107 protein-coding genes and 3 tRNA genes (2 of these 110 cut by a window edge) are annotated in these 115,343 nt (G+C 44.6%); 59 read left to right on the top strand and 51 right to left on the bottom strand.

Annotated elements, in window-relative coordinates; genetic code table 11:
• The 7 genes from astD to rpe all read right to left on the bottom strand — a co-directional run.
• Positions 1 to 602, bottom strand: the 5' portion of a protein-coding gene (gene astD / locus ACXAFM_RS07415; RefSeq protein WP_474828246.1) for a succinylglutamate-semialdehyde dehydrogenase. 868 nt of this gene lie to the left of the window's left edge; 602 of the gene's 1,470 nt are visible here — the first part of the coding sequence; the start codon lies at positions 600 to 602; the stop codon falls past the left edge of the window.
• Positions 603 to 615: 13 nt separating this feature from the next.
• On the bottom strand, positions 616 to 1,653 hold the full coding sequence (gene astA, locus ACXAFM_RS07410; RefSeq protein ID WP_474809096.1) for an arginine N-succinyltransferase: 1,038 nt from the start codon (positions 1,651 to 1,653) through the stop codon (positions 616 to 618).
• 20 nt (positions 1,654 to 1,673) lie between these two features.
• Positions 1,674 to 2,882: an aspartate aminotransferase family protein gene (locus ACXAFM_RS07405; protein WP_474828244.1), complete on the bottom strand. Its 1,209-nt coding sequence runs from the start codon at positions 2,880 to 2,882 to the stop codon at positions 1,674 to 1,676.
• 533 nt (positions 2,883 to 3,415) lie between these two features.
• Positions 3,416 to 4,579: an HDOD domain-containing protein gene (locus ACXAFM_RS07400; RefSeq protein ID WP_474830536.1), complete on the bottom strand. Its 1,164-nt coding sequence runs from the start codon at positions 4,577 to 4,579 to the stop codon at positions 3,416 to 3,418.
• Between the two features lie 292 nt (positions 4,580 to 4,871).
• Positions 4,872 to 5,456 carry an anthranilate synthase component II gene (locus ACXAFM_RS07395; RefSeq protein WP_474809094.1) on the bottom strand — a complete coding sequence of 195 codons (585 nt, stop codon included), beginning with the start codon at positions 5,454 to 5,456 and terminating at the stop codon, positions 4,872 to 4,874.
• A gap of 92 nt (positions 5,457 to 5,548) precedes the next feature.
• The gene (trpS, locus tag ACXAFM_RS07390; protein WP_474834023.1) at positions 5,549 to 6,556 is read right to left on the bottom strand and encodes a tryptophan--tRNA ligase; all 1,008 of its coding nucleotides are present in this window, start codon (positions 6,554 to 6,556) and stop codon (positions 5,549 to 5,551) included.
• Positions 6,557 to 6,593: 37 nt separating this feature from the next.
• A complete protein-coding gene (gene rpe / locus ACXAFM_RS07385; protein ID WP_474834021.1) occupies positions 6,594 to 7,271 on the bottom strand; it encodes a ribulose-phosphate 3-epimerase in 678 nt (225 codons plus the stop codon).
• A gap of 396 nt (positions 7,272 to 7,667) precedes the next feature.
• Between rpe and ACXAFM_RS07380 the strand changes: the two genes are divergently transcribed.
• The 3 genes from ACXAFM_RS07380 to ACXAFM_RS07370 all read left to right on the top strand — a co-directional run bounded on the left by ACXAFM_RS07380 (position 7,668) and on the right by ACXAFM_RS07370 (position 9,091).
• Complete coding sequence (locus tag ACXAFM_RS07380; RefSeq protein WP_474828240.1) at positions 7,668 to 8,402, top strand: TorF family putative porin; 735 nt, start codon at positions 7,668 to 7,670, stop codon at positions 8,400 to 8,402.
• Positions 8,403 to 8,575: 173 nt separating this feature from the next.
• Positions 8,576 to 8,884 (top strand): hypothetical protein, encoded by a 309-nt coding sequence (locus tag ACXAFM_RS07375; RefSeq protein WP_474828238.1) that lies wholly within the window; start codon positions 8,576 to 8,578, stop codon positions 8,882 to 8,884.
• A 9-nt stretch (positions 8,885 to 8,893) separates the two neighbouring features.
• On the top strand, positions 8,894 to 9,091 hold the full coding sequence (locus ACXAFM_RS07370; protein WP_474809090.1) for a DUF2970 domain-containing protein: 198 nt from the start codon (positions 8,894 to 8,896) through the stop codon (positions 9,089 to 9,091).
• A gap of 73 nt (positions 9,092 to 9,164) precedes the next feature.
• Here ACXAFM_RS07370 and ACXAFM_RS07365 read toward each other — a convergent pair whose 3' ends face one another.
• The 9 genes from ACXAFM_RS07365 to pilM form a co-directional block, all read right to left on the bottom strand.
• A complete protein-coding gene (locus ACXAFM_RS07365; protein WP_474809088.1) occupies positions 9,165 to 10,049 on the bottom strand; it encodes a Dam family site-specific DNA-(adenine-N6)-methyltransferase in 885 nt (294 codons plus the stop codon).
• A 227-nt stretch (positions 10,050 to 10,276) separates the two neighbouring features.
• A complete protein-coding gene (locus ACXAFM_RS07360) occupies positions 10,277 to 11,797 on the bottom strand; it encodes an SPOR domain-containing protein (protein ID WP_474834019.1) in 1,521 nt (506 codons plus the stop codon).
• Between the two features lie 121 nt (positions 11,798 to 11,918).
• Complete coding sequence (gene aroB, locus ACXAFM_RS07355) at positions 11,919 to 12,986, bottom strand: 3-dehydroquinate synthase (RefSeq protein WP_474834017.1); 1,068 nt, start codon at positions 12,984 to 12,986, stop codon at positions 11,919 to 11,921.
• Between the two features lie 31 nt (positions 12,987 to 13,017).
• Entirely contained in the window at positions 13,018 to 13,533 is a 516-nt protein-coding gene (gene aroK / locus ACXAFM_RS07350) for a shikimate kinase AroK (protein WP_025256800.1), read from the bottom strand.
• A gap of 271 nt (positions 13,534 to 13,804) precedes the next feature.
• Positions 13,805 to 15,577 carry a type IV pilus secretin PilQ gene (locus ACXAFM_RS07345; RefSeq protein ID WP_474828228.1) on the bottom strand — a complete coding sequence of 591 codons (1,773 nt, stop codon included), beginning with the start codon at positions 15,575 to 15,577 and terminating at the stop codon, positions 13,805 to 13,807.
• A gap of 2 nt (positions 15,578 to 15,579) precedes the next feature.
• Entirely contained in the window at positions 15,580 to 16,107 is a 528-nt protein-coding gene (locus ACXAFM_RS07340; RefSeq protein WP_474828226.1) for a pilus assembly protein PilP, read from the bottom strand.
• Complete coding sequence (locus ACXAFM_RS07335; protein ID WP_474828224.1) at positions 16,104 to 16,715, bottom strand: type IV pilus inner membrane component PilO; 612 nt, start codon at positions 16,713 to 16,715, stop codon at positions 16,104 to 16,106. Before ACXAFM_RS07335 ends, ACXAFM_RS07340 begins: the two co-directional genes overlap by 4 nt.
• 5 nt (positions 16,716 to 16,720) lie before the next feature.
• Positions 16,721 to 17,296, bottom strand: a complete 576-nt coding sequence (locus ACXAFM_RS07330; RefSeq protein WP_474828222.1) for a PilN domain-containing protein — start codon at positions 17,294 to 17,296, stop codon at positions 16,721 to 16,723.
• Positions 17,284 to 18,351, bottom strand: a complete 1,068-nt coding sequence (gene pilM, locus ACXAFM_RS07325; RefSeq protein ID WP_474828220.1) for a type IV pilus assembly protein PilM — start codon at positions 18,349 to 18,351, stop codon at positions 17,284 to 17,286. The genes ACXAFM_RS07330 and pilM overlap by 13 nt, the downstream gene beginning before the upstream one ends.
• A 177-nt stretch (positions 18,352 to 18,528) precedes the next feature.
• Here pilM and ACXAFM_RS07320 point away from each other — a divergent pair, with 177 nt between their 5' ends.
• The 4 genes from ACXAFM_RS07320 (at position 18,529) to yghU (ending at position 24,677) form a co-directional block, all read left to right on the top strand.
• Entirely contained in the window at positions 18,529 to 21,192 is a 2,664-nt protein-coding gene (locus ACXAFM_RS07320; protein ID WP_474828218.1) for a penicillin-binding protein 1A, read from the top strand.
• 78 nt (positions 21,193 to 21,270) lie between these two features.
• On the top strand, positions 21,271 to 22,962 hold the full coding sequence (locus tag ACXAFM_RS07315) for an NAD-dependent malic enzyme (RefSeq protein ID WP_474828215.1): 1,692 nt from the start codon (positions 21,271 to 21,273) through the stop codon (positions 22,960 to 22,962).
• 304 nt (positions 22,963 to 23,266) lie between these two features.
• Positions 23,267 to 23,524 carry a hypothetical protein gene (locus ACXAFM_RS07310; RefSeq protein ID WP_474828213.1) on the top strand — a complete coding sequence of 86 codons (258 nt, stop codon included), beginning with the start codon at positions 23,267 to 23,269 and terminating at the stop codon, positions 23,522 to 23,524.
• Between the two features lie 295 nt (positions 23,525 to 23,819).
• Complete coding sequence (gene yghU, locus ACXAFM_RS07305) at positions 23,820 to 24,677, top strand: glutathione-dependent disulfide-bond oxidoreductase (protein WP_474828211.1); 858 nt, start codon at positions 23,820 to 23,822, stop codon at positions 24,675 to 24,677.
• A gap of 137 nt (positions 24,678 to 24,814) precedes the next feature.
• Here the strand turns inward: yghU and ACXAFM_RS07300 are convergent, their stop codons facing one another.
• On the bottom strand, positions 24,815 to 25,342 hold the full coding sequence (locus tag ACXAFM_RS07300) for a hypothetical protein (protein ID WP_474834015.1): 528 nt from the start codon (positions 25,340 to 25,342) through the stop codon (positions 24,815 to 24,817).
• 509 nt (positions 25,343 to 25,851) lie between these two features.
• Here ACXAFM_RS07300 and ACXAFM_RS07295 point away from each other — a divergent pair.
• The gene (locus ACXAFM_RS07295; RefSeq protein WP_474834013.1) at positions 25,852 to 27,327 is read left to right on the top strand and encodes a catalase; all 1,476 of its coding nucleotides are present in this window, start codon (positions 25,852 to 25,854) and stop codon (positions 27,325 to 27,327) included.
• A gap of 51 nt (positions 27,328 to 27,378) precedes the next feature.
• On the opposite strand, the gene ACXAFM_RS07290 is transcribed toward ACXAFM_RS07295, so the two are convergent.
• Entirely contained in the window at positions 27,379 to 27,957 is a 579-nt protein-coding gene (locus ACXAFM_RS07290) for a TetR/AcrR family transcriptional regulator (protein WP_039219244.1), read from the bottom strand.
• 124 nt (positions 27,958 to 28,081) lie between these two features.
• Between ACXAFM_RS07290 and ACXAFM_RS07285 the strand changes: the two genes are divergently transcribed.
• A complete protein-coding gene (locus ACXAFM_RS07285; protein WP_474834011.1) occupies positions 28,082 to 29,497 on the top strand; it encodes an NAD(P)-binding protein in 1,416 nt (471 codons plus the stop codon).
• Positions 29,498 to 29,562: 65 nt separating this feature from the next.
• Positions 29,563 to 30,627 carry a DUF2855 family protein gene (locus ACXAFM_RS07280; protein WP_474834009.1) on the top strand — a complete coding sequence of 355 codons (1,065 nt, stop codon included), beginning with the start codon at positions 29,563 to 29,565 and terminating at the stop codon, positions 30,625 to 30,627.
• A 65-nt stretch (positions 30,628 to 30,692) separates the two neighbouring features.
• On the opposite strand, the gene ACXAFM_RS07275 is transcribed toward ACXAFM_RS07280, so the two are convergent.
• The 8 genes from ACXAFM_RS07275 to ACXAFM_RS07240 form a co-directional block, all read right to left on the bottom strand.
• Complete coding sequence (locus ACXAFM_RS07275) at positions 30,693 to 31,589, bottom strand: alpha/beta hydrolase family protein (protein WP_474834007.1); 897 nt, start codon at positions 31,587 to 31,589, stop codon at positions 30,693 to 30,695.
• Between the two features lie 174 nt (positions 31,590 to 31,763).
• Complete coding sequence (gene argA / locus ACXAFM_RS07270; protein ID WP_474828199.1) at positions 31,764 to 33,074, bottom strand: amino-acid N-acetyltransferase; 1,311 nt, start codon at positions 33,072 to 33,074, stop codon at positions 31,764 to 31,766.
• Positions 33,075 to 33,092: 18 nt separating this feature from the next.
• On the bottom strand, positions 33,093 to 34,475 hold the full coding sequence (gene argH / locus ACXAFM_RS07265) for an argininosuccinate lyase (RefSeq protein ID WP_474828197.1): 1,383 nt from the start codon (positions 34,473 to 34,475) through the stop codon (positions 33,093 to 33,095).
• Between the two features lie 74 nt (positions 34,476 to 34,549).
• Complete coding sequence (locus ACXAFM_RS07260) at positions 34,550 to 35,755, bottom strand: argininosuccinate synthase (RefSeq protein ID WP_334050339.1); 1,206 nt, start codon at positions 35,753 to 35,755, stop codon at positions 34,550 to 34,552.
• Positions 35,756 to 35,792: 37 nt separating this feature from the next.
• A complete protein-coding gene (locus ACXAFM_RS07255) occupies positions 35,793 to 36,704 on the bottom strand; it encodes an ornithine carbamoyltransferase (protein WP_474834006.1) in 912 nt (303 codons plus the stop codon).
• Entirely contained in the window at positions 36,701 to 37,531 is an 831-nt protein-coding gene (gene argB, locus ACXAFM_RS07250; protein WP_474834004.1) for an acetylglutamate kinase, read from the bottom strand. The genes ACXAFM_RS07255 and argB overlap by 4 nt, the downstream gene beginning before the upstream one ends.
• A complete protein-coding gene (gene argC / locus ACXAFM_RS07245; protein ID WP_474834002.1) occupies positions 37,528 to 38,541 on the bottom strand; it encodes an N-acetyl-gamma-glutamyl-phosphate reductase in 1,014 nt (337 codons plus the stop codon). The genes argB and argC overlap by 4 nt, the downstream gene beginning before the upstream one ends.
• Positions 38,542 to 38,648: 107 nt before the next feature.
• A complete protein-coding gene (locus ACXAFM_RS07240) occupies positions 38,649 to 38,774 on the bottom strand; it encodes a hypothetical protein (protein ID WP_276203235.1) in 126 nt (41 codons plus the stop codon).
• Between the two features lie 420 nt (positions 38,775 to 39,194).
• On the opposite strand from ACXAFM_RS07240, the gene ACXAFM_RS07235 reads away from it, so the two are divergent.
• The gene (locus tag ACXAFM_RS07235; RefSeq protein ID WP_474834000.1) at positions 39,195 to 39,605 is read left to right on the top strand and encodes a methylglyoxal synthase; all 411 of its coding nucleotides are present in this window, start codon (positions 39,195 to 39,197) and stop codon (positions 39,603 to 39,605) included.
• Between the two features lie 53 nt (positions 39,606 to 39,658).
• Here the strand turns inward: ACXAFM_RS07235 and ACXAFM_RS07230 are convergent, their stop codons facing one another.
• Positions 39,659 to 40,576, bottom strand: coding sequence for a hypothetical protein (locus ACXAFM_RS07230; protein WP_474833998.1), 918 nt, complete (start codon positions 40,574 to 40,576; stop codon positions 39,659 to 39,661).
• 161 nt (positions 40,577 to 40,737) lie between these two features.
• On the opposite strand from ACXAFM_RS07230, the gene ACXAFM_RS07225 reads away from it, so the two are divergent.
• Both ACXAFM_RS07225 and ACXAFM_RS07220 read left to right on the top strand, forming a co-directional pair.
• Positions 40,738 to 41,487, top strand: a complete 750-nt coding sequence (locus tag ACXAFM_RS07225; RefSeq protein ID WP_474809047.1) for a flagellar basal body L-ring protein FlgH — start codon at positions 40,738 to 40,740, stop codon at positions 41,485 to 41,487.
• 13 nt (positions 41,488 to 41,500) lie between these two features.
• The gene (locus tag ACXAFM_RS07220) at positions 41,501 to 42,730 is read left to right on the top strand and encodes a flagellar assembly protein T N-terminal domain-containing protein (RefSeq protein WP_474833996.1); all 1,230 of its coding nucleotides are present in this window, start codon (positions 41,501 to 41,503) and stop codon (positions 42,728 to 42,730) included.
• A gap of 69 nt (positions 42,731 to 42,799) precedes the next feature.
• On the opposite strand, the gene ACXAFM_RS07215 is transcribed toward ACXAFM_RS07220, so the two are convergent.
• Positions 42,800 to 43,630, bottom strand: a complete 831-nt coding sequence (locus ACXAFM_RS07215) for a Spy/CpxP family protein refolding chaperone (RefSeq protein WP_474833994.1) — start codon at positions 43,628 to 43,630, stop codon at positions 42,800 to 42,802.
• 211 nt (positions 43,631 to 43,841) lie between these two features.
• On the opposite strand from ACXAFM_RS07215, the gene ACXAFM_RS07210 reads away from it, so the two are divergent.
• The 5 genes from ACXAFM_RS07210 to ACXAFM_RS07190 all read left to right on the top strand — a co-directional run bounded on the left by ACXAFM_RS07210 (position 43,842) and on the right by ACXAFM_RS07190 (position 48,065).
• The gene (locus ACXAFM_RS07210) at positions 43,842 to 44,585 is read left to right on the top strand and encodes a response regulator (protein ID WP_474828177.1); all 744 of its coding nucleotides are present in this window, start codon (positions 43,842 to 43,844) and stop codon (positions 44,583 to 44,585) included.
• Complete coding sequence (locus ACXAFM_RS07205) at positions 44,585 to 45,943, top strand: ATP-binding protein (protein WP_474828175.1); 1,359 nt, start codon at positions 44,585 to 44,587, stop codon at positions 45,941 to 45,943. Before ACXAFM_RS07210 ends, ACXAFM_RS07205 begins: the two co-directional genes overlap by 1 nt.
• Positions 45,944 to 46,003: 60 nt before the next feature.
• The gene (locus ACXAFM_RS07200) at positions 46,004 to 46,972 is read left to right on the top strand and encodes an alpha/beta fold hydrolase (protein ID WP_474833992.1); all 969 of its coding nucleotides are present in this window, start codon (positions 46,004 to 46,006) and stop codon (positions 46,970 to 46,972) included.
• 65 nt (positions 46,973 to 47,037) lie between these two features.
• Positions 47,038 to 47,502, top strand: a complete 465-nt coding sequence (trmL, locus tag ACXAFM_RS07195) for a tRNA (uridine(34)/cytosine(34)/5-carboxymethylaminomethyluridine(34)-2'-O)-methyltransferase TrmL (RefSeq protein ID WP_039219267.1) — start codon at positions 47,038 to 47,040, stop codon at positions 47,500 to 47,502.
• Between the two features lie 170 nt (positions 47,503 to 47,672).
• Complete coding sequence (locus tag ACXAFM_RS07190; protein WP_474828170.1) at positions 47,673 to 48,065, top strand: NAD(FAD)-dependent dehydrogenase; 393 nt, start codon at positions 47,673 to 47,675, stop codon at positions 48,063 to 48,065.
• A 90-nt stretch (positions 48,066 to 48,155) separates the two neighbouring features.
• Here ACXAFM_RS07190 and gpsA read toward each other — a convergent pair whose 3' ends face one another.
• The 4 genes from gpsA to ACXAFM_RS07170 form a co-directional block, all read right to left on the bottom strand.
• Complete coding sequence (gene gpsA, locus ACXAFM_RS07185) at positions 48,156 to 49,187, bottom strand: NAD(P)H-dependent glycerol-3-phosphate dehydrogenase (RefSeq protein ID WP_474833990.1); 1,032 nt, start codon at positions 49,185 to 49,187, stop codon at positions 48,156 to 48,158.
• 10 nt (positions 49,188 to 49,197) lie between these two features.
• On the bottom strand, positions 49,198 to 49,707 hold the full coding sequence (gene secB, locus ACXAFM_RS07180; RefSeq protein ID WP_014948068.1) for a protein-export chaperone SecB: 510 nt from the start codon (positions 49,705 to 49,707) through the stop codon (positions 49,198 to 49,200).
• 62 nt (positions 49,708 to 49,769) lie between these two features.
• The gene (gene grxC, locus ACXAFM_RS07175) at positions 49,770 to 50,030 is read right to left on the bottom strand and encodes a glutaredoxin 3 (protein ID WP_474833988.1); all 261 of its coding nucleotides are present in this window, start codon (positions 50,028 to 50,030) and stop codon (positions 49,770 to 49,772) included.
• 12 nt (positions 50,031 to 50,042) lie between these two features.
• A complete protein-coding gene (locus ACXAFM_RS07170; protein WP_474828164.1) occupies positions 50,043 to 50,468 on the bottom strand; it encodes a rhodanese-like domain-containing protein in 426 nt (141 codons plus the stop codon).
• 265 nt (positions 50,469 to 50,733) lie between these two features.
• Between ACXAFM_RS07170 and ACXAFM_RS07165 the strand changes: the two genes are divergently transcribed.
• The 3 genes from ACXAFM_RS07165 (at position 50,734) to ACXAFM_RS07155 (ending at position 53,575) form a co-directional block, all read left to right on the top strand.
• Entirely contained in the window at positions 50,734 to 51,897 is a 1,164-nt protein-coding gene (locus ACXAFM_RS07165) for a murein hydrolase activator EnvC family protein (RefSeq protein ID WP_474828162.1), read from the top strand.
• Positions 51,898 to 52,079: 182 nt separating this feature from the next.
• A complete protein-coding gene (locus ACXAFM_RS07160; RefSeq protein WP_474828160.1) occupies positions 52,080 to 52,988 on the top strand; it encodes a divergent polysaccharide deacetylase family protein in 909 nt (302 codons plus the stop codon).
• 158 nt (positions 52,989 to 53,146) lie between these two features.
• Positions 53,147 to 53,575, top strand: coding sequence for a MerC domain-containing protein (locus ACXAFM_RS07155; protein WP_474828158.1), 429 nt, complete (start codon positions 53,147 to 53,149; stop codon positions 53,573 to 53,575).
• A gap of 152 nt (positions 53,576 to 53,727) precedes the next feature.
• On the opposite strand, the gene ACXAFM_RS07150 is transcribed toward ACXAFM_RS07155, so the two are convergent.
• The 4 genes from ACXAFM_RS07150 to rsgA form a co-directional block, all read right to left on the bottom strand.
• Positions 53,728 to 54,420 (bottom strand): glycerophosphodiester phosphodiesterase, encoded by a 693-nt coding sequence (locus tag ACXAFM_RS07150; protein ID WP_474833986.1) that lies wholly within the window; start codon positions 54,418 to 54,420, stop codon positions 53,728 to 53,730.
• A 32-nt stretch (positions 54,421 to 54,452) separates the two neighbouring features.
• Positions 54,453 to 55,328: a DMT family transporter gene (locus ACXAFM_RS07145; protein WP_474833984.1), complete on the bottom strand. Its 876-nt coding sequence runs from the start codon at positions 55,326 to 55,328 to the stop codon at positions 54,453 to 54,455.
• Between the two features lie 3 nt (positions 55,329 to 55,331).
• Positions 55,332 to 56,309: an archaetidylserine decarboxylase gene (asd, locus tag ACXAFM_RS07140; protein WP_474833982.1), complete on the bottom strand. Its 978-nt coding sequence runs from the start codon at positions 56,307 to 56,309 to the stop codon at positions 55,332 to 55,334.
• 248 nt (positions 56,310 to 56,557) lie between these two features.
• A complete protein-coding gene (rsgA, locus tag ACXAFM_RS07135; protein ID WP_474833980.1) occupies positions 56,558 to 57,601 on the bottom strand; it encodes a small ribosomal subunit biogenesis GTPase RsgA in 1,044 nt (347 codons plus the stop codon).
• An 87-nt stretch (positions 57,602 to 57,688) separates the two neighbouring features.
• Between rsgA and orn the strand changes: the two genes are divergently transcribed.
• From orn to ilvN, 8 genes are all read left to right on the top strand, one after another.
• A complete protein-coding gene (orn, locus tag ACXAFM_RS07130) occupies positions 57,689 to 58,234 on the top strand; it encodes an oligoribonuclease (protein WP_474833978.1) in 546 nt (181 codons plus the stop codon).
• A gap of 101 nt (positions 58,235 to 58,335) precedes the next feature.
• A tRNA-Gly gene (locus ACXAFM_RS07125) sits at positions 58,336 to 58,411 on the top strand.
• Positions 58,412 to 58,574: 163 nt separating this feature from the next.
• Positions 58,575 to 58,650, top strand: a tRNA-Gly gene (locus ACXAFM_RS07120).
• A gap of 789 nt (positions 58,651 to 59,439) precedes the next feature.
• Positions 59,440 to 62,808 carry a TonB-dependent receptor domain-containing protein gene (locus ACXAFM_RS07115; protein ID WP_474833976.1) on the top strand — a complete coding sequence of 1,123 codons (3,369 nt, stop codon included), beginning with the start codon at positions 59,440 to 59,442 and terminating at the stop codon, positions 62,806 to 62,808.
• Between the two features lie 218 nt (positions 62,809 to 63,026).
• Positions 63,027 to 63,488: a hotdog fold domain-containing protein gene (locus tag ACXAFM_RS07110; RefSeq protein WP_474833974.1), complete on the top strand. Its 462-nt coding sequence runs from the start codon at positions 63,027 to 63,029 to the stop codon at positions 63,486 to 63,488.
• 215 nt (positions 63,489 to 63,703) lie between these two features.
• Entirely contained in the window at positions 63,704 to 64,096 is a 393-nt protein-coding gene (locus ACXAFM_RS07105) for a MaoP family protein (protein WP_474833973.1), read from the top strand.
• Positions 64,097 to 64,369: 273 nt separating this feature from the next.
• Entirely contained in the window at positions 64,370 to 66,088 is a 1,719-nt protein-coding gene (locus ACXAFM_RS07100) for an acetolactate synthase 3 large subunit (RefSeq protein ID WP_474833971.1), read from the top strand.
• Complete coding sequence (ilvN, locus tag ACXAFM_RS07095) at positions 66,088 to 66,585, top strand: acetolactate synthase small subunit (protein ID WP_014975513.1); 498 nt, start codon at positions 66,088 to 66,090, stop codon at positions 66,583 to 66,585. The genes ACXAFM_RS07100 and ilvN overlap by 1 nt, the downstream gene beginning before the upstream one ends.
• Positions 66,586 to 66,664: 79 nt before the next feature.
• On the opposite strand, the gene ACXAFM_RS07090 is transcribed toward ilvN, so the two are convergent.
• Positions 66,665 to 67,726, bottom strand: a complete 1,062-nt coding sequence (locus tag ACXAFM_RS07090; protein WP_474833969.1) for a hypothetical protein — start codon at positions 67,724 to 67,726, stop codon at positions 66,665 to 66,667.
• A 177-nt stretch (positions 67,727 to 67,903) separates the two neighbouring features.
• On the opposite strand from ACXAFM_RS07090, the gene tatA reads away from it, so the two are divergent.
• From tatA to hemB, 7 genes are read left to right on the top strand one after another with little or no spacing between them, the layout of a single operon-like run.
• A complete protein-coding gene (gene tatA / locus ACXAFM_RS07085; RefSeq protein ID WP_230598753.1) occupies positions 67,904 to 68,149 on the top strand; it encodes a Sec-independent protein translocase subunit TatA in 246 nt (81 codons plus the stop codon).
• Positions 68,149 to 68,448, top strand: a complete 300-nt coding sequence (tatB, locus tag ACXAFM_RS07080; RefSeq protein ID WP_014948087.1) for a Sec-independent protein translocase protein TatB — start codon at positions 68,149 to 68,151, stop codon at positions 68,446 to 68,448. The genes tatA and tatB overlap by 1 nt, the downstream gene beginning before the upstream one ends.
• Positions 68,449 to 69,204, top strand: a complete 756-nt coding sequence (tatC, locus tag ACXAFM_RS07075) for a twin-arginine translocase subunit TatC (RefSeq protein WP_474828137.1) — start codon at positions 68,449 to 68,451, stop codon at positions 69,202 to 69,204.
• 25 nt (positions 69,205 to 69,229) lie between these two features.
• A complete protein-coding gene (locus ACXAFM_RS07070; RefSeq protein WP_474833967.1) occupies positions 69,230 to 69,769 on the top strand; it encodes a hypothetical protein in 540 nt (179 codons plus the stop codon).
• Positions 69,770 to 70,546, top strand: a complete 777-nt coding sequence (locus ACXAFM_RS07065) for a TatD family hydrolase (protein ID WP_474833965.1) — start codon at positions 69,770 to 69,772, stop codon at positions 70,544 to 70,546.
• A 12-nt stretch (positions 70,547 to 70,558) separates the two neighbouring features.
• Positions 70,559 to 72,457 (top strand): sensor domain-containing diguanylate cyclase, encoded by a 1,899-nt coding sequence (locus ACXAFM_RS07060; protein ID WP_474833963.1) that lies wholly within the window; start codon positions 70,559 to 70,561, stop codon positions 72,455 to 72,457.
• Entirely contained in the window at positions 72,454 to 73,464 is a 1,011-nt protein-coding gene (gene hemB, locus ACXAFM_RS07055; RefSeq protein WP_474828129.1) for a porphobilinogen synthase, read from the top strand. The genes ACXAFM_RS07060 and hemB overlap by 4 nt, the downstream gene beginning before the upstream one ends.
• A gap of 90 nt (positions 73,465 to 73,554) precedes the next feature.
• Here hemB and ACXAFM_RS07050 read toward each other — a convergent pair whose 3' ends face one another.
• Both ACXAFM_RS07050 and rhlB read right to left on the bottom strand, forming a co-directional pair.
• Positions 73,555 to 75,066: a Ppx/GppA phosphatase family protein gene (locus ACXAFM_RS07050; protein WP_474828127.1), complete on the bottom strand. Its 1,512-nt coding sequence runs from the start codon at positions 75,064 to 75,066 to the stop codon at positions 73,555 to 73,557.
• Between the two features lie 35 nt (positions 75,067 to 75,101).
• The gene (rhlB, locus tag ACXAFM_RS07045) at positions 75,102 to 76,391 is read right to left on the bottom strand and encodes an ATP-dependent RNA helicase RhlB (RefSeq protein WP_474828125.1); all 1,290 of its coding nucleotides are present in this window, start codon (positions 76,389 to 76,391) and stop codon (positions 75,102 to 75,104) included.
• Between the two features lie 100 nt (positions 76,392 to 76,491).
• Here rhlB and trxA (ACXAFM_RS07040) point away from each other — a divergent pair, with 100 nt between their 5' ends.
• The 4 genes from trxA (ACXAFM_RS07040) to ACXAFM_RS07025 all read left to right on the top strand — a co-directional run bounded on the left by trxA (ACXAFM_RS07040) (position 76,492) and on the right by ACXAFM_RS07025 (position 82,732).
• Positions 76,492 to 76,818: a thioredoxin TrxA gene (gene trxA / locus ACXAFM_RS07040; protein WP_118490421.1), complete on the top strand. Its 327-nt coding sequence runs from the start codon at positions 76,492 to 76,494 to the stop codon at positions 76,816 to 76,818.
• Between the two features lie 271 nt (positions 76,819 to 77,089).
• Positions 77,090 to 78,355: a transcription termination factor Rho gene (gene rho, locus ACXAFM_RS07035; protein WP_014948094.1), complete on the top strand. Its 1,266-nt coding sequence runs from the start codon at positions 77,090 to 77,092 to the stop codon at positions 78,353 to 78,355.
• 242 nt (positions 78,356 to 78,597) lie between these two features.
• A complete protein-coding gene (locus ACXAFM_RS07030; RefSeq protein ID WP_474833961.1) occupies positions 78,598 to 79,893 on the top strand; it encodes an amidohydrolase in 1,296 nt (431 codons plus the stop codon).
• A gap of 22 nt (positions 79,894 to 79,915) precedes the next feature.
• Complete coding sequence (locus tag ACXAFM_RS07025; RefSeq protein WP_474833959.1) at positions 79,916 to 82,732, top strand: hybrid sensor histidine kinase/response regulator; 2,817 nt, start codon at positions 79,916 to 79,918, stop codon at positions 82,730 to 82,732.
• Here ACXAFM_RS07025 and nhaA read toward each other — a convergent pair.
• On the bottom strand, positions 82,694 to 83,968 hold the full coding sequence (nhaA, locus tag ACXAFM_RS07020; RefSeq protein WP_474833957.1) for a Na+/H+ antiporter NhaA: 1,275 nt from the start codon (positions 83,966 to 83,968) through the stop codon (positions 82,694 to 82,696). The two genes, ACXAFM_RS07025 and nhaA, sit on opposite strands and share 39 nt — an antisense overlap.
• A 276-nt stretch (positions 83,969 to 84,244) precedes the next feature.
• Between nhaA and purE the strand changes: the two genes are divergently transcribed.
• From purE to ACXAFM_RS06990, 6 genes are all read left to right on the top strand, one after another.
• A complete protein-coding gene (purE, locus tag ACXAFM_RS07015; protein ID WP_105930481.1) occupies positions 84,245 to 84,739 on the top strand; it encodes a 5-(carboxyamino)imidazole ribonucleotide mutase in 495 nt (164 codons plus the stop codon).
• On the top strand, positions 84,736 to 85,872 hold the full coding sequence (locus tag ACXAFM_RS07010) for a 5-(carboxyamino)imidazole ribonucleotide synthase (protein WP_474833955.1): 1,137 nt from the start codon (positions 84,736 to 84,738) through the stop codon (positions 85,870 to 85,872). The genes purE and ACXAFM_RS07010 overlap by 4 nt, the downstream gene beginning before the upstream one ends.
• Positions 85,873 to 85,932: 60 nt before the next feature.
• Positions 85,933 to 86,008: transfer RNA gene (locus ACXAFM_RS07005), tRNA-Thr, on the top strand.
• Between the two features lie 66 nt (positions 86,009 to 86,074).
• Positions 86,075 to 86,620 carry a copper chaperone PCu(A)C gene (locus tag ACXAFM_RS07000; RefSeq protein WP_474833953.1) on the top strand — a complete coding sequence of 182 codons (546 nt, stop codon included), beginning with the start codon at positions 86,075 to 86,077 and terminating at the stop codon, positions 86,618 to 86,620.
• Positions 86,621 to 86,806: 186 nt separating this feature from the next.
• On the top strand, positions 86,807 to 87,280 hold the full coding sequence (locus ACXAFM_RS06995; protein ID WP_118490413.1) for a Dps family protein: 474 nt from the start codon (positions 86,807 to 86,809) through the stop codon (positions 87,278 to 87,280).
• 187 nt (positions 87,281 to 87,467) lie between these two features.
• On the top strand, positions 87,468 to 88,637 hold the full coding sequence (locus ACXAFM_RS06990) for a PQQ-dependent sugar dehydrogenase (protein ID WP_474833950.1): 1,170 nt from the start codon (positions 87,468 to 87,470) through the stop codon (positions 88,635 to 88,637).
• 83 nt (positions 88,638 to 88,720) lie between these two features.
• On the opposite strand, the gene ACXAFM_RS06985 is transcribed toward ACXAFM_RS06990, so the two are convergent.
• On the bottom strand, positions 88,721 to 90,829 hold the full coding sequence (locus tag ACXAFM_RS06985) for a S9 family peptidase (protein WP_474833948.1): 2,109 nt from the start codon (positions 90,827 to 90,829) through the stop codon (positions 88,721 to 88,723).
• A gap of 298 nt (positions 90,830 to 91,127) precedes the next feature.
• Positions 91,128 to 91,460 (bottom strand): Mpo1-like protein, encoded by a 333-nt coding sequence (locus tag ACXAFM_RS06980; protein WP_474808976.1) that lies wholly within the window; start codon positions 91,458 to 91,460, stop codon positions 91,128 to 91,130.
• A 250-nt stretch (positions 91,461 to 91,710) separates the two neighbouring features.
• Here ACXAFM_RS06980 and trxA (ACXAFM_RS06975) point away from each other — a divergent pair, with 250 nt between their 5' ends.
• A complete protein-coding gene (trxA, locus tag ACXAFM_RS06975; RefSeq protein WP_474833946.1) occupies positions 91,711 to 92,580 on the top strand; it encodes a thioredoxin in 870 nt (289 codons plus the stop codon).
• Between the two features lie 152 nt (positions 92,581 to 92,732).
• Here trxA (ACXAFM_RS06975) and ACXAFM_RS06970 read toward each other — a convergent pair whose 3' ends face one another.
• Positions 92,733 to 93,152, bottom strand: a complete 420-nt coding sequence (locus tag ACXAFM_RS06970) for a hypothetical protein (RefSeq protein ID WP_474828102.1) — start codon at positions 93,150 to 93,152, stop codon at positions 92,733 to 92,735.
• A gap of 264 nt (positions 93,153 to 93,416) precedes the next feature.
• On the opposite strand from ACXAFM_RS06970, the gene ACXAFM_RS06965 reads away from it, so the two are divergent.
• The 6 genes from ACXAFM_RS06965 (at position 93,417) to ACXAFM_RS06940 (ending at position 99,374) form a co-directional block, all read left to right on the top strand.
• Entirely contained in the window at positions 93,417 to 94,595 is a 1,179-nt protein-coding gene (locus ACXAFM_RS06965; protein ID WP_474833944.1) for an aminotransferase class V-fold PLP-dependent enzyme, read from the top strand.
• A 55-nt stretch (positions 94,596 to 94,650) separates the two neighbouring features.
• The gene (locus ACXAFM_RS06960) at positions 94,651 to 94,833 is read left to right on the top strand and encodes a DUF2065 domain-containing protein (RefSeq protein ID WP_421713346.1); all 183 of its coding nucleotides are present in this window, start codon (positions 94,651 to 94,653) and stop codon (positions 94,831 to 94,833) included.
• 506 nt (positions 94,834 to 95,339) lie between these two features.
• The gene (locus ACXAFM_RS06955; RefSeq protein WP_014948109.1) at positions 95,340 to 96,638 is read left to right on the top strand and encodes an adenylosuccinate synthase; all 1,299 of its coding nucleotides are present in this window, start codon (positions 95,340 to 95,342) and stop codon (positions 96,636 to 96,638) included.
• A gap of 315 nt (positions 96,639 to 96,953) precedes the next feature.
• The gene (locus tag ACXAFM_RS06950; RefSeq protein WP_474833942.1) at positions 96,954 to 98,360 is read left to right on the top strand and encodes an aldehyde dehydrogenase family protein; all 1,407 of its coding nucleotides are present in this window, start codon (positions 96,954 to 96,956) and stop codon (positions 98,358 to 98,360) included.
• An 11-nt stretch (positions 98,361 to 98,371) separates the two neighbouring features.
• Positions 98,372 to 98,788 carry a VOC family protein gene (locus ACXAFM_RS06945; protein WP_474833940.1) on the top strand — a complete coding sequence of 139 codons (417 nt, stop codon included), beginning with the start codon at positions 98,372 to 98,374 and terminating at the stop codon, positions 98,786 to 98,788.
• A 115-nt stretch (positions 98,789 to 98,903) separates the two neighbouring features.
• Positions 98,904 to 99,374 carry a LabA-like NYN domain-containing protein gene (locus ACXAFM_RS06940; RefSeq protein ID WP_474833938.1) on the top strand — a complete coding sequence of 157 codons (471 nt, stop codon included), beginning with the start codon at positions 98,904 to 98,906 and terminating at the stop codon, positions 99,372 to 99,374.
• 100 nt (positions 99,375 to 99,474) lie between these two features.
• Here ACXAFM_RS06940 and ggt read toward each other — a convergent pair whose 3' ends face one another.
• Complete coding sequence (ggt, locus tag ACXAFM_RS06935; protein WP_474833936.1) at positions 99,475 to 101,193, bottom strand: gamma-glutamyltransferase; 1,719 nt, start codon at positions 101,191 to 101,193, stop codon at positions 99,475 to 99,477.
• Between the two features lie 76 nt (positions 101,194 to 101,269).
• On the bottom strand, positions 101,270 to 102,646 hold the full coding sequence (locus tag ACXAFM_RS06930; RefSeq protein WP_474828090.1) for a Na+/H+ antiporter NhaC family protein: 1,377 nt from the start codon (positions 102,644 to 102,646) through the stop codon (positions 101,270 to 101,272).
• A gap of 196 nt (positions 102,647 to 102,842) precedes the next feature.
• Here ACXAFM_RS06930 and ACXAFM_RS06925 point away from each other — a divergent pair, with 196 nt between their 5' ends.
• On the top strand, positions 102,843 to 104,816 hold the full coding sequence (locus tag ACXAFM_RS06925) for a glycoside hydrolase family 3 N-terminal domain-containing protein (protein ID WP_474833934.1): 1,974 nt from the start codon (positions 102,843 to 102,845) through the stop codon (positions 104,814 to 104,816).
• A gap of 106 nt (positions 104,817 to 104,922) precedes the next feature.
• The gene (locus tag ACXAFM_RS06920) at positions 104,923 to 105,993 is read left to right on the top strand and encodes a mechanosensitive ion channel family protein (RefSeq protein ID WP_474833932.1); all 1,071 of its coding nucleotides are present in this window, start codon (positions 104,923 to 104,925) and stop codon (positions 105,991 to 105,993) included.
• A gap of 159 nt (positions 105,994 to 106,152) precedes the next feature.
• On the opposite strand, the gene ACXAFM_RS06915 is transcribed toward ACXAFM_RS06920, so the two are convergent.
• Together ACXAFM_RS06915 and murQ are read right to left on the bottom strand one after the other, a co-directional pair.
• On the bottom strand, positions 106,153 to 107,676 hold the full coding sequence (locus ACXAFM_RS06915) for an exo-beta-N-acetylmuramidase NamZ family protein (RefSeq protein WP_474833930.1): 1,524 nt from the start codon (positions 107,674 to 107,676) through the stop codon (positions 106,153 to 106,155).
• 18 nt (positions 107,677 to 107,694) lie between these two features.
• Positions 107,695 to 108,708: an N-acetylmuramic acid 6-phosphate etherase gene (gene murQ / locus ACXAFM_RS06910; RefSeq protein WP_474833928.1), complete on the bottom strand. Its 1,014-nt coding sequence runs from the start codon at positions 108,706 to 108,708 to the stop codon at positions 107,695 to 107,697.
• A gap of 190 nt (positions 108,709 to 108,898) precedes the next feature.
• Between murQ and alr the strand changes: the two genes are divergently transcribed.
• On the top strand, positions 108,899 to 109,975 hold the full coding sequence (gene alr, locus ACXAFM_RS06905; RefSeq protein ID WP_474833926.1) for an alanine racemase: 1,077 nt from the start codon (positions 108,899 to 108,901) through the stop codon (positions 109,973 to 109,975).
• Positions 109,976 to 110,408: 433 nt separating this feature from the next.
• Here alr and ACXAFM_RS06900 read toward each other — a convergent pair whose 3' ends face one another.
• The 4 genes from ACXAFM_RS06900 to ACXAFM_RS06885 all read right to left on the bottom strand — a co-directional run bounded on the left by ACXAFM_RS06900 (position 110,409) and on the right by ACXAFM_RS06885 (position 112,445).
• Complete coding sequence (locus ACXAFM_RS06900) at positions 110,409 to 111,122, bottom strand: YitT family protein (protein WP_474833925.1); 714 nt, start codon at positions 111,120 to 111,122, stop codon at positions 110,409 to 110,411.
• A gap of 233 nt (positions 111,123 to 111,355) precedes the next feature.
• Positions 111,356 to 111,667: a hypothetical protein gene (locus ACXAFM_RS06895; protein WP_474833923.1), complete on the bottom strand. Its 312-nt coding sequence runs from the start codon at positions 111,665 to 111,667 to the stop codon at positions 111,356 to 111,358.
• Between the two features lie 88 nt (positions 111,668 to 111,755).
• Positions 111,756 to 112,145 (bottom strand): VOC family protein, encoded by a 390-nt coding sequence (locus ACXAFM_RS06890; RefSeq protein ID WP_474833921.1) that lies wholly within the window; start codon positions 112,143 to 112,145, stop codon positions 111,756 to 111,758.
• A 45-nt stretch (positions 112,146 to 112,190) separates the two neighbouring features.
• Positions 112,191 to 112,445: a Rho-binding antiterminator gene (locus ACXAFM_RS06885; protein ID WP_239636104.1), complete on the bottom strand. Its 255-nt coding sequence runs from the start codon at positions 112,443 to 112,445 to the stop codon at positions 112,191 to 112,193.
• A 352-nt stretch (positions 112,446 to 112,797) separates the two neighbouring features.
• Between ACXAFM_RS06885 and ACXAFM_RS06880 the strand changes: the two genes are divergently transcribed.
• The 3 genes from ACXAFM_RS06880 to ACXAFM_RS06870 all read left to right on the top strand — a co-directional run.
• Complete coding sequence (locus ACXAFM_RS06880; RefSeq protein WP_474828072.1) at positions 112,798 to 113,916, top strand: hypothetical protein; 1,119 nt, start codon at positions 112,798 to 112,800, stop codon at positions 113,914 to 113,916.
• A 19-nt stretch (positions 113,917 to 113,935) separates the two neighbouring features.
• Positions 113,936 to 114,733 (top strand): substrate-binding periplasmic protein, encoded by a 798-nt coding sequence (locus ACXAFM_RS06875; protein ID WP_474833919.1) that lies wholly within the window; start codon positions 113,936 to 113,938, stop codon positions 114,731 to 114,733.
• A gap of 180 nt (positions 114,734 to 114,913) precedes the next feature.
• Positions 114,914 to 115,343 carry the 5' end (the start) of an NRAMP family divalent metal transporter gene (locus ACXAFM_RS06870; protein ID WP_474833918.1) on the top strand. 842 nt of this gene lie beyond the right edge of the window, so only the first 430 of its 1,272 coding nucleotides appear in the window; it begins with the start codon at positions 114,914 to 114,916; its stop codon lies off the right edge, out of view.

The following is a 115,343-nucleotide window of genomic DNA, read 5'->3' as shown; positions in this document are numbered from 1 at the left end:
CCCTGAACAAGGTTAAGTACGCCCGCTGGCAGGCCGGCAGCGTCCCATAGCTTCACCATTTCTTGTGCAACCATAGGCGTCAAGTCGCTTGGTTTAAATACAACTGTGTTACCTGCAATAAGGGCTGGAACAATGTGTCCGTTTGGCAGGTGACCTGGGAAGTTGTATGGGCCAAATACCGCAACAACGCCGTGAGGTTTATGGCGAATGAATGCTTTACCAACTGGCATTGGGTTTTCAACGTTACCCGTGCGTTCAAAATAAGCTTTTTCAGAAATGCCAATTTTGCCCATCATGGCGCCCACTTCCGTAGCGGTTTCCCATTCTGGTTTGCCCGTTTCTTTTGCCATAACTTTGGCAAGGTGCGCTTTGGCTTCTTCTAGCTTAGCGCCGTAAACCTTTATGATCTCTAGACGCTCTTCAACGGTTTTCATGCTCCACGCTACAAGTGCAGCTCGAGCGGCGTTAATTGCGTCATCAATTTGAGCGGCAGTCGCAGACTTACCTTCCCAAATTACTTCGTTTTTTGCAGGGTCAACTGACGTTAAGTCGTGACCTTGTCCGGCAACCCATTCACCGTTGATAAAATGTGTATGTAGCATAGTGGGTGTCCTTTTAATCTCTGAATGTAACAGGGGCAAAGCGTACGTGCTCTCCCTCTTTGACATTCAATGCAGCAGCGGCTTGGCGAGATAGCACGGCAACTTGCTTTTCTTCGCTTACCGTCATCTCGGTGGCGACTGCACGAAAATCAGATACTGATGTATTAATGATGTAGTGCGTTTGCCCTTGGGCAGCAGCGCTATCGTCAATCAAAACAGGCAGTTTTAAACTCGACTGAGCCGTGCGGATGTGGCTCAAGTTTGCTTCTACCGTTGGGCCTGCGTCGAAAATGTCTACGTAGCCGCGGCAAGAAAAGCCTTCTTCTTCTAAAAGCTGAAGTGCAGGGCGTGTTTTGTCGTGGACTTCGCCAATGACTTCTTGCGCTTCTTTGCTAAGCAGATTTACGTATATCGGGTACTTTGGCATAAGCTCAGCAATAAACACTTTATTACCAATGCCAGTTAAGTAGTCGGCAGTAGGAAAATCCATCGAGAAGAAGTGGGTTTCCAACCACTCCCAAAACGGTGAGCGTCCTTCTTCGTCACTCACACCGCGCATTTCAGCAATAACGGTTTCTGAGAAGCGTTCACGGTGCTCCATCATAAATAAGAATCGAACCTTTGAAAGGAAGCGGCCGTTAATGCCGCCACGGGCTTGCTCGCGAAGGAACAAGGTACATATCTCGGTAACGCCAGTGTAGTCATTACAAAACGTTAGAATGTCTACCGTATTGTGAATGTTAAGCTCGCGCGAGGCATGTACCACCTTGCTTAAATGGTAGTGATAAAACGCGTCATCTATGCCAACAGCCGCTTCGATACCTGTTGTACCCACTACCTGGCCGGTAGTGGTATCTTCCATCACAAACAAGTATGACTCATCGCCAGGTTCGGTTACGTTTGGCTTGTTAAACGCAGTTTCTGCACGATCAATTTTACGCTGCAGCAACTCGTCGTTGACAGGTAAAGACGTAAAGCCAATACCTGATTCAACGGCGATTTCTTTAAGCGCGTTATAGTCGGCCTTCGTGATAGGGCGAATGATATTCATGTTCGCTACTCGTGTTGTAATTATTCGGCGTTTACAACGGCAGCAACGGCGCGTTCAAAACGTGCAAGACCTTCTTTAATGTCTTCATCAGGAATAACCAGTGAAGGTGCAAAACGAATGACGTTCATGCCAGCAACAAGACACATTAGGTTCTCTTTCGTTGCAGCCATCATGAAGTCGCGTGCACGGCCTTGGTATTTCTCATTCAATGCACAACCTAACAGCATGCCTTGACCACGCACTTCTTCAAATACGTTGTACTTGTCATTGATAGCGCCAAGTAATTCGCGGAAAAGGGCTTCTTTCTTAAGCACGCCTTCAAGCACTTCTGGCTGGTTCACGATATCTAACGCTTTTTCCGCAACCGCACAGGCCAGTGGGTTACCGCCGTAAGTACTACCGTGGGTACCTGGCTTAAGATGTGCTGCAATATCATTCGTTGTTAGCATGGCGCCAATTGGGAAGCCGCCACCAAGAGATTTAGCTGTAGTTAAGATATCGGGTGTTACGCCAAGGCCCATATATGCGTAGAGGTGACCGGTACGACCAACGCCTGACTGAACTTCGTCAAAAATAAGTAGTGCGTTATGCTTGTCACAAAGCTCGCGCACACCTTTCACGAAATCAACATCAGGTGGAATAATACCGCCTTCACCTTGAAGTGGTTCCATCATTACAGCACAAGTTTTATCTGAAATTAGTGCTTCAAAGGCAGCTAGGTCATTGTAGTCACAGTGATCAACAGCGCCTGGCTTAGGGCCAAAGCCATCAGAGTAAGCCGCTTGACCACCTACCGTTACGGTAAAGAAGGTACGACCATGGAAACCTTTATTAAAAGCAATAATTTGATTCTTGTCTTCACCGTGCTTATCAAGTGCCCAACGACGAGCAAGCTTTAATGCCGCTTCGTTAGCTTCCGCACCAGAGTTGGCAAAGTAAACTTTGTCAGAGAATGTCGCATCGTTAAGCTTTTTAGCAAGGCGAAGCGCAGGTTCGTTAGTAAATACGTTGCTTAGATGCCAAAGCTTGCTGCCTTGTTCATTAAGTGCCTTAACTAGCTCAGGGTGGCAGTGACCTAGAACGTTTACTGCAATACCGCCTGCAAAGTCGATGTACTCAGCTCCATCTTGATCCCATACGCGTGAACCTTCACCTCGAACAGGTACCATACCTGCTGGGTTATAGTTAGGAACCATTACATCATCAAATGTAGCGCGAGTTACGTTCATCTTTGTTACCTCTGCATTGGGCGCCAATCACACTGTGTGATTTTGCTTGTCTAATCGAATCGCACGTTTTATTCGTGCAACGAGAGTCGATAAGCGTCAGTTGGGCGCATAAAAACTAATCGGATTTGATTTACAGTATGCCATTTTTTTTAACATTTGTCTTCTTTGCAAAAGGCTGTAGCCCTTTATTTATAAGGACTGTGGCTTAATTTGCAGGAAAAGTGAATAACTATTAACTACTGGGCTATATCAATTAGTAATAATCAATTTTTACGCAAAGAAAAGCGCTGTCTGGTGGTTTTGTTGTACTTCAGAGGAATAGAAAGGGGCATTGCGCAGTGAAAAACTTGCCTGTTTACTTTAGCTATAAATAAGCAAGACACTGAGTTGTCGTCAATATTTTTGAGTATCAGGTATCAACTACGAGAAAAGTGCATAACCAATGCATGAATATCCACAAATTATTTGAGGTTTGATGTTCTTCTGTGCATAATTTTTGTTCAAACTGGGCGTGGGGAAAGCCTCAAGGCCTGTCAACTATCTTCACTTTTTACCAACGGAAGGGTGAAAATATCCAAACTTTTGAGATTCTCAAGTGCACCCGCTGGGTAGCGCTGCTCAGAAAAAAGCGGTTTTACCTCTTGAATGTCAACGAGCTTGAGCTGATGTAGCATTCTTATTTGTGTATAAGCTCGAGCTTGATGCAGAATTTTACTTAAGGTTTTGGGTTGAGTAAGCTGTTTATCTGCACAGTCTCGCATTGGCTGTGCAATTGGCAGACGGGTAAAGTGCATCCACTCTAAAATGTCGGCACTCACTGCATCAGCGAATTCTTGTTGTAACGCAATAAGGTGGTTAGCCGACGGCGCAATTTTTAATAAAGCCTCATGACGCTTTTGTTCTTTGTCTCTCTGGCACTCTTGTAATAAGTGCAGTTGGATCTTATCGAACAGTTTGAAATAAAGTCGTGTCACAGCACAGCGGCCTAAATTACTTATCATTGCCAGCGTGTAGGCTTGATGCTTATTTAGATCACTCAGTGCAGCTAGGCGCTTTGCAGTAAGCGCAACGCCTGTTGAGTAATGCGTTAGTTTTTGCTTGATAAGCGGGTAAGGATCGGTAATTTGAGGCATGGCGCGCTTTAATATCAATGAAGGTATTAGCGTGCGCAAGTTTTCGATACCTAAAAAGCTCAATGAAGTGCGCAAGGTTTCAACAACGATTATACGTCCTCGCGAATCTTTGCGTCTGAATTGAGGCGTATTTACTACTACTATGAGCTCGTCATAAAGCCACGGCATAGTGGCGACGATAGGCTCTAGTTTTGAAACTGAGCACGCTTTAACAGATAAGGCATCTAACAGCTCACCAATGTTTTCAGGTAAGTTGAGCACGTTCTGAACGAGCTCTTCGGTGTAGCTAAGTTGCTCAGTAAGTTCATCAAGCAGAATCTCGTGAAGGTGGTGGCTAACCGATTCTAAATAAGAGGCTTCTGTTTTTTCCTGTAGACGTTTGTTTTCAATTGCGACTTTTTCAACGTGAAGTAAAAGCCTACGTGCGTCACCCTGTTCTGACTGTTCGAAGCTGACTTGGCCCACCTTACGCTTTCCTAGCATTTCAAGCACGCGCTCGGGTGATACGATCATATTTTCAAATCGATCATCTATCGTCGGCGGTGTGGTTGCCCCCATGGTCATATTAAAAGCACTCCTGCTCATAACTTTTTGGTGAACGGCGATATTATCGTACATTAGGGGCCTTTATAACGTTAGCTACGGTAATGATGAAAATGTAGCTACCACTTAAAAGCACAGTTAGCACCCTGCAATGATTGATATCGCTTATGTAGTTTTCAACATAACGCTCAGTTAGCGCTTGGCTAAAATTGATTATGAAAAGTTAAACGAAAAATCAGTGAATTGCGAATTTTAACGGCCTTCAAGCGCAACCTTTTACACTATGTAGGGTATCGGCAATACGCCTGTAGACTTAAACCTTTTTATGATGAAGAAAAGCTTCAAGCACGCTGTGACCGTGTTCGGTAAGTAATGATTCAGGGTGATACTGAACACCCCATATAGGGTAGCGATTATGGGAAACTGCCATAATTTCTTTTGTACCCGCCGCTGTCTCACACCAAGCATCGACGCGTAGTGATGGAGGTAAAGATTCAGGGCTTAATACTAATGAATGGTAGCGGGTTACGTTAAAGGTGTTTGGTAGCCCTTCAAATAGCCCTGTGTTGTGATGGGACAATGCTGAAACTTTACCGTGTTTTATTTCTTGGGCGCCTACCACTTCTGCACCAAAAACTTGTCCTATGGCTTGATGACCTAAGCAAACGCCCATTATGGGAATTTCACCGGCAAAATGCTCTATCGCAGATAAACTAATACCCGCCTCGTTAGGCGTGCAAGGGCCTGGCGAGATAACAAGTTGAGAAGGTGCCAAGCGCGAAATATCGTCAAGGTTAAGGGCGTTATTTCTTACCACTTCAACGTCAGCGCCAAGCTCTGTGAAATACCTAGCGAGGTTATGAGTGAACGAATCGAAGTTATCAATTAACAGCAACACAGCAGCGTTAATCCTTGGTATTTCTGTAAAACAACGGTTGTGACATAAAGCGTTCTATTAACGCTTCATGTCTTTTAAATGCTGTCTTTAAGTTACGGCTTTGGAATGAAGCCAACGGCTTTGTAAACTTTGGCCAGCGTCTCTGCTGCACGTGCTGATGCTTTTTCAGCGCCTTGGCGCATAACGTCATCTAAGTATGCTCTATCTGCGCGAATTTCAGCATAGCGAGTTTGAATAGGCTCAAGTAAAGATACTACCGCATCGGCAACATCACCTTTTAAGTGACCATACATTTTATCGGTATATTCAGGCTCAAGATCTTTTACCGATTTACCCGTAGCTAATGAAAGCAGGGTAAGTAGGTTAGATACCCCTGGTTTCTCGGTTGGGTTGAAGTATATATTAGCTTGTTCGTCAGAGTCGGTTACCGCACGTTTAATCTTCTTAGCCAGCTTCTTAGGGTCTTCTAGCAGACCAATGAAGTTATTAGGATTGTTGTCTGACTTAGACATTTTCTTTTCTGGCTCTTGCAGACTCATGATACGCGCACCGAACTCTGGAATATAAGGGTCTGGTAAGCGGAATACGTCGCCGTATAAGTTATTTACTCGCGTTGCTATATCGCGTGTTAACTCAAGGTGCTGTTTTTGATCTTCACCCACAGGTACTTTATCGGCTTGATAAAGCAAGATATCTGCTGCTTGAAGTACAGGGTAGCTGTATAAGCCTACATTTATGTTGTTCTCATTTTTCGCAGACTTATCTTTAAACTGCGTCATGCGGTTTAGCTCGCCCATTTGAGCATAGCAATTTAATACCCACGACAGCTGCGCATGCTCAGGAACATGTGATTGCAAAAATAGCGTGCTCTTTTGCGGGTCAATACCGCAAGCTAGATAAAGAGAAAGGCCGTCTAGACAGGCTTCGGCAAGTTGCTTCGGATCTTGTCTTACTGTGATCGCATGTAAATCGACAATCATGTATAAGCAGTCGTGATCGTCTTGCATGGAAACCCACTGTTTAAGTGCACCCATATAGTTGCCAAGGGTAAGTTGTCCTGAAGGCTGGCAGCCACTTAATACAACGGGTTTATTACTCATTTCTATTTACCTGTAATACGTTAAATTCTGTTAAAAACTAAGCTTTAGACAACGATGAAAGTTCATCGCGCATTTGCGCAATCACATCGCCGTAATCGGGTTGGGAGAAAATGGCCGAACCAGCCACAAACATATCTGCCCCCGCTTCTGCTATTGCGCGAATGTTATCGACTTTTACGCCACCGTCAATTTCAATTCGAATTTCGTAGCCGCTTTCTAGTACACGCTGCTTCACCGCACGTACCTTATCTAGGGTACTGGGGATAAACTTCTGGCCGCCAAAACCAGGGTTCACCGACATAATAAGGATATGGTGTAGTTTATCCATAACATGATCTAAGTAGTGTAGCGGCGTAGCCGGGTTAAATACCAAGCCGGGTTGGCAGCCAGCATCAATAATAAGCTGAAGAGACCGGTCTATGTGTTCAGACGCTTCTGGGTGAAAGCTGATATAGCTTGCGCCCGCGTTGGCGAATTTCTCAATAAGATCATCTACTGGCTTTACCATAAGGTGAACATCAATCGGCGCGGTTATACCGTATTTTCTCAATGCTTCGCAAATCATTGGCCCAAACGTAAGGTTCGGCACATAGTGGTTATCCATTACATCGAAATGCACCACATCGGCGCCAGCGTCCAATACTTGTTCTACATCTTCACCAAGTCTTGCAAAGTCGGCAGAAAGTATTGATGGAGCGATTAAAAACGGTTTCATTGCGTGTCCTTTAAACAAAAACAACAGGGGGCGTTGCCACTTACGTTATAGGGTTGCGAAAGTTTACCCAAAACCAGGCATTTTTACTATGTAAAGGGTACATCAAGGATGATTTGACATAAATTTAAGACAGACAACCATAAATCGCGCTGCTGCACAATTTTGGTGAGACTGCGTTTTGTTGGTGCGTTTTTAAGCGGCCTTAAAACTGAGTAAATTATGAGAGTATTAAGTGCGCGCTGTTTATGTTGTTAATTATCAATGGTTTATAATTTTTTCGGCAGGCTTTTTTAATGAACCATAAATGGGCATCAACTTTGCGTTATCCAGTCCAAAAAGAAAACACAGACAGAAAAAACGAATTACAACAAGTTTGAATTTGACTGGAGAACACACATGAAAACATCTACAAAAAGAACCCTACTTGCCGCTGCTATTTCTTCAGCGTGTTTGCTAACCGCTATGCCTAGCTATGCAGAAGGTGAATTTACCGCAAACGCTGGCGCAACCAGCAACTACATTTGGCGTGGTTTAACACAAACTGTTAACGAAGCTGCAGTACAGGGCGGTATCGACTACGCACACGAAAGCGGTTTCTATGCAGGTACGTGGGCGTCTAACGTAAGTTATGCATCAGATGATATTTACTCATACGAGCATGACGTATACTTTGGTTATTCAGGTGAGTCTGATGGTATTGCTTACGACTTCGGTTACCTATATTACAACTACGACGCTGAAGCAGAATTCGATTTTGCAGAAATCTACGGCTCAGTAGGCATGGGTGGTGTAAGCGTAACAGTTTACCTATTAGCGCACACCGAAGCGGATGAAGCTGAAGGCCAAGATTTTGGCTTTGGACAGGCTTACTACGCGTCTCTCGATTACACCACCGAGATATTGAATGGTACTGAGTTGACGCTACATGCTGGTTATCATGACGGTGACTTTGTGGATGCTTTCAACTTCGGCGACGGTACTGATAGCTATGCCGATTACGGCGTAACCATTGCAAAAGATGGTTTTAGTTTCGCTGTGACTGGAACCAACTTAGATGATGTTGGTGCTGACGCACTAGATAACGACGAGTTAAAATTCACTGTAGGTTATTCAGTAGATTTCGAACTTTAATTTAAAAAAGGGGCTAACAGAGCGGCCTCTTAATTAAAACGTTGAGTAGTAAAAGCCTAATGTAATTTTCATTAGGCTTTTCATTTTAAAGAGCAACGCATTTTTAACTTGTTCGTTACTTGCTTTTGATTATAATGAGATTAAATTTTAAACGAGTGTAAGGGGTGTTCAGGATGAAAGTTCTTCCTTTTTTTGCGATTTGTGGAGCTGCCGGCCTAATCAGCGTGGCCGTTACAAATCCGCCAAGCTCACGCTCGTCTGTTTGTGAATTCCAACCCGTTACCGAGTTTAACCCAAAACTCCCTGCAAGCCACATTCAAAACCAGTGCGCCCGTCATCAAGAGGGGGTAGAAGAGGTTAGCTGGCTGTCATGGATAGCAGGAAAGTCACCGTCCTTTCAGTTTCACTTTTTAGATTTACTAGAGTTGCTTCACAGCGACGATGGTAATCGGGATTTCACTTCACCCTCAAACGACTCTTAAGGGGGCATTATGCAATCTGGTACTGGTTTCTGGTCAGTTCTAGGTAGTGTAGTGGCAAGTTTGTTTGGTGTTCAAAGCCATAAAAATTATGAACGTGACTTTACCAAAGGTACCTTTATCAGCTTTGCTGTTATAGGCGTTATTTTAGTTGTGGTATTTGTCGTATCACTTTTCATGTTTGTAAAGTGGTATACAGGCTACGGCTGATAGCCCCCTTACACTGAGTAAAAGCGCTTCATCGCTTCAAATAGGTGTTTGCTAACCTTTTATCTCGCAATAATTATTCAGCAGAAGCCGACTGAGCTACTTTTTTCTTGCGTGTTTTCCGTTTCACAACGACTTTCGCGGGTGGAAAATAAGCTAATATTTCATCTACTGGCTGTCGCTTCGCGCCATTTTGACTAATCGAGCGTTTAACTGACAGCATGCTAAAGTCTGCACCTTGATATAAAGCACGAGTTAGCGGTAAATCGTGGTTCGATATCAAAACCGGTATACCGCGTTTTTTAGAAGCTCGGGTGGCCAATTCTGCCAGTTTTTCTTGGGACTCTTGCCCAAAACTTCGCGCCGCATAACTGGTGAAGGCTGCTGTCTTGCTAATAGGTGCGTATGGAGGATCGCAATAAATAACATTGCCTCGCCTAGCCCTTGAAAAAACCTTCTCAAACGGTAGGCAGGTAAAAGTGGCCTTTTGTGATTTTTCAGAAAACACAAACATTTCGTCTTCTGGAAAGTAGGGCTTTTTGTACCGGCCAAAAGGCACATTAAAACGACCTTGAAGACTATATCGACACAAACCGTTGTAGCCGTGGCGGTTCAAATAGAGAAAAAGAATAGCGCGATAGTATTCGTCTTGCGTCCCGTTGAATTCTTCACGCAGGTCATAGTACATCTTCTCTTCATTGCGGCTCCCATCAAAAAACGCACGCGCATCGTTAATAAGCGCGTCGGGTTGCGCTTTTAAGAAGTTGTATAAGTTAATGAGGTCAGGGTTGATGTCATTAAGCAGGTAGCGTTTGTATTGCGTATTCAGAAATACAGATCCAGCACCAACAAACGGTTCTATGAGTTTGTTAGCTTGCGGTAATCTGGCCTGAATGTGCTCAACCAAGCTGTATTTGCCACCGGCCCACTTTAAAAAGGCACGGTTCTTTTTCTGCATCATGCTTAAACGTTACTACCTAGACGGAATGAAGACGGTGGTTTTTCCTTGCGCCGCCGTTCCAAGGGAAAGGGTCGTCTTTATACTTTTATGCTGATCAGTATCAGATATCACCACGCTAAAGGTAGATTGTAACTTTCATCAGTAAAACGGACAACCAACAAGTGTCGCAAGAGTGGAATTTAGCTAAATTATCAGAACTAATTAGGTGCTTTTGACTTTGAATCGGCTTAATTTTGCGCTTTATCTATTTCAGCTAGGACCTGACTCCCCCGCTTTATAAACGCATTTTGTTTGCCCGGATATTCAGGTAACGCTGCGCGAGTTTGCTGTGCTTGCGATAGTGAGGGGTAAACTTCTCGAAAAACAACTACAAACCAATCGCCACCGTAGCGTTCAGTTTTATAAATGCGGGTTTGCTCTACAAGATTGTGTTCACGCAAGAACGCATTGAGCACCGATTCGCTTTTCATCGCTAGCATTTGAATGGCGTAATCGTTAGCGTTAATCCACTGGTTTCGCTGCGGTGAAGTTTGGTTCACATTTTCGTTGCTAGGCTTCGTATCAGTGCTTTGCGGGTTCGCTAATGGTGTTTGTGTATTCTCTTCCGTTCTTTGCTCAGTACTTTCACCTGAACTAGTAGTATCGACAGAGGAAGAGTTGTTGCTTTGTGCCCTTGAAGTATTACTACTATTATCGCCTTCTGTTTCAGACAAAGAACCTGCATCAGGCAGTGATGATACTGCGCTTTCCCAGTCGGTAATCAGCGAATCATTCTCTGCTATTTCATTTTCCGCTGGCTTATCAAGGGTTGATTGACCGGTTAGCTCAGGTGGTGCACTTGGTGTCGAGACAATTTCCACATTACCGGTTTGTGCGCTTACGTCATTTTGCTTTTCAGCAGCGGTGACTTCTCTGCTTTTATCGATGTCGACATTGAAGCCTTCATCACCATTGCCGTCAGCAATTAGCTTGTTATAGGCTGAACCCGGTTCAACCTGAGTTTGATTAGATTCAAGAGTTTGCTGGCTAATAGGAGAGAAAATTGATGCGAGCTTTTCACCGTACTGCCAATAGATAAGGCCAGAGAATGTGGCCAGAAACACCAGAGCTACACCAGCATAAAACCATTTTGTTTTTAGTGGGTTTGTGAATGTCTTAGTATTTTTACGTTGTCTATTTTCTAAATGAGCCTGAAACGCTTCTCTTCGGGAAGCTATCATTTTATCAAGGTCTGACTCGTAATTAGGCTGCTCGCTAATCACAGACTGGCTGCTAATAATAAGCGGTGTTTCAGTATTTTTAGCAGGAAGCCATTGTTTAGCGCGCTCGGCCCATGCGTTATTTGCAAATAAAAGTACGTTTAAATGCTGTTTGTTTCCAGCAAATCGACTTTGTAAGACCAAATCCCACAGCTCTTGTAACAGTGCATCAGGAAGGTTATGGGCTTGGGTGATAGCAATTAGAATTGGGCCTTCGTGGCTATTCAAATCAGAAAGTAATTCATTAAGGGGGCGAACAAAGCTTCCCACTACTTGTCCGAGTAGCTGCCGACAAAGCTGTCTACGGTAGTCAGAAGGCTCCATATTATCTTGCGCGGTCAAATACGCAATTTCGGTATCGTCGTGCTGTTGAAAGACAAAGGCTTCAAGGGTTTTTTGTTGTTGAGCAATAGACTCACCGCTGACAAAGATCAGCTGAGAGGAGTAATTAACCAGATATTCCAAACGTTCATGCAGTTCACTTTGCATGGGAGTTTGCCCTTATTCAACGTTGCTTTAAAACTAGTCTAGCAACGCACCTTATTATCAGCTTCCCAAGTTTTGGGAATAATGAAAGGGCACGCTGCCAGTTTGGCGCGAACGCGAATGTCTAAGAGAGAATGTCAGTAAGGATGGTGTCGGTAACGTCTTTAGTAACAACCGCTTTGCCAATGCCTTGAGGAAGTACAAACCGAATACTACCCGCTTCCACTTTCTTATCGCGTTTCATGTGCTTAACATAGTCGTCTTTCGTCATGCTACTAGGCCCTGCAATAGGCAGTGCAAAAGCTTCGAATAGCGCTGACACGCGTCGTGTTTCTGACGCTTCAAACCATGTTAATGCTTCAGCAGCTTTACAAGCAATTATAGTACCAGCGGCTACTGCTTCGCCGTGTAACCAATTGCCATAACCTTGTTCAGCTTCAATAGCATGGCCAAACGTGTGACCTAAGTTAAGAATGGCGCGTAAACCACCTTCCCGTTCGTCTTTCGCAACCACATCCGCTTTTATTTCGCAGCAGCGAGAAATGGCGTAGGTAAGGATATTAGTATCAAGAGACGTAAGTGCGTTAACGTTTTCTTCAAGCCACGTAAAAAACGGTGCATCGTAAATAATGCCGTATTTAATAACTTCTGCCATACCAGCAGCAAATTCTCTTGGGGGTAGTGTTGCTAGCGAGTCGGTATCAATAGCAACATAAACAGGTTGGTAGAAAGCACCAATCATGTTTTTACCTAGAGGGTGGTTTACCGCTGTTTTTCCGCCTACCGATGAGTCTACTTGAGAAAGCAACGTTGTAGGCACTTGAATAAAAGGTACGCCGCGCTGGTACGTGGCTGCCACAAAACCTGTTAGGTCGCCAATTACCCCACCGCCAAGTGCGATAAGCGTAGTATCTCTTGCTGCGTTAAGCTCAAGAAGACGGGTCATAACCACTTCGAATTGTTCTAAATTCTTATATTGCTCGCCGTCTGGCAGAATGATGGTTTCAACATGAACGTCACCACACGCCGCTTTAGCCGTCTCTAAGTAAAGCGGTGCAACGGTTTCGTTAGTAACAATGACAGCAAGCGGGCCTTTAATATAGGCACTAAAAAGGCCAGGTTGCGAAAGCAGCCCAGCCTCTATCTGTATAGGATAGCTACGTTCTCCAAGTTCCACAGTTAAGGTTGACATTGGCGTAGCACCTCCTATTACATTTTTTAATTTATAGACCGATTTTACTGATTATTTGATTTGCTACAGCACGTGCACTTTGGTCGTCTGTATCAACTATGTAATCAGCTACTTCTTCATAAAGCGGGTTGCGCATTTCTGCAAGATCGCGAAGTACTTGTTCAGGATCTTCGTTTTGTAGCAAAGGGCGACGTTTGTCGCGTTGTGTACGGGCAACTTGCTTATCGATTGTTGTTTGTAGGTAAACAACAATGCCGCGGGCAGATAAACGATTACGCACAGCCTTGGTTACAATAGAACCGCCGCCAGTGGCAAGTACAATACCTTGCTTATCTGTCAAATCGTTAATGACGGTCTCTTCGCGTTTACGGAATCCGTCTTCGCCTTCAAGGTCGAAGATCCAGGCAATGTCTGCACCCGTGCGGCGCTCAATTTCCTGATCAGAATCAAAAAAGTCTAGGTGAAGTTCGTCTGCCAGATGTCTACCGATAGTACTTTTGCCAGCACCCATTGGGCCAACTAAAAAGATATTACGTTTTTCAGCCATATTTGCTTATATCACAACTTAATCATGTTAGGGGCAGTGCACTGTTGCCTTACCAGCCTACCCATTGACTCGTGCCTATTTAGTGTCCAATAAGCACCACTCCTTAAACCTCGCTTAAATTTCGAGGCGGGGATTATCTCAGTTTCATGCAAGGCGATGCAAGTTTTGTTACTAACAAATAGCGTATACATTTAAATTTAGTTAGAAAATAAAGGATAAAAATAAAAAACGCGCATAAAGATGCGCGTTTTTTTCTAAGGTTAAGCGGTTCTTATGGGCGTTCAGTTACAATTTTAGGTGTAACAAAAATGAGTAGTTCTCGCTTTTCTTGAAGTTGAGAAGTGTTTCTAAACAGTGAACCCACTACAGGCAGGTCGCCAAATAGAGGCACTTTCGAAACACCATCTGAACTTGTTTGCTGGAAAATGCCACCAAGAACTATGGTTTCACCGTTTTCTACTAATACCTGTGTTTTTATCTCTTGTGTATCAATTGCAACGGCATCACCTGTTGATGTACTGACTGTTTCGCCTCGAGTATCCTGTGTCACTACCAAATCAAGAATAATCCGATTGTCAGGTGTTATATGTGGCGTAACCTTAAGAGAAAGTACAGCTTTTTTGAATGTAACGGCAGTTGCACCACTGGACGCCGCCTGTACGAATGGAATCTCAGTACCTTGTTCAATGTAAGCTTCGTGTTGGTTGGCAACAGTAATGCGTGGGCTTGCTATAATTTCCCCTTTGTTTTCGGCTTCTAACGCTGAAAGTTCAAGGTCGAGAATAGTTCCATCTATTAAGCTTGCTAACTGAAAACCTATGGTACCAGCTGCACTGCTTACTGGGAGGTTTACATTAAGGCGGTTATCAATGCTGGGTATTACGCCTCCCGCAATGGTGTCGGCACCTTCAATACTACCGGAAACACCATTATCGTCTTGGCGATCGCTGAAGCCCCAGCGCACGCCTAGCTGCTCGTCAACATTGTCTAAGACAGTAACCATGCGACTTTCAATCAGGACTTGTTTTACTGGAATATCAAGCACATCAATCATCTTACGTGCTTCGTCAATAGATGATAGTGTGTCGCGGATAATTAGCGTGTTTGTACGCTCATCTACCGTCACGCCACCACGCTCCGAAAGAATTCCCCCTTCGGAAGACTTCAAAATTGCAGCTAAAGCTGAAGCTTTTGCATAATTTACCGGTATATCCACTGTTTGAAGCGGCGCTAAATCAGATACTTGTTGCTGTGACTGCAATGTTTGCGCTTCACGAGCGGCTAACTCTTCAGCAGGGGCGATTAACAAAATATTGCCCTCTAGGCGTTTATCTAGGCCTTTAACACGAAGAATCATTTCTAGTGCTTGATCCCAAGGAACGCCCGATAAACTGATAGTAACGTTACCGGCTACCGTGTCAGTAGTTACTAGGTTGAAACCGTTAACCTGCGCGATAATTTGAAGCACTTGGCGAACAGGGACGTCTTGAAAGTCTAGCGATATCGGTTCGCCAGAGTATTGCTTTTCATTCTCTAACGCTTCTTTTTGCTCGGTGTCCATTGGCTTGATTTCTAATCGAAGCACATTATCGTTAATGGTATTTTGAACAAGCACAGCCCCAGAATAATTTACTTCAACACGTGCGTTGCTATCGTCTTGAAAAGTCTCAATAGTTGACACAATAGTGCCAAAATCAGCAACATTTAACTCGACTAGCTGGTCGTCACCTAAATCAGTGTCTGTAAGTGTAAGTGTAATTTTACCCTGAGATTCAATTAGCTGTACCTTGGGTTCTGAGCCATCCAATGTCACCAAGACTATGGCTGTTTCCTTGCCTGCTTGGGTAAAGTCTACATTCGTAATTGTCGATCTGCTTTGTTGAGCGTAGTCGCTGCTCTTCGGGTCGACTAAAACAGGTTCCTGTGCCTTCACTGGCGATGAAATAACAGCGACAGAGAAAATAGCAGTAGCTGCAGCTGCAAGCCAATACCATTTGGGCGCTTTACGATTCAGTGACTTGTTAAATATGTATCGTTCAGCCATGTTTACTCTCCCGCCTTAGATGCTGTATTCATTGTTGTTGTTTTCCTTTGCCAGCAGCCTGCACCATCTGGTAGTAATTGTCTTATCGTAATCGAATCTGTTCCGACTTGTGTAATAGTTCCGTAAAACACGCCAATTCTGCTCCCTATCTTGGCTTTGTGAAGAATTCCATCGTTACTTTTAATCAGTGCCCATCTTTCGCCCTTAAGCTTGAAATTACCCATCAGCGAAAGTGCATCTAAACCATAAGCCTCTAACTCTTCTTTCTTGCGGTCAAAGTTTGGTTCTGAGCAGTTCTCTATACGTGGCTTCTTAAGTGGAGTCGCCACACCTTCTGGATATTTGAACGGGCTTTTTAAAGAGCTCGAAGTATAGACAAAAGGCGGTTGAACTTGAAACTCAACGTAAGGTTCAATTTGGGGTTGAGCACGGCTTTTTACTTCCTGAGTGTATGCCTGTAGGTCGTCTAATTGCGGTGCACAGCCTGAGATAATAGCAAAAATAAATAGAGAAGAAACACGACGAATCATTCTTTTTCCTCCCCTATTAGCGAAGTATTCTCTGAGCGGTATGTTTTCGCTTGTAATTTTAGCGATAGTTCACCCGATGAGCGCTCTATCTCAAAATCGTGAAGTGTCACAATACGCGGTAGCGCTGCTATTTTCGATGTGAACTCACCGAAGCTGTGATAGCCACCGCTCACTTCCATTTCAATAGGTAGCTCTGTGTAGAACTCTTTTGGAACTTCTTTTTGCCAATTGAGCAACCTGAATGTTAGCCCTGCTGATGTACCAACATAGGTTATGTCATCCAAAAGTCCTGGTGTTTCATTACTTGTTGGTAGGCTTCTAAGCATTGATGAAAAGTCTTTTCTTATTTGTTCCAATTGCTCTTCATACGCGTCGAGATTTGCGGCTATTCTGTATTTTGCCTCAAACTGTAACTTTAACTCACCTTCTTTTAATTCTGCAGCTTCTAAAATAGGCAGCTTAGGAACGACTAGTGTGTAGTAGCTTAACGCACCGACAATAATTGCAACGAATAGAGCTACAACTATGCGTACCTCATTTGGCCAGATTGCAATTTGTTCGAAATCTAATTCATTTAGTTCTTTTAATTTTGATACATCAAATTTCATTACGCCTAGACTCCATTACCAGGCTCTTCTACAGGAGCTATATTGGGGTTAATCAAAAACGTCAGCTTGAAGTCGCTTACCGCTATCGCTGTACTACTGTCAGCTTTTATCGACGACAATTCTGCGCCGATAAACGTATCAGAGTTTTCCAACGCGCGCATGAAATCTGATAGTCGATTATTAGAATCGCTTGTGCCTTCGATGCTGATGCGATTACCAGCACGACTCATCGCTTCAAAAGTAACACCAGCGGGTACGATAGACGCGAGCTTGTCGAAAACTACAGGCGTTACGTTTCGGTTAGCTTGAAGTTGTTCGATAAGCGCCATTCGTTGTTCCAGCGCACTTTTATTCTCTTTTACTTTCTTAATTTCACCAATTTGCGCGTCCAGAGCTGATATTTGACCCTGAAGGAACTGATTTCGAGAGTTTTGATTATTGATTTGCTGATCAAATGCTTGCGCAATAAACCAAAATATCAAACCCATTATAGCTGCTACTGCAACCAAGCCTAACAAGTATTGTTGTTTTTGGTGCTGACGTTGCTTCTCACGCCATGGAAGTAAATTTATATGTGCCATGGTGTGAAACTCCTACTTGCTAGTCCCGCTGCAATCGTCAATTGTGGCGCAATTTTGTTTAGTCTTTCACCATCTAATTTGGGATTGATTGAAATATCCTTAAATGGATTAAAACCAATTACGTTTAACCCGAGGTCTTGATTGAGAATTTCAACAAGAGGCTCAATATTGGCAGCGCCCCCACTCAATAGTATTTCTGTTGGGCGGTCAGCGTGCGTAGTGCTCATATACATCTGGAGCGCCCGGTTGATACTTTGCTGGAGATTTGCAGCAAAAATTGGAAGAGTATCTTCTACCCAGTTTCCTGGAAGCGTGCCATCTAGTAATTGGCGCTCTGCAACTTCACGCTCTACCATATGAATGGCACTAACGTCGTTTATGAGCTGATTTAATCCAAAAGTGTGTTCTTTCGTATAAATTACATTACCATTTTTAACCACACAAATTTGAAGAAGAGAGGCTCCCACATTAATGCAACAGATTGGCTTATCGTCAGCCTCGTTTGAATGGAAAAAACTCAACGCGTTTCCAATAGCATAGTTTTCCATATCAACAATTTTGGGTTCGAAGTTAGCTTCTCTTGCTAGTAATAACCGACTGTCGACTACGTCTTTGTGAGCGGCTGTCAATAACACGTTGACTTTACCTGAGTGAGTTTTGCTTGGCTCTATTTCTTCGAAATCTAAATACACCTCTTCAAGTGGATAAGGAATAAGGCTGTCGGCCTCTATCTCAATTTGACTTTCAAGGTCGTAATCATTCTGCTCAGGGTCCATATATACAATTTTACTGATAACAGAAGTGCCAGCAACAGCGATGTTTGCCAACTTTAGTTTAGTTTTTAATGATTTTTGAACTTTTTTAAGCGCAATGCTTACTGATTCGTAATCTTTAATATCCCGCTCTGAAAAAGCGATCTTGGTAATGGGTTCGCAGGCATAACCCTGAAGTATATACCCGTCTTTCGATTGCTCTAGCCATACCGCTTTTATTTGACGCGTCCCTATGTCTAAGCCCACAATCGACGGCAGCTTTTTTTTAAACAGCGATTTCATGTGTAAATTTCCATTTTATTGTTTTTATACAGCGATTTCATTTGCAATTGTCCGGTTTCAAAGGTAGTTGCTCTAAAGTACAATACTACTCTAATAGAATTCTGCGTATGGTTCTAGAGATAAAACATACGTATAGAATATACGTTATTTTAACAAAATGTCTTGGTATTCGTTACAGTGAAGTACATTAAACCACTTATTTTACTTAGTTTTCTATCAATTTTGCTTGGTTCGGCAGCGTTAGTTGGTATTTACCTTTATATCAAACCTGATCTGCCAAGTGTTACTGTACTAAAGGATGTGCGACTGCAAACACCTATGCAGATATACACCAAAGACGGGAGACTTATTTCACAATATGGAGTTAAACGAAGAATTCCTGTGAAGCTTGAAGAAGTTCCACATGAATTAGTCGATGCCATACTTGCCACAGAAGATAGTCGCTTCTACGAACACCACGGCATTGATCCTATCGGTATTATGCGTGCTGCAGTTAGCTTGGTGCTAACGGGCGAAAAGCGCCAGGGCGCGAGTACATTAACTATGCAGTTAGCAAGAGGGTTCTTTCTTAGCCGTGAAAAAACCTATATTCGTAAAATAAAAGAAATTTTTATTGCATTACACATGGAGCAGGAGCTTTCTAAGCAAGAAATTCTCGAACTATACCTCAATAAAATTGAGTTAGGTCATAGGTCCTTTGGTTTTGGTGCGGCTGCTCAAGTGTACTATGGCAAACCGCTTAACAAGCTTTCATTAGCTCAAATTGCTACTATTGCCGGTCTTCCCAAGGCGCCATCAGTGCTTAACCCTATCAGTGGGCCGCAACGCTCTGTTGAGCGCAGACGAGTGGTGTTACTTCGCATGCTTGACGAAGGATACATCACTAAAACGCAGTTTGATGAAGCTGCCAATGCGCCAGTTTCAGCAAAGAAGCACGGTGCCGAAATTGAAGTTGATGCCCCTTATTTGGCTGACACCATTTATAACGAAATGGTTGAAATTTATGGCAAAGAAGAGGCGGAAACGGGCGGTTATCAAGTTTACGCTACAGCTACCTCTGACCTTCAACTAGCCGCACAACGTGCTGTGGTAAGAAACCTTCATGACTATGATGAGCGTCACGGTTATAAAGGCGCTCTTGGGTACTTATGGAATATTCCTAAGAAAGAAGGAAAAAATGACGCAATCCCACAGCTTTCGTTAAGTTTTGATATAAGCAATAAAACAACACGAGAAGAGTGGGACAACGAATCACTCATGCGTGTGCTTGAAGAAATTCCTCATATCAAACCCTTATTACCGTCTGTAGTTACAAAGGTAAATGATCAGTCAATCGATGTGCTTGCCGTTGATGGAAGAACCATTACGGTAGAGTGGGATGGCCTCGATTGGGCTAGACGCTACATTACGGATTTTAGGCAGGGTAGTGACCCTAAAACCGCCTCAGATGTAACCCAAGAAGGCGCAGTAATTTATATCAGGCAGCAAGAAGGGCAGTGGCGCATTTCGCAAATCCCCGAGGTAAGCGGAGCCTTTATTGCACTTAACCCGAAAAACGGCGCGGTTGAAGCCGTGGTTGGCGGTTATAGCTTCTACCAAAGCCAATTTAATAGGGCTACCCAGGCTAAGCGTCAAGTGGGTTCAAACATTAAACCTTTCGTTTATTCAGCAGCAATAGACAGTGGTTACACACTCGCATCTATTATAAACGACGCGCCTATAAACCAATGGAATGCGGCAACAGGCGTTGCCTGGCGACCACAGAACTCACCGGCAGAGTACGATGGCCCAATAAGAATGCGCAAAGCCTTGGGCAAATCTAAAAACGTGGTATCGGTTCGATTACTTCGCGGTGTTGGTCTAAGAGAAACGGCAGATTATTTAACCCGGTTTGGTTTTAACAAAGACGACATTCCATTAGATGAAACTGTATCTCTAGGTTCGAGTTCGCACACGCCGCTTGAAGTGGTAAGAGGAATGTCGGTTATCGCTAACGGAGGCTACCTGGTAAACCCTCACTTTATCAGTAAGGTGCTGGACGAAAATGGTGATGAGCTATGGAAGGCAAACCCGGTTTGGGCATGTAATCGTTGTGAGAATCAAAGCGACCCGGAAATATTACCCGAAGACGAAGAAGCTGATATTGAGGCTTTACTTGCCGCAGAATTAAATCAAGACATTTTGCTTAGTGACGTCGACGGTGATGAAGGCGAAGAAAAAGTGATAGCGCCACAGGTAATCACTGCACAAAACGCCTTTTTAGTAGCAGAGATGATGCGTACAGCGGTTAGAGCAAACGGGAATTGGAGTAAAAAAACCTATTGGCTAGGCACAGGCTGGCGTGCTCGCAATATTCTTCAGCGTACTGATATTGCAGGTAAAACAGGTACAACGAATGATTCACGAGATACCTGGTTTAGCGGCTTCCATAAGGACTTAGTTGCAACAACCTGGGTTGGCTTCGACAACATGGGCCGTCAACTAGGCCGTGCAACGCGAAACCAAAACCTTATCAATAAAAACCCTGAGAAGTTCAACTGGATTGGTAACGCTTTGATTGGTATCGAAGATGGAGCTAAAGCGGCGGAGCCTGCGTGGATCCGATTTATGCAACATGCCCTTGAAAGTAAACCGCATACGCCGATGCCCGTACCAGAAGATATAGTGCGTGTTCGCATTGATCGTACCAGTGGAAAGTTGACCAGACGCACAGACCATACGACACTATTCGAATATTTCCTGCAAGGTACTGAGCCAACTACTTACGTTCGCGATGACGAAGTGTTAGATCCAGCCACGCAGGACAACACTACTGCGCCAGAGCCAGAAGAAATATTCTAATTATAAAAAAGCACGCTGTGTGCGTGCTGCTTTAGGCGAAGGCGATGTATTTGCCCTGAACTCATTATCGGAAAACCAATGTCAGAAGATTCACAGCGATATCTTTATATTCCTCATGCCGGCCCTTCACTGCTGGAAACTCCCCTACTGAATAAAGGCAGCGCCTTCACTGCGCGCGAGAGAGCTGCGTTTAACTTAACCGGTCTTGTGCCTCCACGGTACGAAACTATTGAAGAGCAAGTTGAACGCGCCTATTTGCAATACAGTAGCTTCGATGAAGCACTCAATAAGCATATTTACTTACGTGCTATTCAAGACAACAACGAAACCTTATTTTATCGCCTTATTCAAAAGCACATCGATGAGATGATGCCTATCATCTACACGCCAACAGTCGGTGATGCATGTGAACAGTTTTCTGATATTTATCGCAGTTCACGAGGCTTATTTGTGTCTTATGAAGAGCGCCATCAGCTAGATGATATCGTTCGTAATGCGACTAAGCGCAAAGTGAAGGTAATTGTTGTAACAGACGGTGAGCGTATTTTAGGCCTGGGAGACCAAGGTATCGGGGGGATGGGCATTCCTATCGGTAAGCTTTCGCTTTACACCGCTTGCGGGGGAATTAGCCCGGCATACACATTGCCCGTAATGTTAGATGTAGGAACTAATAACGAAAAGCTACTAAACGACCCAATGTATATGGGAGCGCGCCATCCGCGTATTGGACAGGAAGAATACGACGAATTCGTTGATATGTTCATTAACGCTGTAAAGCGACGTTGGCCTGATGTCATGATTCAGTTTGAAGATTTTGCGCAGCCAAACGCTATGCCGTTATTAAACCGCTATCGCAACGATGTATGCTGCTTTAATGACGATATTCAAGGCACCGCTGCAGTTACTCTTGGCACTATTCTGGCGGCGTGTAAAACCAAGCAGCAGAAGCTAAGAGACATGAAAGTTGTGTTCGTTGGGGCGGGCTCTGCGGGCTGTGGTATTGCTGAAATGCTAATTCAGCAAATGGTATTTGAAGGCCTTACTGACGAACAAGCGCGTAAGCAAGTGTTTATGATTGACCGTTTTGGCTTGGTAACTGAAGGCATGGAAGGTTTGCGCGACTTTCAACAAAAACTTCAGCAGAAGAATGCCGATTTGGCAGATTGGACATTCAGCGGTGACTACGCCTCTTTGTTAGATGTGATGCACTGCGCGAAACCAGACGTACTTATTGGTGTTTCGGGTCAGCCAGGCCTATTCACTGAGCAAGTTATCCGTGCCATGAAGCAAGGTTGTGAACTGCCGATTATCTTCCCGTTAAGCAACCCTTCTCGCCAGGTTGAAGCGCGTCCAGAGCAAGTAATTGAATGGACCGAAGGTGAGGTTATTATTGCAACCGGGAGCCCGTTTAAGCCTGTTGAGTACAATGGCAATGTCATCCCTATTGCTCAGTGTAATAACTCTTATATTTTCCCTGGTATTGGTCTTGGTGTTGTTGCATCAAAAGCGAAGTTAATTAGCGATGAAATGCTAATGGCAGCAAGTAATGCTCTGGCGGCAGCGTCGCCATTAGTCAACACCGGTCAAGGTTCATTATTGCCACCACTTGCAGCAATTGCAGAAATTAGCCGTGAGATTGCTTTTGAAGTGGGCAGAGTAGCGATGGAGCAGGGACTAGCCTTGGAAATGTCTGACGACGCACTGCGCGCCAGCATTGAGCGAAACTTCTGGAAAGCAGAGTATCGCCCTTATAAGCGCGTTAGCATCTAATAAGTGTTCACGTTATCGAAAAGCAGGCTTAGCCTGCTTTTTTTGTGCGTGTAATAACTGTTTCTACTATTACTTACTAATTAAAAGCAGAATTAAATAATCATCTAACGGCTGGCTCCATTTCACGACCTGAATCCCATCAAATGTAATATGGTGTTGCCTATGCGCAACATTTCCTTTGTATTATTCAAATATCATATTATTGTTTTTTAGTTAAGCTCTTGTAATTTATCGATTATTTTTATTTGGCACAATGATTGATATACCTATTATTAGTTATAACAAGGAGCAAGAGGTGTTATTGATGACAAAGTTAAAAAACAAGGTAAGTCCTTTGAGTGCGCGAGTTATTAAGCGCTCATTCTCTACGTCGTTAGTTATGGCAGCTCTTGCAACACTGTCTGCTTGTGATGCAACTCATGTTGAGGTTGTAGCACATGATGAAAAGGCTACTGAAAAAGTTATCGAGCCTACTTCAGAAAGTACCCTAGATGAACAAAGTGAAATGTTTGCCTATCTAGATGAGTCCGACCTGATTGACGCCTATTACAAAGTTAAGTAACTCACTATTACTCTTCTACACACTATCGATACTGCCACAGTTGTAGCGGGCGACACTACAACGGTAACCATCGAATAGTACCAGTTTGCGGGCAAAGGACTGCTCGCCTTTTATTATTAAAGCCGTGCTTTGTATCTTTACAAAGCGCGGTTTTTTTATGTCAGTAACCGTATATCACCGTTTATTAGTCGACAGGGTTGAGCTATAAGTCTTTAAAAGCTGTTCTTAATAGCTATGTATTGTAGTACAACTTTTGCAGTAATCATTACCAATAAAGAACCTATAAGGATTTGCTATGTCGACAGAAAGTACCTACACCCCACCAGAAGTTTGGACACAGGCTGAGGATGATGGCAACAAGTGGGCCAGCATAAACCGCCCTGTGTCGGGCGCTACCCATGAAAAGGCTCGTCCGAATGGTAAACACGGTTTGCAGCTATACTCGTTAGCCACGCCTAACGGTCAAAAAGTGACTATCATGCTTGAAGAGCTGTTAGCTGCTGGCGTGAACGAAGCAGAATACGACGCTTGGCTGATTAACATTGGTGAGGGCGACCAGTTTTCTTCCGGGTTTGTCGACGTTAATCCGAATAGTAAAATTCCTGCTATGGTCGACACGACAACGTCACCAGAAACCAAGCTATTCGAGTCGGGGTCGATATTAGTTTACTTGGCGGAAAAATTCGGTAAGTTCATTCCGCAAGATGCCCATGCCAAGACGGAATGTTTCAACTGGCTGTTCTGGCAGGTGGGGTCAGCGCCCTACTTAGGCGGTGGCTTCGGACACTTCTACAGTTACGCGCCGTATCCAATGGAATATCCTATCAATCGCTTTACTATGGAAACTAAGCGTCAGCTAGACGTGCTAGACAAGCACTTAGCAAACAATGAGTTTATGGCGGGAAAAGAATACAGCATTGCTGATATGGCTATATGGCCATGGTATGGCAATCTAGTGCTTGGAAATCTGTACGATGCCGCAACGTTTCTTCAAGTACACGAGTACACAAATTTAGTTCGTTGGGCTAAGCAACTAGAGCAGCGTGAAGGGGTTAAACGAGGTCGTATCGTCAACAAGACCTGGGGAGACGATGGCCAGTTAGAAAACCGCCACAGCGCCAAAGATATCGACGATGCACTCGCCAACACCTAATTAATGGGGTCAGAGTACATTACTCAAATGACGGGGTCAGAGTACTTTAGTTATGTTTGTCATCTTTTTAGCATCAGAATGGCTAAGGAAGGGGGATAGACAAAAACCGAGATCAAAAAGTACTCTGACCCCAATTTTCAAATGAGCTCTGCCACACTCTTTAAGTAGGCTTGTTGAAGTGGAGTGAAATCCCACTCATTCAGGGGCTCATTAAATTCAAAGTTGCCCACTCGGCCTCGCCAGCTTTCTGTGGGTGCTGTTGTCCAGTTTTTCATATATACCAGCTTTCCATGTAGGCAGTGTAACACTTCAAGTTTTGGTGGTTCTGCCGAACTGTAAGCTACCCGCTCCGAGACAATAGCGCCTTCTTCACAGTCTTGGTCAAAAAACACAAAACCCCGGTAGTTGCCCTTTTCGGTAATGGTAACGAGTGATGCATATTCTTTACTCTCGGACACTTTTCTGAGCGCAGGCAAATAGCCATCAACTCGCTTTATTTGAAGCCCTTGTGATTTGTTATGCCACTGCCAACCCGAACTGCCCATAAAACTTAGCTCGCTGTTCTTGCTGTTAATACGCCAAAGTGTTTCAAAGGTATTCCAAGAAGCAAAGGCAATGATGCACAACATTATAAAACCGGTGATAAATATGAGTGGCTTTGTCATGAGGCAAGCCCCTAGTAGATTGCGGATGCTTATTGTGCCTTTTACGAAAAAAGCACACCGCTAGACTTTCATTGCAAAAAAGTAATTCGTTTTGCTCTATCTTTTTATCGCCTATATCGAACTAAAATAGTGAGCGTGTCAGCTGAAGAACCCATGGAATTTGCACATTTCACCATTTATTTTAGATGCCAGACAATAGCGATGAGTAGCTTTCGCTCCTTCCAGTCATAAAAAACTCGCCGATACTTACCTTCATCTTACGACGCCCCAGCAGCAAAAACAGATATTCAAAAATATTCACCTAGTAAAGGTGTTTTAGCGTAATTTGAAATCACGATTAGCATTATCTATTTTGTTCACTTTAATTGTTGTTGTGAATCAGCGATTATCTTTTTAAACGAAAAAGGTGATTAACGAAACATTGTTAATTGCGCATATAGCCCCCAGTTTTAGCGAGACTATTAGTAAAGCTGAAAAGAGGGCGAGAAATGAATTAGAAGGAATTCGCAATGAGTAAGTGTCCATTTTCAGGTACAACTATAAATCCTACCACGCTAACATCTAGCAATGGTGCGCCCGTTGCTAATGACAATCAAAGTCGAACTGCAGGACCACGTGGCCCCGTTACTTTCGACAACCACTATTTGTTCGAGAAGCTTGCGCACTTTAACCGCGAGCGAATCCCAGAGCGCGTAGTTCACGCCAGGGGCAGTGCAGCGTATGGTACGTTTACGCTAACTAAAAGTTTGTCTGATTATACTATTGCTGATTTCTTGCAAAAAGAAGGGCAGAAAACCGATGTGTTTTTGCGGTTTTCTACTGTAGGTGGTGGTCAAGACTCAAGCGATTACGCTCGTGACCCACGTGGGTTTTCGGTGAAGTTTTACACGGAACAGGGTAACTGGGATATGGTGGGGAACAACACGCCCGTATTCTTCTTGCGAGACGGCATTAAGTTCCCTGACTTCATACACAGCCAGAAGAAGAACCCACGTACTAACTTGCCAGATCCGCAGGCGGTATATGAGTTTTGGGCAAACAACCCTCAGTCATTACATCAATCAACTATTTTGATGTCTGACCGTGGTATCCCGTATTCATACCGTCATGTGAATGGCTATAGCTCACATACCTTGAGCTTTTGGAACAACGCCGGTGAGCGATATTGGGTGAAGTGGCACTTTAAAACTAACCAAGGTATCAAAACGCTTACTAACGAAGAAGCAGCGAAAATGCCTGCCTATGGTGCCCAACAAGATCTTGTTGAAAGTATTGATAACGGTGATTTTCCATCGTGGACAGTGAACGTGCAGATAATGACCGAAGAGGAAGCACGTAATTATCGTATCAATCCGTTTGATCTTACCAAGGTATGGCCGCACAGCGACTTCCCGTTAATTGAAGTAGGACAGTTGGAGCTAAACCGTAATGTTGATAACTACTTTGCAGAAACTGAGCAAGCAGCGTTCGCGCCGAGCAATTTGGTACCGGGTATTGGTGCATCGCCAGACAGAATGCTTCAAGCGCGATTAATTGGATATCAAGATGCACACAGGTACCGCATTGGTGCAAACTACAATCAAATACCGGTAAATGCACCACGTTGTCCGGTACACAATTATCAGCGAGATGGCGCTTTTGCAGGGATTAACCCAGCACTTGCGGGAAGTGGAGCGAACTTCTATCCAAATAACCGAGCGCGAATTGGTGAGCCTGCTGAAATGCCAGAGGTACAAGAGCCACCGATGCCTTTAGAGCAAGATGCATGGTTAGATATTTATGATAACCGTGATGAAGATAACTACTCTCAGGCAGGTAACCTGTATCGCATTATGAGTGAAGACCAAAAGCAGCAGTTGGTAAACAATATCGCTGATGGTTTAAGCCAAGCGACTCAAGATGTGCAAGAAGCCATGTTCGTTCAATACGACTTGGCAGATAGTGATTATGGCGCCCGTGTGAGACAGGCGGTATCTAACAGATAGAGTAAATGGGGTCAGAGTTAATTTTGGAAAAAGTACTCTGACCCCGCTTTTTTACTGGGTAGCGACTAGGGCGTAAACGTGTAAGCGAATGGCTTGAAGCGCACGTTCTTTCCAATTGTTCCAAGTAATACGGTTGCTAATTTCGTGCTGATTTAACGTGATATAACCATGATTTAGCGCCCACACCTGCATAGCAACATCTTGCTTTTCTTCAACAGACAGGTCTTTTTTAATTAACGCAGCGGTAAGCTTAGTTAGCGTGATAAAGGCTTTTTCACCTGCCTCTATCGCCTCATCTGATGGCGTATAGTCTTTCAAATTAGAAGCAAAAATTAACCGATAATGGGCTGCATGGGTTTCTGAAAACGTTAAAATACGCTCGCAGCCATTAATCACTTTTTCTGCCGCAGTATTACCGTCGGCTGCCAACATTTCACGCTCTACTAGTTCAAAACCTTCAATATAGAGCGCATCTAAAATACCCTGCTTACCTTTGAAATGGCTATAAATGCCTATAGTAGACATACCTGCACCGTCAGCAATGGCGCGCACGCTAAGCGCGTTTGTACCGCCTTTTAAAAACAGTGCTGAAGCAGCATCTAAAATCTTTTGTCGCGTATCTTTTTTCATTTACACATCATTTACATGTTGCGCAATATAACACCGTTATGTAAGGTGGCTTAATAACGCTGTTATATCTCTTGGTTTAACATTCAACCTGCCTGGCCGCAGGTTATTCATAAGGATACTATATATGAAAACTGAGCAATTAACCTGCGATTATTTGATTGTAGGCGCTGGAGCGGTAGGGATGGCATTCGCTGATGTACTGCTTCACGAAACAAACGCTAACATTTTGATTGTAGATAAAAATGCGAAGCCCGGCGGGCATTGGAATTATGCCTACCCCTTCGTTACCCTTCACCAGCCTTCAGCGTTCTATGGCGTATGCTCAAAAGAGCTAAATCGGGGCGTAATCGACAAGTGTGGAATGAATGAAGGTCTAATGGGGTTAGCTTCAGGCCAAGAAGTTAGCGCGTATTTCGATGCGGTAATGAATGAAACCTTTTTGCCTTCAAATCGAGTGCAGTATTACCCGCTATGCGAATACAAAGGAAACAAACAGTTTATTTCTACCTTAAGTGGCAAGCAGTATAACGTGACTGTGAACAAGAAAATTGTTGATGCTACTTATCTAAACACCAATATTCCGCTTACCCATACTCCAAGCTTTACTCGCGACCATGATGTAGCGTTTACGCCAGTTAATACCCTGGTTGAAAATATCGAAGGCTTTGAAAACTACGTGGTTGTCGGTGGTGGTAAAACGGGTATTGACACCTGCCTATGGCTGCTTGAAAACCACGTAGCGCCGCATAATATTCATTGGGTGGTATCGCGAGATGCGTGGTTACTCAACCGTAAAAATACCCAGCCCTTAGATGACTTCTTCTTCGACTCTATTGGGGCACAAGCAAATCAAATGGAAGCTATTGCTGCTTCAACCTCCATTGAAGATATGTTCGACAAGTTAGAGGAACGCGGTGTTCTGTTGCGTTTAGATAAAAACGTAAGACCCAGTATGTTCCACGGGGCAACGGTAAGCGAACTAGAGCTTAAAGCCTTACAAACGCTGCCATCTGTCGTTAGACAAGGTCGGGTTAAGCATATCAGCCGCGATAAGCTTCAATTTGAAGATACCACGTGGAATATGCCAGATAACGTACTTGTTATTGACTGTTCTGCTTCAGCGCTTACTAATTTAGAGATGAAAGCGGTGTTTGATGGCGACACCATCACCCCTCAAACAGTACGTGCCTATCAACCCGTCTTTAGTGCAGCGCTTATTGCCCACGTAGAGGCGGCCTACAGCGATGAACAACAAAAGCAGATGCTGACACAAGTGGTCCCATTACCTAATCGTGACGTCGACTGGTTACCCATGACTGCTGCCATGTTGCGAAACATGCAAATTTGGGGGGAAGACACAGCGCTTAAAGATTGGATCTACCATTGTCGACTAGATGGCTTTTCAAAAATAGTGCACGGCGTGGCAAAAGACGATATGCAAAAAATGCAGGTATTAGGACGTTTGAAAGAAGCTGCAGCACCGGCCATGCAAAAGCTGATGACTTATATCCACGGCTTAAAAGCTACTGGGCAACTTTAAGAGGTTACAAATAGCGATGAAACAGTTTCAAATAGACAAAACGAACCCAAACCGTTTTTCGAATAATGCAAACAGAAGCTAGTCATGATAACGCGCAGATAGAGGGAGCTGGAAAGGCGAAAAGCCTAGTAATCAAAATTGAAAGGTTCACGTTTACTGCCAATAACTTGACCTATTATATGGTGGGTGACAAGCTAGGGTATTGGCAGTTTTTTCCACCTTTTAATACTAGTAGCAACGAAAACTGGGGCGTTATTCCTGTATGGGGAGTGGGTCAAGTAATTAGCTCTAACAACGATAGAGTAGAAGTTGGGAGTCGTTTTCTAGGTTATTTTCCGCCCGCTGAATATTTGGTTATGAGTAACACTACAGTTAGTAGCAGTAACCTTATCGACTGTAGCCCTCATCGCTTGAAGTTGCCGCAAGGTTATAACGTCTATCGTCCACTGCCTGCCCAAAAGAGCGATGCTAACGCTGAAGTAATCACTAAGCAGCACAGCCAAGAAAATTTTCAGATGTTGCTGTGGCCGCTATACGCAACGTCTTACTGTCTATCAGAAGTAGTCGATGCTATACCTGGGGCACAAAGAGAGCAGTTATTAGTATTAAGTGCTTCAAGCAAAACCAGTTTAGGGCTTGCCTTTGCGTTAAATGAAGCCGGTATTAGCGCGATAGGCGTCACCTCTGAAAAGCGCATTGCATCACTTGAAGCGTTAAATGTTTACAGCACTGTTATTAGCTATGAACAGCTGGAAATGTTGCAACTAAAAAGCACCGTTGTGGTCGACATGTCCGGCAATGCCAAGGTTAAAGACTCAATAAAACATAAACTTGGTGTGCATCTAAGCAGGTACATTAACGTTGGGCTTACTCACTGGCAGGACGTTAAGCCCGCAAGCGATGAGGAGTTCTTCTTTGCGCCTGCTCATATACAGCAGCGCATGTCTGAGGTTGGGGCTGCTGAGTACCAGAAATTGAGTAGTGGATTTGTATCAAAGGCCATAGCGTGGAGCGCAAGTTGGTTGAACGTGAAAGAGCGTGAAGGGCTGAGCACGTTACAAGATGACTTTAGCCAGCATCAACAAGGTCAAATCCCCTCAAGCGAAGGAAGAATTTATACACTCGTTTAGTGTGTAACCCAGACACTTGCATTGAGTTCGAGCGCTTTGATAAAAGCGCTCGTTCGAAGGAGTTTTCACACGTATTGGTTGAAATACTCAGTAACTTTAGGCCATAGATGCTGACATTTTCGTGAGAAAAACTTCATGTGGCCTATTTCTTTTACGTTATGGGCCTGAGGGTCGAGTTCCTCCACTTGCGCTTCCATATTGGGGAAAACGCTAATCATATCGTGAACGTTGCGAATATTAGCAATGTAGTCGTCGTTGGCGAGTAACCACTTAGAAGGAATTTGAATAGTGTCGTAGTGGTGCTGGTTAATATCACTGCCAAACCCTGTTTTTACGTAGCCTTTGCCGTTACACCATTTTTGCCATTGGCGCGCTACTTTTTTAGGTAGTGGTTCTCCCATGCCTACCCACTGAGATTTCGTATGGCCGAACAGTAAATTACTCACGGGGATATAGAAATTCATAAAGAAATGCGCTTTTAGCAAATAGCTTTTACGCATGTTTCGCAAGCTTCCTGATGAACTGCCAAAGTTACAAAAAGCAGTGAGGTCGTGTACGTTATGCATCAAACCCAGTAGTTGACCACCTGCGCTATGACCAACAAGAAAATAGGGGACATTAGGGAAATGAACCTTTAGTGTCTCTAGCACCGCCGGCATATCTTGTTCACCCCAGGTTACAAGTGATGCATCGCTTTGTTTAACGCTGCCCTTTACCGACTCGCCAATACCTCGGTTATCGAACGTGATAACGCCAAACCCTTGCTCACACAAATAAGTGGAAAATGCGCGGTAAAACTGACGTTTAATACCCGTTGCGGGACCAATCATAACGGCTGCTTTAGCAGGCTGCTCGGGGGTGAAAAGAGAGGCTGCAAGTGGCGTGCTATCAACGCAAGTAACAGTGATATTTTTAACACTCGTACTTTTTAGGGGGGCGTGTTGCTTTATTTTGCTCGACATTGGAGATCTCGAAAACTCATCTGGTCAAACCAGTAAACCTTCTGCACCAATAAAATGCAATATCCTGACTATTTATTTTTTGATAGTTAGTGCTGAGTGATAAGTGACGCGCAAATGCTACTGCTTAGCTGGGATGGTAAGCCATAGCATTCGCGCTTTAAAACAAGAGATTTCCTAAACCGTTAAGGTAAACACTTTAGAATTGCGCTGGAAGTTATATAGCTCTTTCTTTACGGCAGGTAACGCACTAATGTCAGCAGGTTCAAACCCTTGCTCCAAAAACCAGTGTGCGGTAACTGTGGTCAGTACAAAAATACTGTTGATACCGGCTTCTTTAGCACGCGTTCGCACTTCATCTAGAATCCGTTCGCCACGGTTTTTACCGCGATAATCTTGGTGGGTCGCCACACAAGCTAGTTCGGCGCAGCCGTCTTCAGGATATAAATACAAAGCTGCGCACGCGATGATCATGCCGTCTCGCACTATCACGATAAACTGGTTGATTTCGTTCTCTAAACGCTCTCTAGAGCGCTTAACTAACACGCCGCTTTCTTCTAGCGGTTTTATTAGCTTTAAGATCCCGCCCACATCTTCGATAGTCGCTGCACGCAGTTGTTCGTAATGGTGTTCCATTACAAGCGAACCCGTACCGTCACGGGTGAACAGCTCTTGAAGCAATGCGCCGTCCTTTTCAAAGCTGATGCAGTGGGCACGGGGAACACCTGCAGCTACGCTGGTGGTAAGAGCGCTTAACACCGTATCTTCGGTTGTAATGTCGCCCGCCATCATCAACTGTTCTAGCTGAGGGCGTTCAATGGTGCGAAGTAAACGTCCGTCACGGTTGTATACGCCATCATAGTTTGAAAATACGATAAGTTTGTCAGCTTTAAGGGCTATAGCCGCCTGCGTAGCTACATCTTCGTGAGATAAGTTAAACACCTCTCCCGTTGATGAATAGCCCATAGGCGATAGCAACACAATCGAGCCATCGTTTAAATGATCGTTAATGCCGGTCGTATCAATACGGCGCACTAACCCCGTGTTCTCAAAATCAACACCGCCTCTCACGCCCATTGGCTTGGCCACCACCAAGTTGCCCGAGCACACGCGTATTTGCGAGCCGTGCATAGGTGAATTCGGCAGCCCCATGGTAAGCAGAGCTTCTACTTGTGAGCGCACCGAGCCTGCGGCATCTTTTACGCACTCAAGAGTCTGTTTATCGGTAATGCGTACACCGCCTTCAAAGCGGCCTTCAATATTGCGAAGGGCTACGCGCTGATCAATCTGCGGGCGGGCACCGTGCACTACGACCACGCGCACGCCCAAGCTGTTAAGCAGGGCAATATCGTGAATAATATTTGGGAAATTAGGATGCTCAATGGCTTCGCCACCGAACATCAAAACGAAGGTCTTTCCCTGGTGAGCATTAATATAGGGCAGTGAACTGCGAAACAGTTTTATGCCGTCATGATGCGCTAATACCATCTAAGCAGTTCCTTGTCGCTACCCTTGCTTATCCAAGTCTTCCAGCTCTTGATACAGTGCTTTAGTAACTGTTTCTTTGCTGGTTCCGCCAAGGATATTGCGCTGGTTTACACCGTATTCTAATTGAAGTACTGGATAAACATCGTCTTCGATTTTATCGCAAATCGCCTGCATGTCGCTTAGCGGTAAATCTTCAATAGCGCAGCCTTTGTCGATAGCCTGAAGTACGACACGGCCCGCGATATCGTGGCCTGTTCTAAACGGCACACCTTTACCAACCAAGTAATCTGCAAGCTCGGTTGCATTAGAAAAGCCTTGAGTTGCCGCAGTACGACAGCGCTCTTCATTAAGCTGCAGTGAGTCGAGCACTTCGCTGGCAATGCATAAACAAATATGCCACTGGTTTACCGTATCGATAGCGCCTTCTTTGTCTTCTTGCATATCTTTGTTATATGCAAGTGGAAGACCCTTCATGGTAACCAAAAGTGCTTGTAACGAGCCAAATACACGGCCGCATTTGCCACGCATTAACTCTAGTGCATCTGGGTTTTTCTTCTGCGGCATAAGCGATGAACCAGAAGTTACGCTATCGCCTAACTGTAAGAAACCGGCTTCGCCAGAGTTATAGAAAATCATGTCTTCGGCAAGACGAGACAAATGCATCATGCTGGTGCTGGCTACAAATAAAAGCTCTAGCACAAAGTCTCTATCCGACACAGCGTCTAGGCTGTTAAGGCATGGAGAGTCAAAGCCCAGCTCTTCAGCAATGGCGTGACGATCTACAGGAAACGTGGTACCTGCCAATGCGCCAGAACCTAAAGGGCACTGATTCATGCGTACTTTTAAGTCGTCTAAACGGCTTAAGTCACGCTTTAGCATTTCAACGTAAGCTAAGCACCAGTGTGCAAAGTGAATAGGTTGTGCACGCTGTAAGTGAGTGTAACCTGGGATGATCGCTTCTTGATGACGGCTTGCGGCATTTAGAAGAGATTTAATAACACCTAAAACATCAGCACGAAGTGAGGTAATATGTTCTCGTACCCACAGGCGAAAGTCAGTAGCCACCTGGTCGTTACGGCTACGACCTGTGTGTAGTTTACGGCCAATATCGCCAAGCTTTTCAATAAGCGCAGCTTCTACAAAGCTGTGAATATCTTCTTCGCTCGATGCGTTAAAGTCTAATTCTCCAGCATCGGCTTTCGCTTTTAACTCGCTAAGTGCTGCTTCAAGCTGTGCTTGTTCGTCAGCAGTTAGTACGCCTGCCTTTTGCAGCGCACGAGACCAGCTGATAGAGCCTTGAATATCTTGGCTTGCCATAACTTGGTCAAACGGCAGCGAGTCGTTAACCTGTTTAAACATACTACTTGCACCGGACTCAAACCGGCCACCCCACAACGCCATGCGATGCTCCTTAAATACTGTTTGTTGCCTTTGATACCTGCGCGTAGCTGCTAAAAGCTACGCGCGGTATACAATTAACCTTGATTTTTTAGTGCTTCAATACGACTTGAAAGACTGAATAGGCGGATAAAGCCCTCAGCGTGCTTCTGGTCGTAAACATCGTCTGCACCAAAGGTAGCAAAGTCTTCAGAGTAAAGGCTGTTGGGCGATTTACGCTGGGTAACGGTAGCTTGGCCTTTATAAAGCTTAACCACTATCTCGCCTGTCACTTTCTTAGCAAAAGACGCTGCACCAGCAAGCAGTGCATCGTTAAGGGCAGTAAACCAACGGCCATCGTACATAACATGTGAGAACTCAAGGCCAATTTGCTCGCGGTATTTAAGCGCCGCTTTATCTAGCACCATAGTTTCTAGCGCTTTATACGCTTTAAGTAATACAGTGCCTCCTGGCGTTTCATAACAACCACGTGACTTCATGCCTACAAGGCGGTTTTCAACAATGTCGATACGCCCAACACCGTGTGCCGCAGCAACAGTATTAAGTTTAACTAGCGCTTGATAAGGCGATAGTGCTTCACCATCAACATGAGTCAGCTTACCTTCGTCAAAAGACAGGGTAACGCGCTCAGGCGTGTCTGGTGCATCTTCTGGGTCAACCGTCATGGTCCACACTTGCTTGGTAGGCTCTTGCCATGGATCTTCAAGCTCGCCGCCTTCATGTGAGATGTGCCATGCGTTTGCATCACGGCTATATATTTTTGTCGCTGACGCTGTTGTCGCAATATTGCGCTCAGCGAGGTACGCAAGTAAGTCTTCGCGGCTTACCATATCCCACTCACGCCACGGCGCGATAACGGTAAGATCTGGAGCAAGGGCGGCAAAGGTGCTTTCAAAACGCACCTGGTCGTTACCTTTACCGGTACAACCGTGACATAGGGCGTCTGCACCTACTTTACGGGCAATCTCAACTTGCGCTTTTGCGATTACCGGGCGCGCCATTGACGTACCAAGTAAATATTCCCCTTCGTATACTGCACCTGTCGTGATAGTAGGGAAGATATATTCGCTTACGAACTCTTCTTTTAAATCAACAATGTGGCACTCGCTCGCGCCAGACGCGATAGCTTTCTCGTGAAGGCCTTCTAGCTCTTCATCACCTTGGCCCACATCTGCCGCAAATGCGACAACTTCACAGCCATAGTTTTCTTTAAGCCATGGAATGATGGCCGATGTATCAAGCCCGCCTGAATAGGCCAGCACGATTTTTTTAACGTTTTGCATCTAAATAATCCTTCTAAGCGTCTCTTTAGGCGTCTTTTTAAGCGTTAAGTAATTGAGTAAGAATGGCGTTTTGGCCATGCATTCTATTTTCGGCTTGCTGCATTAATAGCGACTTATCGCTATCAATTAACGAGCCTGTAATTTCTAAATCGCGATGGGCAGGTTGGCAGTGCATAACGTAGCTTGCACCTGTTGCTTCCATCAGCGCTTCGTTGACCTGATAAGGCATGAACTTTTCTTTGATTACTTCAAGTGGCGTATCGTCACCCATTGAAAGCCATGTATCTGCATAGATAACGTCTGCACCGTTAGCGGCGCTAAGGTCCGTGCTTTCAACAATCGATACACCCGTTTTCTCGGCAATCGCTTTGGCTTGCGCCACAATTTCAGGTGCCGCTTCGTGCCCCTCTGGCGTGACTACAACTTGGTTGCAACCTAAAAGCGCACCAACAATTAATAGTGAGTGAGTTACATTGTTGCCGTCGCCCACATAAGCCATAGTAAGACCTTCAGTTTTGCCGAAGCGTTCAAACATAGTGAGGTAATCAGCAAGGCCTTGGCATGGATGATATTTATCACACAATGCATTAATAACCGGCACATTTGCAGCCTTAGCAAAGGTCTCTAGGGTTTCGTGAGAAAACACGCGAGCGACTATGGCATCAGCCCAGCAGGCTAGATTAGCTGCTGTATCCACTGCATCTTCTCGACCTGCTAATTTGCCCGACTGTGCATCTAAGTACACCATGTGGCCGCCAAGCTTATTAATACCAATATCAAAGCTTACGCGGGTTCGCAAAGATGGCTTTTCAAACAGGGCAACAATTGATTTCCCCGCTAGCACGTTGCTGTAACTTGCTGGGGCTTGTTTAATTTCTACAGCCAATTGCAGCAAGTTTTTCATTGCGTCGGGTGTCCAGTCTGCAAAGGTGAGTAGGTCCTGTTTCATTGTACTTCTCCGGCATTGCCTTTTGTTAATTCAGCGTTTGTTGGCTTTGTGTTTGCCAGCGCTGCGGGCATAATTTGTGTACCCGTTTTTTTATTTAAAATGTCGTTGATATCGGCTGTCCAGCTTGCGATGTAAACCGCGCGGTCTAGGCTCTCTGCAGACGCAAGTGCCGCACCTACTTTCACCTTCATTCCGTCAGTGATCACGCCTTCGTCTGCATATTTCGCAATACTTGCAGCGTTAAGTTCGCTAATTAGCGACTTGTCACCGTCCAATACACCTTCAACATTGGAAAGTAATAAAAGTTCTGCGTTAAGCAATTCGGCGATAACCGTAGCAGCTTGGTCGGCATTGACATTCAGCAGTCTACCTTGTGGGCTTGAGCCAATAGAGCTAATTACCGGAAGTGTAGACTGCGCTAGTACGTTTTTCAGAAACGCAGCATCAGCAGTTGAAGGTACGCCTACCGCACCGTATTGATCAGCCAGTGGCTCGCATACCACCATATTCCCGTCTAGCAGAGATAAACCAACAGGAGTAATACCTGTGGCAAGTGCCGCTGCGCAAAGTTGTTTGTTCGCAGAGCCTGCAAGTGCGCCGCAAATATAAGGCATGTGCTCATCGGGCGTAACGCGAAGGCCATCAATTTTAGTGCTTTGAAGACCAAGGCTCGCCATTAGGGTTTCAACTAACGGGCCGCCACCGTGCACCACAACAACGGGGCGGGTGGCTTGAACTTCTTTTACGCTTAAAAATAAGCGCGTCATTGCTGCTGCATCATCAAGCAATGCACCACCAACTTTAATTACGATAGGTGAAACACTCATAGTACTAACCCTGTTTCTACTGGTTGTTTCGTCATTATGTTAAGGCATTGAATAGCCTGAGAGGCTGCACCTTTCATAACGTTGTCTATAGCAGCGGTAACCACTGCATACCCAGATGCTTCATCTAGCTTCCAGTGAAGATCAACAAAAGGGGTATGAGCAACGTCGTCAATTTTTGGAAAACTGGTACGCAAACGCACAATAGGTTTATCAGCATAGGCGCCAGTGTACGCTTGTTCAAGCTGCTCGGTGGTGGTACCAGCTTTAACCTTCACGGTGACCGTTGCCAAGATACCTCTTTTGAAGTTGCCAAGGTGCGGCGTGAAGATAACGGGCGTGCCCAAATACGCTTCAATTTCAGGCGTATGACGATGACCTAATACGCCATATGCTTGAAGACTGACCTCAAAAAAGCTGGTGGTTAAACTGGCTTTTCTACCTGCACCTGATACGCCGGAAACGGCGTTAATTACAGGGCGTACATTTGCATCAAGCAATTTATTTTCAGCAAGTGGTTTAAGTGCACTAAGGCTGGCTGTGGGGTAGCAACCCGGAACAGCAATTACATCTGCGCTGGCAATCTGTGCTTCGTGCCACTCGGCAAGACCGTAAACGGCCTGAGCTAGACTTTGCTTTTGCGTATGAGGGAAGCCATAAAACTGTTCGAAAACTTGGGTGTCTTTCAACCTAAAAGCGCCTGATAAATCAAGTACCTTTGCTTTACCTGAAGATAGAACAGGCATCCAGTCGTGGCTTGCTTCATGAGGCGTTGCTAGAAAAATAAAATCAACATCGTTAGCCATCTCTGTTAGGGCAGCATCTGAGATAGGCGTGAGCGTAGCATTGACATGGGCCAAGTTGCCGTGAAGCTGTGCAATATTTTTACCCGCATCGCTACTTTTCTCAGATACATAAGTACCCGCTAACGTAAGTTTTGGATGTTGAATTACCAACTGAACAAGTTGTGCACCTGTGTAACCACTGGCACCAATAATTGAAACGCTATACATAATTTAAAATTCAATAAAAGGAGAAAAAAATCACTTTTTACCTTTGTAAACTGGTTGGGCGTAAATCCTTGCCTAACCGCGACCACATTACAAAGGTAAAAAGTGTGCTACCGAATAAGCATAGATGTGCACACGCATCGTCGTGCGCTATGCAAGGTGTAGCCAGCCAGGGGAGAGGTAAACTCTTTGTCGTTGCTAGTGGTTGAACCAACAACGCGAGTTGGTTGTGTCATCATCAATTCCTATCATGTTACAACCCAAATTTCAGGGCTGGATGCCTTAACCGTGGACTAGTGTATCTAATTTGAATGATTATGCAATAAAAATGTATAAATATTTTATCTTGTATTTATGCTGTTTAGCCTGTAACAAGATACTTAATAATATATTTATAGTTGTGACAGTAAGTTGACAGCAAGACTAATAGAACTGAATATTTATATTTAGTAGCTAATAAATAGTAGTCGTACTTACTTATGGCAGCCTTGGTGCTTAATAAGCTAAGAATAAAGTCTGTTTTTGCAAAGAAAAACGGGCCCTAATTGTAAAGCGCAAGTAGCGCATGAAATCAGACAGTGATAAGTGATAGGTTGCTATAGACCTAAGCAGAAAGCTGTAAAAATACGTTGTTGGGATTAAACTCGGAAAATAAAATGAGCAAACTTACTTTAGCGCTGGTGGCGCACGACCATAAGAAGCCCGAATTACTGGCATGGGTTAAACAGCACATTGACGTGCTTAAGCAGTGTAATTTAGTAGGAACAGGAACAACAGGCGGTTTAGTTGCCAGTGAAACCGGATTAGACGTTACACGCTATAAAAGCGGCCCGCTTGGCGGAGATCAGCAAATAGGCGCGTTGATAGCAGAAAACAAGCTAGACGCGCTATTCTTCTTTTGGGACCCCTTAAATCCAGCGCCCCACGACCCCGATGTAAAAGCGCTATTGCGTTTGTGTTCAGTATGGAATGTACCAGTAGCCTGCACACCAGCCACAGCAGATTTAGTGATCACATCACCGCTCTTCCTATCTCCTGAATACAAGCCAGTTAAACCCAACTTCTAAGGCCTTCGGGCAAGCACTATTTTCTCTACGTGCGCTTGTTCAAAGTTGAGGCTTTAATTTAAGCCTCGTTGAACGAATTGGTAAGTAGCGTCCGCGGCCTTATTGGCTATTCCCGCCTTTATATCAGTAGTCTCGATAGACGTTGAGGCTAGTGCATTGTCATCCGAAACCTGTAAAACACTATCTGCATTAATTTCGCTGAGGGACGATGACACTAGAGCTTGGCCCATAGACCACAGGTTATTTGAAATACTTTGCCCAGTAACGTTTTCAACGGCTAAGTCTACAGCGTTATACATAAGGCCACCTACGCCCCCATATAAAAAGCTTCCAGCCAAACTTGCCGCGGCAGCAGTATGGCTAGAGGTGGTTGCCTCGTAAATATCAGACACTATGGGCAGGTGGTTTGCAATATTTAAAACATCAAAGCCGTCTTTAAGGTTAAGCCCGTCATCACCAAATGCGTTTGTGTATAGGGTGTCGAATAAAGTTGGGCTGGCTTCATTTTGATTAATACTAGTATTGTTAATGTCAGACGTTGCGCTGGTAGTAGCAGTATTAGTGGTGTCGCTATTAGTGGATAACGCTTGAAAGATATTGTTTTGCAATGCAGTTAACAGCGTACCTTGCATAGCGACTATGGCATCATCTGAAAGTACATTGCTCATGTTTGTCAGTGGTGAGAGAGCATCTGCTGCAAGGCTTGCAGCACTGATAGCCTCTTCTTTATCCGCAATAGTATCCGTAACGGTATCTGATGTACCCACTGGTTCATTCGTCTGACTCTGTTGTTCAAGTAACAATGAGAATATAGACGGCAAAGAATCGCCGCTTGTTGCCGCTTCATTATCTGATGTTGTTGCAGAATTTGTCGCTTTACTGTCATTGAAACCTGACGCTAAATCAAGTTTTGATAACAGTGCATTGAAGCCAGTTCCAACAGAGCTGGTGGTTGTGTTTTCTAAGGCCATAACATCCCCTTACCCGCAGGCATATAGTTGATTTGTAAAGGTTTTGCAAATAGAGAAAGTGAACGAGATTTCTTCTGATTTGTTCGTTTAAACTTGCTCCTGTCAGGTCATGGATGGCACTTAAATTACACACTGCATAAAAAATAATACTGAGCAATGTCATGAAAGTTCGATGCCATATACACACACTTATCGCAATCTTTACACTTGGGGGTTGCGCCCAAACAATTACTGAAGAAGAGCAGGTGGTTCAAAATAGCCCTACTAACCCCAATGTGTCGCAACGGGCAGTTAGCCAAATAGAAGACGAACCGAAACCTGGTCATCCGCGCTATTCACCACCCAGAGCGCAGCCCACACCCACTTTACATGTGCCTACTGGGTCTTTATTTAACCCTGAGCAATCAATAGGCCTATATGAGCGTCATGCGAACTTTAAAGTAGGAGATATGATATTAGTTAAGCTCGATGAGCAGACCCAATCAGAGAAGTCTCTTGATTTTAATACCGACAAAAATACTTCGTTCGATTTGGCGCCCGTCACATTGAAACTAGGTGGTATTCGTGTTGAAGGCGATGATGTTGAAGTAGAGCATGAGCAAGACAGCGAATTTGCTAGCTCAGCTCAAACCAAACAATCAAATTCAATGAGTGGCAGCATTACTGTATATGTAACCGGTATAACACCAGCTGGTAATTTACTTGTTACCGGAGAAAAGTGGATAACCATGAACAGGGGAAAAGAATACATTCGTTTTTCCGGAGAAGTACGTAAAAAGGACGTTGATGAAAGCAACACAGTATTGTCATCTAAAGTCGGTAACGCATTAATTGAATACAGCGGTACAGGTGATCTACAGGAAAATCAGCAGCCTACGGTAATCGGTAAACTGTTTTCAATTTTTGGTTAGTGACGAGAATTACATGTACAAGAGCCGATTACGTAAAACGCTTACTGGGTTAGTTTTATTCTCTTCATTAATTGTGATTAAGCAGCCTTGCGCTCAATGGGTACAAGGCGAATCTACTGTAGCCCTCGCAGGGGCAGAGTTAAGCGATATAAGAACCAGTGCCATACAAAACGCTATCGCAGATGCGGCTTTTCATAGTGGCAGCACGATATCAGCACAAGATATTATGGTAGATGGTTTACTGCTTTCTAGTAAGGCAGAAATTCGCTCTCAGGGAAGAATACAGCGTGTAGAAATTATAAGTGAAACACTTAAAGACGACCTGCTTACTGTAGTGGTGAACGTTAATATTACGCCTCTGTTTAACTGTACTAATAATGGATTAGCCCATCGGATACTAGTAACGGAGTTCTCTTTAACTTCACCGCAGCAAGCTGCTACCGGTATGCTTTATTCATTTGGTAGTCATGTATCTCAACGTTTTACACAGCAGCTCAATGGGCTTTATAACGGCAATAGTGTTAGCCAGATTCCCGTTTCCCTCATTAACGTAAATACTTGGCTAACGTCTAGTCTCTCTGATGTCGATTTGACGGCGATGTCCACGTACCTTCGAAATGAGTATGGTCAGCAATTTGTGGTATTTGGGTTTGTTAAAGACATTTCGCTTTTTGAACAGGTGTCACAAGCAACGTCGGTATTTGAAAGCGATAGTACAGCACTTCGCAGAAACTTTACTGTTCAGGTTTACGTACTCGATACGTTTAAAGCGAAAGTTATTTTCAACGATAGCTATCACAGTGAAGCGGACTGGCCGTTCTCTCAACACGATTCTGTAGATAGTAACAATAGCCTTTTGTGGCGAAGTGATTTTGGTCGAATGGTGCTAAACACTATACACGCTGCCATTACCGATATTCATGGGGCATTACAGTGCGAAACAACCTATGCGCAAGTTATAGATATATCGCCGGACTATATTGCAATCGACCTAGGTAAAAATAGCGGTTTGACGGCAGGAGATAAATTTTCACTCGTAAAGCAACGCGCGTTACCTACCCTAGGGTTATCAAGAAAATCGGGTTTATTTTCGAGTAATACCCTTACTTTAGAAGTATTTGAAGTGGCTGACGAGGTTAGCTTGCTTAAGGCTGAGCCAGGTAGTGATAGCGTACATCTTGGTGATTTTGTGACGCCACTGACCTTATCCGTAACACAAAAGTTGTCTGAGGCTCAGCCATAAAAAAGGCTGGCCGAAGCCAGCACTTTTTACGGTGGGTAAGGTGGGTAAAAAGGGTAAAAAAGCTAAGCGTTAAGGCTTAAATAGCTCGTGTAGCTTACGTTCTTCTTCGCGCAGAGCTGCTAGTTGCGCTTGCTGCTCTGATGTTAGGACTTGAAACATGGCCTGGTGCTGTCTAGCTTTTTCCACGCCGGCATTAACAAGGCTATCTTTGTATTGCGCGATAAGCGCGTCCCAAGCGTCTTCAGAGAAAGACTGGCTTCGAATTAAATCTCGCTGGGCGTCTTTAAAATTGCGTAGCGTCTCTCTATTTGTTTTCGATGTCTCTTTGAACGACTCGCGAAGCTCAGCAAGGCTTTCTATTTGTGCGTCGGTTAATTCAATGCCTTCGAACAAAAACTCCCTAGGCTTGGGTTTAGGACCTTGACCCTCACCATCCATTCGCTTGGCAAAGCGCGCTTCTTGTTTTTTGAAAGCATCATGATGTTGTTGTCTATCTACTTCTCTTTTAGCGTCTCGAGCTAACAGAGTTGCTTGCTGTTCTTCATTCAGCACCTTGTAGATGTCGTGGCGCAGTTGAGCAAAAGCAAAATGCTTTGCTTCGCGCTCTTCAATTTGGGTTTGGATAAAAGCGCTGATCTGCGCTTCAGTAGCGCTCGCAAAATCTAAGTTAGGTTTTTGAATATCACCAAATTCAGGTCGAGGGTTAGCGTCTTTAAATGCGCTTACGAGTGTTTTTATTTCTTCGCGCTGGGCGTCACTTAAGCTGATGCCGCGAAGATGTTTAACAATTTCTTTTACCGGTTCGTGGTGACGCATTCCAGGCCCGGCAGGATGCGCAAGAGCGAGGCCACCTAAGCCAATTGCTGCTACTGTTACACTAGCAATTAATAACTTTTTCATTGTCGTCTCCTTTTTTTCGGACAGGCTAATCGTAGCGTGCGCGTCTAAAAAAGCAGTCAATGCAGTGTAAAGCTTATGTAAAGGTAATGCCGATTTGTGATTGTAAAGGTCTGAAAAGATATAGTACGCGTTTTGTCAGTGTTGTTTGTAAGCTTAAGGCGAAGCACCCCGCAAGCGTAGGTTGAGTTTTATCTAATTTACAGGCATTTTCATGAATCTAGCAGTTAAAGAGTTTAATACCATGAGTTCAGATTTTCACTTGCAGTCTATCCTTGTTATTGATGATGACCTAGAGCTTACAGAAATGCTTTCCACGTACTTATCGGGTATGGGTTATCAGGTGCAAGTGCGAAATGGTGGTGAAGAAGGATTATCAGAAGCGATCTCCGGGCGTCATTACGACCTGATACTGCTTGATGTGATGATGCCCAAAATGGATGGGTTTGAGGTATTGAAAAAGCTTCGAGCAAGCCACAGTACGCCAGTACTTATGCTTACTGCAAGAGGCGACGATTACGACCGCATTTTAGGCCTTGAGATGGGGGCCGATGACTACTTGCCTAAGCCTTTTAACCACCGCGAGCTTGTAGCGCGAATAAAAGCTATTGTCCGCCGTCATAATTTGTCGTCAACTGGCGGAGCCGTTGAGCAAGACTTATTCGTCAATGGTATCTTTCTAAGTCCCCGCAGTCAGCTGGCAAAAGTGGATGATGTTGAGTTAACACTTACGACAACGGAATTTTTAATTCTGCGCCTGTTAATGCTCAATGCCGCTCAACGCGTTACTAAAGAAGAGATAAGCTTAAAAATACTGGGTAAACCACTTCAAGCCTTTGATAGAAGCATTGATATGCACGTAAGTAATTTACGCAAAAAAATTGGTGCAGTGGCCAGAGATGAAAAAATTAAGACCATTCGAGGTATAGGGTACATGTTAATTGTTGGAAGTCATTGATGGTAAAACTGTTACGCAGTATTAGCCCAACGCGGGCCATCATGGGCCGCTTGTTCCTTTGGTTTTGGGCTACATTCATTGTAACTGCCTTATTGGCTATTTGGGGCAGCCGCCTTTTCTTCGAAGACCTTGAAATCGTACCCATAAAGCCACCTGAAGTGGCTGCTCTCAATCAAGTGGTGGAGCGTATTCAAAACGATCGTTTTCAAAATGCGCCATTACGCGGAGCGCTTGATCGTCATTCCAGAGCTGGGAGGGGGCGAATGGTGGCTGTCGACATTAGTGATAATCGTGTTATTTCAGGTGGAGGGCCTCCGCTTCGTAACGAAGACAGAGAGGATTTACTTAGATTAGTAACACAAACGTCACCCATAGCTGTGAAGCGTGGAGCATTCAAAATATTGGGTCCGGTTTTCTTTGAGCGCAACGGCACCCGATTTGCGCTTTTTACGGTTAGACTGGAAATGCCTGAAAAGCAAACGCCACCGGTTTTACTGTTTCTTTGTATCGCGTTGATCACCACCATATTATTGAGCTGGTTGTTTGCGAAATCACTGACAAACCCTATCTTACGTATCCAAATCTCAGCGAAACGCATAGCAAATGGCGACTGGCAGGCGCGGGTAGGGCGAGCGGCTAAACGTCATGACGAGCTAGGGCAGCTTTCGCGCGACTTTAATAAAATGGCTGAGCAGTTAGAGTCGATGTGGGGGGCGCAAAAGCGCTTATTAGCCGATGTATCACACGAACTTCGCTCACCGCTTGCACGGTTACAAATGGCGCTTGGTCTTGCCCATCAACAAAATGTAGACCCAGAGACGTTAGCGCGGGTAGAGCGAGAAGCTGACCGTATGGAAACGCTGGTAAGTCAGTTGCTAACATTAAGTCGTGCCGAGGCTGGTCAAGCTAAGATGGAAAAACAGATGCTATCGTTAGTGCTCAACGAAGTTTTTACCGATGCGAATTTTGAAGCAGCAAATAAAAACAAACAGTTAAAAATTGATGATATACCTAAAAAAATTGTTGTCATCGACAGTATGATGCTCTGTCGCGCTGTGGAAAATGTTCTGCGTAACGCCATTCGTCACAGCAGCTTTTTAACGCATATTTCGTATAGTGAAGACGATGAGCAGTGGAGCATTCATATCACCGATGACGGTGAGGGGCTGACGGTAGAGGAATGTGAACGTATATTTTCGCCGTTTTATCGGGCTACCCTTGCAAGGGAGCGAGAGTCAGGAGGCGTTGGACTAGGTTTATCCATTGCAAAAGCATCTGTTGAGTTGCATCATGGGCGAATTATAGCTGAACCTGTTGAGCGCGGTGGGCTGCGAGTAACCCTGTCATTTCCGAAGTAGTAACTTTGACGATGCTCTGCAGTCTTACCAAGAGCGCCTATTAACTTTAATAGGGTATTTATGAACTGGATGTTCACATCAGAAAACAATTTAGCCAGCACCTTCGCCTCCCACATTAATCCTTTTTGGCAGGACAGTGTTACTCAGGGCCATTTCACTGGCAAAGATGATATAAAGGTGCGCTACGCCTACTGTATTCCAGAAACGCCGCAAGCCACTATTGTTATTTGTTCGGGTCGCATAGAGTCTTACTTAAAATACAAAGAGTTTATTTACGACCTTTATCAGAACGGCTTTGCCGTTTTTATTCTCGATCATCGAGGGCAAGGCTTGTCTGACAGAATGACACGTGATCCTCAACACGGGTATGTCGCGGATTTTGATGACTATGTTGATGACTTTGTCATGTTCGTAGAAACAATAGTGAAACCGCTACAGCAAGGTCCGTTACAGCTGGTTTGCCACTCGATGGGCGGCGCTATCGGAGCGCTTACACTGTTGCGTTTGCCTAACTTGTTCTCCAAAGCTGTGCTGGCTTCGCCCATGTTCGGTATTAAACCTTCCTTGCCTAATTGGTTGGCGAATGGCTTAATCCGAACCGGCCTAGCGGTAAATAGAATGAAAAAAGCAGACGCAGGGTATTTCTTCGGTCAAACACCGTATATTGCGTTTCCTTTTTCATTGAATAAGCTTACCCACAGTAAAACCCGCTATGCGTTGTTTCGCGAGTTATATGATGAAGAGCAAGAAATCCAGCTTGGGGGCGTAACTACTGAATGGTTGGCCGCAGCCCATCAGGCTATGAATAGGATTGAAGATAGTGCGGCGGCAATCACCACTCCAGCACTAGTTTTAAGCGCCGACGATGACGCCATAATAGATAATAAGCGCCAACGAAGGGTGGCACACCTAATGCCAAATGCTGAGCTTGAAATTATACCAAGGGCTTATCATGAATTATTCACCGAGTCAGACGACATTCGCGAGCGCTCTCTTTCCAGAATTCTAGACTTCTTGATCGCAGAGTAGGTGATGAATTTCCGTGTTTCGTTGTAGAATACGTCGGTTATTAACAGTGAAGGTCGTTTAAAAACATGCTTGATGTCGTACTTTATCAGCCAGAGATCCCGCCAAATACGGGAAATATTATCCGTCTATGCGCAAACAGTGGGTTCACACTACATTTAATCGAGCCTTTAGGTTTTGAGTGGGACGACAAGCGAGTACGACGTGCAGGTTTAGATTATCATGAATTTGCTCACGTTAAGCGCCATGCAAACTTAGAAGCCTACCTTGAAGATGCAAAACCAAATCGAGTATTCGCTTGTACAACAAAAGGCAAAGCGTTTCATAGCGATGTATCGTATCAAAAAGGTGATGCACTTATATTTGGTCCTGAAACCCGTGGTTTACCCGACGATTATATTCAGTCGTTACCTCCAGAGCAGCGTGTTCGCATTCCCATGTTGCCAGACAGTCGCAGCATGAACCTATCCAATGCCGTATCTGTCTTTGTGTATGAAAGCTGGCGTCAATTTGGCTACGAAGGGGCACGCTAGCAGAAGGTGTTAAAAGCAGCCCGAAGACATTCACTTTTACGAAGCCCCCTTGCTGGGGCTTTTTTGCGCCTAGTGTAAAGACACTGTAAAGCCTGCCTGAGTCAGTTTTCGTTCAGCTTCACTCATTAATATAGCCTGTGAACATGCACGAATGAGTTAGGAGAAGCAGTATGAAACGTATCACACTGGGTATTATCACTGGCGTTTGCTTAATGATTGCGGGGCAGGCAAGCGCCCATTCAGGTCATCATTCTCACTCGAATAGAGGGGCGAATGAAAGAGTCACTATTATTACGCAACCTGCTCGTCCGCTTATTGACGTAGCCATACGCGTTCCTGAAATTGGCCTGTACGTTAACGTCTTGCCAGGTGCGCATAGAGTGGAGGTTATCGACAATCATCGTTATTACGTTGCTAATAATCATTACTATCGCAAGCATGGGAATCGCTATGTGGTTGTTGATTCCCCCTACAAAAAGGTGAAAAAAGTGAAACGCCACAAGCGCAGTCACGTTGGCTATCACGACAACACTAAAGTGATCGTGGTAAGAGAAGGCCGCTAAGACAGGTTAATAGGCTGGATATAGATAGAATAAGTGGGGCGTTAAACGGTTGATGGTTTTTGCTACCAAGCAAAAACCATCAATTATTCACTAGGCTTCTTGCTTGAGGTCTCGACCAAGCAGAGCTAAGGCCGCCTCTTTAGGGGATTTTCCGTGATAAAGCACAGCATAAATTTGTTCACAAATAGGCATTTCTACGCCTACTTTTTTAGACAATATATGCACTTCTTCAGTGTTGCGATATCCCTCAACCACTTGTCCGATTTCGTCAATAGCAACATCGACACTCTTGCCTTGACCCAAAGCCAGCCCAAAGCGACGGTTGCGCGACTGATTGTCAGTACAGGTTAATACTAAATCGCCAAGACCCGCCATACCCATAAAGGTTTCTGGACTTGCACCCAGCTTCACGCCCAAACGGGTAAGCTCTGCTAAACCTCGGGTGATCAGCGCCGTTCGCGCGTTTGCACCAAAGCCAAGGCCATCGGCTAGGCCCGCGCCAATAGCGATAACGTTTTTAACCGCACCACCAAGCTGAACGCCAGTAAAGTCTGAGTTTTTGTATACTCTGAACGACTTTGCACAATGCAGCTTTGCTGCAAATTCGTCACTTAAAGCATCGTCGGTAGAAGACAATGAAATTGCAGTAGGTAATCCCGCTACCATTTCTTTAGCAAAGGTAGGGCCTGATAACACGGCTAGGGGATAGTCGGTACCCAGTATTTCCTCTGCCACATCGCGAAGCAAACGGCCAGTTTTTGGCTCAAGTCCTTTGGTCGCCCAAATAATACGTTGATGCGGTTTAAGCAATGGCTTTAAGCTTTGAAGCATAGCTGCAAACGCATGGCTAGGTACAACCACTAAAATATCTTTGCTGGCAGCAACAACGTCTTCTAAGTCGGCATTAACCACCAGTGCATCTGGAAATGTTGCGCCTGGAAGATAACGAGCATTCTCTCGGTTCGCTTCCATTTCGACAATGTGCTTTTCATCACGGCCCCAAAGCAGTGTGGGGTTGCCATTTCTGGCAAGACAAAAAGCAAGGGCGGTGCCGTAAGACCCCGCCCCTAATACCGAAACTGACTCTGAAACCGAATTCGACTTCATGTCCACGTGTTTCATGTTCACCTAATTAGGCGTCCATTTTTGGCGCTTCGCCCTGCGCTTGCTGTGCACGTTTTTGCACGTAAGCTGCAAAGATAGCGTCGAAGTTTACAGGCGCTAGGTTAAGTGGAGGGAATGTTCCACGGTTAACCAAGTTAGAAATGGTTTCACGCGCATATGGGAAAAGCATGTTCGGGCAGAACGAGCCCAGCGTGTGCGCTTTGTTTTGGTCTGGCATTTCGCCAATAGCGAAGATACCTGCTTGTTGCACTTCACAAAGGAATGCGGTTTCTTCACCAAGCGTTGCCGTAACGGTAACTGAAAGTACAACTTCAAATACATTTTCTTCTAGCTTGTTAGTGCTAGTGTCGATGTCTAGTTTAATTTCAGGCTTCCACTCTTTAGTGAAAATAGCTGGCGCGTTTGGAGACTCAAAAGAGATATCTTTTGTGTAGATACGCTGAATATTGAACTGAGCACTCTGTTGCGCTTGTGCGCCCGCTGCTTCGCCGTTATTTGTCTGATTTTCGTCAGCCATGGTATTTCCTATTTAATTGTCGTTTTAATTTAATGTAGTGCGTTGCTGTATGCGCTGACGCTTTACGCCAAACCCAACATTGGATTTAGTTTGCTTCGTGCTTCCAAAGCCATCATATCGTCACAGCCACCAACGTGCTGATCGTCAATGAAAATTTGCGGAACAGTCCAGCCGCCGTTTGCACGTTCAATCATCTCGTCGCGCAGTTCAGGCTTAACATCTATTGGGTATTCAATAAATTCTACACCTTTTTGCGTTAGCAATGCTTTTGCACGGTGGCAGTAAGGGCAGTGGCCCTTGGTGTAAAGTTCTACTTTGCTCATAAAGGTTACCTGTTATTTAGAAACGGGAAGGCTGGCACTTTGCCACGCGTTCATTCCGCCTTTTAATACACTCACATTCGCGAAACCATCTTTAAGCATCGCATTTGCTGTACCACGAGCCTGATTACCCATAGCGCATACTACGATAATGGGTTTGTCTTTACTGTTTTCAAGTTTCTTGAAGTTTTTCTCACGCAACTCTTCAGGTTTAATTTGTCTGGCACCCAAAATATGGCCAGCTTTAAACTCTTTCGCAGGGCGTGTATCTAGCACTATCGCATCGTCTTTATTCATCAAAACCGTTGCTTCGTGCGTGCTTAATTCTTTTACTGAAGATGTCCATGCACTGATATAGCTAAATATCAACATGGCAATCAGCGCAACCCAAATACCAGCAAGAATAATATTGTTGCTAGCAAATTCTATTAGTTGATCCATTACCTCTAACCCTGTCTACAGACCATGAAAAGAGTGCAAAGTATATAGAAAAATGGGCGAGAAACCAGCTTACCTTTCAGTTAGCGAAGAGACGGACACTACGCCTTGAGCGTAAATACTTTAGATGGTTGATATTACGGATAAATTGCACTGGGCATATGGGAAGCCGTCAGATACACTGGATGTTGTTATTAATAGTGGTGGTGAAATACAGCTGGTCAGGCAGTTATCACCATTGCAAAAGTAGAGGTTTTAAGCGCACGTTATGTCAGCACGTTCATTTCTTTCAGTTATCGGATGCATAGTAGCTCTGGCTGTTATGCCAATTGGAAGTGACGCGTTAGCTCAAGACAGCGAAGCTAGTGCGCAAAGAGAAAAGTTAGCAAAGCTGCAGGCCGAACTGCGTGCGAGGCAGCAAGTGCTCGAAAACAATAAAGCCAGCGCAGAAGAGCTAAAAGCCGTACTGAAGACCTCAGAGCTAGAAATAGCAAAAGTAGCAACAGCGTTATCGACGACCGAACAAGCGCTAAAAAGCGTTAAGCAAGAAGAAGCTACGCTAAAAGAAGAGCAAGATGCATTGAAAGTTGCTATTCGCAAACAGCAATCTTTACTGGCAAGTCAACTCAAAAGTGCGTTTATGGCGGGTCACTACGACTACGCTAAGATGCTTTTTTATCAAGATGATGCGCGTACTTTTGAGCGTGTTATTACCTACTATCAATACGTGGCGAAAGCGCGCCAAAAAGAAATCGAAAGTTTTAGAAGTAATGTTGCAAGACTTGAAGAGGTAACTGCTGAGCTTAGTGAGAAAGCATCGTCGTTAGCCGCGCTCAAAGACGACCAAGAAAGCCAGCGGGCCGTGCTTATTACTCGTCAAGCGGACCGTAAAACAACGCTAAAGAAAATAAATAAAACTATTGCTTCAGAAAGTCAGCGCATTGCATCATTACGAGCCGATGAGAAAGCGCTCAGAGGTGCTATTGAAGCAGCCCGTATAGCAGCTGAACGCGCTGCGCGTGCGGCTGAGTTCAGCATGAATGGACTTGCCAAAAGAAAAGGGAAACTTCCCGCCCCCGTGAAAGGCAGAATACGTCATTTATTTGGTAGTCGCCGTCAAGGGCAAGTATCTTGGAAAGGTATTGTGATAGATGGCGCTGAGGGCGACCCCGTTAACAGTATTGCGCCAGGCCGAGTGTTGTATGCCGATTGGCTTCGAGGGTTTGGTCTAGTGGCTATTGTCGATCATGGCGATGGCTACATGAGTGTTTATGGCCACAATCAAGCGCTCCTTAAGCAAGCAGGCGATGACGTAAGCCAAGGGGAGCGCATTGCACTTGTTGGTCGAAGCGGTGGTCAGGAATATCCTAATCTTTACTTTGAAATTCGTCACAAGGGCAAGGCGCTAAACCCGAAAGCTTGGCTGGATTAGTTCGCCTCAGTCACAATATACTTTTCACAGTAACCTTTTATGTTGCCGTTTAAAGTAACATTCAGCGATTTAAGCCTTAGTTTTGTTGAAAGAACTTTCGTTATTGGTATGCTTAGCGACAAAGTGAAGTAATTCACCTAATGCGCTTAATAATAATGATTAAAAAAACGGATGTGATTTAGATGCTTCTGCGTCTGCTAATGCCTTGTATAATCTTTGTTGTATGCGGGCTTGTTAGCCCTCAAGTAAAAGCAAAGTCAGAAATAATAATAATATTAGATGACCTGGGCTACAGGCCGTCCGATGTCGCTGCTTTTTCTCTCCCTAAAGAAATTACTTTTTCTATACTTCCGCAAACGCCACTGGCTTCTAAAATTGCCTATCGTGCCGAGCTTGAGGGCAGGGCGGTTATGCTCCATATGCCTATGCAGGCACAAAATGGCAATGAAATGGGGCCGCTTGGATTAACCACGGATATGTTTGCCGGGGCTATTACTCATAATTTGCGCAAAGCGATGAAAAGTGTGCCAAACGCAGTGGGTGTCAACAACCACATGGGCAGTGCTTTCACCGGTCAGCAAGAAGGAATGGAAGCACTGTTAAAAGAGGTGAAGCGCCAAGGTCTGTTCTTTGTAGATAGCAGAACTACTGTACTAACTAAAGGTGAAGAAATTGCGCAGCGTTTGGGGGTGCCTAGCGCAAGCAGGCAGGTATTTCTGGACCACAAATTAGAGCCGTCGTTCTTGTTGAAGCAGTTTAATCAAATGAAACGCATCGCTCAAAAGAATGGTCACGTTGTAGTGATTGGTCACCCTCACCCAGAAACAATTGATTTTCTAAATACGCATTTACCCTCTCTTGAAAAAGAGGGGTTTACCCTTACTTCAGTAGCCGACCATTTTTCATACGCATCTAAAGTGGCTAAACAGTTTGGTAAAGAGCGGAGCCAGACTGCTCATCTTACTCGTGCAGATGTAAACAAAATAGGCTCTGAAATAAATGAGCAGAATACTTTTGTTAATAGTGGCTTTGTGCAAAGTACATTATCTAAAAAGGTAACTGAACGCGCGACTACAGCGCCTAACGAGTAACATCTTCGTCTTTTCCCGTACTTAATTAGTCTATTTTCATCTCGATAAGATCAAAATTTAATGTGGGAACGTTTCTCATTTTTATGAGTCTGTTATAATATAACGTCTCTGGCGAATGGTTCGCGTATATATTTTTAAGCACGGTGGTAATTAGAGTAATGACTCCAATTGACGAGAATCCAACAAAACTAGACAAACTTGGCATCTGGGTGTCGAGCTTGTGTGCGCTGCATTGCCTTGCGCTGCCTGTTTTGGTGCCTCTGTTACCGCTTATCGGTTCTAGCTTTTTTGCGCAAGTATGGTTTGAAAGAACTATTCTGACGTTCTCACTGATTGTTGGGGCGGTAGCCTTGATTAGCGGTGCCATTCGCTACCACGGCAAATATTACCCGCTAGCACTACTGTTTACTGGTGGCGCAATTTATTGGAATAAAGATATTTTTGGGCATCATTACGAGCCATTTACTATTGCGTTAGGGGCAGGACTAATTGTAGCGGGTCACTGGGTCAATATGCGCCTGTGTCGACAGTGTAAGTGCTGCAAAAATACAGTGTTCTCAGACCACCTATCTACTGATTTTAAGTAGCTATCAAAACAAAGTTTTAAGAAACGAGCCAATGGCTCGTTTTTTTGTATCTGGTGTAATACCAGTCCGCAGAGATAATTACCCACTCAGCGAGCACTTATCTATACGGATTGGTATAATTAAGAGAACATAGGCTTAAGAAAATACGTGACCTAATCAGATAGCGTATTAAGTGCTACATTTGGCAGATTAGTAAATATGCCGGTTACCCCCCACTCTTTAAGCATTAGCATATCTCTAGGTTCGTCTACCGTATAAACGAATACATCAAAACCTTCCTGCAATGCCGTTTGCACAAACTGCTTATCCACCGCGTCTAGCGCAATATTTAACGAGTAAGCGCTAAGGGCCCGCGCGCTGGCTGTGCAGTCTAGTTCGTAGCTTGCGGTTAACGCGCCAATTTTTACTTCCGGCCATAGGTGTGTAATCGCTTTAAGCCAGTGATGGTTGAATGAAGATATAAGTAGCTTGTCAGCACTTATGCTACTTTGCTTCATTGCAGCTTTAACGTCATTTACCCAGCTATCGACATCGTGTAAGTGCTTAATTTCAATGTTGCACCACTTACTACCTGGAACGCATTCAAGCGTTTCGTAAAGAGAGGGGATGCGCTCTCCATCGCCAATGTCCATTTGTTTGAGGGATTGCCAAGGCGTATCTAACAAATAACCTGTCTCGCGAGCTCTACGTGTAAGGGTTCTATCGTGAAAAACAATAATGCCGCTTTCGTGTTGATAAGTATCAAACTCAATGCCGTCGGCATCTTGCTCGAAGGCCAGCTTAAACGCTCTAAGCGTATTTTCTGGGGCGGCTTTACTAGCGCCACGGTGGGCAAAAATTAGCATCTACATTCCCTTCTCTAGTCTCAGAGTGAACATTACTTATCGTTCGCGCCGTGTAACTTATGCGTGTTGAGCGTTTCATAGACTGACGCTGACGTAATAAGAATGCCGCCTAGAAGTGCGCTTAAACCAGGCTTTTCATTTAGTAAAATGATGGCAAGAAAAACACCGTAAAGCGGCTGCATGCAGGCAATGAGTGAAAATGTCTTTGCCCGCAAGTGGCGCAAACTCGCCGCAATTAAAGCATGGGGAAGCGCGGTAAATACTGTGCCTAAAAGTAACAGCATTAGCCAAGAGCTCGTTGACGCCGAGGCTATTTCAGCACTGCCTATTGGCAGCATCAATACACTGATAACTAATGTTTGCCACGCCATAGCTTGCGCACCGCTGTAGTGCTTAAAATGCTTACGGTGAATAAGGTTTCTAAACGAATACAAGATGGCAGATGCAATACCGATAAGTACCCCAAGGGTAACGTCATTTTCCAACGACGTTTCGGGCACAATTAAATAAACACCAATGACTACCGTTAACGTAGATACAATGTCCTGCCACACCAGTCTAACTCGTTCGAAAAAAGGTTCAATAAGCACTGTAATGACAGGAAAGGTAAATAGCGCAATCATGCCCACAGATACGCCAGCATATTGCATTGCGGCAAAATAGGTAACCCAATGTAGCGCCATTAAAAGCCCTAGACCAAGAGCGACGCCATAATCTTTTCTGGAATTTAGCTTTATTTTATTTCCGGCCAGTTTCAAAAATGCCAGCAGGGCGATGCAAGCAAATACTGAACGCACCAGCGTAATGTCACTGGCACTAAGTGGTACAAGCCTAGAGAAAAGGGCTGTACCACCTAATAAAATGACCGTGAGGTGAAGCGAAATCAGGCTTTTTTTAACAGCATCCATAAACTAGCTGTCAGCGCCCTCAGATGGTGTTTCTTTTTTTGTCTCACCTGCATTGTCATCGAACTCATCGCTATTTTGCTCAGGCTCTGGTGAAGCAACGTCTTGGGAAACTATCTCATGTGCAGATATTTTTGAAGCCATAGGTTCACCTAGGCGAGTAACCATACCTGGGGCTATATCTTCAAAGTTGATCATGTCTTTTTCAAAACATACCACAATGGTAGATCCCAGTTTAAAGCGGCCAAGTTCGGCACCTTTTTCGAGGAAAACAGACGCTTCTGTGTCTTTTTCATATGACCAGTGCTGAACGTTTTTACCTGCAGGTGGCGTAACTGTGCCTGCCCAAACGGTCTCAATACTAGCCACAATAGTTGCGCCCACAAGCACCATCGCCATTTTGCCCACAGGCGTGTCGAAAAGCGCGACAACACGTTCGTTACGTGCAAATAGACCAGGTATATTTTGTGCCGTAAGCGGATTTACTGAAAACAGCTCGCCCGGCACATACAACATATCAGTAAGCGTGCCCTCAACAGGCATGTGGATTCTGTGATAATCACGAGGGGCAAGGTAAATAGTAGCAAATTTACCATTTTTAAATGGTGCTGCTACTTCAGGTTTTCCGCCTAACAATGTAGTTAAGCTAAAGTCGTGACCTTTGGCTTGAAAAATACTGTCGCTATGGATATCGCCAAACTGACTTACCGTACCATCAACGGCATGGATCAGTACGTCCTCGTTTTCATCAATGGTACGTGCTTCAGGTTTAAGCGGGCGGGTGAAGAACTTATTAAAGCTTCGGTAATGCTCGGGCTTTTCATGCAGCGCTTCAGTCATATCAACATTGTATTGTTTGATAAACAGCTTGATGAAAAAGGTGGTAACACTACCCATTTCTGCTTCTGCAAGTTTGCCTACAAGGCGTGAAAGCAGGTGCTTTGGTGTAACGTATTGTAAATTAACTTTAAGCCAATCTAACACAAAATATCTCCGTTTCTTTTATGCAAGCAATAACGCATTGCATAGATAGCGTTATTGTATAGTAAGTCGTGGTATTAAGAGTAACTTTAGGGTTATGAGTGCTTACACAAAAGCATAAGCACGTGGTTCACACCTAAAGAATAAATCGTCGAGTTAGCGACGGCTATTACGCGTAAGTAGCGCGTGTACTTCTTCGGTCGCTCCTACGGGTTTGGCGCTCCAGTGAGGTTGAAACCCGGTGGCAGTCGTTACGCCCCGGGTGGCTGACTGTGACTAGGGCGCTGCTCTTCCATGGTGGTTAATATTCTATGATAGCTATCGAAGCGTTCCGCGCTAATTTTCCCTTCCTCTACAGCTTCTCTAAGTAAGCAGCCGGGGTCATTTAAGTGCTTGCAGTCTCTGAATTTACAGCCACCCAAATAATCTCTGAACTCAATAAATCCCCATGTAATTCGTTCGGTAGGAATATGCCACAAGCCAAATTCACGTACTCCTGGAGAGTCAATTAAATCGCCACCGGCCGGCAGGTGAAGCAATTTTGCCGCCGTCGTTGTGTGCTGACCAAGCCCCGAGTTATCTGAAATATCGCCGGTTAATTCATCGGCGTCTGGCAGAACTTGGTTAATTAGGCTCGATTTGCCTACGCCGGACTGCCCTACGAAAACGCTGATATTATCATTAAGGTATTCATTAAGTTTGCTAATGCCTTCACCGGTTTTACAACTGGTAAACAGCACTTCGTAGCCTAAGTTTTCGTACGTCTTAAGCTGTTCTGTAACGGTTGTGCGTTCCTCTTCACTGAGCAGTTCTACTTTATTAAGGACAATCAGCGGCGTGATGCCTATGTCTTCACAGGCAACCAGGTAACGGTCGATAATATTCAGTGATAGGGTGGGTAATATAGCGCTAACAACAATAATGCGGTCAATATTCGCAGCGATGGGTTTAATACCGTCGTAATAATCTGGGCGAGTCAGGACAGAGTGCCTGTCTTTTACAATTTCAATAACCCCACTTACACCTGACTCAGCGTCATCCCCTTTACTAAAAAACACTTTGTCGCCACACACCACAGAATCTACCGTGCGGCGAATGTGGCAGCGAGATACTGCGCCGTTTGCGTCTTCAACATCGGCGTGTTTACCAAAGCGACCAATTACCGTACCGCTTTCTAACGTGCTTTCATCTAGGTTCGCCGCGTCTTTTGAGGCGTGCTTTTCACGCAAGCGTTTGCTTCTGTTAGCTGCCACTTGTCGTTTTTGTCGTTGTGTAAGTTTTGGTTTTTTCGCCACGATTCTTTTCTAGTTTCACGTATACTATGGTCAATAATACCGTTTGTAGGGCATGGTTGCCATGTCTGTAGCGCAAAGAGGAAAGTAATGAGTAAACACGACAGTAACCTTGTTTGGATAGACATGGAAATGACAGGGTTAGATCCTGAAACCTGTGTAGTAATGGAAATCGCGACCATTGTTACCGACGCACAGCTTAATATTTTGGCAGAAGGCCCAGTGATTGCAGTACATCAAAGCGATGAAGTGTTAGACAATATGGACGAGTGGTGCACACGCGTTCACGGAGAAAGCGGATTAACTGCGCGCTGCCGAGAAAGTAAGGTTAGCGTAGGAGAAGCATCAGCGCAGACTATTGCCTTTTTAGAGCAGTGGGTAGATGCAGGTAAATCACCACTGTGTGGAAACACCATTGGGCAAGACAGACGCTTCATGGTTAAGTACATGCCCGAGCTTGAAGCTTACTTCCACTATAGAAATATTGATGTAAGTACAATAAAAGAGCTAACGCGCCGCTGGAAGCCTGAAGTTTTAGACGGTTTCGAAAAGAAAGGCGTACATCTAGCGCTAGATGATATTCGCGAGTCTATTGAAGAAATGCGCTATTATCGAGAGAAAGTGTTTACGATTTAGGCATTCAAACATTGAGGTGCAAAAAAAGTAGAATTAAAGGTTGCGTTACCCCAAAATTTTTGTAAAATGCGCACCACTTCAAACGAAGTACCTCTTTTGTTGCGGGAATAGCTCAGTTGGTAGAGCACGACCTTGCCAAGGTCGGGGTCGCGAGTTCGAATCTCGTTTCCCGCTCCAAATTTTAAAAGCTGATAGTAAACTTTACTTTCAGTGGGCGTGAAAAGCGCGACCCCTAGTGGGCCCGCGACCGAGTGTCGGCCAGTTGGCAAATCTCGTTTCCCGCTCCAAATTTTAATCTAGGTCTCTAGATTGCCTATAAGATGCACAGCATCGACTCTATGCGGGAATAGCTCAGTTGGTAGAGCACGACCTTGCCAAGGTCGGGGTCGCGAGTTCGAATCTCGTTTCCCGCTCCAAATTTTTCAGACACCTCAAAAATTAAAACTTATCTAGTTTTTAAGTGCGACCCCTTGATGGGCCCGCGACCGAGTGTCGGCCAGATGCGAATCTCGTTTCCCGCTCCAAATTTTCAAACATCACGAAAATCTAAATATTTGCAGATGTATTGATGTGATCCCTTGATGGGCCCGCGACCGAGTGTCGGCCATCGCTTCACAAAGCACTCAAATTAGTTTTTGCTACAAACCATAACCTCTTATTTTACTGAAAAGCACCGTGCATACTTGCTCAAGAATCGGCAAGTCGTCAGCGCTGAAAAATGGTTTAGAACCTAATTAATTAAATACATAAGGTGACCTAATTAACTGCGTATTCTTAAATTTATACGAAAGTATAAATTTGTGTGCGCTTATTGCTTCAGCGCCGATTCTGTCTGTCTTTACGCACCGTTGTGAATCCTTATTCATGACTCTTTGCACCTTCCTAGTGCGGTGCCGCCTTGATTTCAACCTGGTTCTCAATAAATCTACATTTTACGAGCTCTTTTGCACATTAAATGTGCATTCGAAAGCCGTTAGTTAAGTCTTTTTGAATATTAAATAGATTTTAGTGGGTAAATATGCATAATGCGCCGTTTTTTAGCGGTAGTTTCACTGTTTACTTGCTTTTTGATAGGCACACCATTTGCAAAATGCATTATGTAAAACGCAAATTGTAAACATATAAAAATAACCATCGCTTTTAGACTCCTCTAAAGTGCCGTAAAGAGCACTCTGGAACGAAAAAGTATATTTGGAGAAACACACATGGCTTTTGATTCATCAAAGCAAAACAAGCTTACTGTACTTGCGTGTGCAGTAGCATCTGCACTGGCATTAAGTGCAACTGCAGTTCAGGCTCAGGAAGAAGCCGCTATTGACGAAAAGGATGTAGAAAAAGTAGTGGTCACTGGTTCTCGTATAGCGCGAGATCCTAACCTAGCATCTCCTTCACCTGTTCAGGCAATTTCAGAAGAAGATATTCAGCTATCAGGTGAATTCTCTGTCACTGATGTAATCAACGACATCCCTGCATTGTTTTCATCTACAACAGCGGAAAGCTCTATAGACTCAGCGTTTGCAGACGGTGCGAATATCCTGAACCTGCGTGGTTTAGGTTCAAATCGTACCTTAACACTAGTAAATGGTCGTCGCCATGTGGGCGGTGTTGCCGGTTCTGCAGCGGTAGATGTGGGTTCAATCCCAGTTAAACTGATTAAGTCTGTAGAAGTGCTTACCGGCGGTGCTTCTGCCGTTTATGGTGCCGATGCGGTAACGGGTGTAGTTAACTTCATTTTGCAAGATGACTATGAAGGTTTTGAATTTGATGTAAATACGGGCATTTCGTCTGAAGGCGATGGCGAGCAAATTAGTATGTCTGCGTTGTATGGTGAAAACTTTGACAACGACAGAGGTAATTTTGCAATAAATATTGAGTATCAAAACGATGAAGGCGTGCGGGTAAGTGAAAGAGATAATGGTTTGATCATTGGCTCTGCGCGAGATTGGACTAACCCCGCGTTGCGATTCCAACAAGGCGATATTGGGGCTAGTACACCAAACTTGGCGCAATACTATAACTACGACAATACCGGCCTATTCAATTTCGGTTTAAGCATTCCATCTCAGGATGCGTTCATTCAAAACTACGTAGATACTTTTGGAACCCAGCCGAATTTAACTTCAGAAGAGCTAGCGCTGTTCAACCGCGCGGCCACAGCAAATCCTCGTGCAGTTCTTCCTTACCGCACTTTCCCATTCACTTCAGGTTATGGCTACATCATACCGGGTAACCCTTATACGTTTGAGGGGTTTGATCCTGCGACTAATATCGACCTTGATGGTAATGGAACGCCAGACTGTCTTGACTCATTTTCTGGATATAACAGCTCGTTTGGTGCCGCGTCATTCGGCGCACTAGGTGGTTGCTGGAACGTGCTAGAAGATGGTTCTTACAGACCTATTCAAGATGGTTTAGTGTCAGGTAACTTTGAAGGCTTCGGTGGTGATTCTTATAACACCATTCAGCAGCAGCGTGGCTATCTAATTACGCCGAACGACAAAATTGCGTTAAACCTGTTGGGTCATTATGACCTTACTGACACAAGCACCGTGTTTGGTGAGTTTAAGTACGTTGTTCAGACAACCGAAAATGAAAGCCAGCCTTCTTCATACTGGGACCTTTTATTTGGTGCTGCAGATAATCCTTACTTGCCTTCTTTCATTCAGCCGTTGGCGAACGAAATAGGTGGTGTTGCCATTACGGCTGACCCCATTGGCATTGGTCAAGGTAAAATCGAGAACGAGCGTAGAACCCTACGTGGTGTTATTGGGCTAGAAGGCTTCCTAGAAAACGACTGGCAGTATAACCTTGCGTTAAATTACGGAAGATTCGAGTTTGAGCAAGAAGGCACAGAAAATATTGTTGTAGTAGACCGTTTCTTCTCTGCAATCGACGCGGTAACAGACCCTGCAACGGGAGAGGCAACCTGTCGTGTGAACTTAGACGCAGATACCCCTCAAGTTACTACCGCATTTAATATCCCAGTATATGACCCAGGCTACTTTTCATTTACTCCAGGTGACGGCAGCTGTGTACCTTTAAATATTTGGGCCGGCGCAGGCGGAATTTCTCAAGAAGCGGTTGATTGGGTAACGCAAGATAGCCGTAGTAAAACTACCATCGAACAGTTCGTGGTGAGTGGTTCACTATCTGGTGATTCATCTGACTACTTTGAGCTTCCGTATGGTCCGATATTCTTTGCTCTAGGCGGGGAGTATAGAAAAGAAAAATCAGAAGCGACCTTCGATAATTGGCAACTTGGTATTATTCCTGAGGGTTCACAGTACCAAGCTGGAACATTTATCTCTGACTATTCGTCTAATAACTCACTGGTATTCCAGCCGTCTATTAAAACGGCAAATGAAACCGGTGACTTTGATGTAAGTGAAGTATTTGTTGAAGTCTCTATTCCTCTAATTGAAGGCGAGATGCTTGCTGAAGAACTTACGTTAGATTTGGCTGCGCGCTATTCTGATTACTCTACAATTGGAGACACAACGACGTGGCGTGCAAACTTAATGTATGCGCCTTACGAAGATCTTATGATCCGCTTGTCACAGTCACAGGCTGTTCGAGCCCCCAACATTACAGAGCTTTTCGGTCCTGAAGTGGGTACAACATTCCGTCCTACTGACCCTTGTAATGCTAGTGTAATTGCAGGTATCCGTGGTAATGACCCGGCAGCAGCAGATCAGATACAAGCCAACTGCGTGGCAGACTTCCAGTCAATTGGTTATAACCCGTTTAACGAAGCTGGCGAGTATGTTTACACCGATCCACTTTCAGCCGCATTCCCTGGCGTAACTGGTGGTAACCCAGAACTACAGGAAGAAACAGCCGATACGACAACAGTGGGTTTCGTATATCAAGCAAGCTGGTTAGAAGGCTTATCACTAACAGCCGACTATTGGAGCATTGAGATTGAATCGGCGATCAGCTCTGTGAGCTCTGACGACATCGTAAACGGATGTTACATTGGTGAAACCTTGAACGAAAATTTCTGTTCTCTATTCACCCGTAATACCGATGAAAACTCTCCGCAGTTTGCTGGTCTAAACTTCTTACGTTCTACCGATGTTAACTTCGCTCGTCTAGAAACGTCGGGCGTAGATTTCAGTGTTGGCTATGACTTTGATATTGATGACCATACATTTTTAACCAAAATCTCTGGAACCAAGGTGAACGAGATTGACCAGTTTACTAACCCGAATGACCTTACCGAAGTTAACCCAGAGCTTGGTGAAGTAAATCGCCCTGAATGGGCTGGCAACTTTACCGTGACGTGGAAGTGGCAGGATCTGCAAATCGGTTGGCAAACTCAGTACATGGATGAGCAGTTAGTTGCATTTGTTGAAATCGAAGAATACGAGCGTGGTGATTATGATGACTCGGTCGTAATGGATGAGTTTTTCCAACACGACATCAACTTCTCATATGTATTAACCGATACGGTTAAAATGTATGGGGGTATTAAGAACGTGACTAACGAAGAACCTTTCTTGACGAACTTTGCTTATCCAGCGAGTGCCCGAGGAAGATTTTACTTTGTAGGGTTTGACATGCAACTTAACTAAGCGCTTACAATCCTAATAAAAGCAGCTCAATCGAGCTGCTTTTTTGTTTTTGTTATAAACCTTGTTGCAACGTAAGTAAGTTACTATTATCTTGCTAAGTATAAACTGGTCTAACCAGATAGGCGTGCGCTAAACATAAGGTTGATCATAGAACAACGCGTTAGTGTACTGATTCTTCATCCATGGGTTTAACCTCATATAAGATTAGCGTGAAAACTATGTCAAAAAACTACGTACTCAATACCTATAATAAATTCCTTAAACTGCCCTTTGGCAAAAAACTGTTTAGCTGGTACTCAGCGCGCAGAGCGCCTTACTTTTCTACCGTTTCACCGCTTATTACTGACATTAAACCTAACTATTGTGAAGTGCTCATTAAAAAGCGTAAAGGGGTTGAAAACCACATCGGCACGGTTCATGTTATTGCGATTTGTAATGGCTTAGAAATGGCCATGGGCTTTATGTGCGAAGCATCAATCCCTAAAAACCTTAGGTGGATCCCAAAGGGCATGGAAGTGAAATATCCTGCAAAAGCAGACTCAGACATTCGCTGTGTTGCCGAAGTTCCCGTGGATGCGTGGAAGCCGGGAGATTTACCCATTTCGGTTAAAGCGTATAACGCAGAAGGGACCGTGGTTGTAGATGGCACTATTACTGTTTGGGTAAGCGAAAAACGCTAAACAATATTTTGCTATTTGAAGGTCGCTTTTGCGGCCTTTTTTATGCCTAGTCACCGTTGCAATATTAAGTTTTTACGACATGCCTATTTCTAATTGACAGCATTCAAAAACACATCTAAGAATAGACTGGTAAGCGATTAAGGCGCTATATCGGAAGTCTATTTCATTCAACTATTAGCTGGCAGCCCTCTACTTATGTAATACGAGGGGCCGCAATGAAAGAGGTTAAGATGTCTGTAATCACAAAAGAACAAGTCACAAGAAAACCCTTCGCAGATAAGAAGAACTATCCCTACGGCTTCGCACGCTCTGGTGATTTTTCAATTAATGAAAGTAAGCTTCTTCAGGCTCATGGTAGTTTGTTCGCTGCACTAGTGGACGGGAAAATTACGCCAGAGAATGATGAAGAACAAGCCTATTTGGAATCGGCTCTTGGTCATCGTGACCCTGCAACACCGCAAGAGAAAGCGTGGTTGAAATACCAAGCCAGAATAAACCGTCCAAAAACAGCAAGTATTTATGGCTCTAAGCGCCCGGCTGCAGAAGAAGTTGACGATGATGAAGATATAAGCGATAACAGTGACATTGATATTGATCTAGACGATTAAGCTTATGCCTTTATGCACGTTAGTGGATAAAGGCGCATCGTTTTCACTCTTAAACTTTATTGTTCACACTGTTAATTTTGTGTAAACAATCATCCTATTTCCTGTCAAAATAAACCTTCAGTCGAAATATCCATCCTATTTATTGCGAATATTGGGATATATATCTCACTTTTACGCAATTTGGTGTTTTATCTTCCTATTACCTTAGTTATAGTCGGGGCATCGTCAACGTACGCTGACAAACCCCCCAACCCATTACAGGAGAAAAGCACTGTGAAAATGATGTCGGGCGCAGCCATGGTGGTTGAAGCGCTAAAAGATGTAGGAGTGACACACGTGTTCGGTTACCCAGGTGGTGCCGTATTAGACATTTATGATGCGTTATTTGCGCAAGATGATGTCAAACACGTCCTCGTACGTCATGAACAGGCAGCCGCCCATATGGCGGATGGTTATGCACGTTCAACTGGCAAAACCGGCACAGTGCTCGTCACATCAGGTCCTGGCGCAACGAATACGATTACAGGTATTGCTACTGCGTATATGGACTCTATTCCGATGGTTATTTTATCGGGACAGGTGCCGTCGAAGCACATCGGTGAAGATGCATTCCAAGAAACTGACATGGTGGGGTGCTCACGCCCTATCGTTAAGCACAGCTTTTTGGTAAAGCGCGCGGTTGATATTCCAGAAGCGATTGCTAAAGCCTATTATATTGCTAACACAGGTCGTCCTGGCCCGGTGGTTGTAGATTTACCAAAAGATATTGTTAACGTAGCGGAAGAGCACCCTTATGTGTATCCAAGTGACGTTACCATGCGTTCTTATAACCCAACCGAAAAAGGCCACCCTAAACAGGTTAAGAAAGCGGTCGAGTCGCTACTTAAAGCAGAACGTCCAGTATTATATGTAGGTGGTGGTGCCGTAGCCTGCGATGCATCAGCAAAGGTTATTGAATTAGCTGAGAAGCTAAATGCACCGGTAACTTGCACGCTAATGGGCCTTGGCGCTATGCCAGGTACACACAAGCAATTTATCGGCATGCTAGGTATGCACGGTACGCTTGAAGCGAACAAAACCATGCATAATGCCGATTGCATCATAGCACTAGGTGCACGTTTTGATGACCGTGTTACCAACAACGTTGATAAATTCTGCCCTCATGCAGACATTATTCACGTTGATATCGACCCAGCTTCAATTTCTAAAACCGTAAATGCGCACATTCCAGTGGTAGGTTCGGTCGATAAAGTACTTGATCAAATTTTAAGCCAGGTAAATAAGAAAGATTTATCAGGTCAGAGTGAAAAGCTGGCGGACTGGTGGCAGCAAATTGAAACATGGCGTTCCCGCGAGTGCTTGAATTACGCACAAGGCGAAGAAGTTATTAAGCCTCAGCGTGTTATCGAAGCTTTGTACAAACACACAGACGGTAAAGCTTACGTAAGTTCTGACGTTGGTCAGCACCAAATGTTTGCTGCGCTTTATTATCCGTATGATAAACCGCGCCAGTGGATTAACTCAGGAGGCCTTGGCACCATGGGCTTTGGTTTACCGGCTGCAATGGGCGTGCAGTTTGCGCACCCGGGCTCAACCTCTGTGGTAGTAACCGGTGATGGCAGTATTCAAATGAATATTCAAGAGCTATCTACTTGTTTGCAGTACAACCTGCCTATTAAGATTATTTCATTGAATAACCGTGCCCTAGGTATGGTTCGTCAGTGGCAGGATATGATTTACAAAGGGCGTCACTCACACTCGTATATGGATTCAATGCCTGACTTTGTGAAGTTGGCAGAAGCTTACGGACATGTGGGCATAAAAGTAGACAAGCTCGACGAGCTAGACGCAGCAATGGAGAAATGTTTCAGCTACACAGATCGCTTAGTGTTTATGGACATAGCAGTAGACCAAAACGAACACGTATATCCAATGCAAATTAAGTTTGGCGCAATGGATGACATGCGCTTAAGCAAGACGGAGCGAACCTGATGAAACGTATTATCTCTGTATTAATGGAAAACGCCCCTGGCGCACTATCTCGTATCGTTGGTGTATTTTCCCAACGTGGTTATAACGTTGATTCACTGTGTGTGGCACCGACTGACGACGCGAGCCTTTCGCGTCTAACGATTATCACGCATGGTGACGACAAAGTAATTGAGCAAATTACTAAGCAAGTTAACAAGCTTATTGATGTACTAAAAGTGGTAGATCTTACTGAAGGTACGCACATTGAACGCGAGCTTATGCTGATTAAAGTCGCGACTCGCACAGAGTCGGTGCGTGCTGAAGTGAAGCGGAACTCTGATATTTTCCGTGCGCGTATTGTTGATGTGAACGTAAATAACTACACCATTGAAATTACGGGTACCACAGATAAGCTGGATGCATTTGCCACGACTATGGGGCAGTGTGCTGAAATTATCGAATCATCACGCACCGGTGTGTGTGGGCTTGCTCGAGGTGATAGGGCGCTTCGTCCTTAAGTTTTTTCTGAGTTTTCGCGCAAAGCGTTTTTTCGAAAGGCTGTCATTAGACAGCCTTTTTTCATTCTAGGGAATTACTCTAAGTGTCTCGCCCATAATAGGCTTCTACGCGCAGGGCTACGCCGTATGAGGTTTTAAAATCCTCATCACGCAGCCATAATACAAAAGGCTCTACCTCAAAGAATAGCCAATCGCGCAGCATGTTGTTACGCCACCTAAACCCGCCATAGACTTCTTCTACGCGAAAATTGGGTTGGCTGAGCCCTTCCACCATAAGGTGAGGAATAACGGCGTTATGTCGATCTACCGAAAACAAATGGTGGACCTCGTGACGCCATAGCCAGTCGTTGGTATCGTCGCGGTAGTAGTAGCGATTATTTTGTCGAACCAAGTGCTTTTTATTGATTTCGTATTGAAAAGCGACGCCCACCTCCGCACCCAAACGGTCACGGGTGTAATAGTAAAGTTCGGCATCGTATAGCATGGCCCATTGATTAGAAAAGGCAAAAGCATCTCTGTATCGGGTCATCGCATACAGTTGGTCGCGGCGACCAGCGCCAATTCTAAATGAGTAGTGCGAGTCTTGCTCAGGACGAAAGCGAAGCGCAATGGTCGTTCGATCGCGGTTGTTATTGCCGGTATCTCTCGCGGCTCGTATTGTGTTGTTCTGTGTTTCGTCTTCGTTATCACTCAAGAGTAAATCAACGCGTTCTTTTAATGCCGGTAGGCGTACTCGTACCCTAAAACGAAGATCCGTATCAGAAAGCATGCCGCTTCTGGGTTCCCAAGCAAGCTGAACACGGCCTTCGGCCCGGGCCTCTTTTTGTCCGGGAGCCTTGAGTTCTTGAGAATTTTCGAACAAGCCGTCGAGCTGTTTAACAGTAAAGTCCATGGTGTCAGTAAAGCTACGTTGCCACACATCAAACCATTGTTCATTGTGTGACGCTACTGAAACGGCAGGGGAAGCTTCTGCAGACGCGTAAGACGGCAGATTTTCAGTAGCTGCGGGCCTTATAACATCGCTATACCCGCTACTTCCACTGGTCGTGTTTACGGTGGGGTTCACCTTGCTATCGGTGATGTATAAATTCGAAGGGGCAGTAAGTAATAAATGGCAATAAATAACAGTAAGGCACAACATTACTCACTAACTCCTTGTAAAAATTAGAATAGTTGAATGTTTCTACTATTCGCTTTTAAGATATAGAGAGCATGGAGTGTCATTAGTAAAACGTCAATCTTTATTCATTCAGGCAAATATTCAGGTGAAAGCAACAGCGGGCAATGGCATACTGTGCTCAACGATGTAAGGGAGATTATTTTTATGGGTGGTATTAGTATTTGGCAGTTGCTGATTATACTGGTTATTGTGGTGCTTTTATTCGGTACAAAGCGCCTTAAAGGTATAGGTACTGATTTAGGCGGCGCAATCAAAGGCTTCAAAAAAGCCGTCAGCGAAGAAGAGAAAGATGCTGACTTCGAGCAAAAGAAGCAAGTTGAAGAAAAGTCAGCGGCAGAGCCTGTTTCAACGAAGACGCAGAGCGACGTTAAAGAAAAATCCTAATGTTCGATATCGGCTTTTGGGAGCTTTTGGTTATCGGTGTGCTTGCGCTTCTCATTTTGGGGCCAGAAAGACTGCCGGGTGCCATGCGCTCAACTATAAATACAATTCGTAGCGTACGGAATGTAGCAACGGGCTTTAAGCAAGAGGTTGAGCATCAGCTGCGCGTGCACGAATTGCATGAAAATTTGAAAAAAGCAGAGCAGCAAGGGCTCAAAGATCTTTCACCTGAACTTGAACAGAGCGTCGATGAGCTGAAAAAAGCTGCAGAGTCGGTTCAAGAACCTTATAAAAAGCAATAGATGTCTGACGCTAATAACCTTATTTCTCATTTAATTGAATTGCGCAGTCGTATTCTCAAAGCACTTTTGAGCGTATTGATTGTGTTTGTGTGTCTTGCCGCATTTGCACAGGATTTATATAAGCTGTTGGCCATGCCTCTGCTTGAAACACTTCCAGAAAACGCGAGCATGATTGCAACCGATGTTGCTTCACCTTTTTTCGCACCTTTTAAACTTACCTTAGTATTGTCGTTTTTCATTGCTATTCCCTATGTGCTCTATCAGGTTTGGGGCTTTGTTGCTCCAGGCTTGTATCGAAATGAAAAGCGCCTGGTTGCGCCACTGCTGCTATCAAGTACTTTGCTATTTTATGCCGGTATGGCTTTTGCCTATTTTGTTGTCTTCCCCATCGCGTTTGCGTTCTTCACCAGCGTTGCCCCTGAAGGGGTTACTGTAAGTACCGATATTTCAAGTTACTTAAACTTTGTGTTGAAACTCTTCTTCGCATTCGGAGTCTCATTCGAGATACCTATAGCTATTATTCTAATGTGTTGGACTGGGGTAACAGATGCCAAGTCGCTGCGAGCTAAACGGCCTTATGTGGTTGTAGGGGCCTTTGTTGTTGGCATGCTGCTCACACCGCCTGATGTGATCTCTCAAACGTTACTGGCTATTCCCATGTGGCTGTTGTTTGAAGTTGGTATCATCGTAGGAGGTTTTTATGCAGGTAAAACGCCAAAAGATGAGGACGAAACGCAAACCCCTGACAACACATAAAAGTTCAGAAGAGAAAGGAATAAAAATGAAAACTCAACTGCTTTCTATTGCCACTTTACTGTGTGCTTTTAGTGCACCTCATTTGCACGCTGAGTCTATCGGCGATGCGATGGAAAAATGCCGCAAAACCGATAACAGCCTTAAGCGCTTAATGTGCTATGACGGCGTGGCGAAGTCGTTAAATCAATACGATGGCGTTAATGCGCAGGTTGGCCAACTGAAGGCTTACAAACCAAATATTAGCGCTCAGGCTAACTCGCGTCCTGCGCCTGCTGCTCAGCAAGCTCAACCGTCAGAGACACAGAATGATTTTGGTTTGGAGCACAAGCGCGACCTGACTGAAGCGGCCTCGGAAATTGCCGTTACTATTAACGCAATCAAGAAAAACCTGCGCGATAAGTATGTGCTTACATTCAGCGATGGTTCTGTTTGGCAGCAAACTGATCAAACTTACTTGAAGCTAAAGGAAGGGCAAGCCGTTTCTGTTGAGCGGGGTCTTCTTGGTGCCTTTTATTTAAGTGTTGAAGGTCTAAATAAGCGCATGAAAGTAAAGCGCGTTAAATAAATGCCTTGGTTCGACGCAGGCGTCAATCTGCTTGATAAGCGTTTTGACGCCGAAGAAGTCATACAGCGTGCACAAGACGCCGGTGTTGATAAACTGTGTGTCATTACCACTCATCCCAATGAGTGGGATGCCGCGGTAGCGCTTTATGAAAAGTACCCTGATCAATGCTGTTTCACCATTGGTGTACACCCTCATAACGCGAAAGATGTCAATGAAAGCGACTATGACCGTTTACGTGAGTTTGCTCAGCATAAAGGCTGTGTAGCTATTGGTGAATGCGGATTAGACTTTAACCGTAACTTTTCGCCTCAAGATATTCAATTAACGGTTTTCGAAGCACAGCTAAAAATAGCGGCGTCGTTAAATTTACCTGTGTACTTGCATGAAAGAGATGCCTTTAAAGAGCAGATTGGCTTGTTAACTCAGTATATGGCGAGTTTAAAAGGGGGAATTGCCCACTGCTTTACTGGAACAACTGAACAAGTAAAAACGTATTTGTCGTTAGGCCTTTATATTGGCATTACAGGGTGGGTATGCGACGATAAGCGCGGTGCTGACTTACGTGATGCCGTAAAGCATATCCCGCTGAATAAGCTTATTCTTGAAACTGATGCCCCATATTTATTTCCCAAAACACTTCGTCCACGTAAACGCAATAATGAACCCGCTTTTTTGCCCCATATCGCCCAGCAATTAAGCGAATATCTGCAAGTTGACACTGATAAATTGCGTATTAGCAGTTATGCTAATAGCTGTGAGTTGTTTTCTCTTAGCTAAACATTGGTTTATATGCAGACAAATCTAAAAGCTATGCGCAAGTATGATGCGGGTCTTATTCTTATTACAGCCCTTGCCGTTGTGACATTTGCCTTAGTTCTGCTTAACCTATCACCAGCCACAAGCCTCTCCCCTCGGTTTTCACAGTTAACCTATCTCAAAGAAACTCAAGGGATGAAACTTGATTTTAATAGTGTTGTGCAAACCTCTGCTAGTGAATGGTCTCAAGCCTCTTCTCCAGTGAATTTAGGAATGGACACAAATGTGCACTGGCTTTCAATGGTGGTCGAGCCTACTCAAAGCAACCAAAGCCGGTTTCTTTTACATATAGACTATCCGCTGTTAGATAACTTGGATGTAGCTGTATATAGCCAAGTGGGTACTAAACCCATAGTGTCTTACTCTGGCGGCGACGGACAAAGCTTTGACGATAGACCCATTGCGCACGTCAAACCCTTATTCCCCTTACCTGACAGTGCGCAATCTCTGCGCATTATTATTAAACTGCAAACATCGGGCAGCATACGCCTTCCCATTCGTATTTGGGAAGAGACAGAGTTTATAGAATACACATCAACGAGAAACTTGGTGTTAGGCATCTTCTTCGGCGTTCTGCTAGCAATGGGGGTGAGTAATGCCTTTTTAACTGTCACAACCAAAAACGTGTCTTTTTTGTTTTACTCGGGTTATGTAATCAACCTAGCGTTCACTTTAATTACGCTTCATGGCTATGGCTTTTCTTATATTTGGCCTGGGAGTAGCTGGTTTCAGAGTAAGGCGATTATCGTATTTGCAAACGCTACCATTATGTTTGCCGCGTTATTTACGCGTAGTCTTCTGCCTATTAAAAATTACAGTAATAAACTGGATAACGTGACCAAAGCGATTAGTTGGATTTGCGGCCTGAGTATTGTTGCAGGTCTTGTTCTGCCTTATTGGCTAATGATAAAAGCATTTCTTTTATTGCTAAGCCTAGTGGTTATTTTTACTCTGTCTCTGGGCGTATGGCTTTCTCTTAAAGGAGAGGTGGTAGCTCGCTACTTTACTATTGCATGGGGCTTCCTACTAATTAGCGGGCTGAGTGCAAGTTTAGATAATGTAAATATTATCCAGCTACCTATATCATCGAATAACTTGCTGATTATCGGGGGGACGGTTGAAGCCCTTATTTTGGCGCTAATCTTAGCGATTAATTACAGCCACAGTCGAGACGACTTGCTTGATGCGAAGGAGTTTGCCCTTGAACAAGAAAAACAGGCGAATACTGCAAAAGAAAACCTGTTGCAAGTTCAAAAACGCTATCAAGATGATTTGGAATATAAAGTCCAGGAGCGTACGCTCGAGTTAGAGATAACACTGCGAGAGCTTTCCGATGTGAATCAAGAGCTAGAAAGGCTTAACGCAATAGACCCGCTAACAGGGGCACACAATCGACGCCACTTTGATAAAAGATTGCGGTCGGAAGGAAGGCGAAGCCGCCGTGAGCAAACGCCTTTATCACTGATCATTGTAGACATAGATCACTTCAAAAATATTAATGACGAATACGGACACGACGGAGGGGATGCGTGTTTAATTCACGTAACAAATGTCTTTCAAAAACTCATCCATCGTCCAACAGATGATTTGTGTCGCATAGGTGGTGAAGAGTTCGCCATTATATTGCCTAATACCGACTTGAGCGGCGCGTACCACGTTGCCGAGAATATTCGACATAGCTTAGAAAACAGTCCACTTGAATACGAGGGGCAATTGATTAAGCTAACAGCCAGTGCAGGTGCTTCTTCAACCATTATCGCGAATGAAGAGCACGCTCAAAGTTTATTTAAATATGCTGATGAGTGCCTGTACGAAGCGAAAGCTTCAGGGCGAAACACCGTAATACACAAACATTTACAGGAAAAACTATGACATCTTCACCTTTCCCTCTCCGTCGTATGCGTAGATTACGTGCTAAAGATGCGTTAAGAGGGCTTGTGGCAGAACACAGGCTAACTACGGATGATTTAATCTATCCTGTCTTTGTGTTGCCCGGTGAAAATGCTAGGGAAGCCGTTCCTTCTATGCCTGGCGTTGAAAGGCTTTCTATTGACTTGCTGGTTCAAGAAGCTGCTGATTGGGTAGCATTAGGTATTAGGACCATTGCACTCTTCCCTGTAACACCTATGTCGCTCAAAACAGAATGTGCTAGTGAAGCTTTTAATCCTGACGGCCTTGCTCAACAAGCTATGAAGGCGCTTAAAAAGGCGTTCCCTGAAGTCATGCTGATGTCTGATATTGCATTAGACCCTTTCACGTCTCATGGACAAGATGGCCTTTTAGATGAGACTGGATATGTAATGAACGACGAAACTGTTGAAGTCCTTATTAAGCAAGCCTTATCACATGCCGAAGCTGGTGCAGACATTGTTGCGCCTTCTGACATGATGGATGGCCGCATCGGCAGCATTCGTAAGGCTCTTGAAGAGGCAGGCCATATCAACACGTGCATTATGGCTTACTCGGCCAAATACGCCTCTGCTTACTATGGTCCGTTTCGCGATGCCGTCGGCTCTGCCGCAAATATCAAAGGTGGCAACAAGAAAACCTATCAGATGGACCCTGCGAATACCGATGAGGCCCTTCATGAAATTGCCCTTGATATAGAAGAGGGCGCTGACATGGTAATGGTGAAGCCCGGCATGCCCTATTTAGATGTAGTACGACGCTGCAAAGACGAATTTAAAGTGCCAACATTTGCCTACCAAGTAAGTGGCGAATACGCCATGCATCAAGCTGCCTTTGCTAACGGCTGGCTCAACGAAGAAGCGGTAATTTTAGAGTCTTTACTTGCATTTAAACGCGCTGGGGCGGATGGCATCTTAACCTATTTCGCACCTAAAGCAGCCGAGCTGCTAGCAAAGCAAAATGGTAAATAGATATTAGAATTAAGTAGTCTTGTATTGCGCATTCCAAAAAAGCCGTGCTTAGCACGGCTTTTTTAATTGATACAATAAGAGTGTGAGTATTTACTTACACACAAGCTCGCAACCAGCTTTGTGCTGTAGCCAACACTCGTTAGCTAACTCAGCATTGATCAAAGGATGAGACTTAAGCCAACCCTTGGGGAAAGTAAGTGTCCACTTACTATCATCACATGTCAGAGAAACTTCTGGAATATGTTTGTTTTGGCGACGTAGACATAAGACTACCGCTATGCGTAATACTCGAAGCATACCTTTTAACATAGGGCGATAGTCTTCGTGGTACTTGTCAAAAATGTCTGCATCAATTGTTAAACGATGCTGCGCAACAAGGTCGCGAATTGCTGATCGCTGCAAGCGAGTAAACCCCGGTAAATCAATATGACTTAAAATATATTCACCATGTTCGTGATGGCGCTTATATTCAATGTGAAGACCAATTTCATGCAATTGTGCAGCGGCCCCTAAAATAGTTTCCGTATCTAGATGGCAAATATTTTGTTGAGCACAAAGCTGATGGCACAAAGCAAGCGCCACATGGCGCACAGCATTAGCATGGTTTTTATCAACGTGATAACGCTGCTTTGCTTGGTTAAGTGTTTGTTGGCGTCTATCGTTTTCTGTGACATTATCCAACATTCCGTAGATAAGTCCTTCACGCAGGGCGCCGCCAGAGATATTCATATGGTTAATATTTAGCGCTTCAAACAAACTGATAAGAATCGCCAAGCCAGAAGGGAAAATAGCTTTTCTATTGTCTTCTAATCCGTCGATATCAAGGTTTTTAATACTGCCGCATTCAATGCACTGCTTTTCCAAGTGATACAGATAATCTAAGCGAATGGCATCGCTGATACCCTGTGCTACCAAAATTTCGGTAATCGCCTGCGGCGTCCCCGACGCGCCTAAGCAATTTTCCCAGTCGAAACACAAAAAAGCGCTCGATACATCATCAATCAGTGCATGGGCCGCTTTTTTAGCATTTTCGAAGTTCTCTTCGGTTATGGTACCGCTTGTAAAATAACGCTCCATAAAAGTCACACAGCCCATATCCAAACTTTTCAAATGAATAGGTTGCATGTCGTTACCGATAATAATCTCGGTGCTTGCACCACCAATATCAATAACAAGGCTGTTACCTTGGTTTGCTGATGTATAGGCTACCCCTAGGTAAATTTGTCGCGCTTCTTCCTCGCCGCTTATAACTTTGAGCTTGTGATTAAGAATTTCTTCAGCTTTGCGAATGAAAACATGAGCGTTGGTTGCAAGGCGTAGGGTAGCAGTAGCGACTATCTTGATATTAGATGGAGGGATATCCTGCAGGCGTTCCGAGAAAACTTGCAGGCATTGCCAGCCGCGCTCCATGCTTACATCATCAAGTGCTAAGTCATCGTCTAAGCCAGCGGCCAAACGTACTTTTTGCTTAATTTTCCCAATTATTTGCACACTGCCGTTAACAACGTGAACAATCACCATGTGAAAGCTGTTAGAGCCCAAGTCTACGGCGGCGTAATACTCGCCGTAGGTCTGTGCATCGTGCTGGAGTTCTGCCTGCATAAAATCTCGTTTCTTATAATCTACCTTACGCTTTATTATTGCGCTCTGTTATTTCGGTTTTGAGGCTTACCTCGGCCTCTACCGTTGCCACGGCGTGAAGAGTTGCGGTTGTTGGGCGTACGTCTTCTGCGTGGCTTAGGTGGCGTTACATCGTCAAGTAGGCCACCGCGGTCGTAATCGGTAACCGGAATTGCCTTTTGGATGTATTGCTCAATAGCAGGTAAGTTTAGTGCGTATTTTTCACATGCAAAGCTAATGGCTACGCCACTTTGACCTGCGCGACCAGTACGACCAATTCGGTGCACATAGTCTTCCGCATCGTCTGGCAGATCATAGTTAAATACGTGAGTTACTGCGTCGATATGAAGACCTCGTGCTGCAACGTCAGTTGCCACTAGGATGTCAAGGTTACCCTTAGTAAAATCTTCTAATATGCCTAAACGCTTTTTCTGCGGCACATCACCGCTGAGTAAGCCCACCCGATGTCCATCAGCGGTTAGCCAGTCAGTGACTTTTTCGCAGCTATTTTTAGTATTGGCAAAAACAATCGCTTTTTCTGGCCACTCTTCTTCGAGTAACGTAAGAAGAAGCAACATCTTATCGTCATCAGACGGGTAAAATAACTCTTGTGAAACGCGAGTTGCAGTCGTTTGCTCTGGGGCAACCTGAACATGAGTCGGGTTATTCATATGCTCGTAGGCAAGTTCTTGTACGCGATAGCTTAGCGTAGCTGAAAATAGCATACTAAGGCGGTCGCTAGCAGGCGGCATACGGCGGAACAAAAAGCGGATATCTTTAATGAAGCCCAAATCGAACATACGGTCGGCTTCATCAAGTACGGCAACCTGAATATTCTTCAGTGTGAACACATTCTGCTTGTAGTAATCAAGAATGCGTCCTGTCGTACCAATTATAATATCTACCCCTTCTTCCAAAGTTTCACGTTGACTTTGGTAACCTTCGCCCCCATAAATCAACCCAAGCGACAATCCCGTATGCTCACTAAGCAGTTTGGCGTCGTTATAGATTTGTACGGCAAGCTCTCTGGTCGGCGCCATAATAATTGCGCGAGGGCCATTTGATTTGCTGTTGTCTGCATTTTCTGCTTTGCTTAGCAAATAGTGAAATGTAGCCACCAAAAAGGCAATGGTTTTACCTGTTCCTGTTTGAGCCTGCCCTGCAATGTCGTGACCTTCCAATAATGGAGGCAGTGCAAGTGCTTGAATTGGTGTACAATGTGAAAAATTAGCTGCCGTTAAGGCGTCAACAACCTTGCCGTTAATCGGCAGGTCGGAAAAATGAGTATCAGTTAAGTGAGTAGGCATAGCTTATAGCTTATCAGTGCTTGCATTAAAAAACAGTTTCTATATAACACTTATGGTCGGGCTGAGACAAATCAGCGACAGACCAATAATGGAGAAAAGAATGAGCGACAAAATTATCCAGTTATCTGACGATAAATTCGAAGCAGATGTTATCAATGCTGAAGGTCCTGTACTGGTTGACTTCTGGGCCGAATGGTGTGGCCCGTGTAAAATGATCGCACCAATCTTAGAAGAAGTTGCGACCGAGTTTGAAGGCAAGTTAACAGTTGGCAAGTTGAATGTCGATGAAAATAACGAAACTCCACCTAAATATGGTATTCGTGGTATTCCTACATTGCTACTTTTCAAAAATGGTAACGTTGCTGCTACTAAAGTTGGCGCGCTATCAAAAGCTCAATTAACAGAATTTCTAAACGAAAATCTGTAATTGAAACAAAATAAAAAACCGGTGCGAATAAAGCGCCGGTTTTTATTTGCATCACAGGTACTTGCATTTAGTTTTAGAAAAGATCGCATCAAAATATTTAACATTTCGGTGGTAAAACGCTGGACGTTGATTAAATATAGTGCTAACTTTTCCTCAGCGCTCATCCGAGCAGCATTCTGCTTACGCCCATATCCGGGTGATATCAAATCTAAACTAGAACAGAGTGACTTTAAGTCCTGTAAGCGAAGTTCAAGCACAAAGACCCACCAGTATGAATTTAACTGAATTAAAGAACAAACCAATAAGCGAGTTGGTTAACCTGGCCGAGGAAATGGGCCTGGAAAACATGGCGCGCGCCAGAAAACAAGACATCATTTTCTCAATCCTAAAGACACACGCAAAAAGCGGTGAAGATATCTTTGGTGATGGGGTACTAGAAATTTTACAGGACGGTTTCGGCTTCTTACGCTCAGCTGATTCTTCGTATCTTGCAGGGCCGGACGATATCTATGTATCGCCAAGCCAAATCCGACGCTTCAACTTGCGTACAGGTGATACGATTGCTGGAAAAATTCGTCCACCAAAAGACAGTGAACGATATTTCGCTCTGCTTAAAATTCGCGAAGTTAACTTCGACAAGCCTGAAAATTCACGTAACAAAATCCTTTTCGAAAACCTTACACCGCTTCACGCAGCAGACCGCTTGCGTATGGAACGCGGCAACGGTTCAACGGAAGATATCACGGCTCGTGTACTCGATTTAGCATCGCCAATAGGTAAAGGTCAGCGTGGCCTTATCGTTGCACCACCTAAAGCCGGTAAAACACTCCTGCTTCAGAACATCGCCCAGTCAATCGCCGCTAATCACCCAGACTGTGAGTTAATGGTGTTACTTATCGACGAGCGTCCAGAAGAAGTAACCGAGATGCACCGCCTTGTTCAGGGGGAAGTTGTTGCATCGACCTTTGATGAACCTGCAAGCCGTCACGTACAAGTGGCAGAAATGGTAATCGAAAAAGCGAAGCGTCTTGTAGAGCATAAAAAAGACGTGGTTATCCTGCTTGATTCCATTACCCGTCTAGCGCGCGCATACAACACGGTTATTCCTTCATCAGGTAAAGTACTTACTGGTGGTGTTGACGCAAACGCACTACATAAGCCTAAGCGCTTCTTCGGTGCTGCACGTAACGTTGAAGAAGGCGGAAGCTTAACCATTATCGCAACAGCGCTAATCGATACCGGCTCTAAGATGGATGAAGTTATCTACGAAGAGTTTAAAGGTACAGGTAACATGGAACTTCACCTTAACCGTAAGATTGCGGAAAAACGTGTATTCCCAGCTATCGACTTCAATCGCTCAGGTACACGTCGTGAAGAGCTACTTACTGCGCAGGACGAACTACAGAAAATGTGGATCCTTCGCAAAATTGTTCATGAAATGTCAGAAATCGATGCCATGGACTTCCTTATCAGTAAGTTGTCGATGACCAAGACCAACGATGAGTTCTTTGACGCAATGCGTAGACAAAAGAGCTAATCGCGACTTAGCAATAAGTTGATATATACATAAGGCGCCTCATGGCGCCTTTTTGTTTTCCAGATTAGTTTGTTTCCCAAATTAGTCAGTGGCTTGCCTTATACTTCCGTCTAATATTCACGGCTGGGCGAATGGGGTATTTTCAACTGCCTGCTAATTCTTTGCTGCAATTGCAGAAGCATTAGTGTGTTCTCCTTTAAGATGATTTACTCTGTCTAAAAACATCAAAGGAAATAAGAGATATGAATCGGAAGTTGCTGTCACTTGTATTTGCCGGCCTAGCCTCTTTTACAGCTAGCGCTAACCCCATTAATGTTGATGAACTGGCTAACAAAGTAGAGTCAGACGTTATTAAATGGCGCCATCATTTTCATGAGTTTCCAGAACTGTCTAACCGCGAGTTCAAAACCGCTGAGTATGTGGCTGATTACCTCAAAAGCCTAGGCTTACAAGTTCAAACCGGTGTAGCTAAAACCGGGGTGGTAGCAATATTAGACTCTGGCAAGCCTGGCCCTGTTGTTGCCCTACGAGCAGATATGGATGGGCTTCCGGTCAAAGAGCAAAACGACCTAGCATATCGCTCTACGCAAGTAGGCGAATATAATGGTAAAGAAGTGCCAGTGATGCATGCCTGCGGTCACGATACGCATATGGCTATGCTAATGGGTGCCGCAAAAATCCTTACTGAAATAAAGGGTGAATTAAAAGGTAAAGTGAAATTTATCTTTCAGCCTGCAGAAGAGGGCGCCCCCGCTGGAGAAAAAGGCGGTGCTGAAGTTATGGTGGCAGAAGGCGTATTAAAGAATCCTGACGTCGACGCTATTTTTGGTTTGCATATTAATGCCAACACTGATGTGGGCAAAGTGCGCTATAACGCCGGTGGCACTATGGCCGCAGTAGATCCGTTCAAAATTGTTATTCACGGAAAGCAAGCGCATGGCGCTTATCCGTGGAAAAGCGTAGACCCAGTAGTTACTGCTGCGCAAATGATAATGTCTATTCAAACCATTGTAAGTCGTGAATTAAAACTGATTGACGATGCGGCAGTGGTATCGATTGGCTCAATCCATGGTGGTAATCGCTCTAACATCATTCCAAATGAAGTCGAAATGGTAGGCACTATCCGTACTCTTAACGAAGCCGCTCGCGATCATATTTACGAGTCACTTCCACGTAAAGTAAAAGCGATTGCAGAGAGTATGGGGGCAGAGGCAGAACTCACGCTACCACTAGATTACTATTACCCAATTACGTATAACGACCCAGAGCTTACAAAAGCCATGCTACCTACCATGCAGCGTACCGCTGGCGTCGAAAACACATTGCTTTCTAAGCCGGTAACCGGGGCTGAAGACTTTTCATTTTTCCAGGAGCAAGTTCCAGGCTTATACGTTTGGGTAGGCGGTAAGCCGCTAGATGTATCAGAAGAAGACAGCCCTGCTCATCACACGCCAGAGTTCTACGTTGATGATGAGGGAATGAAGCTGGGTGTGAAGCTACTTACTAACTTTACTTTAGATTATATGGCGCAACACTAACACTGGCGGCTGGAGACATGTGTTGAAAATTGGTAGTAATTCGTTTTCCATTTCATGGTCTCTGGCCTTCCAAGCATTAATTGTATGTGTGTTGGGTGCAAGTTTAAATGCCCTCTCTCCGCCTTTTGACAGCACTGGAATAGCTGCATTTGGTATAGGAGCGGCAGTTTACGCCTCCCTTCGCTTTTCCCCTTTTTTTTCAATTCCCATTGGACTGCTAATCAGTCTTCCACTTTGGCTAAACGAAGGCAGCATTGTAGGCAAAGAAAGTCTCACTCTTTTGCCAATAGTACTTAGCTTTTTCGGCTATGATAAATCGCTAAAGCAAGTGATTAAAGTAGGCGCAGGCTTCTGGTCTATCGTCTTTTTACCCATTTTGCTGTTAGAACACTCTCTGTTCGATGATGGCAACGTGAACATGGTGTTCTCTGGTGTTTTAGTTACTTGGGTCAGTGGTGTATTTGGTTTGATCATCGGCCATTTCGCTTACTTAGCTATTTATGGCCTGAAGCGGCAAACTTCTTACAAATCCGAGCGGGTCACGCTTCACTTTCTCTTTGGGTATTTTTTCTCTGGATGCTTTTTTGTTGCTTCTATGGCGGTGATATATCTGTCAGTCAGCTTGTTTCAGCATCAACAAGAGCGGCAAATTTACAGTTATATGGCCCAGCGAGTTAAAGTGCTGGAGTTCCAGCTTTCAAACTTTTTACGTCATCATCAAAATGCTATTACCGCTACAGCGAAAGTACTTTCTAATAGTGGTTCGGAAAAAAATGCCGAAAACATCGCAGCCAAAAATCTACAAATTGTGGCTTCTCATAACCCTGAATTTTTAACCTTTCTGGTAGCCAATGAAGATGGTGATATTACGCATGCCTATCCACCAAGCATGTTGGACAAAGCAAAACAAAATGGGCGGCCCAATGTGTCTTATCGGCCTTATTTTTATGAAGTTATGCAAAGTGGCGTGCCATTTTTATCTAACGTTTTTCAAGGCCGTGGCTTTGGTAACGACCCAATTGTCGCGCTATCTGCGCCTATATTAAATAGCAATGGGGCGCCTAAAGGTATTGTAGAAGGGTCATTATCTCTGAAGAGCTTTCATGCTATTGATAGCCTTAGTCTCGGTGGATTCTCGATGTTAATCGAAGATCAAAAGGGTGAGGTAATTTACGCCTCAGAGGCGTTAGCGTTAAAGCCGTTAACTAAAGCACCGTTTTATTCATGTGAGCCCAAATGTTCCATTGAAGTTGATGATGGTCCTCAAGGTAAGACGTGGCTTAGATTTACCAAGAACATTTCTTTTGCCAATTGGAAGGTTAGCTATTATTTCGACAAACGGCTTTTGATGGCATCAATGAGTAGTTATCTACTCAAAGATTTACTTTTATTGCTGGCTTTATCTGCGTTCGGGACCTTTACAGGCTATGTAGTAGCGAAAATGGTAGGAGCACCCATTCGCCGTCTCGTTCGCTATATTGCAGACTTCGAACCTACACGGCAACAAGGAAAAAAAGCGCCGCAAAGAGCACTCCACATTCAAGAACTATCGTTACTAAGCGATGAGTTTATGCGCTTAGAAACCCGCTTGTCAGGTGCCTTTGATGAGCTTAAGAAAGCGAGAGAAATAGAGCAGGGGCTAAACGTAGAACTTAATGAGTTAAACCAGTCCTTGGAAAAGCGCATAGAGGAAAAGACTGAGCATTTAGCACAAGCGTTAAAAGAAGCTGAAGCTGCTAACGTTGCCAAAACGCAATTTCTCGCCAATATGAGTCACGAGATAAGAACGCCAATGAACGGTATCGTTGGTTCTTGCGAATTGATGTTAGACAACGACCTTCCTGAACATATCGTAGTGAGAGCAAAAACGATTTCTCGTTCAGCTACTAATTTATTGATTATTTTGGACAGTATTTTGGATTGGTCGAAAATTGAATCAGGCAAAATGCTCAGTGATATCCAGCGCTGTGACATTCGTGAATTGCTTGAAGCTTCCTGTGAACTTTATCGCCATACGGCGCAGGTTAAGGGATACGACATTGCGCTTCATATTAGTGACCATGTACCCCATGCCTTAAACATTGATGCTGGAAAAGTAGCTCAGGTTATTAATAACCTTCTTAGTAACGCGATTAAATTTACCAATGAAGGTCAAGTTTCGGTTGACGTTGATTACGCGCACCAAGGGCTTAAAGTTTCGATACGGGATAGCGGCATCGGTATCGCTCCTGAAAAAATACACCTTATCTTTGAAAAGTTTGAACAAGCTGACACCTCAACCACCCGCCACTTTGGAGGAACCGGCCTAGGCTTGGCCATATCCAAAGGACTGGTTGAGTTGCTCGGCGGCGAACTCTACGTTGAAAGTGAATTGGGTAAGGGAACTAATTTTACCTTCCATATTCCGGCCACAACGAGTAATAGTGATAAGCAGGAGCAACGTAAGACCTCAGCAACACTCCCCAGCGGTCTTCGCGTACTTCTTGCAGAAGATAATGATATAAACGCTGACATCGTGATGGATATGCTTAAATCAGCGAACATCAAATGTATTCGAACTAAGAATGGCAGAGATGCCGTTCAGGCAGAGAAAAAACATGATTTCGACCTAGTTTTAATGGACTGTCAGATGCCCATAATGGATGGATTAGCTGCATCCACACTTATCCGCAAAGAAGGTCGAAATAAAACTAAGATTAAAATTATAGCGCTAACGGCCAACGCATTTGTCGAAGATAAAAATGCCTGCTTAGAAGCAGGCATGAATGCGCATTTAAGTAAGCCTATACGCAAGCAAGTGCTATTTGACTGTATTGCCCGTGAGCTTGCTAGCGTTTGAGGCTACGTCAGTGTCATCACTCGGTGCATCACTTACCAGGCGCAATACAATGTAGCCCAAGCACGCAGACACGAGTGAGCCCGCTAAAATTCCGACCCGCTCATCAAAGATTTGATTAATCCCGGTTTGTTCAAAAGCAAGGCCTCCTATAAACAAACTCATAGTAAAACCAACGCCGCAAAGCAGCGCACAGCCATAAATATGCTTGAAGTTCAGGTCATCAGGTAACTTTGCTAGTTTCAGCTTTACCATTAAATAGCAAAACCCAAATACACCTATTTGTTTTCCCACAACCAAGCCAAGGAAAATGCCAAAGGTTACAGGGTGAAAAATTCCTTCTGGGCTAATATTGCCAAAACTAATGCCCGCATTAGCAAAGGCGAACAAAGGCAAAATGGCAAAACTTACAGAACCATTTAAACCGTGCTCAAGTCGAGTTACTGGAGAGTATGACGGGTCTTTTTGATCTCGCATGGGAATAAAACTAGCCAGTACCACACCGGCTAACGTCGCGTGCACACCCGACTTCAGCATAGCTACCCATAAAATGAGGCCTACAAAAACATAGGCTGGAATATCCACCACATTTCGCTTGTTCATTTGCCACAACAACAGTAGGCAGCCAGCAGCAATGTACAGCGCACCTGCGGTAATGTGCTCGGTGTAGAACAAAGCAATAATTACAATAGCGCCAATGTCGTCGATGATGGCTAGCGTAACTAAAAACACTTTTAGGCTAGTAGGTACTCTACTACCAAGTAGCGCCAAAATACCCAACGCAAAGGCAATGTCTGTGGCAGCGGGAATGGCCCAACCTGCAATCGCCACTGGGTTATCCCAGTTTATACCTACATAGATTAATGCTGGCAGTGCCATACCGCCCACGGCACCAGCAGCAGGTAGAATAATATCTTTAGGGTTTGCTAGCTCACCTTCACAAACTTCCCGTTTAAGCTCTAAGCCTACGTGAAAGAAAAAGACTGCCATCAAGCCATCGTTAATCCATAGCAGCAATGGTTTATCAATAGCCCACGACCCAGCGGATATTTGAACTGGCATGCTGATTAAATGGTCGTAAAGGGTATCTAATGGGGAATTGGCAATAATGAGTGCGAGTATTGTCGCTGCCATCAGCAAAATACCGGGAGCAGCCTCGCGGTTTAAGAAATCAGAGACCACGTCCTGCACTTCTTCTATGACTTCGTCAAGTACGTCGGGTTCATGCTTATCTGTCATCAATAACCTCTTGCGCCATTTAACTACTAACACCGCAAAGCTTATAACGTAGCGGTTGCTAATCCGTGTTATACGGCAGTTTTTCTTCACAAATTAATTATAGTTAATACGGGTTATTAGGTTTAGATAGATCACCGGTCAAGGTAGAGTGCTTTTATTCGCTCGTACTCTATAGCACTATATTTCACGCCATTTACGGTGGGATTTTGAACGGTTTTAAGCTACAATCGCGGCCTTTCCAAGGTTGTCCATTTTACCTACTCCGAGGATCTCTAGATGGCAAAAGTCGCGATTGTAATGGGTTCAACTTCAGACTGGCCTACTATGCAGCAGGCCGCAAAGATGCTGAAGTCGTTTGGTGTTGAATTTGAAGCGAAGGTGGTGTCGGCGCATCGCACACCTAACTTGCTAGTAGAGTTTGCAGAAAATGCTGCTGATGAAGGTTTCAGCGCAATCATTGCTGGCGCAGGTGGCGCAGCTCACTTACCGGGCATGATTGCCGCACATACGCATTTACCTGTGTTCGGGTGCCCAGTTAAATCAAAAGCATTAAATGGGTTAGATTCACTTCTCTCAATTGTTCAAATGCCCAAGGGCGTTGCGGTAGGTACATTGGCTATCGGTGAGGCGGGAGCCGCTAATGCAGGTCTTCTGGCAGCGCAAGTAGTTGCACTTCAAGAAGAAAGTGTACGTGATGCGGTTATTGCTTTTAGAAAATCTCAAACCGAAACCGTTCTAGCGTCAAGCAACACATTGGAGTTAGATGAATGAGAGTAGTCGTTTACGGCGCAGGCCAACTTGCTCAAATGATGTACCTAGCAGGAAGCCCGCTGGGTATTGAGGTTCAAGCTGTGGACGTAAACAACGATACCGTTGTACATCCAGTTAGCAAAACCCCGCTTGAGACTACACTAGCGCAAGCGCTAGAAGATGCCGATGCATTAACGGTAGAGTTTGAGCATGTACCTGAAAGATTGCTTGAAGAAGCGGCTAAAACAAACAAGTTGATGCCGAATATCGACAGTATTCTTGTTGGTGCCGACCGCGTACGCGAGAAAAAGCTGCTTGAAAGCATGAAAGTAGCAAACTGTGATCACCAGATAGTGACTGACCTTGCTCAATTAGACGACTGCGTAAAACAGCTCGGTAGCAAACTTATTTTAAAAGCGAGTCGCGATGGCTACGACGGTTACGGACAGTGGCGTTTAAGTGATGAAGCCGATTTACCAGCACTAAAAAGCTCGCTACAAGGCTTGGACTTAGAAAACGTGCCATTAGTGGTAGAAAAAATGGTGGCGTTCGACAGAGAACTGTCATTAATTGGTGTGCGTAATGCCAATGGCGACGTGAGAACCTATCCGCTTGCTGAAAACCTACATCACCAGGGGCAACTTCACGTGTCGGTTGCGCCAGCAACTAACGTAGACAATGCTCTCCAGGCTCAAGCTCACGACATTTTCGTGAAACTAGCTGAGGGTATGGACTACATAGGCGTGTTGGCAGTGGAGTTGTTCCAAGTAGGCGATAAACTGCTTGTCAATGAACTTGCGCCGCGTGTACATAACTCTGGGCATTGGAGCCAGTCAGGCGCTGTAACCAGCCAATTTGAGAATCACCTGCGTGCTGTTTGCGGTCTGCCTCTTGGCGATACGTCAGCCATAGGTCCAAGTGCTATGGTTAACATCATTGGTTGCAGCAGCTTTTCACGAGACCTGCTAAGTATTGATGGAAGTCACCTGCATTGGTACGGAAAGTCTGTTCGTGAAAAACGCAAAATGGGACACATCAATGTCACCACTAATAGTTATGAAAGTTTAGGTGAAAAGCTCATGGCATTGAGTAAATATTTACCACTTGAGTACTTCCCGAAATTAGTTGGTGAAGCAACGCGATTAAAAGGTTGACACCCACGCGTTTATCGCTAGAATACGCATCCGCTGTCTAGGCAGCGGTTTTTAAAGTGTGCCGACTTAGCTCAGTTGGTAGAGCAACTGACTTGTAATCAGTAGGTCGCCAGTTCGATTCCGGCAGTCGGCACCATTTCTCTTTTTTCCTATGCCAAACTTACGTACACTTGCTAACGAATATTCATTCGGAGCAGACTGTATGTCATTTTTTTCCAATTCACTTAAACCGTTAGTTATCGTAACTGGCTTATTTTCTTTAAGCTTGTCTGCGAGTATTTACGCGCATGGCAATGACCATGATAACCATCACATGCCAAAAGAGCAGCATAAGCACATCAGTAAGCAAACTGACGTTATGGTGATGAATGGTTATGCCAGAGCGACCTTTGCTTTGGCAAAAACCGGCGCAGTGTACTTTACTTTGCATAATCATAGTGACAGCGATAAAACACTGACGTCTGTTTCAGTATCAAGCGATGTAGCAAGTGAAGCGCAAATCCACACAACGGTGATGGAGGAAGACGTGATGAAAATGCGTGAGCTAACTGACGGCGTTAAAATAAAAGCGGGCGAAATGGTCTCTTTTGAATCAGGCGGCCGTCATATCATGTTGATGGGGCTAACCGAAGGATTAGAAGAGGGCAGCGAAGTAGCACTAACCCTCACATTTAGCGATGCGAGCGAACTACAGGTTTTGCTACCTGTTAAAAAAGAAGCGGGCGAAAGCCACCATCACCACCATTAATAGAGTGGCTGAGGCAGAATGTATAAAGTCATCGATTAATGCGATGAATGCAATCAACTAAACCGTTAATCTAAATCAAAATTTCTGTAGTACTATTAACTTATATTATTTAAACCAAGATTTTTCAGCGCCGATAAATGGACTGAAGGTAAATCTAAAAAAGGTTTTAACGTTAAGGAGTGTGACATGAGCAAGATTGATATTGGTATTTCTGAAAGCGATCGTAACGCAGTAGCAGAAGGCCTAAAAAAGCTATTGGCCGATTCTTACACTTTGTACCTTCAAACGCATAACTTCCATTGGAATGTAGAAGGGCCGCAGTTCCGTGAACTGCATCTTATGTTTGAAGAGCATTACACCGAGCTTGCAGAAGCAGTAGACGAAATCGCAGAGCGTATCCGTACTTTAGGTGTTTCAGCGCCGGGTACATATAAGTCGTTCGCTGAGCTTAGCTCAATTGAAGAAGTTGAAGGTGTGCCTGAGGCCAACGAAATGGTTCGCTTACTGACCCATGGTCATGAGCAAGTAGTGAAAACGTGCCGCGAATCATTAAAGCTAGCACAAGATGCTGACGATGAATCATCTGCAGCGCTAATCGGTGACCGCATGCGTGTTCACGAGAAAACAGCGTGGATGCTTCGCGCAACGCTTCCAAAATAAATACTGCGACGTGGTGAAGGTGGTTCGCGTCACTTAGACAACAAACTAACTTTATCGCATTAGCCAGTAGAACTATCACAAAGGGTACAGCAGCGCTGTGCCCTTTTTTGTATACTGCTATAACTTAAAAAATAATAGAAGAAGTCTGTGCCACCAAACACAGCTTCTGTCAAAAAGGCTTCTAACGATGAAACCAGCAGTTATTTCCAAACCTGTAAGCATACTAGCGCGTTCAGTAGCGTGTGCGATGGCGCTAGCAGTAAGTCAATTAGCCCTAGCTCATGGCGATCACAAGCATGACGAAGACCATGAAATCACCGACAGCGATATTTTCGTAACCACGCTGGCTGAAGGCTTAGTACATCCATGGGGCATGGTGTTTTTACCTGATGGCGACTTGCTGGTAACCGAACGAGCGGGTGGTATCCAACGTTTGTCTAAAGACGGTAAATTGTCAGGGCGCCTAAATAACGTACCAGAAGTGGTCGCGCAGAACCAAGGTGGTATGTTAGACATTACCATCGACCCAGACTTTGCCAGCAACAACACGATTTATTTCTGTTACAGCAAAGCGAGTGAGACAGAAGGCAAACCTGGCAGTAGCAGTAGTGTTGCAAAAGCCACGCTTACTGAGTCGGGCCTTGAAAATGTTGAAGTTATTTTTAGTGCCGACTCTATTGTCGATAACGGCTTTCACTTTGGCTGTCGCTTAGCATTCGATGCTAAAAAGCACTTATACGTCACCATGGGCGACCGCTATAAGTATATGAAAGAAGCGCAGAACACCGATAACCACTTTGGTAAAATTGTGCGTATTAACCGTGACGGCAGCGCAGTAGAAGATAACCCTTTTACCGATGGCAATGCCCCTGAAATATTCAGCTATGGTCATCGCAACGTGCAAGGCGTCACTATACACCCTGAAACTGGCGTAGTCTGGGCAATGGAACACGGCCCCAAAGGCGGTGATGAAATTAATATCCTAGAGCGCGGTGCGAACTACGGTTGGCCAGAGATTACTTATGGCGTTGACTACAGCGGCGATATTATCAGCGATAAAACTCATATGGATGGTATGAAGCAACCTTGGTTGTACTGGGACCCGTCTATTGCACCAAGTGGGCTAACCTTCTACCAGGGCGACATGTTTAAAGAGTGGAACGGCGATATACTAGTGGGGTCTTTGAAATTCACCCATCTTCGCCGTATCAAGGTAGAAGATGGAAAGCCTGGTGAGCAGTTTGAATATGTTCGCGACAACCATGACCGCATCCGCGACGTAGAAGTGGGGCCAGATGGTGCCATTTACTTACTGACCGACGCCCCTAATGGCAAAGTAGTGAAGCTGACCAAATAAGGGTCGATGATAAAAAGGAAGGCGCCATTTCATTCACTGAAGGGCGCCTTTTTTCTTAAAAAGAACTGTGGGTTTAAAACGATTTATTCGCTGTCGTTGTCTTTCTTGTAGCGCTCAAACCACGCCACAATATTCCCCACTTTTTGAACTAATCGCGAAGGGCGGCTTGCTATACCGTGTGACGCGCCTGGAATTCGTACCATAGCCGCATCCACACCTTGCAGTTTCAACGCTTGATAGTATTGCTCGGTCTCACTGATGGGAGTGCGGTGATCGGCTTCGCCAGTAAGTAGCATGGTTGGCGTAACCACGTTGCCCACTATGCTCAAAGGGCTACGCTGCCAGAGTTTATCCGCAATATTCCACGGCATGTCAGCCATCCAATATTGACTAAAGTAAGGATACGCATCGGCGGTCAACGAAAAGCTCATCCAGTTAATAACCGGCTTCGCCACGACGGCTGCGCTAAAGCGATCAGTTTTACCGATGGACCATGCGGTAAGGGTTCCGCCGCCCGAGCCGCCAGTAATAAACAGATTCTCTGAATCTACATAGCCTTGCTTAACAACCGCATCTACCACGTCCATCAAGTCGTTGTAGTCTTCTGACGGATAGTTATGGTGGATCAAATTACCAAAGTCTTCACCGTAAGAGCTGCTGCCCCTTGGGTTAGCCCATACTACGACATAACCTTGCGCGGCCATTAGCTGAATTTCCATGGCAAAGTGAGGGCCGTAGGCCGCATGCGGGCCGCCGTGAATTTCTAATATAAGCGGGTATTTTTTGCTGCTATCAAATCCTGGTGGCAAAGCAATCCATGCGTCGATAGGTAGCTCGTCCACACTTGATACTACGGAAAGGTCTTGTACTTCTGCCAGCGTTTTATGACCAAGTGCGTCGCTGTTTAAATCGGTGAGTTGCGTATCGTCTTTGCCTTTTCTATAAAGCGCCAGGTCGCCAGGTACAGTGCGGCTTGCCATTGTGTAAACAATGTCGCCTTTATCACTAACTGCGAAGTCGCCCGACGTGTAAGGGCGTCCAAACGCTTGTCCACCTATGCTAACGTCGATAGGTTTCACATCCCCTTTCAGATTCACTGCAGCAAGTTTAGTTTCGCCATGATCAAGGTAAGAAAAGATTAATCCTCGGCTGTCTTTACGCCACGTGAACTTACCTAAGCTTCTATCTAGCGATGTAGTTAAGCGGGTAATATCACCACTTTTGAGCTCTAGTACAACGAGGTCACCGTTTTGATATGAAAGCTTTCTGTCGTTAAGTTGAGTAAACGCAAGGTACTTACCGTCGGGGCTCAAGGTTGGCCTTCCTTCAGGCCCCTCCATATCGGTAACTTGTTCAACTGCCGCTGTGCTTACGTTTACTTTGTAGATATCGCCAGACAATGGGTGTAGCGCATAGTCTTCTCGCTGCGGTGTGGCGAAATAAATCCAGTCATTGTTTCTAGAAAAGGCAAGGGTACCGCCGCTTGGAAATTTCCCCGTTGTTAACTGTCGCGGCGTACCGCCTTCCACAGGCAGAACAAAAATCTGGTCGAAGCCTTCACGCAAGTAGCCTCTGCCGTCACCTCTATACTGCACCGCATCAATATACGTACCTTGGTCAGCCCACTTTGCTCCTTTTGGCTTGCTCGGCATTCCTGTAAACAGTGGCTTTTGCTTTTCTTCGGTAAACTGAGTAAAGGCTAAAGTTTTGCTGTCATGAGACCAGGTTAACTGGCGAGGTGTCTCGCTGGTATTGGTTAAACGCACAGACTGCATGGTATCTAAGTAATAGAGATGGATTTGTGCGCGGCCGTTGACCGCTTTTGTAAACGCCACCATTTTACCGTTGGGCGATAAGGTGGCCTGTGACAAGTTTTCGTCCACCCCAATAAACGGGCGATGTTCACCGGATTTAATGTTTACCTGCCACAACCGGCTTTGTCTTCCGTCGGTCATGACATCCATGCTTTGACGAGAATAAATAACCGTTTCCTTATCAAGGAATTGAGGGTTAGTGACAAATTCCAAGTTAAAGGTATCTTCATACGTTAGCGCATTTACGCTACCTGAATCAGAGTCAGAGTTTTGCAATGCACTGGCTTGGCTCATGCCTAAAACCAACAGTGATAACGCTGTCGAGGTAGCTAATAAGCCTTGTTGTATAGGGCGAAGGGGGAAACGAGACACAAACATGTTTGTTCCTTTTGTTTTTCTTTTTGCGCTATGCGCGATAGGCGGCGTTTTTCAAGATAATATGTTCGCAGTCGTGCTCTTAACGTTAACGCTAGGGTTAATTAAGTAAACTGAGAACCTTATTCTCAACCATATCGCTTTCGTTTCCATTATGTAAAGGGTGTGCGGTGAAGGGGGTGGATTGTCCGTTAAAAATGCGAATTGCTGCATGTATCGCAGCACATGACGCTATGTATAACAATGGAAGGCTAACAGCGGGTATTATCGGTATGAACGCAGTATCGCTTTTGTGTAATTCTCATTCGCCTTTAAGACTAATTTTGCCCACGAGAATATCTTTAAACATGACCCAATCGCCCATCAAACTATAAAGGGGGTGTTTAAATGTAGCGGGACGATTTTTCTCAAAAAAGAAATGACCTACCCAAGCAAAGCCATAACCTACTAGCGGAATAAACCACAGTAGCGACCAGCTCGCCATAAATACCGCTAGCGCTATAACGCTAAGTACTAGCCAAGAGCCGATAAAATGAAGCGTGCGGCATGTGCCGTCTTTATGCTCATTTAAATAAAACGGGTAAAACTCTTTAAATGAAGCAAACTGAGTGTCTGTGCTTGTTTGTGTAGTCATAAAACCCTCTTAGCCAAATCTTATAAAAGTTGGGTGGCTCAATAATAAAGTAGCTTAATAGAGTAACTTTACACCACATTAACATTCCTTGAAGGTAGAGATTGTCGTGAAAGCGACAAAGGCGAAATGACAGCATTTACAAAAAAAGTATCTCGCTCATCCTAAAGCTAAAGATAACTCCCCTTAGCCTTGTAATTTTACAGCGCCTGCCCCATATTCCTCTCAATACAAGAAATTAAAGGCCTGCGTTATGGAAAATCTCGTTGCAAATAGCCAAGCAACCATCGTGGATATTACGGTAGAAAACTTTCAGCAAATTATTGTAGAAGCATCGCAAGAAAAACTAGTGCTTATCGATTTCTGGGCTGATTGGTGCGAACCCTGTAAAGACCTAATGCCCATATTAGAAAAGCTGGCAGGTGAATATAGCCAGCATCTGATATTGGCCAAAGTAGACTGCGAAGCACAGCAAGAAGTGGCTGCTCAGTTTGGTATTAGAAGCCTACCAACGGTAATGGTGGTGCAAAATGGTCAGCCCGTCGATGGCTTTGCAGGTGTACAACCTGAGCAGCAAATTCGTGAAATGCTGGATAAATATTTGCCAAACCCAGAAGATGATCTACTTGCCACTGCAGGCAAGGCGATCCAACAAGGGGATTACGCAGAAGCACTGCCAGCGGCAAAAGAAGCCTTAACGCTTAACCCTGATAACGTAAACGCTAAGTATATGCTTATTGATTGCTACGTTGAGACTGGCTCTATCGATGCAGCTAAAGCTTTGCTTGAAGAGATTAAGCTGGTAGATCAAGACTCTCGCTATAAGAGTTTGGCGGGCAAAATCGAACTTGCAGAACAAGCTGCAGATACGCCTGAAATACGCCAGCTTCAAGCGGGAGTAGAAGCGAACCCTGATGACCTGCAGCTGAAAGTAGACTTAGCTGTACAATTGCAGCAAGCGAACAAAGCACAAGACGCGCTTGAGCTTCTTTATACCGTACTAAAGAAAGAGCTTGGCTTTGGCGATGCCAGAAAGTTAATGATGGATATGATGAATGCACTCGCTGACGGCGACCCGCTTAAGTCTGAGTATCGTCGTAAAGTCTATAGCTTGTTGTACTAAGCCTATTCGGGTTTTAGCGTTCACCGTAACGCTAAAACCGTCGCCTTAGGCTTGGAAATTGGCTACACGGTTAATCGAACTAGTTGTTGCGACTAACCCAATGTTTGTAAGAATAAGTGTATTGTCGGGCCGGCCATCGTGTTCGTTAAAAACTAGCAAATAGGTGAAAAACCTTCCTCATGCAGCCAATTCAGTGCCTCGAAGTATTTTTCAAAATATTCCCGCTCATAGTCGCTTGTTTTAAAGTCACGTTGTTTAGAAGGATGGGTGCGTTCTAGTTGAGCTCGCTTGACCATTCCGCTATCCAGCACATACGCTGAGCGAGTAAGCCCTCTTGAAATATTCACCTTTATTGCATCCGCTAAACGGGTCTGACATTCCGGCGTAGATAATACCCAACGGCGTCCGTCCATTAAGGCAGCCCAAGGCTTATTGTCGAACCTATCAATAAGCGCATGCATCTCTTCAATAAAATACTCGGTTGTTTTAAGGTTCCACGCCCCAGTAGCAAACACCTCAAGAACGTTACCTGAGACATCCAATGAATAATTTCCGTATTTAGGAAAACGCATAAAATACCTTTAATGTTTGTCTGCGTGGAACAGACGGAGCTTGCTAACTCGGCTAACAAAAACATCTTGCCTTTATAGGGTATAGCAGAGTTCTTAAAATTTGCAGTGATTGTGTTTATATAAGAAATATCACTAAGCACGTCGATTTGGGCAAAACAATTTACACTTAATTTGTAAATAAATGTTTTGTTGCAGGCGCAGATTCATGCGAAAAAGGTAGAAATTTGATAGGGTTTCCGCAGTTTTTATATTGGGCAATAGAGCATGGCATATCAGCATTTTTATACGGGTTTTCTTAATGCGAACAAAGGTAAACAGCACTATGCGTGTCACAGCCACTACTTTTGGCCCGACTGCACGCGTGATGCAATGCTCAACTACTGGGATGACAGCGCTAAGTATGTTGACGAAAAATGGGGATATTTCTTCCAAACTTTGGTGCCAGAGCTACAGCAGCGCATTAGCAACATACTGAACACTGGTGCGCCACAGCAAATCGTTTTTGCGCCCAATACCCATGAGCTGCTTTATCGCGTAATGAGCTGCATCGATAGCGCTGCGCCTTATAAAGTAGTGTCGACAGACAGCGAGTTTCACAGTTTTCAGCGCCAAGCGAGTAGGATGCAAGAGCAGGGTGCGATAGAACTTATTACCGTACCTACTAAACCCTACGATACGTTTGCGTCGCGCTTTAAGGCCGCCATTGCCGAACACGATCCCGAGCTGGTTTTCTTTAGTCAGGTGTTTTTTAATTCCGGATACGTGGTGAACGATGTCACAGATATCGTAAATAGCGTAACTAACGACAATACCCTTATTGTGGTTGATGGCTATCACGGGTTTATGGCAAAGCCTACCGATATAGCGAACATTGCCCACCGAGCCTTTTATCTTGCCGGTAGTTACAAATATGCTCAGGCAGGAGAGGGGGCATGTTTTGCGCACGTACCCGTGGGCTGTGAGCTAAGACCCAGCTATACCGGCTGGTTTGCCGAATTCGGCGAGTTAGACAAACCCCGCGAGACGGGCGGTAAAAATAACGTTCAATATAGTCTAAATGGAATGCGCTTTGCTGGTGCGACCATGGATTTTACCGCGCTCTACAGATTAAGAGCCGTGATTCGTATGTTCGACGACAATGGCATTGATGTCGCTACAGTTAACGAATACGTAATGGGCATGCAGCGCACATTTCTAGAGAAACTTGCTACCTGCAACCATCCCTTGCTAAACGAAAAACATCTAGCAGTAAGTGATGAAGCAAACCGAGGGCATTTCCTTACCTTTGAATTAGATAGTGCCGATGAAACAAAAGCCCTTGCTTCAGCGCTTAAAGAGCACCATATCCTTACCGATTTTAGAGGAAACCGCTTACGGTTTGGTTTTGGTCTGTACCACACCCCTGAGTACATTGATTTAACCGCACTGAATCAGAAAGCGTAAGTGTTGCTTTAAACATACGTAAATATTAACGTCACACTTATTTAAGGATAGTTTTATGGAGTGGTTATTACCCGCTTTAGCGTTGGTACTTATTATAGAAGGAATAGGGCCGCTTCTTTTTCCTAATAAATGGCGCAATTATTTACTTCAGATAAGCCAACAGCCCAGTAATCAACTGCGTCAAGTTGGCGGAACCCTTGTGATAATAGGCGCACTACTGCTGTTTTATTTCAGTTGAGATAGCGCCCAGAACTAGGCATTAAGAGGCGTGAAGCGGTGTGAAAACGGACCTCATCAAACACTGCCACACGCTTTACAATAATACGTAGTACGAAAAGCCGCACGACTTTACCGTTGACTGAAAAGTGTGCTCTTAAACCTGTATTCAACATTAAGAGGTATATTTTTAGCCCTTCGAATACCTAATTCGCTTTAAAGCATTACAACGCCGGTAAATAAATAGCGAAAAATTATATAAATGACCCTAGCGCAGACTGTGGGTAGACCGATTGTTCAGCTTTCATGTTATATGAAGTTTAGAATGCTTTAAAAATTAGCGCCTTAGAAAGTTCGTGTCGAAAAATACTTTGCCAAGCCTTATTTCAAAAAGACTTGAAGGGCAGCGGGGCATCTTTGTGATTTCAAAAATAAAAATAAAATAGTCGTATTTTTGTTCGAAAAAGAGATGATCCTTGCCCTAGAATTTTGTAGAATCCCCGCCTAATTTTCTTACACATATGATTCATGGCAAAGAACGTTGTGGTACTCGGCACTCAATGGGGTGACGAGGGTAAAGGCAAGGTCGTAGACCTACTCACTGATCGCGCAAAATATGTTGTTCGTTACCAAGGCGGACACAATGCAGGTCACACTCTAGTAATCGACGGTGAAAAAACCGTACTTCACTTAATCCCATCAGGCATCCTACGCGATAATGTTACCTGTATTATTGGTAACGGTGTTGTGCTAAGCCCTGACGCACTAATGAAAGAAATGACTATGCTTGAAGAGCGTGGCGTTCCAGTGCGCGAGCGATTAAAGATTAGTGAAGCTTGTCCGCTTATTCTTCCTTATCACATTGCACTAGACGTAGCGCGCGAAAAAGCCCGCGGCGCAAAAGCAATTGGTACAACGGGTCGTGGTATCGGTCCAGCGTATGAAGATAAAGTAGCCCGTCGTGGATTACGCGTTGGCGACTTGTTTAATGCAGAAGACTTCGCAGCAAAGCTGAAAGAAGTGCTAGACGTGCATAACTTCACGCTTACTCAGTACTATGGCGAAGAAGCAGTAGACTTTGACGAAACCTTAAAAGGTGCAATGGAAGTTGCTGACATTCTTAAAGCAATGGTTGTTGATGTAACTGACGAACTAGACAAAGCACACAATGCTGGCTTGCCTATTATGTTTGAAGGTGCACAAGGTACACTTCTAGACATCGATCACGGTACTTATCCTTATGTTACGTCGTCAAACACTACCGTTGGTGGTGTAGCAACGGGTGCTGGCTTTGGCCCACTTAAGCTAGATTACGTACTGGGTATTGTTAAAGCATACACTACGCGTGTAGGCTCAGGTCCTTTCCCTACTGAACTAGAATGTGAAGTAGGCCAACACTTAGGTGTTAAAGGTCACGAGTTTGGCGCGACCACAGGTCGTAAGCGCCGCACGGGTTGGTTCGATGCAGTTGCGATGAAACGCGCAGTACAAATCAACTCTATTACAGGTTTCTGCTTAACTAAGCTTGACGTACTAGACGGTCTTGAAAGCCTTCAAATTTGTGTAGGCTACAAAGATGCAGACGGTAACGTGAAAGACGTGCCACCTATGGCGGCTGACGGTTACGAAAAAGTGACGCCAGTTTATGAAGAAATGCCGGGTTGGACAGACAACACTTTTGGTGTAACTGAGTTTGAAGCGCTTCCACAAGCTGCGAAAAACTACATTAAGCGTCTTGAAGAGCTAACAGGTGTGCCGGTTGATATCGTTTCAACAGGCCCTGACAGAAACGAAACTATCGTTTTACGCAGCCCATACGACGCGTAATAGTTTCACATTAAATATGTTTAAAAGCCCAGTGTTCACTGGGCTTTTTTTGTTGCACACAAACTTTACCTCTTTTTCATTTTCACTGATCACGCTTCATTTTTTAGCACCTGCATTTTATTCCTATAAGTCCTACGGTTAGGGCCTAAAACGCAAACGCATTAAACATTAATTAACAATTTAGTTGCGTTGTCTTCGAACATCCCTATTAATATAAGATAGTATCAGTTAATTATTGCGCTGCTTTGCCCGACAACAATCTTAAGATGAGCCATAGAATTGTTGCAGTGGGTGTTATGCTATCGGAGCCTTCTTATGCCAAATAGACCTTCTCTTCACGCAGTGGAAACTGGCGTGTGTTTCGTTGACGTTGTTCACAAGCTTAACGACAGTTTCGATACAGGGAAAACCCAGTCCTTGGAGTGGCGTAGAAGCCAGTTAAAGGCATTAGAGACACTACTTAAAGACAACCAGCACGACATTTTGCAGGCCCTTAAAAATGACCTGGGCAAATGTAAGACCGAAGCCATGGTAGCGGAACAAGGTTTTCTGCTTTCTGATATCAAGCATACGCTTAAGCATTTGGATAAATGGGCAAAGCCACGCAAAGTATCAACGCCCATGGTGGCATGGCCAGGTAAGAGCTTTCGCAAGCCTGAGCCGCTTGGCACTGTGCTTATTATTGGAGCGTGGAATTATCCGCTTCAGTTATTGCTTGCCCCTTATATCGCCGCTATTGCAGCGGGCAACTGTGCGGTATTGAAACCCTCTGAATTGGCTGAAGAAACCTCGTCGCTGGTGGCTAAGCTTATCCCCCAATATATGGATAATTCATGCGTTGCCGTAATAGAAGGCGGTAAAGATGAAGCGACGGCGCTACTTGCCTGCAAATGGGACCATATTTTTTACACCGGTGGTGAAGTGGTGGGCAAAATTGTCATGAGCGCCGCGGCCAAACATTTAACGCCAGTAACCCTTGAGCTTGGCGGTAAGAGCCCCTGCTTTGTTGATAAAAACACAAACCTTGCTGTCACCGCGCGCCGTTTAGTGTGGGGTAAATGGATGAATGCGGGCCAAACTTGTATTGCGCCTGACTATGTCATTGTTGAAAAGGGCTTTGAGCAAAAGCTTATTGATGCGGTTAAAAAAGAGCTGAAAAAGCAATACGGCAAAGCACCTTTATCGTCACGAGATTACGGCAATATCGTTAATCATCGTCACTTAAAGCGTCTTGAAAGTTACCTTGAAAACGTCAATGTGGTGTATGGCGGCGAGCTAGATGAATCTCGTCCAGCAATGGCGCCTACCCTTGTACTGGAGCCATCGCTAGATAGCCCGCTAATGAAAGAAGAGATCTTCGGCCCTATTCTACCTATTATCACTGTCGACAACATGGAGGCGGGCATTAAGTTCGTGAACAGCAGGCCTAAGCCACTCGCACTTTATGCATTTAGTGATCAGGATGATGTGCTTGATATTATTATCAGCAAAACCAGTTCAGGCAGTGTGTGTACTAACGACACTATGCTGTTCATGACTAACCCTGAGTTACCGTTTGGTGGCGTAGGAAATAGTGGCATGGGTAACTATCATGGCCAAGCAGGTTTTGATACATTCAGCCATATTAAAACGGTAATGAAACGTTCATTCGCCCTCGACGTGTTCTTTCGTTATGCGCCGTTTTCTAAGTTTAAGCTGTCGTTGCTTAAGAAGTTTTTATAATAGGAGTTTTCATGGTTCAACCTTTTCATCTTGCCATTCCGGTCACTAATTTAACCGACGCAGAAGCGTTCTACGGTGAGTTGTTGGGTTGTGAAAAGGGCCGCAGTGACACCCAGTGGATAGATTGGAACTTCTTCGGCCATCAATTAGTGACGCACTGTGTAGAGGCCATGCCGTCGCCGCCTGCTTATAACGGGGTAGACGATCATGCCGTGCCGGTGCCGCACTTCGGCGTTGTGCTAACCATGGACGACTGGCAAGCGCTAGCAAGTAAGCTAGAGGCTTCAAATGCTGAGTTTGTTATCGCACCTTATATTCGCTTTAAAGGAAAGCCCGGCGAACAAGCCACCATGTTTTTTAAAGATCCTTTCGGCAACGCGTTAGAGTTCAAAGCGTTCGCAGATATGTCTCAGCTTTTCGCTTCATAATAATCGGTGTCAGTTGCTCTTTGCGCATAAACTCATCAACAGGTTTTTGGTTTTATTATCAAAAGGCTTTAACATCAGAAAACAATGACCGAGTAAACCGAAGAAGAGAGTGGTTTTGAATAAAGCATTAGTGTTGGTAGACGTACAAAACGTGTATTACACCTGCCGTCAGGCGTACAAACGTAACTTTAATTACAACCAGTTTTGGCGTGAACTTACCTACAACTTGGATATAGCCCATGCTTTCGCATACGGCATAGACAGGGGGGACAGCAAGCAGCGTGAATTTCAAAACATTCTTCGTGCTATTGGATTTGAAGTAAAGTTAAAGCCTTTCATTCAACGTGCTGACGGCTCGGCGAAAGGTGACTGGGATGTAGGTATAACAGTAGATGCACTTGAACACGCCGACGATGTTGATCAGATCATTCTGGTGTCGGGCGACGGCGATTTCGATATTCTTGTAAACGCCCTTAAAGCAAAAGGGAAAACCGTAACTGTGTACGGTGTTCCTGCATTAACGGCTGAAAGTATTCAAAAAGTGGCGTCTAAGTACGTGCCTATCGGCGCCACGCTGTTGCTATAGTTTTCAGCTTGTACTTTGTTCAAGGCTGAAATAATAACGCTGAGCCCCTATAGCTCCACTAATGGTGCTCAGCTAATTTGGGTCAGCTAACAGCCCTATGCTAATACGACTCAACTAGGCTTTTACCTCGTCCGCTTTTTTCAGATGCGGCTTCTACACCCTCTTTAGTTCGCTTGATCAAATGTACATCACCAAAGCGACGGTTATCAATGGTGTAGCCCATTGCTTTAAGCTCATTTACCGTTGCCTCTGTAAACCCGTCGTGCATACGAATGGTGTCTTTGGGCAATAGCTGGTGATGAAAACGTGGTGAGTTCACGGCTTCTTCAGCGCTCATATCGTAAAGCAGGGCATTCAATAGCGACTGAGCTACCGACGAAATAATGGTAGTACCGCCAGGAGAGCCAGTTACCAGTACTACTTGGTCGTCTTTAGTGACAAGCGTTGGCGTCATAGAAGACAGCATGCGCTTGTAAGGTTCAATAGCATTTGCCTCACCACCCACTGCACCAAAGAAGTTAGGCACGCCAGGCTTAGCACTAAAATCGTCCATTTCATCATTCAACAAAAAGCCTGCACCGGTCACAACAACACCGCTACCAAACGTAAGGTTGATGGTCGTTGTATTGGCAACCGCGTTACCCCATCTGTCCATAATAGAGAAGTGTGTTGTATCTTCGCTTTTTTTTAAACCAGGCTTAACGCTTGGGGTATCAGAAATGCTGGTAGGCTGAATATCGGCTGCGCGTTGAGTAATATAGTTAGCGTCAGTGAGTGCTTTTACCGGAACACTAACAAAATCAGGATCGCCCATGTATTCAGCGCGATCGGCAAACACGCGCTTACCAATTTCTGACATTACGTGAATGTATTCAGTGCTGTTTTGCGCTGGCAAATCGTGTGTTTCGTCATAGGCTTCTAACATGCCAATCCACTGGGCAACGGCAACACCACCAGAACTTGGAGGAGGTGCGGTCACCAGCTCATAACCTTGCCAGTTTAGGTGAAGAGGTTTGCGCCACACTGCTTTGTAAGCCAGTAAGTCTTCATAGGTAATAAGGCCGCCGTTTTGCTGCATAAAATCAACAATATGCTTTGCTACATCGCCTTTATAAAAGCCATCCTTTCCCTTTTGCTGAATAGCTTTAAGCGTTTTCGCTAGCTCTGGCTGTTTGAAGGTAGTGCCTGCTTTAGCGTGTGCAAAATACTCGCTAAAGTTGTTATTGATAGCTGCTTCTTTGGTACGCTCAATATAGTGATCAATGTTATTGGCCAGCTTCTCGTGAACCACAAAACCTTGCTCGGCCAAATCAACGGCTGGTGCGAGTAGACGCTCCCACTCCAATGTGCCGTATTTTTTATGCGCGGCCCACATACCAGCAACGGTACCAGGAATGCCAGACGCTTTAGCCCCAAACAAAGACTCGTACGGTTTTACGTCACCTTTCTCGTCAAGATACATATCGCGATGCGCATTTTCAGGTGCCATTTCACGGTAATCTAAAAAGTCGGTGTTATCTTCAAACTTTATTGTCATAAAGCCGCCACCGCCTACGTTGCCCGCCTCAGGTAGAGTAACAGCCAAGACAAACTGTGCCGTAATAGCAGCATCAATTGCGTTTCCACCTTCTTGGAGTACCTGCATTGCAGCATCGGCACTGTAGCTGTCAGGCATAGCAACGGCCTGTTGGCTAAGCCCTACTGTATTGTCGCTAGCACTATCAACAGGGGCATTTGGCCCATGGGAACACGCTGCCACTACTGAAATAAATGCCACTATTACCGAGATAAACCCGACGTTAGCTATCCGCTTTTTCATTACAAACTCCTTGTTACAGACATTGCTAAACCTTTGCGATTAGCAACTGACTTCCAGCAAACTTTAATCAACGGCATTAACCAAGCATGACCAAGCTTGCTACAAAATAGGCAATAAGCGTAAGTGCGCCCGCAAATAGTGCGTAGGGAAACTGAGTTTTAACGTGCGTTAATACGTCAGTACCTGCTGCTAGCGAAGATACGGCAGTAGTGTCGGAGATAGGCGAACAGTGATCACCAAATATACCGCCACCCAATATAGCGCCAATGACCAGTGAAGGGGGTAACCCTAAACTTTGAATCAGCGGCACACCAATAGGAATTAGGATGGCGAATGTGCCCCATGACGTGCCTGTGGTAAACGACATGATCGCTCCGGCAATAAATAGCATGGGAACAATAAGCACTAAAGGAAGATATTCCCCCACTATGCCCGCGACAAACACGCCTGTTCCAAGCACCTTAAGGCTATTGCCTAAGGTTAACGACAGTAACACTATGGTTACTAGAGGAAGTAGTTCACCCATCCCTTTAAAACCAATTTCTACCGCTTCCTTGTGTGTGAACCGTTTGTGGATTAAGAGCAGACCATAGGCAATGGCAGTGGCTAGAGCCGTAGCGTAAAGTACAGATTTGCTGCCGCTGCCTTCAGACAATACGCCGTTACCTGTCCAGAACATGAAGCCAACCATGCTTAATACCATTACTATTAGCGGTACCAACATGAAACGAGCCTTGGTGGCAGGTTCCGTAGTTTGGTTAACCTCTACATGCGTGAGTGCTTTTTCTTCCTCAGCCATGGGGCCATGCACTTTGTCAGCGGAAATAGTGTAGGCCACAATAAGTAAGGTGAAGATAGCGTAAAAGTTAAAAAATACGCTGCCCCATAAAATTGAGGCTGACGAAGCGGGTAGCTCGTATGCATCGAGCAGGCTGAGTATAAATGCGCCCCAGCCGTTCAATAAAATCAAAATACAAACGGGCGCGCTGGTGGAATCGATGATGTAAGCTAAGCGCGCGCGGCTCATGCCGAAGCGATCAAACAGACCTCGGGCGAATATGCCGGCAGTGAGCACACTTAAGTTTGATTCTATGAATACAGCGATTCCGGTGAACATGGTCAAGCCGCCAACTTGTTTGCGACTCTTCGCTACCCCTTTGTTTACTAGAAAGTTGACCGTTGCCGTTACTCCGCCAGAGTCACGTATAAATGCGAGTAACGCGCCCACTAGTACAGAGAAAATAAGCACCCGTGTATTGCCAGGGCTGGCAGCGGTATCAACCACACGCTCTATGGCATTAATCGGGGCCATGTAGCTGGTTGCGATATCAGCATTTACCAGAATTAAGGCTTCGGCAGACAGAACGGCTAGCGCCAATGCTAAAATGACTTCTTTTTTCCAAAAAACGACGGCAATAGCCACAAGAGGGGGGATGACTGACATCCAATCCATACTTCTTTCCAAACTTAAATTTATGTGTGCCTAGGACTTGTTGAGCTTTGATAAGTTACTACGCTCTACTTGCCCTATGGGTATGTCTATTTGCGTAAGAGAATGTGTGATTGCAGTTCAAAGTTGGCGAACATGCTTCTCTCATTTATGCTAGCGTACCGTATTGTGCTTCGTGTTACCAAGGATTAGATAAACATTGTTATTCCAGCAAGTTATTTGTAAAAAACGTGCTTCATTGATGGGCCTTAGCGCTATCTTGTCAGGCATACTCATTTTATTAAGTGCTTCACTGTTTACTGCTAGCGCAACCGCTCAATCTGGAGGTGCTAACGCTTCGAATAATCCTAAGCCCAGCGCTGATGCCGAAACAATTCGCGCTGTAAAAAACATGCTCGGGCAAAAAATCATTTTGGATTTTCGCTATTTCTGTGAAGACAATACGCCGTCATCGCGCTGCCGTACGCCCATGACCGTAATTCCACCGCCACTTTTAAATGTGCTCAGTACGCACAACATCGGCGGTGTTATTTTGTTTTCAGAGAATATTCAAAATACCGAGCAGTTAATTACGCTCAATTACACCATGCAGCAGCACATGGTAAAAGCAGGGCGTCAGCCGTTATTCATTGCTGTCGACCAAGAAGGGGGCAGAGTAGCAAGGTTGCCCTCAGACATGCTCTCGCCGTTTGCAGGTAACATGGCCATTGGCGCCACTTTTCACCAGCGAGGCACCGCATTTGCACAAAGTGTGGCATCGCATATTGGGCATACGCTTTTACCGCTGGGAATAAACGCCAATTTTGCGCCGTCGGTTGATGTAAATAGCGAGCCGAAGAACCCTGTTATTAACGTACGCAGTTTTTCGGAAAACCCAGAGCAGGTATCCGCACTCGGGCAGACATTTGTCAGTGCTATGCAAAGTACAGGTGTAATGAGTGCTATCAAACATTTTCCAGGCCATGGTGATACCCATGTAGATAGCCACAGTGGCTTGCCGCAAGTAACGCATAGCAAAGCGCAAGCTATGGCGGGTGACATCCTTCCTTTTGCGAATATCATTAATAGTGCAACGCCTCCTGCAATGGTAATGAGTGCACACATTCAATACCCGTCTTTAGACGATACGACAATTATCGATAAGCATGGTAAGTCACAAATAGTTCCTGCTACTTTGTCGAAGAAGATACTAAGCAATTTGCTTCGCAACCAATTAGGATATCAAGGCCTTATCGTTACTGACGCGTTAGACATGGCAGGTATTACTCAGTTTTTCTCCCATGAAGAAGCATTAGTCAGTGCATTCAGCGCAGGTGCTGATATTGCGCTTATGCCGTTCACCATAAGAACCCAGGACGACATAAAAAAGTTCGCGTTACTTTTGGATAATGCAGCAAACCGAATGTCGGATAGCGCTTTCTTGAAAACGTCTCATAATCGTATTATTAAGGCAAAACAGCGCTTTGCTTTGCAAAGTTTTATTTCCAAGCCCATGTCATGGTGGCTCAATGAAGCGAAAGAAAATGCTTCAATGAGTAACCCTAACAGTTTGAAAAACAGAGGGGTTCAGATTGAGAAAGCTCTTTCTAAGTCGTCGGTGTCTGTACTCTTCGGGAAGGATGAGTTGCCAATAACTTCAAATCGCTGGTTGGCGCTTATGCCAGACGCAGCAAGATGTTTAGCATTTGAAGCCGCGCTTACACGCGCACGTCCCAACGTTAACAATAAGCCTTTAGAGTTTGCTTGTTTACCGTTAACTGCGTTACCTAAAACCCAATTGGCAATGAATCTACTAAAACAAGCTGACGTGCTGGTGGTTGGCAATATTAGCCCGCTCCATGCTAACTATGAATTAGGAGGAGTCGATTTACCTGAGCATGTAAAACGACGCGCAAGCGAAACTGAGGTGATGGCATTTAGCAAAAAAATGATGGTTGCTGCGAAAGCACAGAATAAAACCGTGGTCTTTGCTCCACTGCGCATGCCATACAAAGCGCATGACGTGAAAGAGTTAGCCGATGTTGCTATTGCTACATTTAGTTATGCGGTGAACATTACACAGCAAAGTGACACAGAAAATCAGCACGTTACGAGCTATAGTCTTAATGCATTGGTCGAAGTGTTACTGGGGAGCACGGTTGCTGAGGGACGTTCGCCGGTTTCGTTGAAATAGGTGGCCACGCGAAAGCAGAGACCAAAACCAAAGATATTGACCATTTAAGTGCTAACTAAGAGCCAAGCCAAAAGCCATTTCAAAAGCCATTTTAAAAGGAGTTATCGTGAATACAACAAATACATCAGGCGCTACGCAAACTTCATTAATCGATACGGTATTAAGTGCGTTGTTCCCTTTTGTTCCGCTCCTTGTCGCTATTGTATTGGTAATAGGTGCGCTCATCGCACTGCACTACCTTCTGCTAGCCAAACAGAGCCATCTTACCAGTGAGCAGAAATTACCGCGTCAAGTAGGAATGTTGGTACTTACTATCATTGGAGCGGTTGTAATAGCGATGGCCTTACCGGTAAGTGAAAGCACTAGAAACCAAGTTATCGCGCTTATTGGCGTACTTATTTCAGGAGTTATTGCCTTTTCTTCTACCACAATGGTGGGGAATTTGATGGCGGGGATCGTACTTCGTGTTAACCGACCATTTAGAGTGGGAGACTTCATTAAGGTAGAAGGCTATAGCGGTCGCGTTACCGAAATGGGCTTGCTTGATGTTGAACTTCAAACCGAGAGCAGAGAGCTTATTGCCTTTGCCAATACGCTAATGGTTAATTCGCCCGTTTCCGTGACCAGAGCATCAGGTGCAATCGTCAGCGTGGACATCAGCTTAGGTTACGATATTCATCACAGCATTATTGAAAAGCACTTACTTGTGGCAGCTGAAAATGGCCAGCTGTCAGAGCCATTTGTGCAAGTAGTTGGGCTAGGCGACTTTTCGGTAAGCTATCGTATTTCAGGTCTCCTCACAGAAGTTAAAAGCTTGCTGAGCGCGCGTTCACGGCTTCACAAGGCCGTACTCGACGCGTTACATAATGCCGATATTGAAATTGTTTCTCCTAGCTTTATGAATCAACGCCCCCAGCCCGACGGCTTGAAAATGATAGCTAAATCGCCTGGACGCACTAAGCAAGAAGAAGCATCTCCTGAAGACGTTATTTTTGACAAGGCTGAAGAGGCAGAGCAAAAAGAAAAAAGTAAAGAAACGCTGATGCAGACGATCGCCGATATTGATGCAAAAATCGCTGAGAGTGACGGTGAAAGCAGAGATGAGCTTAAACATCAAAAAGCCACCGCTGAAGCTCAGCTCGCAGCTTTGGTAAAAACAAAAAATGAAGAAGGTTAGTTTTTACTAACTTTTTTAGCTTCCGGTAAGTCTGGGGTTGTGTGGGTGTGAGTATTTACTTACATGTTGAGTGGTAAGTTTAGTATCTCTAACGCTTCCTCCACATTTACCTTGATAAGACACCTCAAATCCTCAAGGCTAAAGACGTTTATCTGTACATCAGTCCGTGTCTTCGTAAAGCAGGTATGCTTTTCGTTTTTCTCTAAATTTATTTAACTCTTTCTGCCAACTCTGGCGAATTTCTGCAGGCGTTTTACCGGCTTGAATTTGATATCGTAGCGTATCGGTACCCGCTAATTTGTCGAAGAAATCTGGGCGAGTAAAGAAGGTTGCTTCAGAGTCACCTCTGGCGCTGACCATTTTGTTATATTCAGAAAAACGAGAATAGGCATCTATCAATGTAGCGATATCTAAGCCACTAATTGGTGAGCGCTTGTGAGTTGTTTGCTTGGAGTCAGAGCCTTCCAAGATCGTAGGATCAGCATAAGAAAAGACATGTGCACTTAGCAGAGTATTTTCATGTTTAGGGTGGGGCGCTGCACTATTTGCATTTACCGGTATCTTGCTTTTACCAAACTCAACAAAAGGGTGGCCAATAAGTTGGAAGGGAAAGTCAGTGCCGCGACCTATACTCACGTCGGTGCCCTCAAAAAAGCACAGTGTCGGATATAGCTTGATAGATAAATCGTTTGGCAGGTTAGGGCTCGGTGCCACGGGCAGCGAATAATGCGCAGTGCGTTTATAATCTCCCACTGGTACAACGGTAAGCTTAGCGTTGTCATAACTGCTCGCGTCAATACCTAACCAACCTTCTCCTACAATCATTTGAGCAAGCTCGCCTAAGGTCATACCGTGCAACACGGGAATAGGATGCATGCCAATGAACGACGAAAATTTAGATTGCAGTACTGGCCCGTCAACAAAGCGGCCGTTAGGATTTGGCCTATCTAACACGATAACGTCGATATTACGCGCAAAGGCCGCCTCCAACACATAGTGCAAAGTGCTTAAATAGGTGTAAAAGCGTACGCCTACATCCTGAATATCGAAAACAATCACATCGATACCATCCAACATGTCGGGGGTAGGCTTTTTGGTTGCGCCGTAAAGGGAGTGAATAGGTATACCGGTTTTAGCATCAATATTGCTATCTACCTTTTCGCCTGCGCCTTTGTCTCCTCTAAATCCGTGCTCCGGTGACATAATACTTACAACATTAACACTGCTTTGAAGTAGGGCATCAAGCAGATGCTGATTGCGCTGGCTTGTCTTTATCGTATTTAGTTGTGTAGCCAAGCTGTTGCTTGATTGGCGCTCTTGAAGCTCAAACGTGCTGGAAGGCGAAGGGTAGAGATCCGAAACCAACGCACTTTGGTTTACCACTAAACTAACCCGTTTACCTTCTAGCAAGGGCAGGTACTTTGAATAGCGTTCAGCGCCTACAGTAAACTGCTTAATGCTTGATACGGGCTGCTTAGTCCCTGGCGCAGGTTGCTTTTTTATTAATATAGACTGATTCGCAGGGCCATCAGCATCACTTGTATATACATGTGTAGATAAGTTTTGCGGTGCACAGCCGTTAAGCGATAAGCTAATTAGAGCTGAAGAGAGTACTGCAATGAATGCGCTCGACGTTAGGCGTCTAAAAACCTTGCTCAATGTGACCGAAGTTAAAACTTTCATAGCATTAGTTTACCGTGGTTATTCGCTTTTATTCACGGCGGTACGTAAATACCCATCGTTAGCATCTAACTGAGCGGCAGCCTGCTGTGCAGTTTGCCCTGTTAATACCATTAAAATAGCAACTTTAGCTTTGTTATTACACGCATCAAGCGCTGCTAAAGCAGCATTTTCACTGCAGTCCGTAGCCTGCATAACAATGCGAAGCGCGCGGGCTTTTAGCTTTTCGTTGGTGGCATTCACATCTACCATTAAGTTTTGATAGGTTTTCCCCAGCTTAATCATTGTGCTGGTGCTAATCATATTAAGAATTAGTTTTTGCGCCGTACCCGACTTCATGCGCGTACTGCCAGTAAGTGCCTCAGGCCCAACAACTGGGCATATAGCTACATCAGCTTTAGTAAAAATAGCGGCGTTAGGGCTACATGCAATAGCGCCGGTAAAGCAGCCAAGCGAACGGGCATATTCCAGTGCGCCACTTACATAGGGCGTGCGCCCGCTTGCTGAAATACCAATAACCGTATCGTTTTGGTTTAAAGACAGCGCTTCCAGATCAGCACGCCCCGCGTCGACGTCATCTTCTGCACCTTCTACGGCGTGCTGAATGGCTTTTTCACCGCCAGCTATCACGCCAACAACCATTTCATCAGGTACGCTAAACGTGGGGCGGCACTCTACTGCATCAAGTATGCCCAGTCTGCCGCTGGTCCCCGCGCCTATATAAATAAGCCTGCCACCATTTTTAATGCTAATGGTTGCAGCATCCACCGCTTTTCCAATTTGTGGAATTTGCGAGGTAACTGCGTTTGCCACTTTCGCGTCTTCGTTGTTAATGCGGGCAAGAATGCCTTCGGTGCTTAGCGTGTCTATATCGAGGGTGTCTGGGTTTCTGCCTTCTGACACAATTTTATTCAGTGACTGGGCTAACTCGTTAACGGTGGGTTTATTACCTCCCGCTTGATTGTCAGTACTGTCTTTATTTCTAATACTGGCGTTGGCGGACGATTCTGAAGTAGAAGGATTGTGCGAAGACATTGAAAACCTTGGGGCAACGAAATTGTGATAATAAGCTAGCGCAAAGCATAACGGTATTTTATGCCATAAGAAACCTTGCGTTAGATGGTACGTTTTTCATTATTAATCCTGCGCAGCTAATACGCTTCTCGTGGTACACTTTGGCTTTCGATATTCTTTCTCATTAAACATTTAAGGAACGTGTTTTTCTGTGAGCCGACAAACGCAAGCTATCATTCATGCTGATGCCCTTTTACATAATTTTAAAGCCCTTGCTGCTTTAGCGCCCTCAAGTCAGTCTATGGCGGTGGTAAAGGCCGATGCTTATGGTCATGGAGCAGTAAATGTAGCGCGCATTCTTCAGCATGTTTCTTCGCGTTTTGCCGTAGCAATTATTGAAGAAGCCATTGCGCTTCGCGATGCGGGAATTTCTGCGCCTATTGTGGTGTTAGAAGGGGCACATCAGGCAAAAGAGTGCCAAATGGCATTTCAGCATAACTGTATATTAGTTATGCACTGCGAAGAACAGCTTACCTGGTTAGAAAGCTGCCCCGAACAGCAGCGCCCGCATATTTGGCTTAAAGTGGATAGCGGCATGCACCGGTTGGGATTTGCCCTTTCCGATATCGAAGGGATTGCTGCTAAGTACAATCATTTACTTAGCGAGCAAACGGTTATTGCTACGCACTTTGCGTGCGCTGACGATGTAGATAATAACTTTACCAACACGCAAATCGATGCGTTCAATCAAGTAGCGAGTAAATTGGGCTTGCCAACCAGCGTGGCTAATTCTCCCGCTACGGTAAACTGGCCTGCAAGTCGAAATGCTTGGAACCGTTTAGGTGTGGGGGTTTATGGCGGTGCCGTTTCTACCTCACAAAATCTCGACATTGAAATCTACCCTGCCATGACACTTCGCTCCAGTGTATTAGCGGTACGAACCATACCGGCAGGCGAGGGCATTGGTTATGGTCAAACCTGGGTAGCAAGTAAGCCCAGCAAAATTGCAACCGTAGGTATTGGTTATGCCGATGGCTATCCAAGGCACTGCAAAAACGGTACGCCGGTAATGATTAGAGGTAAACGCGCCTATTTGGCAGGCCGCGTTTCTATGGACATGATCACAATTGATGTAACTCATATCGACAACGTCGCGGTGGGCGATGAAGTAGAGCTGTGGGGACAGAATGTATCTATTCAGGAAGTTGCAGCCAATGCCGACACCATCGACTACGAATTAATGACGCGAGTTTCTCAGCGTGTACCGCGCATTGTGAAATACCTTTAGTAATCAACGCAGTGCCAGTTTGGCTAAATTTTATATAAGTTTTAATAAAGCACTATTCATTAAAAGAATGAGACTTTTACCCCTAATCTGGGCTTTACTGTTGTGGCTTAGTGATGGGATTGCGGCGAATATTTCGCCTTCAACTGTTCTGAGCATCAACTCATAAGTGAGGTTTGTATGCGTACTTCGTTTTCTCGTCCAAGAGTGAACCGTGGAGTAGTTAGTCGACCATCAAGACCTGTTCAAAAGAAGCAATAGGTTTGTTGTAGGCGTCAAGGAATACAAATAAAAGATACAATAAAGCCCGGTTAGGTTGTGCCTAATCGGGCTTTTTATTAACTACTTATGTGAACCGTTAAGTACTTTCCGCTTGCCGGTACCTGTTTACACGCTTAAGCCCTTAAACGTAAAACCATAGGCGCTGGCTACCAACTTAGCCGTTTTGGGCGCGAAGTTCGCTGTCTATGCTGCTGTGCTCGTTGCAATCCACACGCTTCACGTCAGCCTTGTTTGATTCTGTTTTAGCCTTGGCTGAACCGTCTTCGCCGGGTACTGGGAAGTAACGCTCGGGTCTATGGTTAAGCGAAATAACCATGTTTAAACAAAACGCTGCGAGTATCGAGATAAGCACTAATGGCCACGAGATAAAAAACAGCGCGCTAAGCAATATACAGCTATCTACAGTTAACTGGAAAGTCCCTGCTCTGATATTAAATCGTTGCTGTAAGTAGAACGCCATAATACCAACGCCGCCCAGGCTAGAGCTGTGACGGAACATCATCAGCATGCCAACACCAATTAAAATTCCGCCAAATACCGCTGCGAAAAACGGGTTAACGTGGCTGATATCTACAAATGCCGGAATTTGCTCGGTTAATACCGAAACAGTGGTTACAGAGATAAACGTATTGATGGTGAAACGTTTACTAATTTGAGTCCACGCTAGGGTATAGAAAGGTAGGTTAATCAAAAAGAATAATAACCCGAAGTCCATGTCGAAAGCATAGGTACCTAATAGCGCAAGACCTGCCGCGCCACCTACCATTAGGTCTTGAGACTGAAAAAGATATACGCCAAACGCAACAAACAAGCCGGCGCTTATCAGGGCGAAAACATCCTCGATGACACTGTGTTTTGTTTTTTGCATAGAAATGAGTTTGCGTTAAGAAGACACGGCGTAATTATACGTTTACAGCACACTCGGTGACAGCGGGATGAAAAGTTAAGTCGGTGCAATAAATGGCGGAAGGTAAGTTTGCCTTTACGACTTTTAGCGCTTCGGTGAATAGGGTGTTGCGGCAATGTAAAAGTTGCACCAAGGTGGTTCAGTTTTATAACTTGAAAAGCGCAATGCTCTCTTAAAATTTGAAGACTGTATGATTATTCTACAATAGAGAACACCACAATATCGTGCTTATTAAATTCTACACTGCACTTCATGATACCTAAGTGTAGTGGACTATATGCTTCAATCTTGCTGCCATTTGCAACAAACTCAGTATCCCACAGCAATAAGTCTGCGGTGCCTAGCTGGCGTTCAACGCTTTTTTTCGACACCCCTGGCGTAAAGTTGTCGCAAAGAATAATGACCTCACGTCTTGCTTCAATCCAGTAAAAGGTAGTGGTGATCAACAGTGCTATCGCCGCTATTGCAACAACATCTGCAATAATAGAACGTTTCATGGCCTGCACGTTTTACTTCTCCTTTACGTCTTTACTGCGGGTTATTAAGCCTTTTGATACAGAATGCGCTATCAGCAAGGTGCACCTGTATAAAGTGCTATTCAGTGGTTTGGATCAAATCCCACTTATTGCCAAACTTATCTTTAAAGATGGCTACCGTACCATAAACTTCTTCACGGGGAGTTTCTAAAAACATCACGCCTTTACTTTGCATTTCGTTAAAGTCGCGCCAAAAGTCATCGGTATTTAAGATTAAAAATACTTTGTCTGCGGCTTGGTTACCAATAAGCGCTAATTCAACGTCGTTTTTAGCTTGCGCTAGCAACAAGCTGGCTGAACTGTTTGGCGGCGTTACCAACACGAAGCGCGAGTCTTCACCAGTTGCTTTATCTTCAGTTAAGGTGAAATTTAAAACCGATGTAAAATACTCAATTGCGTTGTCGTAGTTGTCTACAAAGAAGGTAATCGCCGAAAGGTGTTGTCTCATAAATGTGGTTCAGTTAAAATTGGTTAAGTGAACTCGGCATACTACCTAAAAGCTCACCGAGCTGAAATGCGGGTTATCAGTTATTGCATGAAGTTGAGCGATTTCATTAAGGGCAATGTTTTCTACATTACCGTTAATGCGCATTTGTATACATTCTGTTGGCGCGTCATTGCGTTTATCTATAACTGTATTTAATGCCTTACCGTTTTTTAGTTCCCCACTTTTTAATACAGCGCTTACCTCAAGTTTATACATGCAGGCTATTTCTATGTAGTCATAAAGCTGACAGGCTATATTCACAGGCTTTCCTAGTATTGGGTTACTTTCTTTTAAAGCGTTGCTCAAATTTTAGATAAACCCTGGCGTTCACGGCAAAAACTTCTTTATTTACCGTACATTCATTCCACTTCACTTTAAACATTCGACTGCCAATGTTTAAATGCCGCCGCCTATCGGGGCGGCGAAGTTTCTCAACTCAAATCACAGAAGTCAGACCTTAACAAATGATCTTTTTTTAAGGTTTGCTCAGTATTGTAAGTACTGAAGGATTTATTTTGGTGCACGAAATTCCTAAGCGCTTAAGCGCCCCTTTACTCATTAGAGGCAGTTTTTAGCAAAGGGTTCCCGCCGAAAATTCAATACAGGAACAGTAATGAACAAGCTACTATCCGCATTTTCTTTAGTTTCAATTGCTACATGCGCTTCGAGCGGCGTAAAAGCCGACGAACTCCCCTTTAATTTAAGCGGTCACGTAAGGGTTAATTACGGACATCAAGATTGGCAAATTCCCGAGTTTAGAGATGGTTTCGAATTTGAGTCATTCAAGCTTGGCGTATCCGGCGAGTCTGACCAGTTTAGCTATAAAGCAGAGTACCGTTGGTACGAGAACACTGATTTTGATACCGTTCGCTTCGCTGATCTTACTTATCATTTTGATGATCAAACCGAAATCACCGCAGGCATAACGCAAACCCCGTTTGGCCTACAGCCCTTTGCCAGCAACAACTTTTGGTTCTCGGTAAATTATTATCTTGGCTTCGAAGATGATTACGATGCTGGGGTGAAAATAAACCACGATTGGGGCAACTGGGATTTTCAAGCCGCCTATTTTATGAACGACGAGTACAACGATGCCGCTGAATTCGGGCGCTATTCGTTTGACGTGGCAGACGACGGGGAATACCGAAATAAAGAAGACGGGCAGTACAATCTACGTGCTAATTATTCAGCGAACTTTATTCGCGGAGGCACTACCGATATTGGCGTGTCCTACCAGTACGGCAACATCTTGAACTTGGATACCCTGGATGATGGTGATATGAATGCCTATGCCGTGCATATGCGTCATACCCAAGGAGATATAAAGGTCGAACTACAGTATATCGACTATGAGTACGATTTGGCTGCACCAGAAGGTCAAGCAGACGATCGCATAGCGCTATCGTCTTTTACCTTTCCATTTCTGGCGGCTGCTGACGGTAAAACCTATTCAGCAAACCTTGTGTACTCTGTGCCTTATAAGTTTACTCACATAGAATCACTTACTTGTTACTCAGAGTACAGCGTGGCAAAAGGTGAAGGAAGTGAAGGGAAAAACTCTTCTCAGTGGATAAATGGCTGCAGCTTTGGCTGGGATAAATTGTTTGTATATGTAGATAGTATTCAAGGCAAAAATATGTGGTTTTCAGGCGGCCCTGGCGTTGGCCTAGATTTAGGCGGTAGACAAGAAACTACCCACCGGTTAAACATAAACCTTGGCATTTACTTCTAATCAATAACAGGACTTTGACATGCGATTACTACTTATAGCGACATTGATACTAGCGCTAATTCCAATGCAAAGTTTTGCCCATTCATGGATGAAACTGCGTATAGCGACCACAGAATATGCGCCTTACACGTCAACTGAAATGCAGCACGAAGGTTACATAAACCATATCATCGCCGATGCGTTCAAAGAGACGGGCGTTGTGGTGGAGTTCGTATCCTTACCGTGGGAAGAAGCGTTAGAAGCAACGCTAAAAGGTGAATATGACGCAGTTTCTTACGGCAACTTTGTACGTTCTCGAGAAAGCGAGTTTTTTCACAGTAACCCAATAAGCGCAGAGAGCCTGGTGTTTTATGTTAACGCCGACAAAGGCCCCGATAGTTGGAGTGACCTTAGCGATATACAAGATCTCAAAATGGGTGTTACGCAAGGGTATTTATATAACGATGAGCTTGCTACCTTCATTAAAGGTAACGAAAGCGTAGTGGAGCGCGAGACTGATAAAGCGAACCTAGAAGCTTTGATAAACGGTGATATCGATGTTTTCCCCATTGATGAACTTACCGGTTGGTATTTGCTACAGCGCGATTTCACAAGGGGAGAGCGTCGAGATGTAATGCCTATCAAGCCGTTTATTTCTACCGTCACCACGCATCTTTTAGTACCTAAAGGGCAAGGGGATAGTCAACTTATACTGTCTTTATTCAACAAAGGGTTAGAAGAACTGACGCTAGACGGGAAGTTAACACGCTTCAAGCGTCTGCTGAAAGAAGGTTATTACCAGCACCCTAAGAAAAAAGTGAATTTCGACCGACGCTAACATAAAACTTTTTGCTAAACGCTAGTCAATTCACGTTGTTTTAAATCGAAAACTAGGTTGCGAACCAGCAGTGTTCGCAATCTTTATTCATGCTACTTTCTCATCACGTAGTGTCTTTTCTGCTGATTAGTAACCTGATATGGTTAACGGCTATTTTCTAATGCCCATTTAGAGGTTGCCTTGTCGTACACAGCTGAAACACCCTTCTTTGCACGCGCTATCACCTTACTAAAATTACTTGGTCCTGGTGTGCTTATGGCAACGGCGGCGGTAGGTGGAAGCCATTTAGTGGCATCCACTCAAGCAGGGGCAAAGTTTGGCTGGCAATTAGCGCTGCTAATACTATTGGTAAACCTTCTCAAATATCCGTTTTTCAGGGCAGGCGTAAGTTACACCATCAGCACGAAGCAAACCTTGCAGCAAGGTTATCTAGAAATGGGCAAACGGTATTTAACCATTGCCTTGTGCCTAAATAGTATCGCGTCGGTAGTTAATGCTGCCGCGCTGTTGCTGTTTGCAGCTAGTTTATTGTCGTACTTTATTCCATTTGATATAGCCATAGCGGTGTCTGCCTCAGTAGTTTTAGCACTTATATTACTGATTTTACTGG

It is taken from the genome of Alteromonas sp. ABD4_190, assembly GCF_056160105.1.
The sequence above is the reverse complement of the archived record's forward strand: the minus strand, read 5'-3'. Positions and strand labels throughout refer to the sequence as shown.

Bases quoted from the DNA above. Each gene is read 5' to 3' on its own strand.
- astA (WP_474809096.1), bottom strand. From the start codon at position 1,653: ATGAATATCATTCGCCCTATCACGAAGGCCGACTATAACGCGCTTAAA.
- ACXAFM_RS07405 (WP_474828244.1), bottom strand. From the start codon at position 2,882: ATGAACGTAACTCGCGCTACATTTGATGATGTAATGGTTCCTAACTAT.
- ACXAFM_RS07400 (WP_474830536.1), bottom strand. From the start codon at position 4,579: ATGACCATGGGGGCAACCACACCGCCGACGATAGATGATCGATTTGAA.
- trpS (WP_474834023.1), bottom strand. From the start codon at position 6,556: ATGAGTAATAAACCCGTTGTATTAAGTGGCTGCCAGCCTTCAGGACAA.
- rpe (WP_474834021.1), bottom strand. From the start codon at position 7,271: ATGAAACCGTTTTTAATCGCTCCATCAATACTTTCTGCCGACTTTGCA.
- ACXAFM_RS07380 (WP_474828240.1), top strand. From the start codon at position 7,668: ATGAAAACATCTACAAAAAGAACCCTACTTGCCGCTGCTATTTCTTCA.
- ACXAFM_RS07375 (WP_474828238.1), top strand. From the start codon at position 8,576: ATGAAAGTTCTTCCTTTTTTTGCGATTTGTGGAGCTGCCGGCCTAATC.
- ACXAFM_RS07370 (WP_474809090.1), top strand. From the start codon at position 8,894: ATGCAATCTGGTACTGGTTTCTGGTCAGTTCTAGGTAGTGTAGTGGCA.
- ACXAFM_RS07365 (WP_474809088.1), bottom strand. From the start codon at position 10,049: ATGATGCAGAAAAAGAACCGTGCCTTTTTAAAGTGGGCCGGTGGCAAA.
- ACXAFM_RS07360 (WP_474834019.1), bottom strand. From the start codon at position 11,797: ATGCAAAGTGAACTGCATGAACGTTTGGAATATCTGGTTAATTACTCC.
- aroB (WP_474834017.1), bottom strand. From the start codon at position 12,986: ATGTCAACCTTAACTGTGGAACTTGGAGAACGTAGCTATCCTATACAG.
- aroK (WP_025256800.1), bottom strand. From the start codon at position 13,533: ATGGCTGAAAAACGTAATATCTTTTTAGTTGGCCCAATGGGTGCTGGC.
- ACXAFM_RS07345 (WP_474828228.1), bottom strand. From the start codon at position 15,577: ATGGCTGAACGATACATATTTAACAAGTCACTGAATCGTAAAGCGCCC.
- ACXAFM_RS07340 (WP_474828226.1), bottom strand. From the start codon at position 16,107: ATGATTCGTCGTGTTTCTTCTCTATTTATTTTTGCTATTATCTCAGGC.
- ACXAFM_RS07335 (WP_474828224.1), bottom strand. From the start codon at position 16,715: ATGAAATTTGATGTATCAAAATTAAAAGAACTAAATGAATTAGATTTC.
- ACXAFM_RS07330 (WP_474828222.1), bottom strand. From the start codon at position 17,296: ATGGCACATATAAATTTACTTCCATGGCGTGAGAAGCAACGTCAGCAC.
- pilM (WP_474828220.1), bottom strand. From the start codon at position 18,351: ATGAAATCGCTGTTTAAAAAAAAGCTGCCGTCGATTGTGGGCTTAGAC.
- ACXAFM_RS07315 (WP_474828215.1), top strand. From the start codon at position 21,271: ATGTCAGAAGATTCACAGCGATATCTTTATATTCCTCATGCCGGCCCT.
- ACXAFM_RS07310 (WP_474828213.1), top strand. From the start codon at position 23,267: ATGACAAAGTTAAAAAACAAGGTAAGTCCTTTGAGTGCGCGAGTTATT.
- yghU (WP_474828211.1), top strand. From the start codon at position 23,820: ATGTCGACAGAAAGTACCTACACCCCACCAGAAGTTTGGACACAGGCT.
- ACXAFM_RS07300 (WP_474834015.1), bottom strand. From the start codon at position 25,342: ATGACAAAGCCACTCATATTTATCACCGGTTTTATAATGTTGTGCATC.
- ACXAFM_RS07295 (WP_474834013.1), top strand. From the start codon at position 25,852: ATGAGTAAGTGTCCATTTTCAGGTACAACTATAAATCCTACCACGCTA.
- ACXAFM_RS07290 (WP_039219244.1), bottom strand. From the start codon at position 27,957: ATGAAAAAAGATACGCGACAAAAGATTTTAGATGCTGCTTCAGCACTG.
- ACXAFM_RS07285 (WP_474834011.1), top strand. From the start codon at position 28,082: ATGAAAACTGAGCAATTAACCTGCGATTATTTGATTGTAGGCGCTGGA.
- ACXAFM_RS07280 (WP_474834009.1), top strand. From the start codon at position 29,563: ATGCAAACAGAAGCTAGTCATGATAACGCGCAGATAGAGGGAGCTGGA.
- ACXAFM_RS07275 (WP_474834007.1), bottom strand. From the start codon at position 31,589: ATGTCGAGCAAAATAAAGCAACACGCCCCCCTAAAAAGTACGAGTGTT.
- argA (WP_474828199.1), bottom strand. From the start codon at position 33,074: ATGGTATTAGCGCATCATGACGGCATAAAACTGTTTCGCAGTTCACTG.
- argH (WP_474828197.1), bottom strand. From the start codon at position 34,475: ATGGCGTTGTGGGGTGGCCGGTTTGAGTCCGGTGCAAGTAGTATGTTT.
- ACXAFM_RS07260 (WP_334050339.1), bottom strand. From the start codon at position 35,755: ATGCAAAACGTTAAAAAAATCGTGCTGGCCTATTCAGGCGGGCTTGAT.
- ACXAFM_RS07255 (WP_474834006.1), bottom strand. From the start codon at position 36,704: ATGAAACAGGACCTACTCACCTTTGCAGACTGGACACCCGACGCAATG.
- argB (WP_474834004.1), bottom strand. From the start codon at position 37,531: ATGAGTGTTTCACCTATCGTAATTAAAGTTGGTGGTGCATTGCTTGAT.
- argC (WP_474834002.1), bottom strand. From the start codon at position 38,541: ATGTATAGCGTTTCAATTATTGGTGCCAGTGGTTACACAGGTGCACAA.
- ACXAFM_RS07240 (WP_276203235.1), bottom strand. From the start codon at position 38,774: ATGACACAACCAACTCGCGTTGTTGGTTCAACCACTAGCAACGACAAA.
- ACXAFM_RS07235 (WP_474834000.1), top strand. From the start codon at position 39,195: ATGAGCAAACTTACTTTAGCGCTGGTGGCGCACGACCATAAGAAGCCC.
- ACXAFM_RS07230 (WP_474833998.1), bottom strand. From the start codon at position 40,576: ATGGCCTTAGAAAACACAACCACCAGCTCTGTTGGAACTGGCTTCAAT.
- ACXAFM_RS07225 (WP_474809047.1), top strand. From the start codon at position 40,738: ATGAAAGTTCGATGCCATATACACACACTTATCGCAATCTTTACACTT.
- ACXAFM_RS07220 (WP_474833996.1), top strand. From the start codon at position 41,501: ATGTACAAGAGCCGATTACGTAAAACGCTTACTGGGTTAGTTTTATTC.
- ACXAFM_RS07215 (WP_474833994.1), bottom strand. From the start codon at position 43,630: ATGAAAAAGTTATTAATTGCTAGTGTAACAGTAGCAGCAATTGGCTTA.
- ACXAFM_RS07210 (WP_474828177.1), top strand. From the start codon at position 43,842: ATGAATCTAGCAGTTAAAGAGTTTAATACCATGAGTTCAGATTTTCAC.
- ACXAFM_RS07205 (WP_474828175.1), top strand. From the start codon at position 44,585: ATGGTAAAACTGTTACGCAGTATTAGCCCAACGCGGGCCATCATGGGC.
- ACXAFM_RS07200 (WP_474833992.1), top strand. From the start codon at position 46,004: ATGAACTGGATGTTCACATCAGAAAACAATTTAGCCAGCACCTTCGCC.
- trmL (WP_039219267.1), top strand. From the start codon at position 47,038: ATGCTTGATGTCGTACTTTATCAGCCAGAGATCCCGCCAAATACGGGA.
- ACXAFM_RS07190 (WP_474828170.1), top strand. From the start codon at position 47,673: ATGAAACGTATCACACTGGGTATTATCACTGGCGTTTGCTTAATGATT.
- gpsA (WP_474833990.1), bottom strand. From the start codon at position 49,187: ATGAAACACGTGGACATGAAGTCGAATTCGGTTTCAGAGTCAGTTTCG.
- secB (WP_014948068.1), bottom strand. From the start codon at position 49,707: ATGGCTGACGAAAATCAGACAAATAACGGCGAAGCAGCGGGCGCACAA.
- grxC (WP_474833988.1), bottom strand. From the start codon at position 50,030: ATGAGCAAAGTAGAACTTTACACCAAGGGCCACTGCCCTTACTGCCAC.
- ACXAFM_RS07170 (WP_474828164.1), bottom strand. From the start codon at position 50,468: ATGGATCAACTAATAGAATTTGCTAGCAACAATATTATTCTTGCTGGT.
- ACXAFM_RS07165 (WP_474828162.1), top strand. From the start codon at position 50,734: ATGTCAGCACGTTCATTTCTTTCAGTTATCGGATGCATAGTAGCTCTG.
- ACXAFM_RS07160 (WP_474828160.1), top strand. From the start codon at position 52,080: ATGCTTCTGCGTCTGCTAATGCCTTGTATAATCTTTGTTGTATGCGGG.
- ACXAFM_RS07155 (WP_474828158.1), top strand. From the start codon at position 53,147: ATGACTCCAATTGACGAGAATCCAACAAAACTAGACAAACTTGGCATC.
- ACXAFM_RS07150 (WP_474833986.1), bottom strand. From the start codon at position 54,420: ATGCTAATTTTTGCCCACCGTGGCGCTAGTAAAGCCGCCCCAGAAAAT.
- ACXAFM_RS07145 (WP_474833984.1), bottom strand. From the start codon at position 55,328: ATGGATGCTGTTAAAAAAAGCCTGATTTCGCTTCACCTCACGGTCATT.
- orn (WP_474833978.1), top strand. From the start codon at position 57,689: ATGAGTAAACACGACAGTAACCTTGTTTGGATAGACATGGAAATGACA.
- ACXAFM_RS07115 (WP_474833976.1), top strand. From the start codon at position 59,440: ATGGCTTTTGATTCATCAAAGCAAAACAAGCTTACTGTACTTGCGTGT.
- ACXAFM_RS07110 (WP_474833974.1), top strand. From the start codon at position 63,027: ATGTCAAAAAACTACGTACTCAATACCTATAATAAATTCCTTAAACTG.
- ACXAFM_RS07105 (WP_474833973.1), top strand. From the start codon at position 63,704: ATGAAAGAGGTTAAGATGTCTGTAATCACAAAAGAACAAGTCACAAGA.
- ilvN (WP_014975513.1), top strand. From the start codon at position 66,088: ATGAAACGTATTATCTCTGTATTAATGGAAAACGCCCCTGGCGCACTA.
- ACXAFM_RS07090 (WP_474833969.1), bottom strand. From the start codon at position 67,726: ATGTTGTGCCTTACTGTTATTTATTGCCATTTATTACTTACTGCCCCT.
- tatB (WP_014948087.1), top strand. From the start codon at position 68,149: ATGTTCGATATCGGCTTTTGGGAGCTTTTGGTTATCGGTGTGCTTGCG.
- tatC (WP_474828137.1), top strand. From the start codon at position 68,449: ATGTCTGACGCTAATAACCTTATTTCTCATTTAATTGAATTGCGCAGT.
- ACXAFM_RS07070 (WP_474833967.1), top strand. From the start codon at position 69,230: ATGAAAACTCAACTGCTTTCTATTGCCACTTTACTGTGTGCTTTTAGT.
- ACXAFM_RS07065 (WP_474833965.1), top strand. From the start codon at position 69,770: ATGCCTTGGTTCGACGCAGGCGTCAATCTGCTTGATAAGCGTTTTGAC.
- ACXAFM_RS07060 (WP_474833963.1), top strand. From the start codon at position 70,559: ATGCAGACAAATCTAAAAGCTATGCGCAAGTATGATGCGGGTCTTATT.
- hemB (WP_474828129.1), top strand. From the start codon at position 72,454: ATGACATCTTCACCTTTCCCTCTCCGTCGTATGCGTAGATTACGTGCT.
- ACXAFM_RS07050 (WP_474828127.1), bottom strand. From the start codon at position 75,066: ATGCAGGCAGAACTCCAGCACGATGCACAGACCTACGGCGAGTATTAC.
- rhlB (WP_474828125.1), bottom strand. From the start codon at position 76,391: ATGCCTACTCACTTAACTGATACTCATTTTTCCGACCTGCCGATTAAC.
- trxA (WP_118490421.1), top strand. From the start codon at position 76,492: ATGAGCGACAAAATTATCCAGTTATCTGACGATAAATTCGAAGCAGAT.
- rho (WP_014948094.1), top strand. From the start codon at position 77,090: ATGAATTTAACTGAATTAAAGAACAAACCAATAAGCGAGTTGGTTAAC.
- ACXAFM_RS07030 (WP_474833961.1), top strand. From the start codon at position 78,598: ATGAATCGGAAGTTGCTGTCACTTGTATTTGCCGGCCTAGCCTCTTTT.
- nhaA (WP_474833957.1), bottom strand. From the start codon at position 83,968: ATGACAGATAAGCATGAACCCGACGTACTTGACGAAGTCATAGAAGAA.
- purE (WP_105930481.1), top strand. From the start codon at position 84,245: ATGGCAAAAGTCGCGATTGTAATGGGTTCAACTTCAGACTGGCCTACT.
- ACXAFM_RS07010 (WP_474833955.1), top strand. From the start codon at position 84,736: ATGAGAGTAGTCGTTTACGGCGCAGGCCAACTTGCTCAAATGATGTAC.
- ACXAFM_RS07000 (WP_474833953.1), top strand. From the start codon at position 86,075: ATGTCATTTTTTTCCAATTCACTTAAACCGTTAGTTATCGTAACTGGC.
- ACXAFM_RS06995 (WP_118490413.1), top strand. From the start codon at position 86,807: ATGAGCAAGATTGATATTGGTATTTCTGAAAGCGATCGTAACGCAGTA.
- ACXAFM_RS06990 (WP_474833950.1), top strand. From the start codon at position 87,468: ATGAAACCAGCAGTTATTTCCAAACCTGTAAGCATACTAGCGCGTTCA.
- ACXAFM_RS06985 (WP_474833948.1), bottom strand. From the start codon at position 90,829: ATGTTTGTGTCTCGTTTCCCCCTTCGCCCTATACAACAAGGCTTATTA.
- ACXAFM_RS06980 (WP_474808976.1), bottom strand. From the start codon at position 91,460: ATGACTACACAAACAAGCACAGACACTCAGTTTGCTTCATTTAAAGAG.
- trxA (WP_474833946.1), top strand. From the start codon at position 91,711: ATGGAAAATCTCGTTGCAAATAGCCAAGCAACCATCGTGGATATTACG.
- ACXAFM_RS06970 (WP_474828102.1), bottom strand. From the start codon at position 93,152: ATGCGTTTTCCTAAATACGGAAATTATTCATTGGATGTCTCAGGTAAC.
- ACXAFM_RS06965 (WP_474833944.1), top strand. From the start codon at position 93,417: ATGGCATATCAGCATTTTTATACGGGTTTTCTTAATGCGAACAAAGGT.
- ACXAFM_RS06960 (WP_421713346.1), top strand. From the start codon at position 94,651: ATGGAGTGGTTATTACCCGCTTTAGCGTTGGTACTTATTATAGAAGGA.
- ACXAFM_RS06955 (WP_014948109.1), top strand. From the start codon at position 95,340: ATGGCAAAGAACGTTGTGGTACTCGGCACTCAATGGGGTGACGAGGGT.
- ACXAFM_RS06950 (WP_474833942.1), top strand. From the start codon at position 96,954: ATGCCAAATAGACCTTCTCTTCACGCAGTGGAAACTGGCGTGTGTTTC.
- ACXAFM_RS06945 (WP_474833940.1), top strand. From the start codon at position 98,372: ATGGTTCAACCTTTTCATCTTGCCATTCCGGTCACTAATTTAACCGAC.
- ggt (WP_474833936.1), bottom strand. From the start codon at position 101,193: ATGAAAAAGCGGATAGCTAACGTCGGGTTTATCTCGGTAATAGTGGCA.
- ACXAFM_RS06930 (WP_474828090.1), bottom strand. From the start codon at position 102,646: ATGGATTGGATGTCAGTCATCCCCCCTCTTGTGGCTATTGCCGTCGTT.
- ACXAFM_RS06915 (WP_474833930.1), bottom strand. From the start codon at position 107,676: ATGAAAGTTTTAACTTCGGTCACATTGAGCAAGGTTTTTAGACGCCTA.
- murQ (WP_474833928.1), bottom strand. From the start codon at position 108,708: ATGTCTTCGCACAATCCTTCTACTTCAGAATCGTCCGCCAACGCCAGT.
- ACXAFM_RS06900 (WP_474833925.1), bottom strand. From the start codon at position 111,122: ATGCAAAAAACAAAACACAGTGTCATCGAGGATGTTTTCGCCCTGATA.
- ACXAFM_RS06890 (WP_474833921.1), bottom strand. From the start codon at position 112,145: ATGAGACAACACCTTTCGGCGATTACCTTCTTTGTAGACAACTACGAC.
- ACXAFM_RS06880 (WP_474828072.1), top strand. From the start codon at position 112,798: ATGAACAAGCTACTATCCGCATTTTCTTTAGTTTCAATTGCTACATGC.
- ACXAFM_RS06875 (WP_474833919.1), top strand. From the start codon at position 113,936: ATGCGATTACTACTTATAGCGACATTGATACTAGCGCTAATTCCAATG.